The sequence below is a fragment of the Olsenella intestinalis genome, from assembly GCF_023276655.1.
Lineage (GTDB): Bacteria > Actinomycetota > Coriobacteriia > Coriobacteriales > Atopobiaceae > Olsenella_J > Olsenella_J intestinalis.
The window spans coordinates 461372-576714 of record NZ_JALGRK010000002.1 but is presented as its reverse complement, the minus strand read 5'-3'; the positions used below and the strand labels follow the sequence as shown (position 1 = coordinate 576714).

Here is a 115343-nt window from a genome sequence, read left to right as displayed (position 1 = left end):
TCCGACCTCGACAAGCTCGCCTCTGACGGCTTCATCGAGAGGTAGGGCAATGCAGAAGATCGATTCCGTCGTCGCCGTCATCGGCGCCGGCTCCATGGGCGGGGCGATCGCGTCCGGCCTCGTCGCATCCGGTGCCGCCGACGCGTCGCGCGTGCTCGTCAGCGACCCCTCCGCCGAGAAGCGCGCGGAGCTCGAGAAGAGCTCCATCCGCACCTTCGCGGACACGGCCGACATGCTCGCCGAGAACCCCGACGTCGTCATTCTCGCCGTCAAGCCGCAGATCCTTCCCGGCGTCGCTCGCGATGCCGCCGATCACCTCGGCTCCGCCGCCGTGATCTCGATCGCCGCCGGCGTGTCGCTTGCGACCCTCGAGTCGCTCCTGCCCGACACGCGCGTCGTGCGCGTGATGCCCAACCTGCCCGTCCAGGTCCTCTCGGGCGCGACCGCGGTCTGCCGCGGATCGCGCTCCAACGATGCCGACGTCGAGCTCGCGTGCGCCATCTTCGGCGCCCTCGGCTGCGCGAAGGTCATGCGCGAGGACCAGTTGGACGCCGAGGGCGCGGTCGTGAGCTGCGGCCCGGCCTACATCGCCCTCATGGTGGACGCGATGACGCGCTCGGGCGTCGAGAAGGGGCTTCCCGCCGCCGACTGCCGCGAGATGGTTCTCACCACCATGCGCGGCGTATGCCAGCAGATGCTCGACTCCGGCGAGCACCCGCGCTCCTACATGGAGCGGGTCACCTCGCCCGGCGGCACGACCGCCGCTGGCCTGCGCGAGCTCGAGCCCAACCTCGTCTTCGGGGTGGAGGAGGCCGTCGACGCCGCCCTCGCCCGCACCGAGGAGCTCTCGCGCGCGAAGTAGCGTCGCCACCACAGCCTTGACCACAGCCTCCAACGAGGAGCATTCGTGCTACATACGCTCATCTCACGCCTCATCTACGCCTACGAGATCCTCATCATCGTCTACACGATCCTCTCGTGGTTCGTCCGCTCCGCCGACTCGCCCGTGGGCGAGTTCTACGGGGCGCTCGGAAAGCTCGTCGAGCCCTATCTGCGGCTCTTCAGGCGCATTTTGCCGCCATTTGGCGGCGTAGACGTATCGCCTATGGTCGCGATACTTGTTCTTTGGCTTTTGAGGCGTTTCTTGATTTAGATTCGATATACTTGTTTACGTTGTTTATCTGTACAGCTATCGCAGCATAGTGGCAATTGATAAGGAGCAGATATGGCTATCACTCCAGCTGACATCGAGCAGATGACGTTCTCGCAGGCGAAGAAGCACGAGGACGGCTACAACACCGAGGAGGTCGACGCCTTCCTCGACCAGCTTGCGAGCGAGGTCGACGCGATGCTCCAGAAGATCGCCGACCTCAAGGGCAGGCTTAACAGCTCCGAGCAGCAGCTCGCCGCCGCCCAGGCCCAGGTCGCCCAGCTCAAGGAGCAGAGCAGCGCCGCCCCGGCGCCCGCGCCCTCTCCCGCACAGACCGTTGCCGACTTCTCCGCCTCCGAGCGCCAGATCTCGCAGGTCCTCATCGTCGCCCAGCAGAGCGCCGACAAGCTCATCTCCGACGCTCGCACCAACGCCGAGAACATCCGCAACGAGGCCGACCAGAAGGCCCGCGAGGTCATTCGCCAGGCGCTCGCCGAGAAGCAGAACGAGCTCGACGAGATCGACCGCCTCAAGCAGTCCCGCGAGGACTTCCGCGCCGAGTACAAGAAGCTCCTCCAGCACTTCATCGACGATGCGGACTCCGTCTTCCCGCAGCAGAGGATCAGCACGCCCAACGGCTCCGGCCGCACCACCCGCGTCTCCTCCGCCCCGGCCCCGGTCCAGCAGTCGAGCACTCCCGAGCCCGAGAGCGAGCAGGTCTCCTACTCGCCGTCCGCGGCTCCCTCCGACTTCAGCGACCTCGACTAGTCGGAACCAACAGGTAACAAAAAAGGCCCCGCTCTGCGGGGCCTTTTTTGTTTGAAGGGTGCGAAGCGGGCCGATAAGCCGGGTTCTGTCGAGGACGATCATTTATCTACTGACGTCGTTGCCGACGCCCTCTAGCGCGCAACCCGAGCGCAGTGCGGGCCACACCATAGCGCTCCTATTTGCGTTTGCTCCGGATGGGGCTTGCCAAGCCGCCGTGTCGCCACGACGCTGGTGGTCTCTTACACCACCGTTTCAGCTTTTCCCTTTACCTTGCGGTAGGTGGGAGTCTTCTTTTCTGCGGCGCTTTCCGTCAGGTTACCCTGCCTGGCCGTTAGCCAGCATCCTGCCCTGTGGAGCCCGGACTTTCCTCATGGCACGCAAGGTGCCCCGCGATCGTCTGGTCCACTTCGCGAGAGAAATTGTAGCAGAGGAATCCTGGCGGCACATAACCGTCACGCGAGGCCACGGGGCGCGTCGGGCCGCGTCGGGCCCACGTGCGACCGCGGGCGGATTTATTGGTCGCATTCGCGCGCGACCTGCTGCGAAGATTTCGCTTTTGACTACAATGGTCACAATTGTGTTATCGACATCTGCAGTCCCCAACCTGATCGGAGCATCGAAACCATGGGAATCTTTGACAAGTTCAAGAAGGCCGAGGCCCCCAGCCGTCCCGACGACATCAAGGTCGAGGCAGTCCCCGCAAACATCTACGCTCCCACGACCGGCCAGGTCATCAACATGGAGGACGTCTCCGACCCCGTGTTCTCCTCCGGTGCCATGGGCAAGGGCGTCGTCATCAAGCCCGAGATCGACACCATCTACTCGCCCGTCGACGGCGAGGTGACCGTCACCACGGGCACCCTGCACGCCCTCGGCCTCATGGGCGACAACGGCGTCGAGATCCTCATCCACGTCGGCATCGACACCGTCGAGATGCGCGGCGACGGCTTCACCGGATTCGTCAACAAGGGCGACCGCGTCAAGGCCGGCCAGGCCCTCATGACCTTCGACCGTTCCAAGATCATCGCCGCCGGCAAGCAGGACGACGTCATCATGGTCGTCACCAACACGACCGACCTTCCCAAGGTCGAGCCCGTCTCGCCGCAGCACATCAACGCCGGCGAGGTCGCAGTCGTCGTCACCCAGTAGGCCGCAGGCCTCATTCCGCGCACGCGCGGACGCCAACGCACGAACCCCGCGGGCCCTCTGGGCCCGCGCTTTTATGCGCGCCCCAGCCGGGCGCCGACGCCTCGAGGGGAGAGACGTGGAGAGCTACAGGACCATAGCCGAGGGCGCCCGCCCGACGGGCGAGTTCGTCGACCGCAAGAGCCGCTTCATCGCGCAGCTCGCGCGGGTGGGCTCGCTTGCCGAGGCCGACGAGTTCATCGATGGTGTGCGCTCGAGCCACCACGACGCCCGCCACAACGTTCCCGCCTGGATCCTGTCGGACGGTCGGGAGCGCTGCTCCGACGACGGCGAGCCGCAGCGCACGGCGGGCATGCCGACGCTCGAGGTCCTGCGCGCTTCCGGGCTTGCCAACGTCTGCTGCGTCGTCACCCGCTACTTCGGCGGCACCCTCCTCGGCCCGGGAGGCCTCGTCAGGGCCTACACCGCTGCGACGCAGGAGGCCGTCGCCGCTGCCGAGAAGGCGGGCCAGATCGTCGAGATGAGCATGGTCACGCGCGTCACCGTCACGATCCCGTACGCCGCGTACGGGCGCGTCGAGCGCATGGTTGCCGACCACGGCGGCAAGGTCCGCGACACGATCTTCTCCGAGGACGTCCAGATGAACTGCGCGTTCCTCACCGGCACCGAGGCGCCCTTCCTGCATGCCATGAGCGAGCTGGCGGCGGGGGAGGACCTCTGCGTGGTCGGCGAGCCGACCTTCCAGGAGTTCTAGGCCAAGCCCCTGCCCCGGGCGCCCTCGTCGTGCCGCAGGCTGCCGCCGCCGCGAGCGGACTCCCGCGTCCACCTGCGCCTGCGGCCGTGTTATATTCGTTTCTAAACCAAATTCCAGCCGAGCCGAGGAGTTGAGATGCGCGCAACACCACGAGGCGTCGCATATGGCGTTCCCGACTACGCCCTGTGCGCCCTTCGTGCGCTCGAGGACGCCGGCTTCGAGGCCTGGGTCGTGGGCGGCTGGGTCCGCGACGCGCTTCTCGGCGCGCCCTGCCACGACGTCGACATCACCACCTCCGCGCACTGGCGCGAGGTCAAGCGCGTGCTGGGCGAGAAGAGCATCCCCGTTCACGAGACCGGGACCGCGCACGGCACCGTCACCGCGGTCGTGGACGGCAAGCCCATCGAGATCACCACCTACCGCGTCGAGGGCTCCTACACCGACCGACGCCATCCCGACGAGGTAACCTTCGTCGACGACGTCTCGCTCGACCTGGCCCGGCGCGACTTCACCATCAACGCCATGGCCTATCACCCCGAGAGGGGACTTCTCGACCCGTTTGACGGCCTTGCGGACCTCGGGTCGGGTCTGATTCGCGCCGTGGGCACCCCGGAGCTCAGATTCAACGAGGACGCCCTGCGCGTGCTGAGGGCCGTGCGCTTCGCCTGCCGCCTCGGCTTCGAGGTCGAGGCCTCCACCCAGGAGGCGCTCGTGCGCTGCGCCGACGGCCTCGAGGACATCGCACTCGAGCGCATCGGCCAGGAGGTCGACGGCATCGTGCGCACCGGTCGCATGGGCTGGGCGCTCATGGCCGAGACCAAGGTCCTCGTCCGCGCCGTACCCGAGGTCGGCCCCATGGTCGGCTTCGACCAGCGCAGTCCCTATCACGCCTTCGACGTGCTCGAGCACACCTCGCGCGTCTGTCGCGCGGTGGAGGAGTTCACGGGCGGCGCCGCCTCGCCGGAGCTGCGCTGGGCGGCTTTCCTGCACGACGTGGCCAAGCCCGTCACCTTCACGCAGGACGAGACCGGCCGCGGCCACTTCTTCGGCCACCCCAAGGTCGGCGCCCGCATGAGCGAGATGGTCATGCGCCGCCTCGCGCTCCCGCATGACCTCGTGGCCCCCGTCCGCACCCTGGTCCGCCTGCACGACCACGTGGTGAGGCCGACACCGCGCTCCATGCGCCGCACGCTCCTCAAGTTCGAGGGCGCCTGCCCCGGGCGAGCCGCGAGCCTGGCGTTCGCCCTTCTCGACCTGAAGCGCGCCGACGCGGTCTCCAAGATGCCCATGTGCGCCGACTACGCCGTCGAGATCGACGGGGTCGAGCGCGCGCTTCGCCGCGAGCTCGCGTCGGGCTGCGTCTACCGCATGCGCGACCTCGCCGTGAGCGGCTCCGACGTGATCGAGGCCACCGGCATCAAGCCGGGGCCGGGCGTGGGCCTCATCCTCAAGGGGCTCCTGTCGGCCGTCGTCAACGGCGAGCTGCCCAACGATCGCCGCACCCTGATCGAGAGCATGCGCATCCAGTAGCCACAAGGGAGGGGCCGCCCGCCCGAAGGCAAGCGGCCCCTGTCGCTTCCGGTGCGCATGTGGCGCGCGGCCTACTTGTCGGCCAGCTCGTCCACCTTGTCGCGGATCTCGTTCTCCACCAGGTAGAGGGGTCGACCCTTGGCCTCGGAGAAGGTGTTGCCCACGTAGATGCCCACGACGCCGATGACCGATACGAGCATGCCCCCCACCAGGAAGACCGAAGCGAGCATGCTGGGCCATCCCATGGGGACCGTCGGGTCCGTCAGGCGCCGGACGATCAGCACCACGATGACGAGAAGAGCGAGCAGCATCTGGATGAAGCCGAACCTCACGGCGAGCATCAGCGGCTTGTTGGAGTGCGACGTGATGGTCTCCGTGGCCAGCGCGACCTTCTTTGCGAAGGAGTACGACGACTCGCCGGCGAAGCGCTCCTCGGCCTTGATGTCGACCGTGGCCTGCTCGAAGCCGACCCACGTCATGAACAGCGAGTAGTCGCGCCCCTGCTCGCGCATGCTGAGGTAGGCCTCGCGCGCGCGGCGGCTCGCGATCGAGAAGTTGCCGATCGTGGGGTCGATCTCGGTCTCGGCGAGGTAGGAGAAGACGCGGTAGTACGCGCGCGAGAGCGCGAGCGTGATCGCGGAGTCCTTGCGCCCGCCACGGCGCGCGAAGACGACGTCGTAGCCCTCCTTGGCCTTAAGGTAGAGGTCGCGAATGAACTCGGGCGGGTCCTGGCAGTCGCAGTCCATCACGACGGACCAGGTTCCGCGGGCGCGGTCGAGGCCCGCGGTGATCGCGCGCGACTGGCCGAAGTTGCGCGCCAGGCGCATGCCCACCACGTGCTCGTCCTCGAGCGCGAGCCTTTCGACGTCCTCCCAGGAGCCCTTGGGGCAGCGGTCGTCGACGAGGATGATCTCGTAGGACCCGACGAGGGCGGAGAGAGTCTCGGTGAGGCGGCGGTGCAGCTCGGGGAGGGCCTCCGGGCACCCGTAGACCGGGACGACGACTGAGATTTCGATGTCTGAAGTATTCATTCGACCCATTCTATCCAAGTAGTGCGAACGTGCAAATGCCCCCGACGATCAGCGCGAGCGCGAGGAGCTTCTTGGCCGTGACGCGCTCGTGGAAGATGAGCGCGCCGAAGATCGTGACGTAGACGTAGCTCGTCGACTCGAGCACGGGGCCGAGCGACAGCGGCACCTCGCGGTACGCGAAGACCGTGAGCAGCGTCGAGACGACGAACAGGGCGTAGGCGCCGACCACGAGCGGGTTGGCGTACTCGCGGATCGCGCTCTCGTGCGGGCGCGACGCCGAGATCTTGAGCATGACCTGCGAGATTGCGCTCACGAAGACGCTGCCCAGAAGGATTCCGGAGTAGATGAGGACGCTATTCTCCATCGGCCGCCTCCTCCTGCGTCTCGCCGTCCGCGAGCGAGAAGAGCACGATGCCGGCCACGACCATCACGGCGCCGGCGATCTTGCCGGGCGTGATCGCCTCGGAGAAGAACAGCGCACCCCAGAAGATGCCCCACACGACCGTGATGCCGCGGTTGGCGTAGGCCGTGGTGAGCGGCATCCTCTTGATGACCTGCTGCCAGCCGATGGCGTAGCCCGCCAGGATCACGAGCAGGCCGCCGTAGCAGACGACGAAGCCGAGGCTCAGGAAGTCGAAGCCCGCGGCGAGCTTGCTCATCACGTCCGAGAGCGAGTAGAAGAGCAGCAGTATGTGCAGAAGCAGCAGGGTCCTGCCCTGGGTCCTGCTCATCGAGCGTCTCCCCTCGCGTAGGCGGCGAGCTGCTCGGGCAGGTAGGGGGCAAGGTCGGCGGCGCTCGCGGCGGACATCACGAAGTGCCCGAGGCGCGTGGAGCTGTCGGTCACGCTGTGGCCGTCGGTGTCGTCGGAGGTCATCTGCTTGTAGGCGACGAGCTCGGGGTGCTCGCGCTCGACCTGGGCGAGAAGAGCCTCATCCTCCGCGTTGAAGAGGAAGCGCGACGCCGAGGCGCGCGGCTCGTGGGCGGGGGTGAGGTCGGGTTCGTTGCCGAGCGCGACGTCGACGACCGCGCCGACGAAGTCGACGCCGCAGGAGAGCGGCACGAGGTGGCTGCCGATGCAGTCGCCGCCCATGCGCGCGCCGATCTCGATGATGCGGATCGTGCCGTCGGGCGCGATCTTGAGCTCGGAGTGCGAGGCGCCGAAGGTGACGCCGAGCGTGTCGAGGGCGTGCGTGACGACCTCGCGGACGCGGCTGTCGAGCTCGGGGGAGAGGAACGCGGGCTCGAGGTGCGCCGTCTCGATGAAGTGCGGCGCGCCCGTGGTGCCCTTGCGCGTGATGGTGAGGATGTGGTGCGTGCCCTGCCAGCTCATGCCCTCGACGCTGAACTCGTCGCCCTCGGCGAACTCCTCGACGAGCGCCTCGCGCCTGAAGCCCTGCTCGAAGGCCTCGCGAAGGGCGGCGGCCACGGCGCCGGGCTCGTGGTCGGCCTCGACCTTGGTCACGCCGCGGCTGCCGGAGCGGTCGGTGGGCTTGACGATGAGCGGGTAGGCGAGGCCGTGCTCGCAGGGGTCGAAGGCGTCGAGCTGGGACTCGGTCAGGTGCACGGCGTGGCTCTTCTCGGCGGCGTCGTCCTCGAGCGAGACGAGCAGGCTCTTGGGGGAGGGGTCGCCGGCCGCCTCGAAGGCGCGCCTCATGAGGTTCTTGTTGGTGGAGCGCTCCATGCAGGCGACGGAGTTGCCCGTGAGCGAGAGCTCCTCGGCGACGTGGCTGACGGCCACCGTGGCGAGGTCGCTCGCGATGGTGCAGATGCCGTCGACGCCGACCTCGCGGCAGATGCGAACGATCTCGTCGACCTCGGTGATGCTGACGGGGTGGAAGACGTCAGCGGCGGTCTCGCCCACGTCGCCGCACTGCCACGCGAAGGCGTGGACCTCGCAGCCCTTCTCCTGGGCGCGCTCGATGAGCGGCATCTGGAAGTGGGAGGCGCCGATGACGGCGAGCTTCTTCTTGGGCATGCGACTAGCTCCGCTCGAGGTACTCGAGGGCGGCGGCGATGACGGTCTCGCGGTCCTCGCGGGTCAGGCCATAGTACATGGGCAGGCGCACGAGGCGGTCGCTCTCGGAGGTCGTGTAGCGGTCCTCGCCCACGAACTCGCCGAACTTGAGGCCGGCCGGCGCGCTGTGCAGCGGCACGTAGTGGAAGACGCACTGGACGCCGCGCTCGCGCATGTGCGCGATGAAGGCCGTGCGGTCCTCGAGGTCGCGGAGCTTCAGGTAGAACATGTGGGCGTTGTGGGCGCAGCCCTCGGGGATCGTGGGCAGCTCGACGCGGCCCTTCTCGGCGAGGTCGGCGAAGGCGTCGTGGTAGCCCTGCCAGCTGGCGAGGCGGTCGTCGTTGATCTTGTCGGCGACCTCGAGCTGCGCCCAGAGGTAGGCCGCGAGCATGTCGCTCGGCAGGAAGCTGCTGCCCCAGTCGACCCAGGTGTACTTGTCGACCTGGCCACGGAAGAAGCGGGCGCGGTTGGTGCCCTTCTCGCGCAGGATCTCGGCGTCCTCGATGGGCTCCTCGTCGCGGATGAGCAGCGCGCCGCCCTCGCCCATGGAGTAGTTCTTCGTCTCGTGGAAGGAGAAGCAGCCGAAGTCGCCGAAGGTTCCGAGCGCCTGGCCGTGGTAGGAGCTCATGACGCCCTGGGCCGCGTCCTCGACGACGCGCAGGCCGTGGTCGCGCGCGATCTGCATGATGGTGTCCATCTCGCAGGAGACGCCGGCGTAGTGGACGGGCACGATGACCTTGGTCTTGGGCGTGATGGCCGCCTCGATGAGGTTCTCGTCCATGTTCATGGTGTCGGGCCTGATGTCGATGAACTTCAGGCGGGCGCGCTGGCCGACGAAGGCCGTCGCGGTGGAGGAGAAGGTGAACGACGGGAGGATGACCTCGTCGCCGGGCTCCAGGTGGCAGAGGGCCGCCGCCAGCTCGAGTGCGCTCGTGCCGCTCGTGGTGAGCAGGGCGCGCCTTGCGTCGAAGCGCTGCTCGATCCATTCGCTGCACTGCTTGGTGAAGGCGCCGTCACCGCAGATCTTGAGGTTGTCGATCGCCTGCTGGATGTTCTGGAACTCGGTGCCGACGAACGGCGGCTTGTTGAACGAGATCATATGATTCCTACTCCTTCTCTCGTGTTCCTACGAACGCTTGCGTGGGCGGCCCAGCGCCACTGCCAGCGCGGCCGTCGCCAGGATCGCGACGCCCGACACGGCAAGGCCCTCGGCCAAGCCTGGGGTTGCATAGCGAAGCTCCACACTATGATGACCCTTTGTGAGGTCGATTGCCATGAAGCCTGTGTCTGCCCTCCGTACCTCCACGGGATTGCCGTCGACGACGGCGGTCCAGCCCGTGCTGTAGGCGACGGAGAAGAGCAGCGTGCTGGGCTGGTCGACCTCGATCGTGCCGGAGAGCCCGCTGCCGCTGCGGCTGACGCCCTCGAGCGCGCGGGCCTGGCCGGCCGCGACCCAGTCGGCGCGCGCCTCGTGGGTCTCGGTCTGGACGGAGATCGCGTCGAAGTCGTACTCGCCGGCCTCGCTGAAGGTGATGGTCACGGCGTGCGCGGCCTCGTCGGCGTAGCCGAGCGAGACGAGCCAGGTGTCCTTGCCGCCGTACATGTGGTCGGACGGAACGTAGTTGGTGACGTAGCCCGTGCCTGCGGAGGCGTCGGTCGTCGCGGAGAGGGCGTAGGCGTCGGAGCCCTTGAAGGCGAGGTCCTGCGCGAGCAGGTTCGCCCTCTGGTACCAGCTCATGCCCTGCGTATCGCCGGCGAGCTCGGAGGGCTTGAGCGCGCGGTAGGAGAGGCCCTTGAGGCACAGGTAGGTGTCGGAGGCGGGCCTGCCCTCGAAGCGCAGGGTGACGCTCGCGCCGGGGACCTGAGCGATGACGCGGCCGTCCTCGTAGGTGGCGCCCTGCGTGGACTCCACGGCGACCTCGTGGGTCTGGTCCTCGAAGGCGAGGTCTGCCGCGCTCACGCGCGTGGCGCCCGCGCCTTCCGCCGCACTCGCGTCGTCCTCGAGCACGACGGCCTGCAGCAGCGCCTGCTGGCGCTTGGCGGCGTCGAGCGACAGGTAGTCCGAGCGCGAGATCGCGCGGTCGAGCGCGAAGGCGAGGGGCATGGCCGAGTCGCTCTTGAGGAGGCGGTAGGGGTGGCCCATCACGCTCTTCTCGGCAACGGGATGCGCCTCGTCGAAGCCATAGGGCGCGGGGTCGGTCCCGTCGGCGCGCTGCACGTAGTAGCGCACGCCCAGGAGGCTCATGAGGTCGCTTCGGCCCTGGAGGCTCACGTAGCTGAAGTTGATGTCGTCGCCGGCGACGGCCAGCTCGGTGTGGAAGGCGTCGACGCCGTCGTTGTAGATGCTGTTGTAGAAGTCGGGCGCCTCGAGGCCGAGCACCAGGCTGTTGTTGCGGATGCGCGCGACGGGCGCGCCCGAGCCCGGGGCGGAGAGGCCGGCGTCGTAGCGCCACCAGCCGCCGTCGTTCGCCTCGAGCGCGACCGAGTCCGCCGAGGCGCTCGTGAGCTTGGCGTAGCCCATGCCGAGCGGCACCTGGCCGCCGGCGATGCCGCCCTCGTCGGCCGCCAGGAAGTAGAGGCCGTTGACGCCCAGGCAGATCGCGAGGGCGCAGGCGAGAAGGGCGCGAGGCGCGGCCTCGGGCCTCGGCGCGCAGACGATCGCGAGGGCCGCCAGCAGGGCCGCGAAGCCCGCGACGTTGGCCTCGGTGCGGAAGGAGGGCACGAGCAGGAGCAGGGCGTAGGCGGCCGCGGTGGCGACGAGCACGCGGCGGTCGAGCGTGCGCGGGCGGGCGAGCGCGGGCGCCATGCGCGCGACCACGAGGGCGACGCAGAGGGCGAAGGCCCAGGCCCAGCGGTTCGTGGCGTAGTTCAGGCCGTTGAAGAAGGAGCCCACGGCCGGCACGAGGAAGAACGCGCCGAGCACGCAGACGCAGGCCTTGAGCTCGCGGTTCTCGCCGCGCCTCGCAAAGAGCAGCGCGATCGCGAGCAGCGCGAGGCCGCCGAAGCCCTGGTAGGTGTCGCTACCCACGTCGTGCGTCGAGAGGAAGCCTCCCAGCAGGCCGAGGTAGTAGTCCCCGGAATAGAGCAGGGGCACGACCGTGCTCTTCTCGACCACGCGACCCATGTTCGCAAGCGCGGACACGGCGGGCACGATGGCGAAGCCCGCGAGCGCGAGGGCGAGCAGCGTGAGGCCCGCAAACGCGGCGAACCAGCGCATGAAGCGCGCGGCCGTGAGGTTCGGGCGCTGGGTCATGACGACGCGCACGGCCAGGTAGCCGACGAGAAGGACGCACGCCATGAACGTGAAGTAGTACGAGGTGATGGCCAGCAGCGCGAGCGGCGCGAGGTAGCCCCAGGGGCGTCTGCCCTGCAGCATGCGCTCGGCACCCGCGAGGACGAGCGGGAAGAGGATGAGGGCATGCAGCCCGCTCGACCAGCGCACGACCGTGAGGCCCGCGCCGCAGAGCGCGTAGAGCAGCGCGCCCAGGACGGTGCCCGTGCGGCTCTCGCCCCTCACGCGGCAGTAGTGGGTGAAGGCGAGGCCCGCGAGGTAGAGGCGGAAGACGACGAGGAGCTGGAAGACCCACTCGCTTATGGCCTCGGGCGTGATGGCCGAGACGAGGTTGAGCGGGTCGAGGAAGACGTCGAAGGTGGTGGCAACGTCGGCGCCGTAGCCCGAGCACCACTCCCACAGCGGCACCTGGAGCCCTCCGCCGGAGAAGAGCCCCGAGACGATCGAGCGGATCCACTGGCCCTCGTAGACGAAGAAGGGGTAGTACTGGTTGAGGCCGTCGACGTTCCAGATGAGCTCGCGCCCGCTGAGCGGCACCCAGGCCAGGACGATGAGGGCGAAGAGGGGGAAGAGGACGTTGTAGGCGTGGTAGCAGCCGCGCCCCGTGCGGCCGGGCTTGCGGTCCTCCCAGCTCACGAGGGCGTGCTCGAACCTCCCCAAGCGCTCGGCGACCCGGCTTGTCCGCCTTGCGCCACGCTCTTTCGTCTCGGTCTGCATCCCTGGCACTCACCCGTCGTCCGAACCGTACACATTTCCTCAAAATCATATACGTACCAGCGTCCTCTTGCATCGAGATGCGCCCGCCAGCCAAGATTCTTCATGCCCGCCGCCCGCCTGCGGCGCACGTGTGCCTCGAGGCCACTCTGCGCTGCAGAATCACGCCCTCGAGGGCGGCTTGCGCACACGACATCCGGGCGTGGCCGCCCAAAGCGCTCGCACCATCAAACATGCGTCAAGTTCTCGCGGCGCAGGCCCTCCCTCGCCCTTGCGTGCCTCGGCCGCCGCGAATTGGGCGCCTTCGGCAGGGTCGGATGTGGTGCGCGCATGTCCCAACCCCTACAGTTGGTGCGTAGCTAGGCCGTATGCGACCAGAGCGACGGGACGCCGGTCCCGTGCGATTGGAGGCACGATGCGCCCATCCAGACCCAGGCTGCCACGACTCTTTGCCGCGCTCGCGTGCGCCTTCGCCCTCATTGGCTGTATGCCGGCCGTCGCGAGCGCCGACGCCACGGGCGCGAAGCCCATCTACACCTCGCTCGAGCAGCTCAAGGGCAAGCGCATCGCCTACGTGAACGGCAGCGTGTACAACCAGGCCATGCAGAAGAAGGTCGAGGGGACCTCCGAGCAGTTCTACGCCTCGATTGCCGACTGCGTGAAGGCCGTCGAGACCGACAAGGCCGACGCCGCGGTGCAGCTCTCGTACTGCCTCGAGCTCGCCGAGAACCGCAGGGAGGGCTCGGTCGCACTTCTTCCCGAGAACCTCGGCGAGGTCGAGGAGGCCTTCTTCTTCCCGCACGGTGACCCGCTCGTGGGGAAATTCAACGAAATCATCCAGAGGTACGAGTCGGACGGCACCATCGACCAGCTCAAGGCAAAGTGGGTCGGCACCGACGAGTCGGCCAAGACGATCCCGGCCCAGGACTGGGACGCCCCCAACGGCACGCTCAGCTTCGCCACGTCGGGCGTGCTCGAGCCCTACTCGTACGTGGGCGCGGGCGGCGAGGCCCTCGGCTACGACGTCGACCTCGCCCTCCACATCGCGAAGGACCTCGGCTATCGCCTCAACGTCTCGACGATCCCCATGGACTCGATCTTCGCCGCGGTCCAGTCGCACAAGGTCGACTTCGGCGGCACGCTTACGAACACGGCCGAGCGCGCCCAGGTGGTCGACTTCAGCAGGAAGGTCATGCCCTCCTACATCTCCGTCATAGCGAAGGCCGACGGCTCCGCCTCGGGCGGCGGCCTCGAGTTCAACTCCGCCAAGGAGCTCGACGGCCACAAGGTCGGGGTCCTCAACGGGTCGATAACCGACCGGTTCGTCGACGCGGCCATCGGCGGATCGCGCGACTACACCTACCTCAACACCACCGGCGACATGGTCGCGTCCCTGAAGGCGGGCAAGATCGACGCGTTCTGCGCGGACGAGCCCGTCGCGCTGCTCGCCGTGAGCAACAACGAGGGCATCGGCGCCATCAACGAGAAGGTCGCCGACGACAAGTACGGCCTCATCTTCCCGAAGGGCTCGCCCCTCAAGGCGGAGTTCGACACCGTGATCGAGGAGTTCAGGGCCGACGGCACCCTCGACGCCCTCAAGAAGAAGTGGACCGGGCCCAGCGATGCCGAGAAGAGCATGCCCGAGAAGGGCTGGGACACGCCCCGGGGAACGCTCAAGATGACGACCTGCGCCACGCTCGAGCCCATCTCCTACATGCGAAACGGCGAGGTGGTCGGCTGCGAGATCGAGCTCGTCGAGCTCGTCTGCAAGCGGCTCGGCTATGGCGTCGAGTTCGTCGACCAGGATTTCTCGGCCTGCCTGGCCGGCGTGCAGACGTCCAAGTACGACCTCGGCGGCGGTGGCGTCTCCATCAGCGACGAGCGCCGCCAGCAGGTCGACTTCAGCGTCCCCGTCTACGACAGCACCCCCGTCTTCGTCGTGCGTGCGAAGGCCGAGCCCGGCGCCGTGGCAAGCTTCGTCGACGGCATCGCCCGCTCGTTCAAGAAGACCTTCGTCGACGAGGGTCGCTGGCAGCTCGTCCTCTCGGGCCTCGGCGTCACGTTGTTGGTGAGCGTGTGCTCGGGCGTGCTGGGGACGCTGCTCGGCTACGCCACCGTGCTCGCGCGCCGCAGCGGCGTCCGCTGGGTCGGCCGGCTCGTCGACGGCTACCAGGCGATCATGGGCGGCGTCCCGCTCGTCGTCGTCCTCATGGTCCTCTACTACGTGGTGTTCGGCGCCTTCGACATCCCCGGCGAGATCGTGGCGATAGTCGCCTTCACGCTCGCCTTCGGCGCCGCGTCGGGGTCGACTATGTGGACCGCGATCGACGGCATCGACGCCATCCAGGAGGAGACGGGCCTGGCCCTCGGCTACACCAGCAGGGAGGTCTTCCGCAAGATCATCTTCCCGCAGGCGGCGCAGCAGTTCAGACCACAGCTCGTCGGCCAGTTCGTGAGCCTCGCGAAGGACACGGCGATCGTCGGCTACATCGCCGTGCAGGACCTCACGCGCGCGAGCGACCTCATCCGCGCGCGCACGATGGACGCCTTCTTCCCGCTCATCTCCACCGCAATCATCTACTTCCTGCTCTGCCGCCTGATCGCCTGGGCGCTCAGGAAGGCCACTGCCCGGATGGACGCGAGCGCACGCCCGCGCAAGATCGAGGGGGTCAGCGAGCGATGAGCCTCATTGAAGTCAGCCACCTCCGCAAGGAGTACCCGAACGCCTGCCCCCTCAAGGACGTGAACGCCAAGGTTGAGGAGGGCGAGGTCATCTCCATCATCGGTCCCTCTGGAACGGGCAAGTCGACCTTCATCCGCTGCCTCAACCGCCTCGAGACGCCCACGAGCGGAAGCATCGTCGTCGACGGGCAGGACATGTGCGCACCCGACGTCGACCTGCCACGCATGCGCCAGAAGATGGGCATGGTCTTCCAGAACTACGCCTTGTTCAACCACAAGCTCGTCGTCGAGAACCTCATGATGGCGCCCATGGATTTGCTTGGCCTCTCGAAGCAGGAGGCCTACGACCGCGCGCTCGACCTTCTCGAGACCGTCGGCCTGCGCGACAAGGCCCTCAGCTGGCCCAGCGAGCTCTCCGGCGGCCAGCGCCAGCGCGTCGCGATCGCGCGCGGCCTCGCCATGGACCCGAAGATCCTGCTCTTCGACGAGCCGACCTCCGCCCTCGACCCCCAGATGGTCTCCGAAGTCCTCTCGGTCATCACGAAGCTTGCCGAGCGCGGCCTCACGATGCTCGTGGTCACCCACGAGATGCGCTTCGCGCGCGAGGCGAGCTCCCGCGTGTTCTACATGGACCAGGGCGAGTGCTGGGAGGCCGGGCCTCCCGAGCAGATCTTCGACCACCCCCAGCGGCCCGAGACCTACGAGTTCATCTTCCGCGTGCGCAGCTGGGAGTGGGAAGTGGAGTCGCTCACGCCCGACCTCGTCGCCATGAACGCCTCGCTCGAGGAGTACTGCGCGCGCCAGTTCATGGACAGCCGCGCCACCCACGCCTGCCTGCTCATGCTCGAGGAGACGGTGGTGGGCGTGCTCCTGAGGATCGCGCGCGAGCGCGGCGTCACCGACCCGGGCATCCACGTCGGCTTCTCCGCGGGGGAGGGCGGCGTGAACAAGGTCATGACCCTCGACTATCGCACGCTCCTCTCGCGCGGTTTCGTCCCGGAGGACGAGGACTTCGACCCCCTCGCCGAATCCATCGTCAGGGGCCTGTGCGAGAGCTGGGACGAGACCGAGCCGGGCCTCGTGCGCATCGGGCTGCGTTGATCTGCCTTCCTGACGTTAGGCAAGGGGCCGCTGGCAGCTTGCCGTGCACCTGCGGCAGATTCGGCGCCCGGGGCTCTTCTATGATTTGGGCGAAGTGGCCATACCGCGAGGAGGGGTGAGTGATGAAAGAATCATCGAGGAGGGCCTTTGGCGCTGTGCTCTCGGGCCTGTTGGCCGCAAGCATGTTCGCGGCGATTCCGGCGTCGGTCCCAGCGGAGGAGGCGACCGTTCAGGACAGTGTCCTGCCTGCAGAGTTCGACCTGCGTGAGCAAGGCGTCGTGACGCCCGTGAAGATGCAGAACCCCTGGAGCACCTGCTGGGCGTTTGCGGGCACGTCCGCCGCGGAGTCGAGCATCATGAGCACGCTCAAGGAGAGGGGCCAGACGGTCAATCCCAAGACCTTCGACCTCTCGGAGAAGCACCTTGCCTGGTTTGGCTCGAACCCCATCACGAAGGCGATCGACGCGGACCACGCGGGCGAGGGCATGTATGTCACCAACTCCGAGGACGTGCCCAACATCACGTGGGACAACGGCGCGTATGGCGTGAACGTCGCGACCCTGTACGCCTCGGGCGCAGGTCCCACGTACGAGAAGTACTTCCCGTATCAGGGCAAGGAGGGCATGACGGAGAAGCAGTATCTGGTGGCTCACCCGGACAAGGGCAAGGCGGTCGCGCGCGAGACCGTCGAGGCCCAGATCGGGATGACCATGGAGGAGGCGCTGAACAACAAGACCAACGAGAAGGTGGCCTCGCTGCTCAGCTCCCTGCGCACCAAGGGCTACCTGACCGTTCCCGACGACCAGCTCACCGTCGACGCGTTCCTGGACGCTTCCTACCAGATGTACGTTGCCGAGCTCGCGGAGCACACCTGCTACACCAGTCTTGACGACTGGTCCATCCCGGAGACCACGACCATCGAGGGCGAGGAGTCCCTGAGTCGCAACGTCAGTTCCGGGTTCACGCTGGTGGACGGCAACAAGCTTCCCGCCCTGAGCACCAGGGACGCCGAGGGCAAGTGGACAGGCATCAACCAGCAGGGCGTCGACGCCGTCAAGTCCGAGCTGATGCGCGGCCGGGGCGTGATGGTGGCGTTCAAGGCCGACATGGCGGCGCCCGGCCAGAAGTCGGACACCCCGATGATGAACGAGGAGACCTGGGCCCACTACACCTACGACGACGTCAAGACCAACCACGCGGTCTGTATCGTCGGCTGGAACGACGACTACTCGGCTGACAACTTCCTGGCCGACCACAAGCCGCCCCAGAACGGCGCATGGCTCGTCAAGAACTCCTGGGGCTCGGAGTACGACTCCACCGACCTGGGCGACGGCAACACCATCAACTACGACAAGTGGGGCATCACGGACGAGAGCGGCAAGCACACAGGCTACTTCTGGCTTTCCTATTACGACAAGAGCGCGGCGAACGCCGAGTCGTTTGCCTTTGACGATGACCTCTCTAGGGCCGACGGCGACCTGCTGGTCCAGATGTACGACTACATGCCGTCCACGGTCGACAACTGGAACGAGGAGGCCACGTTCGAGCAGGGCGAGGATGTCCTCAAGACGGCGAACGTGTTCACGAACGACACGGACTCGACCGCTAAGCTGGCGTCGGTCTCCACCAAGACGGCCCGGACGGACGCCACGGTCAAGTACTCCATCTACAAGCTGAGCGACGGGTTCAAGAACCCCGAGGACGGCACACTGCTGGGCACGAAGACGGCGACCTACGAGTACGCCGGCCTGCACCGCGAGAAGCTTGACGGCTCGATTGTGATCAAGCCTGGCGAGAAGTTCGCCGTGGTGGCGGAGGAGACCGTTGAGAGCGAAGGCACTACGCTGCACGAGTTTGCGACCAACGCCACGTACTCCAAGGCGCATGCCCAGGCTGTGAAAGCCCAGGAGGCGACGGCGGGGACGCCTGCCGACAAGCGTGACAGGATCGCCGACGAGTACGGCGTGGCCGTCGTGAACGAGGGCGAGAGCTTCGTCTACGCGGAGGGCGCCTGGACCGACTGGACCAAATTCGCTCCCAGGACGGCGCTGCTCAACGACTACTCCATCGACAACTTCTCGATCAAGGCCTACCTGGTCACACAGGACGAGCCCGCGCCAACCCCTGCGGGCAGCGACATGTTCCGCCTGTACAACCCCTACTCCGGCGAGCACTTCTACACGGCGAGCGCCTACGAGCGCGACGTGCTCGTCGGGCTCGGCTGGCAGGGCGAGGGCGTTGGCTGGGTCGCCCCTGAGGAGGGCGCGCCGGTCTACCGCCTGTACAACCCCTACGCGGGCGACCATCACTACACGGTGAGCGCCTTCGAGCGCGACCACCTCGTCCAGCTTGGCTGGACGGACGAGGGCGTTGGCTGGTGCTCCGCCGGCGAGAACGGCGTGCCGGTCTATCGCCAGTACAACCCCTACGCCAGCGCGGGAACGCACAACTACACGACGAGCGAGTACGAGGCCATGGCCCTCGTCGAGCTCGGCTGGCTGTACGAGGGCATCGGCTGGTACGGGCTGTAGCCCCGGCTGACATACGAGTGAGGATGGGGCCGCCCGGCAATCGCCGGGCGGCTCTTCTCGGACGCGTCGTTCCTTGGTCGGAAGAGCGGCGACCAGGGGCGCGCAAACGGTGGACCCGCTCGCCGACGCCGGCACTTGGGCGCGAGTCGTTCCGCGTCGCACGTGGAGGGTCGCGCCGCCTGCCGAGGCGAGGTGTTGGTGGCATGGCCCGTGGCTCAAACTAGTCTTGAAGTGCCAGCTATGGGTTAGTTCCAGGCGAGAGGGGAACCGCATGGAGCGAATGAAGTCAGGCAGGCTGCTTGTGGCCTCTGTGGTCGCGCTCGTGGCGACGGTGGCGCTCGTGCTTGGTGCGAGCGCCAGGGCGTTCGCGTTCGTAGACGAAACGTGGGACAGCGACAAGACGTTTGACAGCGACACAGAAATCAACGAGCGCGTCTTTGTCGATACGGACATTACGGTGACAGTCGCCGAGGGCAAGACCGTGACGGTCTGGTTTGGCATCAACACCCATAGCCACACGCCCAACCGGCACACGATCACCGTCGCAGGCAAGGGCACGCTGATCGTCTATGGTGACGAAGGCGAGTTTGGCGAAGATTCAGAAGGCGGTACCGGAGGCAGGGGTGGCGACGGCAAGGCTGCCGTCTTTGGCAATCTGATCGTTGACGGGGCAACCGTCCAGTGCACTGGCGGAGAAGGTGGGGCAGGCGGCGACGGCGCCACTCCGGGCAGCGGCGGTGACGGCGCGGTCGGCCTTACGGGCAACCTGACTGTCAAGGGTGGCACCGCAAGGATGGCCGGCGGAGACGGTGGTGCAGTGGGTTTCGTGGTTAACGATGACGCCGAAGGACCCACTGCCGGCAAGTCGGCCAAGGCCGTGGAGGGCGAGATCTCCGCTAACGTCATACAGGCCAGCGACGACGGCGAGACCTATACGGCCATAGAAGGTCCCACCACCGGCGCCCAGTATGTCATCGCGACCTCTGAGGTGGAGCCCGGCCCCGATCCCGACCCCGAGCCGGCCGAGGCCCAGGACATGTTCCGCCTGTACAACCCCTACTCCGGCGAGCACTTCTACACCGCGAGCGCCTACGAGCGCGACGCGCTCGTCGGGCTCGGCTGGCATGGTGAGGGCGTTGGCTGGATCGCCCCGGCAGAGGGAGCACCGGTGTACCGCCTGTACAACTCCTACGCGGGCGACCATCACTACACGGTGAGCGCCTTCGAGCGCGACCACCTCGTCCAGCTTGGCTGGACGGACGAGGGCGTTGGCTGGTGCTCCGCCGGCGAGAACGGCGTGCCGGTCTATCGCCAGTACAACCCCTACGCCAGCGCGGGAACGCACAACTACACGACGAGCGAGCACGAGGCCATGGCCCTCGTCGAGCTCGGCTGGCTGTACGAGGGCATCGGCTGGTACGGGCTGTAGCCCCGGCTGACAGACGAGTGAGGATGGGGCCGCCCGGCATGTGCCGGGCGGCTCTTCTCGGATGCATAGCCCCTTGCTTGGATGCGGGAGCGATCGAGACAAGAAAACAGGCCACCGGGTAAACCCGATGGCCTGTGTCTGTTTGGTAGCCCGTACCAGATTCGAACTGGTGATCTCCGCCTTGAGAGGGCGGCGTCCTAAACCGCTAGACGAACGGGCCGTCTGAAGGTCGCTAGAGGGTCGCGACCGGAAGTTGTTGGTAGCCCGTACCAGATTCGAACTGGTGATCTCCGCCTTGAGAGGGCGGCGTCCTAAACCGCTAGACGAACGGGCCATTCAGTTGTCAGGCACACTTGGCTGGGACGGAGAGAATCGAACTCCCACTGACGGAACCAGAATCCGTTGTCCTACCGTTAGACGACGTCCCAATCGGTGTTGCCTATGCGCCGTTGCGCGAGAAAGTAATATACGCGACTGGCGATGGGTGCGCAAGCGGCATTTGGGAAAAACTTGTCGCACATGCTTCGTTTGCGGCCCCGTTTGTTGTAGCAAGCTTGCTTAGCTGCGAAAACTCTCCAGGTCCTGTTGTGGTGGAATTGTTGGCGAGATCGAGGGGTGCCTTCACAATATCTGGATGTGCCAAGGTCGCCGCTTCTTTCTCCCATGTCTCGGCGGCCTGTCCGGCGTGGATGCGTCCGCACTCGACGTGTGGCCACGGGGTCGCGGCCGAAGCGGCCAATCTGGTGGGCTATCATGGTACGAAGTATGCGTATGGGCGAGTGTCGCCCGTACGAGAGACCGAGATCGGGAGGCCCATGGCTCAGGCGAAGGACAAGAGGGACGTTGGCGCCAAGGCGGCGCGCAAGGCCGTCCCCAAGGCCGCCAAGGGCCCCAAGCCCCACGTCGCCGTCGACACGGGCGCGCCCGCGGACGAGAACTCCCAGGAGACCAACGCCAAGGCGCGCAAGGGCGCAATCTTCCTCGCGGCGGTCGTGGGCATCTACGTCGTCTACCTGATTGTCACCGGACAGATGGGGGAGTTCCTGAGGGCGCTCTCGTCGGTTGACGGCGGATGGATCGGCTGGGCGTCGTTCGCCTTCGTCATGTACTTCGTGTTCGGCGTCGTGGCGTACGCGATTGCCGTCTACCTGGACCATGACTCTCCCGTGGGCATTCGCGACCTCATGAGCGTCGAGGCATCGGGCATCTTCTTCGGCAACCTCACGCCCATGATGGCCGGCGCCGTGCCCTCGCAGATCTTTCGCCTCACGCGCACCGGCCTCGACGTGGGCGAGGCGAGCGCGACCCAGTTCACGCGCTTCATCATGTTCCAGTTCGGCGTCGTGCTCTTTGCCGCGATCATGCTGTTCGCCAAGGTCTCGTACTTCTTCGACACCTACGGCGACATCATCTTCCTCAACCTCGTCGTCTTTGGCGTGCACTTCCTGGAGCTCGCGGTCCTGTTCGTGGTCTGCCTGTGCCCGCGCTTCGTCATGCGCGTCGGCAACGGCCTGATCCGCTTCGCCACGCGTCGCGGCATCCTCAAGGACCCGTCCCACTTCGACGAGATGGTCAACGTCCAGGTCATGGAGTTCTCCAACGCCTTCAAGCGTGCCGCCCAGGACCTGCCGTCGATGGGCCTCACGCTCGTCGTGACGATGCTCCAGCTTGGGTGCCTCTACATGATCCCGTGGTTCGTCCTGAAGGCCTTCGGCATCGACGCCGACTTCCTGGAGTGCCTGGCTGCGGGATCGATGGTCCAGATGGTCGCCTCGGCCGTGCCCCTTCCCGGCGGAACTGGCGGCGCCGAGGGCGGCTTCATCATGTTCTACGGCCACATGTTCGGCAGCGCTACGAGCGCGGGCTTCCTCATCTGGCGCATCGTCACCTTCTTCGGCCCGACGCTGCTCTCGGCGCCCCTCCTGGGCCTGCGCTCGAAGCCCGGACCGAGCATCTACCACCGCGTGCAGGCTCTTCTCGGCCGGCTCCCCGTGGGTGGCGCCGGCGCCAGGCGCGAGCCGCGCGTGGCGACCATCAAGGGCTCGCAGATCGCGGCGCGCGCGAAGGGCCGCGGCGCGTCCGGCACGGGCAGGGCCGCCCGCAAGCCGACCGTCACCTCGAAGGGCGTGTCCATCCCGATGGGCAAGGTCAAGAAGAAGTAGGTCTCGTCACGGGGCGCGTACGCCCGGGCGAGAAGAGCGTGGAGCCGGCACCCCTTGCGGGGCGCCGGCTCCTGTGCGTTCGGGAGGTATGCGGGGATGCGCGCCGCGGCTAGGCGCAGGCGTGGGCGCAGCCTCCGCAGGCGTCGCAGGCCGAGGGGGTCGCGGCCAGGCCGCCGAGGGCCGTCTCGCGAAGCGAGGCGGGGATGGACGAGCCGACGCTGGCCATGGCAGCCACGACCTCGTCGAAGGGCAGGGGGTCCATCACGCCCGAGAGGGCGAGCTGGGCCGAGCTGATGGCGTTGGCCACACCGATGGCGTTGCGCGTCTGGCAGGGGTGCTCCACGAGGCCGCGGACGGGGTCGCAGACGAGGCCGAGCAGGTTGGAGATGGCCGTCGAGGCGGCCGAGAGGCAGGCCTCGGGCGTGCCGCCGAGCAGCTCGCAGATGGCGGAGGCGGCCATGGCGGTCGCGGTTCCCACCTCGGCCTGGCAGCCGCCCTCAGCGCCCGAGACAGAGGCGTTGCGGGCCACGATCGCGCCGATGGCGCAGGCGTTCCAGAGTGCGAGCGCGAGGCGCTCGTCGTCGGCGTCTGCGGCCTCGGCGACGGCCAGGAGCGATCCTGGGATGACACCCGCGGAGCCGGCCGTGGGGGCGGCGACGATGACGCCCATCGAGGCGGAGCGCTCGAGGACGGCCATCGCGTAGGCGGTGGCGCGGGTGAGCGTCGCCCCGAGGAGCAGCGGGCCGAGGCCGGAGCTCTTCTCGGCGACGGAACGCGCCTCGCCGCCGATGAGGCCGCCGAGCGAGGGCTTGGGGTCCTCGAGGGGCTCGGTCGTCTCGGCGCGCATGACGGAGATCAGGTGGGCCATGCGCTCGTCGGCGTCGCCGTTGGGGTCGATCTCGAGCTCGCGCGTGCGCATGACGCGGCCGATCGAGGCGCCCTCGGCGCGGCAGGCCGAGAGGAGCTGGGCGCCGGTGTCGAAGCCGTGCTCGAGAACGGCGTCGGGGGCGGTTCGCGAGGAGCCGGGGATGTTCACGACGCTCGCCAGCTGGATGTTGGGGGCGTGGCGCAGGTACTCGAGCAGGCCGTCGTCGATCGTGGTGTCGAGCTCGAAGACCGTGTAGGCGCGGCCCCCGCGGCTTTCGCGGAAGGTGCGCATGGTTGCGATGTTGACCGACGCCGCCGAGAGGCCGCTCGTGAGGGCGGCGAGCACGCCGGGGCGGTCGTGGTGCGCGATGAAGAGGGTGGGGTAGTCGCCCGTGAGCTCGACGGCGATGCCGTCGATGGAGCTGATGCGGACGCGGCCGCCGCCGAGCGACTCGCCGGTGACGGACATGGTGGTGCCGTCGGCGCCGTGCATGGTGACCGTGACCGTGTTGGGGTGGCGGCCGGCGCCGGCCTCGTCGGGGGTCTCGACGAAGGTGAAGTCGAGGCCTTGCTCGCGCGCGAGGTCGAAGGAGTCGCGGACGCGCGTGTCGTCAGGCGCGAGGCCGAGGATGCCCGCGACCAGGGCGCGGTCGCTGCCGTGGCCGCGGTAGGTGTGGGCGAAGGAGTTGTAGAGCGTGAAGGTTACGCTCTCGAGCGGGTGGGGGCCAAGCGAGCGCGCGACGAGCGCGATGCGCAGGGCGCCGGCGGTGTGAGACGAGGACGGGCCCACCATGATGGGCCCGAGGATCTCGAATGCGGAGGTTGTCATCATCTGGCGACTGCCTGCCTACTGCGCGAGGGGCAGGGCGCGCTCGATGCGGGCGAGGGTGTGCTCGCGGCCGAGCAGGGCGAGGGTCTCGCCGATGCCGGGGCTTGCGGCCGAGCCGACGCACGCGACGCGGATGGGCTGGAAGACCTTGCCCTTGCCCATCTCGAGGCGCTCGGGGATGGGATCGAGGGCGGCCTCGATGGCGGCCGGCTCCCAGGAGGCGTCGTCGAGGGCGACCAGCGCGTCGCGCGCCGCCTCGAGGGCCGCGCGGGCACCCTGCTTGCCGAGCCACTTATTGGTCGCCTTCTCGTCGAGCTCGAGCTCGTCGTCGGCGGTGTAGAGGTAGCGCGCCTGGGCGACGACGTCGGCGGAGAGCGTCGTGCGCGGCTTGAGGGCGGACGCGAGGAGGGTGTACCAGGCCTCGTCGTGGGCGAGCTGGCCCTCGTGCTCGAGGCCGGCGGCCTCAAGCTGGGGAAGCACGATCTTCTCGGCGAAGTCCGCGTCAGACATGGCGTGGAGGTACTCGCCGTTGACGAAGTCGAGCTTCTTGGGGTCCATGATGGCCGGGTTCTTGGAGACGTGGTCGAGCGAGAACTCGCTCGCGAGGCGCTCGCGGGAGATGACGGTGCTCTCGCCGTCGGGGGCCCAGCCGAGAAGTGCCAGGTAGTTGACGAAGGCGTCGGAGAGGTAGCCGGCGTCGCGGTACTCCTCGACGCTCGTGGCGCCGTGGCGCTTGGAGAGCTTCTTGCCGTCGGCGCCCAGGATCATGGAGATGTGGGCGAACAGCGGCGTGGGCGCGCCGAGGGCCTCGTAGACCATGATCTGGCGAGGCGTGTTGGAGAGGTGGTCGTCGCCGCGGATGATGTGGGTGATGCCCATGGCGGCGTCGTCGACGACGGTCGCGAAGTTGTAGGTGGGCGTTCCGTCGGAGCGGAAGATGATGAAGTCGTCGAGCTCGCGCGCGTTGAAGGTCACGTCGCCGTGGACGGCGTCGTGGACGATGACGTCGCCGCGGTCCTCGGGGACCTTGATGCGGATCGTGTAGGGCTCGCCGGCGTCGACGCGGCGCTGGGCCTCGGCCGGGTCGATGGAGCGGCAGGTGCGCTGGTAGCCCTGGAAGGAGTCGCCGCGCTCGGCGGCCGCCTTGCGCGAGGCCTCGAGCTCGTCGGGCGTGCAGAAGCAGTAGTAGGCCTTGCCCTCGGCGACGAGGCGCTGGGCGGCCTCGCGGTAGATGTCGAGGCGCTCGGTCTGCCAATAGGGGCCGCAGTCGCCGCCGACCTCGGGGCCCTCGTCCCAGTCGAGGCCGAGCCAGCGCATGGCGCGCAGGATGACCTGCGTGTTCTCCTCGGTGGAGCGCGTGGGGTCGGTGTCGTCGATCCTGAGGATGAAGGTGCCGCCGTTTGCGCGGGCGAACGCCCAGTTGTAGATCGCGGTGCGCGCGCCGCCCACGTGGAGCTTGCCGGTGGGGGAGGGCGCGAAGCGCACGCGCACGGGCCTGGTGTCGTTGGAGCTCAAGGTAGTGCCTCTCGTCTGTGCGAATAGTCAACAAGGACAAGTATAGACACTGCGGGCCGCGCGGGGCCGCGCTCCCCAATTCTCCAACTGCCGCGCACGCGGGCGAGAAGAGCGTGCGGCCTCGGTCCCCGGCGACGCGTCTGGCGAGGGGCATGCTCCTCTCGGCGAAGGGAGTGTGTGCGTGGGCCGCGACGGTTTACAGCGCCTGCGGCTTGGCCTAAGCTGTGCTCACTCGTCAAGAGGTGCCCCAGGGCACATAGAGCTGAGGGACCGAGCCCGGTGAAGCTCCGGCAACCAGCCACGCGGCATGGTGCCAAATCTCGGCAGGCTTCGGCCTGGAAGACGGGGGATTCGACTCATTTTTCGAGCCTGCCTGGGTCCCCTTTGGAAGGGGGCCTTTTTCTTTGGTCCCGCACGGCGCCAGCCAGAAAGGAAGCGAGGCTATGGCACACAAGAACTACCTCTTCACCTCGGAGTCGGTCACCGAGGGACATCCCGACAAGATCTGCGACCAGATCTCGGACGCGGTCCTCGACGCGATCCTGGCCAAGGAGGCGGACCTCGAGGAGCGGGGCTACGTCTCGCCCGACGGCGTGCCCGCGCGCCTGTCGAGCGTGCGCTGCGCCTGCGAGACGTTCACGACCACGGGCACCGTCGCCGTCATGGGCGAGGTGCGCACCCAGGCCTACGTCGACGTGCAGCAGATCGTGCGCGACACGCTCCGTCGCATCGGCTACGACCGCGCCAAGTTCGGCTTCGACTGCGAGACCTGCGGCGTGATGAGCCTCATCCACGAGCAGTCGCCCGACATCGCGCAGGGCGTCGACGGCACGTTCGCGCGCGGCGACGACGAGGACCTCATCGAGAAGACCGGCGCCGGCGACCAGGGCATGATGTTCGGCTACGCCACCGACGAGACGCCCGTGCTCATGCCGATGCCGATCTACCTGGCGCAGCGCCTCGCCATGAGGCTGGCCGAGGTGCGCAAGGCGGGCGTGGTGGACTACCTGCGCCCCGACGGCAAGACCCAGGTCACCGTTCGCTACGAGGACGACCGCCCGGTCGAGGTGACGGCCATCGTCGTCTCCACGCAGCACGGGGAGGAGGCCACCCTCGAGCAGATCCGCCGCGACATGGTCGAGCACGTGATCGCCCCCGTCCTCGACGAGGTGGGCATCGCCTGGTCCGACGCCAAGATCTACGTGAACCCCACGGGCCGCTTCGTCCTCGGCGGCCCCATGGGCGACACCGGCCTCACCGGCCGCAAGGTCATCGTCGACACCTACGGCGGCATGGGCCGCCACGGCGGCGGCGCCTTCTCGGGCAAGGACCCCACCAAGGTCGATCGCTCCGCCGCCTACGCCGCGCGCTGGGTCGCCAAGAACATCGTGGCCGCCGGGCTCGCGCGCAAGTGCGAGGTCCAGATCGCCTACGCCATCGGCGTCACGCGCCCGCTCTCGATCATGGTGGACACCTTCGGCACCGGCACGGTCGATGACTCCGTCCTCGACGCGGCCGTCGAGCGCGTCTTCGACCTGCGTCCGGGCGCGATCATCCGCGACCTCGACCTGCTGAGGCCGATCTACTCGAAGACCGCCGCCTACGGCCACTTCGGTCGCGAGGACGCAGACTTCACCTGGGAGAAGACCGACCGCACCGAGGAGCTCAAGGCCGCAGTCGCCGAGCTCTCGTAGCGAGCGCCGACATAGGGCGTCACGCGCAGGGCCCCGTGGGGGCCCTGTTTTTTGTGGCGGCCGAACGCCCGCCCCGGCGCCCCTTGCGTGATGCACCAAATTGAACGAGCGCACCAAAAACTTGCAATGCCATGACTATTTCGCGGCGAAACGACTATAACTGAGAAGGTTGCCCGAGCGCCCGCTGCCCGGTGCCCTACATACGCCGTTGTTCCGGCTGAAAGCCGGTGGTCCTCAATAGGAAGGGATTGCTATGAAGCTACTGCGTGCGATGCGAGAGCCCCTGAAGTACGTCCAGGGCAAGGGTGCCCTCCTCAAGTTCGAGGAGGAGATGGGCTACATGGGGAAGCGCTGGCTCTTCGTGTGCTCCAACAGCGGCTACAAGGCCTGCCACGACCAGATCGAGAAGAGCTTCTCCGACGCCGACAGCTATCGTCGCTACGAGGTCTTCGGCGGCATCTCCAGCAAGGGCGAGATCGCCAAGATGCAGAAGATCGTCGAGGAGGACAACATCGACGCCGTGGTCGCCGTGGGCGGTGGCTCCGCGGTCGACACCGCCAAGGCGACCGCGTACTACACCGGCAGGCACGTCGTCATCATCCCGACGGTCGCGGCCACCGACGCCCCCTGCACCGGCCTCTCCGTCATCTACAACGACGACGGCAGCTTCGACAAGTACCTCTTCTATCCCACCAACCCCGACGCGGTCATGGTCGACTCCCAGGTCATTGCCGACGCCCCGGTGAAGTTCCTCGTCGCCGGCATGGGCGACGCCCTGGGCACCTACTTCGAGGGCCGCGCCTCGATCAGGACCGAGTCGCCGAGCCTCGAGGGCACCGGCATCACGCGCGCGGGCATGGCGCTGGCCAAGCTCTGCTACCAGACGCTGCGCGACTACGGCTCCCAGGCCATCGCCGCCTGCGAGAACCACGTGGTCACGCCCGCCCTCGACGCCATCATCGAGGCCAACGTCTACCTCTCCGGCGTTGGCGCCGACAACGTGAACTGCGCCGCGGCCCACTCCTTCTACAACGGTCTCACCGCGCTCGGCGGCCACAGCGCCCCGCACGGATGCTGCGTCGCCTTCGGCACGCTCGTCCAGCTGACGCTCGAGGGCGCCACCAAGGAGGAGTTCTATGACGTCCAGGGCTTCTGCCGCGAGGTCGGCCTGCCGACGACCCTCGCCGAGCTCGGCGTCATGACCGACGAGCAGATCCGCGTCATCGCCGAGAACGCCTGCGTCGAGGGCGAGACGATCCACAACCTCGCCGGCGACGTCACCCCCGACGAGCTCTACGCCGCCATCGTGGCGACCAACGCGCTCGGCTGGAAGGGCGAGAAGTAGTCCCGCACATAACATGTGCTGCCTGTGAGTGACGGGGGCGCGTGGCGTGCACGAGAGCGCCATGCGCCCCTTCGCTCTACAATCAGGTCTCGAACACCCTAGGCCCCGCGGCGGGCCGCGCACCCAGAAGCGAGTTGGTTTCGTGACCTTTGCCTCGGTCGTCCTGGACATACCCACGAGGGCCCTCGACGCGGCCTTCGACTACGCCGTGCCGGCCGCTCTCGAGGCAGAGGCCGCCGCGGAGGCCTCGTCGTGCTCGGGCTCGCTCGTCGGCTGCACCGTGCTCGTGCCCTTCTCCCACCGCCACGTCGTCGGCTACGTCGTCGCCCTGAGCAGCGAGCCGCCCGCCGGCATCGACCCCTCCAAGATCCTCGAGGTCGAGCGCATCCTCGCCTCGAGCGCCTTCGACGAGGCGTCCGCCGAGGTCGCCCGCTGGATCGCGCGCGAGTACAGCTGCCCGCTCTGCGAGGCCATCCGTCCCTTCCTGGCGCCCGGCCAGACCGTCAAGGTCCGTCGCGCGAGCGACGCCGACCCGTGGGAGCTGGTCTGCGAGAAGAGCGGCCCCGTCGACGAGCGCTGGGTCTCTCTGACGGAGGCCGCCTCCTCCTTCGAGCCACGCGCCAACGCCAGCAAGCAGCGCGCCGTCCTCTCCGCCCTCTCCGGCGGCCCCATGCGCGTGGTCGAGCTCTCGGCCACCCTCCCCGGCAGCGCCGCCACCGTTACGTCCCTCGAGCGCAAGGGCGTCGTCTCGGTCGAGCGCCGCCGCCGCGTGCGCGGCCAGGACGCGACCTCGCTCTCGAGCGCGACGGCAGCCCGCCCCGAGCACCTCACGGCCGGCCAGCGCGAGGCGCTCTGCGCCATCGACGCCGCCTGCGAGTCCGCCTCGGGCGACGTCGTGGTCGTCGACGGCGTCACCGGCTCCGGCAAGACCGAGGTCTACCTCGAGGCCATCGAGCGCGTGCGCTCGCGGGGCGGCTCGGCCCTCGTGCTCGTCCCCGAGATCTCCCTCACGGCCCAGACCGTCGGCCGCTTCCGCTCCCGCTTCGGCGACGACGTCGCCATCCTGCACTCGCGCCTCTCGGCCGGCGAGCGCTTCGACCAGTGGGACCTCGCTCGCTCGGGCCAGGCCCACGTCGTGGTCGGCGCCCGCTCGGCGCTCTTCGCGCCTCTCGCCGACCTCGGCCTCGTGATCATCGACGAGGAGCACGAGGCGAGCTACAAGCAGGACAGCGCGCCCCGCTACCACGCGCGCGAGGTCGCCGCCAGGATCTGCCGCGAGCGCGGCTGCGCGCTCGTCCTCGGCTCGGCCACCCCCTCGCTCGAGAGCCTCGAGCGTTGTCGCGCGCGCGAATGGGGAGGGGTCACCTGGACGCGCGTCTGCATGCCCGAGCGCCCCGGAGGCGCCACACTTCCCGAGGTCAGCGTCGTCGACATGACCGAGCAGTTCGCGAGCGGCCGCAAGCACATGTTCTCCAAGCCCCTGGCCGACGCACTCCTCGACGTCGCCCGTCGCCGCGAGAAGGCCGTGCTGCTGCTCAACCGCCGCGGCTTCGCCAACTTCCTCATGTGTCGCGAGTGCGGCGCCGTGCCCGAGTGCCCGCACTGCTCGACCTCGCTCACCTACCACGAGCGCACCCACAGCCTCGTGTGCCACAGCTGCGAGCGCTCCTGGCCCATCGGCACGCCCGGCTCGCCCATGCGCTGCCCCTCCTGCAACAGCCCCTACCTCGGCGCCTACGGCGTCGGCACGCAGCAGGTCGAGACCGCCCTCGCGGACCTGCTCGCCGACGCGGACGTCACCGTCGTGCGCATGGACGCCGACACGACCAAGGGCAAGGGCGAGCACCAGCGCCGCCTCGAGGAGTTCGACGCCGCCGAGTCGGCGGTCCTCGTCGGCACCCAGATGATCGCCAAGGGCCTCGACTTCCCCCAGGTCACCCTCGTCGGCGTCATCAACGCCGACACCACGCTCAAGATGCCCGACTTCCGCGCCGCGGAGCGCACCTTCGACCTGCTCGAGCAGGTCGCCGGCCGCGCCGGCAGGGGAGAGCGCGCCGGCCGCGTCATCATCCAGTCCTACTGGGCGGGCCACCCCGCCATCCAGGCCGTCCGCACCCACGACCGTGACCTCTTCGTCACCTCCGAGCTCGCCGAGCGCCGCGACGGAAACTACCCGCCCTTCTCGCGCCTCGCCAACGTCCTGTGCTGGGGTCGCTCCGAGTCCGACGTCCGCCGCGTTCTCGACGGCGTGGCCGCCGAGCTGCGCTCCCGCACCGAGGGTCGGCCCGGCTGGGAGGTCCTCGGCCCCGCCGAGTGCCTCAAGTCCCGCGTGAAGGACCGCTTCCGCCGCCACATCCTCGTCAAGGCCCCCGTGGGAGAAGAGCTTGGCCCCGTGCTCGACGCCTGCGTCCGTGCCCAGGACAAGCCCCGCGGCGTCAACGTCGCGATCGACGTCGACGCCTACGACATGATGTAGCCTGCGTCCGGCCCGATGCCCCGCATGCGCCCGTCTTGCGCCCCGCCCGCGCGCCACATGTGTGAAGGCCGTGCAGCCGCATCGGCGCTCCTGGGGTGGGGTATCCTTTCAAGCGTTGAGTACAGCGCGGCACGACCGCGCATGAGTTGCAAGGAGATGCACATGAGTGCCGAGAAAGACATCGTCTGCGCGCCCGACGATCGCCTCAAGACCGAGTGCGCGCCCATCGAGAAGATCGATTCCAGCGTGAAGGCGCTCGCCAAGCGCATGCTGAAGGACATGTACGCGACCGACGGCTGCGGCCTCGCCGCGCCCCAGGTCGGCGAGCTGATCCAGCTCGTCGTCATCGACGTCGACTACTCAGGGCCTGAGGGCAAGAACCCCTATGTCCTCATCAACCCCAAGATCATCGTCGCCGACGGCCCCGAGCGCGAGTTCGCCGAGGGCTGCCTGTCCTTCCCGGGCATCAGCGTCAACGTCAAGCGCCCGAGCCACGTCATCGTCCAAGCCCAGAACCTCGACGGCGACCTCATGCAGTACGAGGCCCGCGACAACCTCCTGGCCGTCTGCCTCCAGCACGAGATCGACCACCTGCACGGCGTCACGATGGTCGACCACCTCACGCCCGGCCAGCGCGTGGCTGCCATGCGCGACTACCAGCAGGCCGTCGCCGCCGGTGCCCACCCCGGCGAGACCTCCGTCGAGTAGGGGGACACATGCGCGTCGTCTTCATGGGAACGCCCGACTTCGCCGTCCCCTCTCTGCGTGCCCTTGCCGCCGCACATGACGTGACCCTGGTCCTGACCAGGCCTGACGCCGTCCGCGGCCGTGGCAAGCGCCTCGAGCCCTCGCCGGTCAAGGCCGCCGCGACGGAGCTTGGCATCGACGTCCTCGAGACCAACCGCATCACGCCCGAGACCCTCGACCGCATCGTCGCCGAGCGCCCCGACATCATCTGCGTGGCCGCCTACGGCTGCATCCTGCCCGACTCCGTGCTCGACGTCGCACCCCTCGGCTGCGTCAACGTCCACGGCTCGCCGCTGCCGCGCTGGCGCGGCGCCGCTCCCATCCAGCGCGCCGTCCTCGAGGGCGACGAGCTCGCGGGCGTGTCGATCATGCGCGTCGTGCATGACCTCGACGCCGGCGCGTACTGCCGCCAGACCACGACGCCGGTGGGCGAGAAGAGCTGTCCCGTCCTCATGGCCGAGGTCGCCGAGCTCGGCGCCACCGAGCTCCTCGCCGCCCTCGACGACATCGAGGCCGGCCGCGCCACCTGGGTCGAGCAGGACGAGTCCCAGGTCACCTATGCCAAGAAGATCGACAAGGCCGAGATGCGCCTAGACCCGGCAGACCCCGCCGACGCGAACCTCCGTCGCGTGAGGGCCTCCCTCGACGCCGCCCCTGCCCGCCTCACCGTCTGCGGCAAGGGCGTCCGCGCGATCGATGCCCGTCCCTCCGACGCTGACGTCGACGCGGGCTCCGTCCTCGTGCGGAAGGGCCGTGTCCACCTCGGCTGCGCCGACGGCGCCATCGAGCTCACACGCGTGAAGCCCGACGGCAAGCGAGAGATGGAGGCCGCAGCCTGGTCGCAGGGCCTGCACGCCGACGCCCCCACCTGGGAGCGCCTCTAAGGTGGCGCGCCTCGCCGCCGCCCGTGCCGCCGCGCTCGCCGCCGTCTCGGCGGCCCGCCGCCGCGACGCGCGCATCCGCGACCTCATGCGCACCTCGCCGGCCGTCGCCGCGCTCGACGCGCGCGACCGCGCCCTCGCCACCAGGCTCGCCGTAGGCTGCGTCCGCGCCGTGGGCACCCTCGACGCGCTCATCGACGCCCACCTGCGCCCCGGCTCCCGCCTCGAGCCGCGCCTGCGAGACGCGCTGCGCGTCTCCGCCTTCGAGACCTGCTACCTCGCCACGCCCGCCCACGTCGCCGTGAGCCAGGGCGTGCTCCTCGCCGCGAGCGTCGCCCCGCGCGCCCGCGGCCTCGCCAACGCCGTGCTGCGCCGCATCGCCGAGAAGGACGCACCGCGCGTGGCCGCGGCCGCATCCCGCCTCGCCGAGCCTGATGCCGCGCCCGCGATGGCGGACCTGGTGGACGACCTCGCGCCCGCCGGCGCCGTGCCCGCCTGGCTCGCGCGGGCGACCCTCGACTCCGTCGGTCCCGACGTGGCCCGTCGCCTTGCGGCAGGCGCCTTCGAGCCGCCTTCCGCCACCCTCGCGCTCGGCCGTCCCGGCTGCGCCGAGGACCCCGACGACCCCGCCGACCCGCTCGCCGCGGCTGGCCTCTCGGCCCGAGCCCTCTCCTGGCCCGGCGCCTTCGCCCTCGACTCCATGGCGGGCCTCGCCGACTCGGGCCTCGTGCAGTCCGCCCGCGTCCTCCCGGCCGACCTCGCCGCGCAGGTCGTCTCCACGCTCGCCGCGCCCGCGTCCGACTCGACGCTGCTCGAGGTGGGGCAGGGGCGCGCCACCAAGACGATCCTCATGGCACGCGCCGCCGCAGAGCGCGGCGTCAGCGCGCGCATCACCTCGATCGACCTCGAGCCCTTCAAGGTCGACCTCGCCCGCGAGCGCCTTGCCCGCGCCGGCGTCTCCGCCATGTGCGAGAGCCTCGCCCTCGACGCCCGCCGTCTTGCGGACGCGGACCTCCCGCCGCAGCTCGCGCGCACCTTCGACCGCGTCTTCGTCGACGCGCCCTGCTCGGGTTCGGGCACGCTGCGCCGCCACCCAGAGATCGCCTGGTCGCTCGACGAGTCCTCCGTCGCGGAGGGCGGCGCCCTCCCCAGGCTGCAGCTCCAGATTCTCGAGGCGGCCTCCGCGCGCGTCGCGCCGGGCGGCCTGCTCCTCTACTCGACCTGCTCCAACCTCGTCGCCGAGAACGAGTCCGTCATCTCGTCCTTCCTCGCAAGTGACGCCGGCCGGCCTTTCGCGGTCGAGCCCGTCGATGCCGACGCCGACGCGCTTTGCCTCCAGCCAGAGGCCCGAACCCTCCTCTCCGCTTCCGTCGCCGAGAAGAGCTTCCTCCGCACGGCGGGCTCCTCCCTCTCAGGCGTATCGCTCGACGGTCACTTCCTCGCTCGCCTCCGTCGCGTCTGATTCCCTCCACACGTCGTTCCCTGCACGCCGCATACCCTGCCCGATTCTCGCGCGCGCGTGCGACGTCGTGCTTCCCTGCTACACTTTCCCCAACTGTTGTCGCAGGCTGCTGCGTTGAGTGGGGGAGGGGTCCCATGCGTTCCAATCGACACTGGCAGGTGCTCGTGCTTGCCGTCTTTGCCTTGGTCGCGTCGATGTATCGCCTGTACAATCCCTACTCCGGCGAGCACTTCTACACCTCTAGCGCCTATGAGCGTAACTCGCTTGCCGAGATCGGCTGGAACTACGAGGGCGTGGGCTGGGTTGCGCCGACGACGGACGGCGAGCCGGTCTATCGCCTCTACAACGCCAACGCCGGCGACCATCACTACACCGTGAGCGCCGAGGAGCGCGACGCCCTGGTGGGAGTCGGCTGGTCTGACGAGGGCGTAGGCTGGCTCTCCGACCCGCTGCGGTCCGTCCCCGTCTGGCGCGAGTACAACCCGTTCGCGACAGCCGGTGCGCACAACTTCACGACCAGCGAGGGCGAGCACCTCCAGCTCTGCGCCTTGGGCTGGCGCGGCGAGGGCGTCGCCTGGTACGGCGTGTAGCCGCCCATCCCCGACGGTCGGGCTCCACCCACCGCCACCTGCGGGCCCCTCATGCCGCGGCATGTTCGGCCGCATCATCCTCCCTGATAGACTTTATGTAACTGCAGACGCAGCAGATCTGCTCCGTCCCAGGGAGGGTACCCATGCGCGTCGTAAGACACTGGAGGGCGCTCGCGCTCGTCACGCTCGCCCTGATCCTGGCCGCCGTCGCCGTCCCCGCCATGGCGGCCATCTCGCCCACGACGTCGCCGCGCGTCCAGATCCGCTTCGTCGCGGAGGACGTGCCCGTGGCCACGCGCATCGTTTGCGCCGGCGACACGATAGAGCCGCCCGACGCGCCCAGCGCCCGCCAGACCGGCTGGTCGTTCAGCAAGTGGGCGCACGTCGTCACGAGCCCCGAGTTCCGCGTGGTCGACCTCGCCCCCTTCACGGGCCACCCCCTGAACGACGCCGAGGTCCAGTCCCTCATCGACCAGACGCAGGCCACCGCCGGCGCCAATAACCTCTACGACACCGAGATGCAGGCCATCTACGACGACGCCTTCTCGGTCCGCCTCCACCAGTACCCCTTCGAGGTTGGGAAGGCCGACCCGGCCAAGGACGGCCTCTTCTGTTTCTCCGACTACACGACGCTTGTCGATGGCCACCACACCTTCGACCTTGCCCAGGTCTCGCAGGGCTTCGTCCCCATCAGCGACGACGCCGAGGCCCAGCTCGTCGCCTGGGAGGCCTATGCGCCCGGCGCGTCTTCCGGAGACGCCCCCGTCGCCACCTATGACGCCGAGAAGAGCCTCGCCGATGTCGACGCCAACCTCGAGCTGTACCCCAAGCTCGCCGGCGGCTTCTGGGTCACCCTCGATACGCAGGGCGCCGGCCTCCTCGAGAGCGTCTTCGTACAGAACGTGGGTGACGGCACCGGCACGCTCGCCTTTGACAGGCTCCCTACCGAGGAGACCCTCGCCGGAGACTTCTACGACCCTACGACTGGCACCTACTCCGACGCGTATCGCGGCTGGAACCAGGGCTACCGCCTGGAGGGCTGGTATGAGGACGCCGAGTGCACCACCAGGGTCACGGGCGACCTTACTATCACGAGCGCCAAGACCCTGCATGCCAAGTGGGACCCACGGAACGACACCCCGTACTCCGTCGTTCATATGGTCGAGGGCGAGGACAACGGTCCCGGATATGGCACCTACACCGTGTATGCCTCGGAGATCCAGTACGGTACCACAGGCCAGATCGTCACCGGCCAGGTCGCGTCCGGAAACTCCACCTCCAGCGCGACCGTCAGGGGGGATGGCTATCACATACCTCTCGGGGGTCAGTCAAACCCCGAAAATGATGATCGTGGCCCCGGTTTCGGTCTCAACCATCAGGAGACGACCATTGACGGTGCGGGCCGTACGCTCGTGCGCGTGTATTGGAACCGCGACCGTTGGAGCGTGCGCTTCAACGGCAACGGCCTGAGCAATGCTAGGCCCCAGGGTCAGACTGACCTTTACGGTTACTGGGTCAAGTGGGGCGAGAGCTCCGCAATCTGGGACCCAAATCGCGTCGTGTGGAACAAGCAGACTGCACAAAACGGCGGAAAGACTTACTACGAGCGTAAGGCCGACCCTGAGTTCTATGTGCTCAGGGCTACGACGGAGGACGCCGACGGCAGCAGGTGGTTCGTCTTCCCCCGCTGCAAGAAGGTTGCCAATGGGTCCACCGTCACCATGACCTACTACAACGGCGGAACGCCAAGCAATACCCCCACGCGTGTATGGGTTTACCGCGAGCTCCTCGAGGGAGGCACGCCCGTCACGCTGAACGGTGAGACGCACTACTTCGACGAGCCGATGGAGATCGTGGGCAGGACCAACCTGAGCTATGTGCCCATTGGCTACGAACGCGACGGTGGCGCCTATCTCGGCTGGGCTTACAAGCGTTATGGAGGCGGCCTCACGGCATGGCCCTCCAACCATGCCACCCTTCAAGTCAACTCCAGAAATGGCAACACGTTCGAGGGGTCGGCATACTACCTCAGACGCCGCGCTTCCATCACGTTCGCCAACTGTGACCAGCTCATCGGGCGAGAGCAGCCCCGTGACGCGGAGTCCGTCATGTATGGTGAGGCGCTGTCGACGTATGACCCGGGCTTCGACGAGAACACCATGCGCATGGTCGGAAACGGCGCCTACCGCTTCGTGGGGTGGTACAGCGATTCGTTCGCCGCACAGCACCCGGACGACGAGGCCAGCGCCGCCTATCTCGTCGACCTGCAAAACGGCCTGATGCCAGCAAACGACTTCGCTCTCTACGCCGGTTGGCGCGTGGCCACCTTCGACGTCACCTTCGACGCACACGGCGGCACCTTCGCCGAGGCGGGGGAGGGCATCCTCTCCGAGGACGGCCGCACCCTGACCTACGCGGCGCGAGAGAGCGGGACGCTCGTGGCGCGGCCGCCCGCGCCCACGCGCGTCGAGGGGTCCACGGAGTACGTCTTCGGCGGCTGGTACAAGGACGCCGCGCTCACCCAGCCCTTCAACTTCTACACGGACACCGTGGGCTCCTCCGACGCGACCGTCCACGCCAAGTGGCTCAACAACAACCCCTACAAGGTCACCTACCACACGTCCGGGGGCGAGGTCATCGAGCACGTCGACGACACGCTCTACCGCTTCGGGTCGACCGTCGCGGTGGCGGGCGCGCCCGAGGGGGCTGCCGACGGCTTCCTGGGCTGGTCTCGCGTCAAGGGCAACGTGACGCGCATCGTGGGCCAGACCCTCACGATCGCCTCCGACACGGACCTCTTCTCGGTCTACGGCGATGCCCTGCCCGACGCGCTCCCGACCGACACCGAGGACGGCGCGCCCAGGGTCACGCTCGTCTCCAACTACGCCAACGTCCCCGCGGGCACGACGGCCCTCACCGACGAGCTGTCCTGCGACCTCCAGGCCAGGCGCGCCAACGACACGGTCGCGCTTCCCTCCCAGCTCACGGCCACGGTCGACGGCGCGTCCGTGACCGCCGCCGTCTCCGCCTGCCACCTCGCCGGGTGGAACACCGCCGCGAACGGCCGGGGCGCGTCCTATGCCGCGGGCGACCTCGTCGCGGTCGAGTCCGACACCACTCTCTACGCCCAGTGGGAGCCCAACCGGTTCGCGGTCGACTCCGTCGCCGCGCGCACCTACGACGGCTCGGCGCACGAGGTCGCCCCCGCAGTCCGCGACGCGACCGACGACACCGTCCTCGTGCGCGACCGCGACTACACGCTCTCGTGGGAGAGCAACCTCCATGCCGGGACCGCTGCGGTCATCGTCACGGGCATGGGCGACTACGCCGCGGCCCCTCCCGTCAGGCGCGAGTTCGCCATCAACCCCGCCCGCGTGACGCTTGCGGCGGACGACAAGAGCACGGCCTTCGGCGAGACCCCCGCGTCCCTGACGTGGCGCGCCTCCTCCGGCTCGATCGTGGCGGGCGACGACCTGGGCGTGACGCTCTCCTGCGACGTCACCGCCGACTCCGCCGTCGGAACCTATCCGATCGCCGTCGCGGCCGCCGGCTCTGGCGACTACGAGGTCACGCTCGCGAACGGCACCTACACCGTCGTCCCCGACACCGACGTCGCGGTGCAGGTGAGCGGCTACTCCGGCACCTACGACGGCGCGCCCCACGGCATCACCGTCACGCCCGAGCCGCGCGGGGACACCGCGGTCACCGTCTACTACGCCCGCGAGGAGCTCACCGCGGAGAACTACGCCACCGCGGGCAGGACCGACCAGTCCGAGGTGGCCCCCTCGCAGGCGGGCGAGGCGACCGTCTGGTGGTGGCTCGTCGCCTCCGGCGACCAGACCGACTCCAAGGGAGGGTCCGCGACCGTCTCGCTCGCAAAGGCGCCGCTCGTCTGCACGGCCAACGACCATGCCATAACCTACGGCGACGGGCCCTCGAACGCCGGCGTCGCCTGGTCAGGCTTCGTGGGCGCGGACGACGCCTCCGCCGTGGACGCCGGCGCGCTCTCCTACTCCTACAACGCGCGCCCCGACGGGTCCGGCCCCGCCTATGGGCCGACCTCGCCCCGCGGCAGCTACTACATCATCCCCTCCGGCGCGACGAGCGCCAACTACGACATCTCGTACGCGGCGGGCACCCTCTCCGTCTCCGCTCGCGAGCTCGGCGTCTCCTGGGCGACCGGCGAGTTCGCGTACACGGGCACCCCGCGCCACTACGACGGGGCGACGCTCACGGGGCTCGTCGCGGGCGACGAGGGCCGCGTGCGCGTTGGCGGCTACGCCGGGACCCCGACCGCGACCGACGCGGGCACCTACACCGCGAGCGTGTCCTCGCTCACGGGCGAGGCCGCGCGCAACTACCTGCTGCCCGCCAACGAGCACGAGTGGCGCATCACCCAGGCGTCGAACGCCCTCACGGTCGCCATCGACGGCTGGGCCTACGGCGGTGCGCCCAACGTGCCCGTGATCACCGCCGGCTTCGGCGGCGACACCGCGCGCGTCGAGTGGGCCGCCTCCGCCGAGGGCCCCTTCTCCGAGGCGCTTCCCGCTGGGGCGGGCGGCACCTTCCCGGACGTCGGCACCTACTACATGAGGGCCGAGATCGACGAGACGCTCAACTGGCAGGGCGCCACGAGCAGGCCCGTGGCATTCTCGATCACGGCCCGCCCGCTCGAGGCGGCGGCTGACGACAAGAGCGTGACGTACGGCTCGCCGGCCCCGGCCTACACCGCGACCTGGTCCGGGTTCGCCGAGGGCGAGTCTCCCGAGACGCCGACGGCCGTCACGGGCGAGATCTCCCTCGCCTGCGACTACGCGCCGCTCTCTCCCGTGGGGACCTACGCCATCACGCCCAGCGGCCCCGTCGCCTCGGCCAACTACGCCCTCACGCTCAGGCCCGGCGCGCTCACGGTCGAGCCCGCGGACCTCTCGGCCGCCCGGGCGGACATGGCCGGGGTGCCCTGCGTGCTCAACGCGGCGTCCATCGCTCCCGTGCCCGCGAGCGTGACGCTCGCCGGGGTGGAGGGCGCGGGGCCGGGAGGCGCGCTCGTCGGCGGCGTCGACTACGCCGTTCGCTACCGACGCGCGGGCTCCTCGGACCTGGTGGACGCCATCGACGCGCCCGGCGCCTGGCAGCTGGTCGTCGTGCCCGCCTCCGGCAACTTCTCCGGCGAGCTCGCCCTCGACCTCGACGTCGCCTACGCGACCTACCAGGTCGCCTACGAGGCCAACCTGCCCGCGGGCGCTTCGCACGGGGCGGAGGGCATGCCGGAGGGCCCCGCCACGTGGACCTTCGGCGCCCCCAACGCCAACGCGCTCGCCCCGGCGCCCTCGCTCGTGGGATGGGACTTCGACGGCTGGGCGACCTCCGCCGGCGGCGAGCCCGCCTACCAGGCCGGCGCCAGCACCACGGACGACCTCGTGGAGACGCCGGACCCCGGCGGGGCCTCCGCCGCGACGCTCTACGCGCGCTGGTCGCCGCACACGACCTCCGTGACGCTCGACGCGCCCGAGGCGACCACGCCCGGCACGGGCAGCGTGGTCGCCACCTACGACGCCGACATGCCCGCCGCCGACATGCCCGCGCGCACGGGCTACGACTTCGCGGGCATGTGGCTCGCGGGGCCCGGCGGGGCGGTGCGCTACTACGAGCCCGACGGCCGCGGCTCCCGCACGTGGGACGTCGACGAGCGGACGGCCACCCTCGAGGCGCGCTGGACCGCCGGCCAGTACATCGTCGCGCTCGAGGCCCCCGAGGCCACGGCCATGGGCGACACGTCCGTCACGGCGACCTACGACGCCGACATGCCCGCGGCCGTGATGCCCACTCGCATCGGCTACGACTTCGCGGGCTACTGGGACGACGCCGGCACCTGCTACTACGGCGCCGACGGGCGCGGCGTCCGCGCGTGGGACGTCGCCTCGAACGGCGTCACGCTCAGGGCCCGCTGGGTGGCGCGCACGACGGCCGTCTCCTTCGACGCCGGCGGCGGCACGGGCGCCCCCTCGGGCGTGACGGCGACCTTCGACCAGGTCGTTCCCGCCATCGACCGCGTGCCCACCCGTGCCGGCCACACCCTCCTCGGCATCTTCGCCGCGCCCGAGGGCGAGGTGACGCAGTACTACGCCGCGGACGGGACGCCGGTCGCGACCTGGGACGTGGACGCGCCCTCGGCCTCGCTTTACGCCCGCTGGTCGCCCCGCGCCTACCCGGTGAGCTTCGAGAGCGAGCTCTCGCAGGTCACCGGCGGATCCTTCGACAGGGACCTCCTGACCTACGCGGACCCCGCCGTCACGCGGGGGAGCGCCGACTTCGGCGGCCGCGCGGGCGCCGTGGCGTCCGCGCCGGTCGACGTCACGCAGGCGATCGACGGCGGCACGATCGCGCACCACCTCATCGGATGGACCTACTCCTACACAGGCGCCGACGGCCTGGCGCACGAGGGCACGGTGCCGCCGGCCGCCGCGTCCGGCCAGGACGCCGGCTACACGACCCTCGACCTCTTCGGCCTCGCGGACGACGCGCTCGCCGCGGGCGCGACCATCACGCTCACGGCCGACTACACGATCATGCCCCACCTGAGCGCCACGGCCCAGAACGGCCGCGTCGACGTCGCCGCGGCGGGGGAGGAGCCCTCGCCCGGCGCCACCTCGGACTCGCTCGACGTCACGGGCGCACCGCCGGCTGGCGCCCGCATCGGCTTCGCGCCCTCGAGCGAGAACTGGGAGCTCCCCGAGGACGGCATCACGGTCCGCGACCAGTACGGCAACGTTGCCACCCTCGAGCGCACCGCGGGCGAGAAGAGCGTCACGCTCGGTGGCCGGACCGTCACCCTGGCCCTCGCGTTCGCGGGCGGCGGCACGTCGGAGGGCACGCTCACGGTCGTCAGCATGCCCGACGGCGCCGAGGAGGGCGTGGTCCTCTCCGTGACCTTCTCCTACCGCTTCACGCGCATCCAGTCGACCTTCGCCGAGGAGACGTGGGTCGAGCAGTCGGACGGCAGCTACGCACGCCTCGGCGACGCCGCCGCGAGGCCCGCCCAGGACGCGGGGTCCGAGGCCGGCGTCCGGGTGCCCCCGGCGCCCGCGGGCTACCTGTTCGCGCGCGTCACCTACGCCGACTCCGCCCACGACGAGGGGGAGGGCGCCCTTCCGGTCCGCCACGACGGGTCCACGGTGCTACGCTACTACTTCGACCTCGTGGACTACACGGCCACGCTCGCGAGCGACGTGCCGGCCGTGCTCTCCGCCGACGGCTGGTCCGGGCCCGAGGGCGGCCCCTGGACGCGCACGTTCACGGTTCTCGACGAGGTCGAGCTCCCCGTGCCCACGCCCGCCGCGTGGACGAAGGGGTTCCTTGGCTGGCGCGAGCCGGGCGCTTCGGGGGACCTCGCCTCCGTCCCCGCCGGCACCACGCGGTCGGTCGAGCTCGCCGCGCGCTGGCGCGACCTCGCCGTCGTGGGCGCGCCCGCGGTCGGGGAGCCCCCGGTCTACGACACCCTCGAGCACGACGTCCCGCTCGTGGCCCCCGCGGGATACGCGTGGGACGGCTCCTCGATCGTCCGGCCCCTCGACGGCGCCTCGGGCGGCGAGCCCTCCCCGCCGGCCGTCGCGGCCACCGCCTCCGGGGAGCTCTCGGCCGTCGACGCCGGCGGCTACGTCGCGACCCTCGCGCTCGCAGACGGCTTCGTGTGGGATGGCGGCTCGCGCGAGCCGCTGGACGTCGCCTGGGAGATCGTCCCCGCGGACGCCTCGGCGTCGAGGGTGAGCGCCCCCCGCTGCATAGCCGACGGGACGCCGCAGAGGCCCTCTCCCACGGTCGTGTTCGAGGGCCGCACCCTCGTGGAGGGGCGTGACTACGACGTGAGCTGGTCCGACAACGTCGAGCCCGGCATCGCGACCGTTACCGTCGCCTTCCGCGGCAACTACGCGGGCGCGGCGACGGGCCACTTCGAGATCGTCTCGCGACACGGCGCGGGCGTTCCGATGTACCGCCTCTACAACCCCTACTCCGGCGAGCACTTCTACACCGCCAGCGCCTACGAGCGCGACGCCGTCGACGAGGCCGGCTGGAACTACGAGGGCGTGGGCTGGGTGGCGCCGTCGACGGACGGCGAGCCGGTCTATCGCCTCTACAACCCCAACGCGGGCGACCACCACTACACCATGAGCTCAGGGGAGCGCGACGTCCTGGTGGGCGTGGGCTGGAGCTACGAGGGCGTGGGCTGGCTCTCCGACGAGCACGAGGCCGTCCCGGTCTGGCGCGAGTACAACCCGTTCGCGACCTCCGGCGCGCACAACTTCACGACCAGCGAGGCCGAGCACGTCCACCTCTGCACCATCGGCTGGCGCGGCGAGGGCGTCGCCTGGTACGGCGTGTAGCGCGGGGGCTGGCCCCGCTGCCCGTCCCGGCCAGGGGCGGGCAGCCCTGCCCGCTCCGCCCGCCGCCTGCTGCGTGCCCCTTGTGCCCTGATGCGCCTGCGGGCGCCACCTCCCCTGATAGACTTAATGTACCTGCAGCCGCAACAGATTCTTACTGTCGGGGGAGGGCGTATGTCCGAGCGCAGACATCATCATGTGCCCGTCGCGCTTTTGCTTGCGGCCGTAATCGCGTTGCTTGCGATTCCTGCGCTCGCGGCGGTGTTTCCCGTCGGGGTATCTTCCGACCTTCGCGTTCAGCTTAGGTTCGTCTGTGATGAAACGGGTGTCGAGGGGCAGGAGGTTGCCATTGCCACGCGCATCGTCCGTGCCGGCGACACGATCGAGTTCCCCGACGCTCCGACCTCGTGCAGGCAAGACCGGACGTTTCATCACTGGGGGATAGGTGACTACAACGTGTCCGACCTGTTCGGACGTCCTCTTGCCGCCACGGACTTGGCAGCCATGGCTGCAGCTGCATCAGCCACGCCTGACGACTCGAATCTCTGTGACGTCGTTGTTCGCGCTAGCTTTGGCAACGCGCACCTCGTACGGTTCCACCAGTATCCTCACACCGAGAGCTTGGCCGACAGCGCCAAGGACGCAATCTTCGCATTCAGCGGCTATACGAGGCTTGATGGCGGCGTGCACAAGATGTCGCTGGCAGGCGCGTCAAAGAACTACGTTCCCATCGTCGAGGCCGGTGAGGTCGACCTTGTCGGATGGGAGGCCTATGCCACTGGCGCAGGCGCCGAATCGTCTCCCCTCGCCAGCTGGGCGGCAGACGATACCATCGAAGGCGTCTCGACTGCCCTGGATCTCTATCCCAAGCTCCAATATGGCTTCTGGGTCACGCTCGATACCACGGGCGGAGGCGTGTTGCCGAGCATCTTCGTCCAGAACGCCGGCGACGGCACGGGTGTGGTCTCCCAGGATCTTCTCCCTACCGAGAAGAGCCTCGCGGGCGCGTCTTATGATCCTTCAACGGATTCCTTTGCCGAAGGATATCGCGGGTGGCGTCTGGGCTATGTGCTAGAAGGCTGGTACACCGATCCCGAGTGCACCGCAAAGGTCGAGGGCGACCTCACGATATCGGTCGACACGACCCTCTATGCAAAGTGGACGCCCCGGTCTGACACGCCTTACACGGTCATGCACCTCATAGAGGACGGCAGTGGGACTTCGTGCGAGGGCGCGTTTGAGGTCTTTGGCACAGTGCTCTGCACTGGTACGACGGGCATGGCCGCCCAGCCCGTCGATGACGGTGGCCCTACGACGACCAAGTATCACCGTGCCACGGCCGAGGAGACGGCGGCGCACGAGGCGCTTCGCCAGGGCATCAATGAGACCGTGAGCGGCGATGGGTCCACGGTCGTCAAGGTGTACTGGCCCCGCAACGTGTACACCTACGTCTTCAAGGACACCGACAACAAGACGACCATCCAGACGACCGGTTGGGTCAAGTGGGGACAGGATTCCTCGACGTGGGCTTCCGCCGCGCTCATCAACAAGTCTGCATCCACCAGCACGTATGCGTACAACTACGAGAGAAAGACGAGTACGGGCAACTCATGGTGGCACTTAGGTGAGGAGGCGCCGTTCCCCAATGGGGTCATGGGCAACAAGCTGACGGTCTCATACAAACGTTTTAAGGAGACCTACAGCTGCACGCGTTGGAGCAGGGCCTACCACAACGTCCTGCCGGGTGAGACCCCCACCAATCCCACCAAGGACGTCACGCTTGGGGGTATCACCTATACCTTCGAGCTCACGAATCCCGACGGCGCCTTCAGGTCGGGCTACACGGGTGTCACGGCCAGTACGGTGCCCCGCACGGCCGAGGGCGTTGCCGTGTGGACTGCCGGCCTCATATACATGGGATCGAGCCGATATACGACGACCATCAAGGATCTGACTTCGGCGACGAACTATGGGTCCTACAAGTGCGAAGGCTATCTCGAGAACGGCATCTACTGCATCGACTACCTTTGCATCCGCAATTCCTTCGACCTTAGCTTCGCCAATGTGGAAGGCGTCGTGGGCTCGTATGGGAGCACGGCAACCCGTGAGGTGGCCTACAACGCCAGCCTCTCCTCAAACGACCCTGGCTACACGAGCGAGACGGTGCGCATGGTCGGTGGCCAGTCGCAGCGCTTCGCCGGATGGTACACCGACGACTATGCGGCCCATCACCCCAACGAGCCCGAGAGTGCGGCGAGCGCCATAGACCTTTCGTCAGCGAAGATGCCGGGTGGCTCCACGACGCTGTACGCCGCCTGGGTCTCCAATTCCTACAACGTCACTTTCGACGCGCGTGGGGGCACGTTTGTCGATCCTCCGTCCGGAACCCCCTCCGAAGATGGCTCCAAGTTGGTCTTGTCTGATGTGCCGAGCGGCACGCTCATAGCGCGCCCTCCCGATCCGATCCGACAGGTCGGATCGGTCGAGTATACCTTCAGCGGCTGGTACAAGGACCCGGACTACCGCACCCCGTGCAACTTCTACACCGACGCCGTGGGCACGCAGGATGTGACGCTCTACGCCAAGTGGGTCAAGGGCGGCTTCTACAACGTCACCTACCACAAGTCAGATGGCACGGAGATAGCTCATGTCGATGACACCACCTACCGCTATGGCGCCACGGTCACGGTTGCGGGGCAGCAGGAGGATGCGAGCCAGACCCAGCCCTTCATGGGCTGGTCGCTCGTTCGCGGCAACGCCAGCCGCATCGTCGGCCAGTCGTTCGTGATATCGTCCAACACCGACCTCTTTGCCGTCTACGGCAACTCCCTGCCCGACGCGCTCCCCTCGGATGTCGAGGACGGCGCTCCCTCCGTGACACTCGACGCAAACTACGCGAACCTGCCCGAGGGGTCGATGCCTCTCACGGACGGCGTCACCACGACGCTCCAAGCCACGCGCGCCAACGCCTCCGTAACCCTTCCCTCGCAGCTCACGGCGACGGTCGGGGACAGTTCGGTCACCGCAGCGGCTTCCGCCTGCCACCTTGTTGGCTGGTCGGCAACGCCCGAAGGCCCCGTGGAGTTTGGGTTGGGCGAGGCCGTGGCAGTCGCCTCCGACACCACCCTCTACGCCAAGTGGGCGACCAACCAGCTGAGCGCCGGCGCGCTTGCCGACCGCACCTACAACGGCGCAGCCCAGGAGGCGACGCCTGCGGTGCGCGACGCGGCAGACGACGCGGTCCTCGCGCTCGACACAGACTATGACCTCGCTTGGGCTGACAACGTCAATGTGGGCACCGCTACGGTAACCGTATCGGGACGCGGGAACTACGCGCTCTCCGAGCCCGTGACCGTCCAGTTCCAGATCACCCGCGCCCGCGTGACCATTGCGGCGGACGACAAGAGCTCGACGTACGGAGACGAGCCCGTCCCGCTCACCTGGCGGGTAGCCTCGGGCGCCATCTATGGTGACGACGACCTGGGCGTGACCCTCGACTGCAACGTCGGCGCCGCCTCACCGGCAGGCACCTATCAGATCTCCGTGGGCACGCTCTTCTCGGCTGACTATGAGATCACGACTGTTGCCGGCACCTACACCGTGGTGCCAGCCACCGAGGTCTCGGTCGACGTGAGCGGCTACTCCGGCACCTACGACGGCGCGGCGCACGGCATCACCGTGACACCCAACCCACGCGGGACCACGACGGTCACCGTCTACTACGCGCTCACGGAGCTCACCGCGGAGAACTATGCGTCTGTCGGCAGCACCAACCCGGACGACGCCCGCGCCTCGCACGCGGGCGACACCAGGGTGTGGTGGTGGCTCGTGGCGACGGGCGACCAGGAGGACTCGAAGGGCGGGTCGGCGGTCGTGAGCATTGCGCCCGCGCCGCTTGTCTGCCGCGCCAACGACGCGTCGGTTGCCTACGGCGACGACGCTGCGCCTGCGGGGGTCACGTGGTCGGGCTTTGCCGGAGACGACGACGCCTCCTCGATAGGCACCGATGCCCTGACCTATGCGTTCTCCTCGCGCGACGATGGCTCGGGCGCCGCCTATTCTGCCAGTTCGCCGCGCGGCACCTACTACATCATCCCCTCGGGCGCGACCAGCTCCGACTACGACATCGCCTACGAGGCCGGCGTCCTCCAGGTCACCCCGCGCTCCGTCGGGCTCTCATGGTCGTCGGCCAACCCCGCCTACACCGGCGAGACGCGCCACTATGCCGGGGCCACCCTCACCGGCGTCCTTGCGGCCGACGCGGGCCAGGTGTCGATCGGAGGCTACGTGGGGACAACGAGCGCCACCGACGCGGGGTCGTATGCCGTCAGCGTCGCGTCGCTGACCGGCGAGCGTGCCAGGAACTACGCCCTGCCAGAGAACTCGCACACGTGGTCGGTCGCACAGGCCGAGAACTCCGCCACCGTCGCCATCGACTCTTGGACGTACGGCGGCGCCACCAACCTTCCCCTCGTCACTGCGGGCTTCGGCGCCTCCTCGGCACACATCACCTGGTCGAAGAGCGCCGACGGCCCCTTCTCCGACGAGCTGCCCACGGGTGCTGGCGGCACGTATCCCGACGCCGGCACCTACTACGTGCGCGCTCAGATTGACGAGGACCCCAACTGGGCGGCGGCCACCAGCAGGCCCACGCGCTTCGAGATCTCGCCTCGCCCCCTCACGCTTGCGGTGGACGACAAGAGCGTGGCATTCGGCGACCCCGCACCCACCTACACCGCGACCTGGTCCGGCTTTGCCGCCGGTGAGGACGAGGTCTCCTCGGGCTTTGTAACGGGCGCCCTCGACCTCCACTGCTCCTATGCGCCCGGCTCCCACGTGGGCGACTATCCCGTCTACCCCCGGGGACTCGGTAGTTCGGGCAACTACGCGCTCACCGTCGACCAGGGTGTGCTCAAGGTTGCGCAGGCCGAAAACGCCTGGACGACCGAGCCTGCCGCGACGTCCAAGACCTATGACGGGGAGGCCGTGGTCGCAAGCGCGCCCGCCGCGCTCTTCTCGTCCGCCGGCGAGCCGGTCGTGGAGTATTCGCGCGCGGGCTCGGACGCCTGGTCGACCACGGCGCCCACCGACGCCGGCTCCTACGTGATGCGCGCGACCGTGGCCGAGACCGTGAACTATGCGGGTCTATCAACCGAGGTGCCCTTCGAGGTCGCGCGTGCGACCTGGCCAGACATTCCGGCTGCGTCGCTCTCGACGACCGAGTCGCGCGTTCGACACCGCGAGGGGTCGCCTGCCGAGGACACGTGCCAGGGCACGGTCACGATCTCGGGCCACGACGCCTCGGTTCCCACCGAGTGGTCGGCAGATGGGGGTGCCACCTGGTCGAGCGTCCCCGCGTCGGGCGTCATCGAGGGGCTTGCGGCGGGTGACGTGCTCGTGCGCCATGCGGCCGACGACAACCACGTCGAGTCGGCGGCCACCCAGGTCGAGGTGACCTATGGTGTCTCGGGCTCCGTGCGCTGGAGCTACGAGTACCTCTACCCGCAGAAGGATCCCGTCACCGGTGAGACGACGATGGTCTCTGGCACGGTGAACGACACGCCCACCGAGCGCTCGCGTGCGGCGAACCTCTACCTCTTCGCGGACGGCTCCGACGACCCCGTCGAGGGCTACCCCGTCGCGGTGTCGTCTGCCCCCGATGGGGCGGCAGCGGCCGTCGGCTCCTACGAGCTGCACGGCCTGTCGTCCCACGCGACCTACGCGCTCGGGCTGCGTCCCACGGTCGACGAGTCGCCCGAGAGCGCCGCTCAGGTGGAGTCTGCCTCCTTTGTGGCCGCGCAGTCGGGCGACGACTTCGCCGTCTCCTTCGCGCCCGTCACGGGCTTCTTCGACGGGGACTGGGAGGTTCGCCTCGCGGGCGCCGACACCGACGGCCACACGGCCGTTCAGGCCGTCTACGTCAAGGTCTTGTGGGCGCCCGACGACGACTCGCCCGACGACGACTACGCCGTCGTCTCCCAGCAGGCCTCGGGTGCCGGTACGCGCTGCGCGGTCGTTGGGGAGGGGAGCTCCCGCGCGGCGTCGGGCAGCCTGCCCGTGTGGCTCTACAACTCGACGGGGATTCCGTCGCGCTACCGCGCCCGCGTTGTGGGCTACGTGGTCGACGGCGCGGAGTTCCCCTGCTCGCAGGTGCTCTGGAGCGCGGGCGCGCCCGCGCCGATGCACTGGGACGACGCGGAGGGCGGGCCCGTGCGTGCGCCCATGGTGGTCTCCGTCGACAACCTCAGCGTGCCCATGGTTGCCCTCGACGCCAACGGGGGAGAGGCGCCCGTTGCTGGCGACTACCTGCTCGGACACGCCTCGGGCGGAACGTATCTCGTGTCTCGCTCGGACGTCGAGGCACGCGAGCCCTCCTGGGACCACCACCGCTTCGATGGCTGGTTCTGGGGCGTCGCTCCCACCTCCGGCGACAAGCTGTCGGCCGACGTCACGGGCCTCTCTGGCAAGGCCACGCTCTACGCCCACTGGACGGAGCAGCAGGACGCGCCGTCGACGCTCTCCGCGACGGCGCCCACGCCGGTCCTCGAGGGCGCGGACGGCCACGTGGCGCGCGATGCGTCAGGCGCGCCCATCACCAACTCCGACGGCTCGATAACTGGCGTCACCGATGGCATGGAATGGCGTCGCCGCGGTGACGGCGGTGTATGGCCTGACTCCTGGCAGGCGGTTCCCACGGGCGCGACGTCCGTCACCGGTCTTTCCGTGGGTACGTATCAGGTGCGATACGCGGCGGTTGCTGCCACAGATGCCGCGTGGCCCAAGGACGCCTCCGAGGCCGCCGAGGTCTCCGTGGCTGCAAAGGGGATCGCGCCTGCCCCCGCAAGCCCCGCCATCGAGGGCGTCGAGCCCACGAGCGTTCAGATCACGGCTCAGCCCGGCCTGGCCTATAGCATTGACGGCGGGGCGAGCTGGGTCGAGCCCGCGCCGGGCGAGACTATCGTGGACTTCGGGGGCCTCACCCCAGGCAAGCCCGTCTCCATCGTCGCACGCGCGGTCGAGACGGACGCGCTCTACCATTCGGACGCCTCCGCGTCCACCGAGGTCACCCTGCCGAAGCTTGACATCGTTTTGACGGATCCGCCCGAGCCCGTTCAAGCGACCTACGACGGGCAAAAGCACTCCCTCGTGATTTCACCGTCGGCGCTGCCTGACGGCTGTGTGGGGATGGAGTGCTCCATCGACGGGTCGGAGTGGTCCGGTGATGTGCCGCAGGAGACGCATGCCGGCACATTCTACGTAAACGTTCGCTTTGTCGGTGACGACACCCATGCCGACCTCGTCCTCGACACTCCGCTCGAGTGCGTCATCGCCCAGGCAGGCAACGAATGGGTGACCTCACCCGCAATCTCCTCGTGGACCTATGGCCTGCCCGCGTCCGACCCTGTGGGGGACGCGCGCTACGGCGAGGTGTCGTTCGCCTACGCGGCTGTTGGCCTTGGGGGGCAGGCCGAGGGTGAGCTTGTCTTCGAGACCGAGCGTCCCTCAGTGCCCGGGTCATACCTGCTTCTTGCAAGCGTTCCCGAGGACATGGATTGGACCGGTCTCGAGGAGCTCGTTCCCTTTGATATCTTCGCCGACAGTCTCACTCTCGAACCCAACAGTCGGCTGGCCTCGGGTTCGACTCCATCTCCCGAGGGGGCCGTCGGCGAGTCGGTCACGGTCCCGGCATGTGGGTTCACTTGGGCTCATCACGACTTTATCGGCTGGAATACGGCGTCTGACGGATCGGGCGAGGCCTATGCCCCCGGCAGCCCCTATGAGCTCACGGCCGGCGAAGACGTCCTCTTCGCCCAGTGGGATCCGCGTGGAGAGCTGAGCTACGACGGTAACGGTGCCACGGCGGGCTCGACTGAGCCCCAGCCTGGGCACGAGGGGGAGCACGTTCTCGTCTCGGCGTCCGGCTTCGCCCGCGATGGGTTCGAGTTTGTGGGCTGGAACACTAGGCCCGACGGATCGGGCGTCGCGTACGCCCCGGGCGACGCCTTCGAGTTGGCCCTCGGCGGCGACGTCCTCTTTGCCCAATGGAGCGAGGTGCCGGAGCCGACGCCTGCGGGCGTTCCGATGTACCGCCTCTACAACCCCTACTCCGGCGAGCATTTCTACACCGCTAGCGCCTACGAGCGCGACGCCGTCGACGAGGCAGGCTGGAACTACGAGGGCGTGGGCTGGGTGGCGCCGTCGACGGACGGCGAGCCGGTCTATCGCCTCTACAACCCCAACGCGGGCGACCACCACTACACCATGAGCGCGGGGGAGCGCGACGTCCTGGTGGGCGTGGGCTGGAGCTACGAGGGCGTGGGCTGGCTCTCCGACCCGCACGAGGCCGTCCCGGTCTGGCGCGAGTACAACCCGTTCGCGACCTCCGGCGCGCACAACTTCACGACCAGCGAGGCCGAGCACGTCCACCTCTGCACCATCGGCTGGCGCGGCGAGGGCATCGCCTGGTACGGCGTGTAGCCCGTCGACAACGCATCTGCCTACGAAAAGCGGGGGCGGCCCAATGGTCGCCCCCGCTCGCATGCATACGTCGACTCGCGCTACTTCTTGTCGCGCTGGTCGGTGTTGTAGAAGCCCGAGCCCGAGAAGACGATGCCCGAGGTCGAGAAGACGCGCTCGGCCTTCTTCCCGCACTTGGGGCAGGTCACCTCGGGGTGCTCGCTCATGCGATGTTCGACCTCGAAGACGTTCTCGCACGAGGTGCATCGGTAGTCGTAACGTGCCATTGAGTCCTCCATAGCATGTGCGCGGCGCAGCCTGCGCCGCCGTGGTCCAACGACGTGTAATCTATCACTTGGCGCAGGCAAGCGCGTCGCTATCATGGAATCTACGCCTAGCAGCGAGGCCCCTCGGGCCAGCAAGACGATTGGAGTGCGATGCCCATCTCAGGTGCCATCTTCGACTTCGACGGGACCCTCGTCGACTCAATGCCCGCCTGGCATGACGTCACGGTGCGCATGCTCGAGCGCTACGGCGTGCCCAACGCCGAGCAGTTCTTCGTCGAGACCGAGTCGCTGCCCCTGCGGGAGCTCTGCGAGGTGCTCCACGACCGTCACGTGCCCTCCGTCTCGACCGACGACCTCGAGGCCGAGATCAAGGCCGACATGCGCGAGGCCTACCTGAGCGACATCGACCTGCTCGACGGCTGCCTCGTCTTCCTCGACGACCTGCGCGCCCACGGCGTGCCCATGGTCGTCGCCTCGTCCACGCCGGCCTCCGAGCTCGAGGTCATCCTGCGTGCCAAGAACATCCGCGGCTACTTCCAGGACGTCCTCTCGACCGGCGGCGAGATCCGCAGCAAGGACTATCCCGACATCTGGCACGTGGCGCGCGAGCGCCTCGGCACGCCCGCGTCCGAGACCTGGGTCTTCGAGGACGCCCCGTTCTCCCTCAGGAGCGCGACCGGCGCCGGCTTCCGCACGGCCTGCCTCTTCAGCCCCCACGGCGACCGCACGCCGCAGGAGGTCGCGCCCTTCTCGACCTTCCTCGTCCACGGCTACCCCGAGCTCTCCTTCGCACTCCTCGACGACTACGCCGACGCCTCCGACGCCGGCGCCTCCGACGCCACCGCCCCCGCTGCGGACGGCGCTCCCACCGCCGAGAAGAGCCGCATCCTCGTGGTTGGCGGCTCTCCCCAGAGAAGCGCCTCCGAGCTCGTCGCGACCCTCGCGGCCGAGGCCGACTACGTCATCGCGGCCGACGCCGGCGCCGCGCCTCTTCGCGACGCGGGCGTCACACCCGACGTCTTCTGCGGCGACTGCGACTCGGCCGCGGACGCGGACGCCGCCTGGGCCCGCGAGGCGGCCGCGCGCACGATCTCGCTCCCGAGCGAGAAGTACGCCACCGACCTCGCCTACGCGATCGGCTGCGCCCGCCACGAGGCGGCCCGCCGCCACGCCCCGGCCGAGCTCACCCTCACCTGCGTGAGCGGTGGCCGGCCCGACCACGCACTGGGCGTGCTCGGCCTGCTCGCGCGCAACGCCGACCTTGCCTGCCGCGTCGTGGAGGACGACTTCGAGCTGCGCGTCCTCTCGCCCGGCGGCCGCGACTCCTGGCACCTCGAGGGCCTTGCGGGCGCGACCTTCTCGGTGATCTCCCTTGCCGAGAAGAGCGTGGTCTCCGAGCGGGGGAGCGTCTGGGAGCTCGACCACGCCGAGCTTGCGGCCCTCGCCGACGAGGGCGTCTCGAACCGGGTGGCCTCGGCCGACGCCTGCGTCACCTGCCACGAGGGGTGCGTGGCCGTCTACGTCCTGAGGTAGCCTGGCCGTCGCGATTGCCACGACCTCTTTGGGGGTCGCGCCGACGCGTCGAAATGGATCGATAGGAGGGAGGGTCGTCCCGCACGAGACGGGGCGACCCTCCCTATGTGGTGAGGCCGGGCGCGAGGGCCTGGCTCTTCTCGGCATGAAAAAGGAGCCCCGAAGGGCTCCTCGTCCAAGCGCTGTATGCGTCGGGTAGGCTTACGCCTGCTCGGCGGAGCGGGCGACCTTGCCGCTCTTGAGGCAGCGGGTGCAGACGTTCTTCTTGACGGCCCTGCCGTTCTCGAAGACGGTGACGCGCTGGATGTTGGGCTTAAACGTACGGTTGACGGTGCGGTGGGAGTGGCTGATGGAGCGACCAGCAACGGCGTGCTTACCGCAGATATCACAAACCTTCGACATTATTACGACCTCCAAAGGGCGGCGCGGATGCCCCGCAATTTCCAAAGCCGTCCAAATATAGCACAGCGATGGCTCCATGCAAGCGCCAGACGCCCCATCTTGTGCAGGTTTTGTAGCGATGGGGGATGCCCTCGGCGAGCGGCGCGGGGCGGTTTTTGTGTCCGGGGCGCCTGCGATGATGGGCGCAGCAGGCACGGAGGGCCATCGCGTCTGCGCGCTCGCCCTCCCTTGGCGCGAAGGGGGATGGTCGACATGGGCGGACGGCTTGATCTGGGGACTCCCTCTGGCCTGCGAGGACTCGCGGGCGCGGCGGCCGTCGCGCTGAGGGCGTGCGCCTTGCTTGGCGTCGCGGCCGCAATCGTGCGCGCCGTCGTGGTGGGAGGGCTGCTCGGCGGGGTGGAGTCGCCGCTCCCCGTCGCGCTGCGCGCCGAGACGCTGGCGCGCATGGAGGCCGCCGTGGACGCAGGCTCGGCGGCGCTCCTCGAGCGCGCCTATGGCGAGCCCAATCGCTCGGGCATCAGGATGCTGCGGACGCGCGTGGGGGAGGGAGATGGCCTTCGCGCTGCCGCGGCGGCGGCCCTCCTCGCCGAGAGCCGCCTCGCGGGCACGCCCCTCGAGCCGGTCTCGCTCTCCTGCGCGCGCTTCGTGCTCCAGGAGATGCGATCCGTGGGTTACGACGTCGAGCGCGTGAGGGCAACATATATAGGTCGTCGCGCGGCGAGCGCCGTGGCTCTTCTCGGCGTCGCGATCGCCTGCTCGCGGCTGGTCTTCGGCCCGTCTGCGGCGTCGGGGCGCCACGTCCTTCGAAGTGAGGTGCCAGGCGGGGCCGGACTGTGTTTATATAAGGACTGATGTGCGTCTTCGGCCCCGTCTCGGGGTGCAATGCTATAGTTAGGCAGTTCGACTCTGGCTGCGAGGGCAGCCGAGTGAGAGGAGAAACACATGGCAACTGTCGTCCCTGGCGCGCTCAGGGTTTCGAACGACTGCATCGCAGACCTTGCGGGCTACGCCGCGCTCGAGTGCTACGGCGTGGTGGGCATGGCCGTGCTCGACGAGCAGGGTGGCGTCGCGCACCTGCTCCCCACGTACCGCCTCAGGAGGGGCATCACCGTCTCCTCCGTCGACGGCCGCGTCAACGTCGACCTCAACGTCGTCGTGGAGCGCGGGGTCAACATCTCTTCCGTCTCCGACAATCTGGTGAGCTCGGTCAAGTTCGTGCTCAAGCAGATCGCCGAGCTCGACGACGTCGACGTGTGCGTTCACATCGACGCCCTCCGCACCCGCTAGCATCAGCTGGCCCCCTTCCGACTTTCCCACGAGAAAAGGATTCGAGGTTCTCCTGAAATGATTGCCAACGTTGTCCGCAACTGCTTCCCCGTCGCAGCCCAGGTCGTCGCCGACAAGGCCGACGAGATCAACAAGCTCAATGTCTTCCCCGTGCCCGACGGTGACACCGGCACCAACATGTCGCTCACCCTCGGCACGGTCGTGAAGGAGGTCCAGGCCCTCCCCGCGAACGCCACCATGGAGGACATCGCCCAGGCCATTACCCACGGCTCGCTCATGGGCGCCCGTGGCAACTCCGGCGTCATCACGAGCCAGATCCTGCGCGGCGTCGCCGAGGGCCTCGTCAACGCCGACGGCGCCCAGGCCACCACGGCTGACATCGCCTTCGCCCTGCGCAACGGCGTCAAGGTCGCCTTCAAGGCGGTCCGCAAGCCGGTCGAGGGCACGATCCTCACCGTGCTGAGGGACATCTCCACCAAGGCCGATCAGCTCGAGAGGGAGAAGGTCACCCCGCGGGAGGCGCTCGACGCCATCGTCGTCGAGGCGTACGAGTCCGTCGCCCGCACCCCGGACCTGCTGCCCGTCCTCAAGGAGAACGGCGTCGTCGACTCCGGCGCCTTCGGCCTGGCCACGTTCATCGAGGCCTTCGTTAACGCCTACGAGGGCAAGGCCGGCGAGGTCTCCGACTTCAAGACCACCGTCGACTCCGGTGACGCCAAGGCGCAGGTCGCCAACGTCGTCGACATCGAGATCAACGACGACTGGGAGGGCTCCGAGTTCCGCTACTGCACCGAGTTCCTCTTCCACTGCGAGGACCCGAACTTCGACGAGGACGCCAACCTCAAGTACCTCTCGACCATGGGTGACTGCGAGCTGCTCGTCGGCTCCAACCCGGACTACAAGATCCACGTCCACACCAACAGGCCGGACCGCGTGCTCCGTCACATGCTGCACCGCGGCCAGATCTTCAACGTCTACGTCCACAACATGGACCTCGAGGCGCAGGAGCGCACCGAGTCCATCCGCCAGGACAAGGACGACGAGGCGGCTCCCACAGCCCCCGCCGCCCGCAAGGAGGGCATCGGATTTGTCGCCGTCGCCGCGGGCGAGGGCCAGGCCGAGATCCTCAAGTCGCTCGGCGTCGACGTCATCGTCTCCGGCGGCCAGACCATGAACCCCTCGACGGCCGACATCCTCGACGCCATCGAGAGGTGCAACGCCGAGAAGGTCATCGTCCTTCCCAACAACGGCAACATCCGCATGGCGGCCGAGGCGGCCGTGGGTGCCTGCGAGGACTGCGACTGCGCCGTCGTCCCGACCAAGACCGTGCTCCAGGCGTTCTCGGCCATGTTCGTGGCTGACGCCGAGGGCTCCCTCGACGACAACGTCGCCGAGATGAACGAGGCCATCGGCCAGATCCGTGACGGCGAGGTCACCACCGCCGTGCGCGACTCCTCCGCCGCCGACGGCAGCCCCATCCACTCGGGCGACGTCATGGGCATCATGGGCGGCTCGATCGAGGTCGTCGGCAACGACGTCGAGAAGGTCACCGTCGAGGTCATCAACCGCATGCAGGACGACGAGGAGGGCGACACCCTCACGATCCTAGCCGGCTCTGACCTCTCCGACGACGACTTCCAGCACCTGATCGCCGCCATCGAGGAGGCCCAGCCCGACCTCGAGATCGACTCGCACCGCGGCGAGCAGCCCCTGTACCCGGTCATCTTCTCCATCGAGTAGGAGATCTCGCCGGCCGTGGGGAGCTCCCCGACAACCCCAGAGGTGAGTGAGCGCCTTGCGCGCACTCGCGCCCTAACAGATGACGTCTCGCGCCTGCGCTTTGTGTCGGGCGCGAGGCGCACTGCTCTCGAGCGCATGCAGGTCACGCGCGTTCGCGACCTCCTGCTGCATGTGCCCCACCGCTACCTCGACTTCTCCAACGTCGTGCCCATCGGCATGGCCGAGGTCGGAAGCGAGGTCACCGTGGTGGGCAGGGTCGACAGGGTCAAGCTCAAGCGCCCCAAGCCCCGCATGCAGATCGTCGAGGTCTACGTGCTCGACGACACGGGCGTCATCCAGGCGACGTTCTTCCGCCAGCCCTGGATCGCCGAGCAGATCTCCCAGGGCGACCTCGTGGCGCTTTCGGGCAAGGTCGACTTCGCCTACGGCTTCAAGCAGATCAAGGCGCCCTTCCACGAGGTGCTGGGCTCTGCCGCAGACGGCGGATCCTACGCGCGCATCCTCCCGGTCCACCCGGTGAGCGAGGGCATGAGCGCCTCCTGGATGCGCCGCATCGTCGCGGCGGCGCTCGCCGATGCCGGAGACGTCTGCGACTTCCTTCCCGTCCGCCTCGTCGCGCGCCACGAGCTCATGAGCGAGGCGCGCGCCCTACGCGAGGTCCACTTCCCGACGACGCTCGCCTCCAAGGAGCGCGCACGCCGCCGCCTTGCCTATGACGAGCTGCTGTGCCTGCAGGTGGCTCTTCTCGCCCGCCGGCGCATCGAGCTCGAGGGCTGCGATCCCACGCGTCACGTGATCGACGGCGAGCACGTGCGCGCGCTGGGGAGCGCGCTTCCCTTCGAGCTCACGGACGAGCAGCGGGTGGCCGCAGACGAGATCCTCGCCGACATGGCCGCGCCCGTCGTCATGAGCCGGCTGCTCCTCGGCGACGTGGGCACCGGCAAGACCGCCGTCGCCGCGTTCGCGCTGGCCACGGCCGCAGACACCGGCACGCAGGCCGCGATGATGGCGCCGACCTCGGTTCTCGCGCGCCAGTACGCCGAGAAGCTCGGGCCCGTGCTCGAGGCCGCGGGCGTGACCTGGGCGCTCGTGACCGGCGCGACCGCCGCCGACGAGCGCGCCCGCATCGCACAGTCGCTCGCCTCGGGCGAGACGAGCGTGCTCTTCGGAACCACGGCGCTCCTCTCCGACGACATCGCCTTCGCGACGCTGAGCCTCGTCGTCATCGACGAGCAGCACCGCTTCGGCGTCGACCAGCGCGCGGCGCTCAAGCGCAAGGGCGCGGGCGCCGACCTGCTCGCCATGACCGCGACGCCCATCCCGCGCACGCTCGCGCTCTCGCTCTACGGCGACGTGCGCTGCTCGCGCATCCGCAAGCGGCCGCGTGCGGGCGCGGGCATTTCCACGACCTGCATCGCCCCCGAGAACCGCGACCTGGCCTACGGCGCGATCCGCGAGGCCGTCGCGGCGGGGCAGCAGGCCTACGTGATCTGCCCGCTCGTCGACGACGCCGACGACGGCAGCCATCTCGACGACGTGCCGGAGGCGTCGCGCTCCACGTCGTCCAACCTGCACTCCGTCGCGCGCACGGCCAAGGCGCTCTCGGAGAGCGCGCTCTCCGGCCTGCGCGTGGCCGCCCTCACCGGGCGCATGGCCGCCGCCGAGAAGGAGCGCGTCATGGAGAGCTTCCGCGCGGGCGAGGTCGACGTGCTCGTCTCGACCACCGTGGTCGAGGTCGGAGTCGACGTGCCCGCAGCGACCGTCATGCTCGTGCACGACGCCGACCGCTTCGGCCTCGCGACCCTGCACCAGCTGCGCGGCCGCGTGGGCAGGGGAGACGTGGCGGGCACGGTCTTTCTGGAGTGCCCCGCGCGCAAGGGCACGCCCGCGCGCAAGCGCCTCGCCGCGCTCGAGAAGACCTCCGACGGATTCGAGCTCGCGGAGCTCGACCTGAGGCTGCGCCACGAGGGCGAGATCTTGGGGTATCGTCAGAGCGGCGGGGTCTCGCTTGCGGTCTCGGACCTCGCACAGGACGCGGACCTCGTCGAGTGGGCCCATGCGGATGCCGAGCAGATCTTCGAGCGCGACGCCGCGCTCGTCTCGCCCGCGCTCCGCCCGCTCGCGTACGAGGTGAGGGACCGCTTTGGCATCTACTTCGAGGAGGCTGAGAGGCTTTGAGGATCGTTGGCGGCATGTGGAGGGGGCGGCCCATTGAGGCGCCCGAGGGACGTGACGTCACGCGTCCCACCACGGACAGGACGCGCGAGTCGATGGCGTCGATGGTTCTGTCGGCCTTCGGGCTCGACCTCGCGGACGTCTCGGTGCTCGACGCCTTTGCGGGCTCCGGGGCCATCGGGCTCGAGCTTCTGAGCCGCGGCGCGGCACGCGCGACCTTCGTCGACCGCGACCGCGGGGCCGTGGCGCGCGTGAGGCGCAACTGCCGCGCGTTCGGCTGCGAGCAGGGGCGTGCCGCCGTCGTCGCAGGTGACGTATGCCGCCTCGCGAAGTCCGGGCGTCTCCCGGGCGCGCCGTTTCGCCTCGTCGTGCTCGACCCGCCCTACGCGATGGAGGCGTCGCGCGTCTGTGAGTTGGTCGCCGACCTCGACGCGAACGCTCTTCTCGCCGAGGACGCCCGCATCCTCTACGAGCACGACTCCAAGGCGCCGGGGCTCGATGTGCCCGGCTTCGCCCAGGCGCGCGAGAAGAGCCACGGCATCACCACCTTCGAGATCCTGACCAGGGGAGCGTAAGCAATGAGTGACGAGAGAATCGAGCACGTCGTCGTTCCGGGCACCTTCGACCCCGTGACCTTCGGCCACCTTGACGTCATCCGCCGTGCGCGGAGGCTCTTTCCGCACGTGACCGTGGGCGTGGCGGCCTCGGTCGGTAAGAACGGCTCGGGGCCGACCTTCACGCTCGACGAGCGCGTGCGCATGGTCGAGGACGCGCTGGTGGAGGAGGGCATCGCCGAGCGCGTGGACGTGAGGCCCTTCTCGGGGCTGCTCGTCGACTTCGTGAGGGAGGTCGGCGCGGGCGGCGTGGTCAAGGGCCTGCGCGCCATGACCGACTTCGAGTACGAGCTGCAGCAGGCCGACCTCAACTACCACATGGCGCCCGAGGTCGAGTCCGTGTTCGTCATGTCGAGCCCGCAGTTCGGCTACGTCTCGTCGTCGATCGTGCGCGAGCTCGCGTCGCTCGGCTCCGACGTGTCGTTCCTCGTCCCGCCCAACGTCGCGCGCTGCCTGGCCGAGCACTTCTCCCGCTAGCCCGACGGTGCCCCGCGCCCGCCGGCGAGCCCTCCGCGCACCGGCCGCGCGCGACCTCTGGTCGTGGGCTCTTGACGAATCACCCATGCCATACGGCGCCTCATGGGTCATATGCTGGCGAATCTGATACCATATGCGCGATGCGATCCAAACAACGTTGAACAATGGCCGGACCGCGCCACTATGCGAAAGGAGTCCCGCATGCAGCCGGGTGAGGAAATCGAGAGCCTGGTCGGCGAACTCGAGCAGATCGTGAGCGAGGGAAAGACTCCGTTTACGGGTGGTGCCGGGAAGAAGATCGTCGACGCCCAGGAGATCTACGAGATCCTGGACGAGATCCGTCGAGTCTTCCCGCAGGAGTTCTCCGACGCCCGTCGTATCGTGAAGGAGGAGGCCGAGACGCTCGAGCGCGCGCAGATGCAGGCAGACGCCATCGTCGCAGACGCGCAGCAGCAGGCGATGATCCTCGCCGGCGACCAGGAGGTCGTGCGTCTCGCCCAGCAGCAGGCCGACGACATCCGCGACAAGGCCGCCCAGTACGAGCGTGACACGCGCTACAACGCCGAGGAGTACGCCGACACGGTCCTCTCGCACCTCGAGGACAACCTCAAGAGCATCTCCAACTCGGTGAGCCGCGTCCGCCAGACCCTCAACGAGAACTCCGGCCCGCGCAACCAGACCAACAACGTTCCCTGGTAGTCGCCATGCAGAGCGTAGTCGTGGCGCTCGACGAGCGCCTTGAGAACCCCGGCGACACCCGCGTGGTCGCCGATCACCTCGACGAGAAGAGCTACAACCTCGGCGAGCGTGCCTTCACGCTTCCCGAGGGCGTCGACTATGACCTCGTCCTGACCAACGCCGGCGAGGGCATCCTCGCCACCGGGATCATCTCCGCCCATGTGAAGGGCTCCTGCGACCGCTGCCTCGGTGACGCCGAGTTCGACGTCAAGGGCGAGGTCGACGAGTACTTCCTCTTCAAGGAGCCGGACGAGGTCCTCGAGGTCGGCGACGGGGAGGACGAGGTGGACTACTCGCTCGTCTCGTCCGACCGCACCGTCGACCTGACCGAGGCGCTCGAGAGCGCGCTTCTCATGGACACGCCGTTCATCGTGCTGTGCCAGGAGGACTGCAAGGGCCTCTGCCCGGTCTGCGGGCAGAACCTCAACGAGGCCGACTGCGGGCATGCCGCCCAGATCGAGGCCGAGCGCGAGCAGGAGAGGCTCGACAAGAGCCCCTTCTCGGTCCTGAAGAACCTCGAGCTCGACGACTAGTCCCGACTTCGCCGTCTCGGCGTTTGTGTGATTTGTCGGGTGCGTGCGTGCAACGTGCATTTTCGATGGGCGCGTGGTATAGTTCGTTCTTGTGTCTTTAAGAAGGTAGACAGGCTGGGCTTAGTGCCTGGCAGTACGTACGTCTAAGAGAGGTTCAAGATGGCAGTTCCTAAGCAAAAGAAGGGTCGCGGCGCCACGCACACCCGCCGTTCGGCCAACAGCAAGCTCGCCGCGTCGGCACGTTCCGTTTGCCCCCAGTGCGGTGCTCCTAAGCTTCCGCATCACGTGTGCCCCAACTGTGGCTACTACAAGGACCGCGAGGTCGTCGTCACCGAGTAGTCGCTTCGTACAAACGTGGCCTGGGAGGCCGGTCCTTCAGGGGTCGGTCTCCTTTTTTCGTCTTTGGAGGTAGTAATGACGACCATTTGCGTCGACGCCATGGGCGGGGACGAGACCCCCGACGTTGTTCTCTCCGGCATCGAGGCCGCGCTTTCCCGCGACGCGGACCTGAGCGTCCTGGTCGCGGGTGACGAGGACGTCGTGGTGCCGTTCTGCGAGTCGCACGACCGCGCCAAGGCGCTCGTCACCACCGAGGTCATCGGCATGGCCGAGCACCCCGCGGAGGCCGTGCGCGCCAAGAAGGACTCCTCGATCGTCCGCGGCTGCGCCGCCATCCGCGCCGGCGAGGCGGACGGCTTCTTCTCCGCCGGCTCCACCGGCGCGATCTTCGCGGCGGCCACGCTCGGCGTCGGCCGCATCCGCGGCATCAAGCGCCCCGCGATCGCCTGTGCCGTGCCCGGCTCGACCGGCAGGAGCACCGTCTTCCTCGACATGGGCGCCAACGCCGACGTCCGTCCCGAGATGATCGTCCAGTTCGCCCAGATGGGCCGCGCCTACTCGCGCGTGACGCTCGGCGTCGAGGACCCCAAGGTGGCGCTGCTCTCCAACGGCACCGAGGACACCAAGGGCTCCGAGGCCGTCGTGGCCGAGCACGAGGCGCTCAAGGCGGCCGGCGACTGGTTCGTCGGCAACTGCGAGGGATCCGACATCCTGCGCGGCGTCCACGACGTCATCGTCACTGACGGCTTCTCCGGCAACGTCGCCCTCAAGACCCTCGAGGGCACCGCGAAGTTCATCCTCGGGGAGGTCAAGAAGTCCGTTGCCGCATCGTTTGCGGCCAAGGTCGGGGCTCTTCTCCTCAAGAAGTCGCTCAAGGGCGTCGCGGCGTCGCTCTCCGGCGACGAGTACGGTGGCGCGTTCCTGCTCGGCCTCAAGGCGCCCGTGCTCATCGGGCATGGCGCGACCTCGAAGGACGCCGTCATGCACGGCACGCTGGCCTGCGCCTCCGCCGTTAGGGGCGAGCTTGTGAGAAAAATCGCCGAGGACATCTCCCAGGACGCCTAGACGGGTACAATTAGCTGTGCAATCGACGGCGCGCCCGCGCGGCGCGCACACCGCTTGAAGGAGCATCACATGGAACGCAACGAGATTCTCGAGAAGGTCAAGGCCGCCATCTGCGAGACCCTTGGCAACGACGACCTCACGATCACCGAGGAGACCACGCTGAAGGACCTCGGGGCCGACTCGTTCGACCAGCTCGAGATCATGGTCGCCCTCGAGGAGGCCTTCGACATCTCGCTCGAGAACGCCGCCGGCGGCGACATGGCGTCCGTCGAGACGGTCGGCCAGACCGTCGACATCGTCGCGGCCGAGCTCTAGGGAGCCGCGCTTGAAGGTTCGCGACAGGGTCGCCAGGATCGAGGAGATCTGCGGCCACCACTTTGACAACAAGGAACTCATCACGTCCGCGATCACGCACCCCTCGGCCGTCGAGGGGCAGCCCGTCTCGGCGTCCTACGAGCGCCTGGAGTTCCTGGGCGACTCGATCCTGGGCGCCATGGTCGCGACCGACCTGTTCGAGAAGTTCCCCGCCATGGACGAGGGCAAGCTCACGCGCATGAAGATCTCGCTCGTGAGCGGCAAGACCCTCTCCGTCGTGGCGGGCGACCTCGGCATCGGCGAGCTCATCATCTTCGGCGAGTCCGAGAAGGGCACGGGCTCGCGCGGCATGCACTCCGCGCTCGAGAACGTCTACGAGGCCGTCGTGGGCGCCCTGTACCTCGACGCCGGCTTCGAGAAGACCCACGCCTTCGTCCAGAGGACGCTCGCCCCGCACGTCTCCCCCAAGCTCGCCGAGCGCCCCATCTCGCCCAAGTCCCTCCTGCAGGAGGTCACCCAGCGCGACATGCGCTGCGCGCCCGAGTACAAGCTCGAGGGCGAGGAGGGCCCGGCCCACAAGCCCACCTTCGTCTCGGTCGTGCTCGTCGACGGCAAGCGCCAGGGCAGGGGAGAGGGTCCCTCCAAGAAGGAGTCCGAGAGCGCGGCGGCGCTCGACGCGCTCGAGCGCCTCGGTTACCTGTCCTCTGACGAGGGCGCACCGACGCAGAAAGGCTGAGTCCACGTGTATCTGAAGTCGCTCACGCTCAAGGGATTCAAGTCGTTCGCCGACAAGACCCAGATGGTGTTCGATCCGGGCCTCACGGTCGTTGTCGGCCCCAATGGCTCGGGCAAATCCAACATCTCCGACTCGATTCTCTGGGTCCTGGGCGAGCAGAGCGCCAAGATGCTGCGTGGCCAGGCGATGGAGGACGTGATCTTCTCGGGTTCCTCGGGCCGCCAGGCCGTCGGTCTCGCCGAGGTCACGCTCGTTCTCGACAACTCCGACCACACCATCCCCATCGACTTCTCCGAGGTCGCCATCACGAGGCGCATGTACCGCTCCGGCGAGTCCGAGTACCTGATCAACGGCTCGCCCGCGCGCCTGCGCGACATCACCGACATCCTGCATGACTCCGGCCTCGGCAAGGACACCCACTCGATCATCTCGCAGGGCAAGCTCGACTCGATCCTCGCGAGCCGCCCCGAGGAGAGGCGCGAGCTCGTCGAGGAGGCCGCCGGCATCTCCAAGCACCGCAGGCGCAAGGAGCGCTCCGAGCGCAAGCTCAAGGCGATGCAGGAGAACCTCACCCGCGCGAAGGACATCGAGAAGGAGGTCAACCGCCGCCTGCGCCCGCTCGAGAAGCAGGTCGACAAGGCCAAACGCCACCGCGACCTCGCGAACCAGCTCTCCGAGCTGACGACCACGCTGGCCGTCGACGACCTGCGCCAGCTCCAGGTGCGCTACCGTGCCCTCAGCGAGAAGGGCAAGGAGTGCGACGCCGCGATCGAGCTCGCGCAGTACCGCTTCGACGAGAAGAACAAGGACCTCGAGAAGTACCAGTCCCTTCTCGAGCAGAAGGGCATCTTCGTGGGCGACCTCGGCGAGCAGCGCCGTCGCCTGCAGGACCTCCTCGGCCGCATGGACTCCGACATGCGCCTGCTCGAGGAGAAGGGCAAGAACATGGTCTCGCGCCTCTCCGAGATGCGCATGAACCTCTCGGCCATGGAGCGCCAGTCCAAGGAGGCCGTCGAGGAGCACGAGAAGGTGCGCCGCGAGTACGACGACGCCAAGGTCGAGGCCGACGACCTGCAGAGGCGCGTCGTCGAGCTGGGGCCGGCCGCCAAGAAGGCCACCGAGAGGCGCCGCGAGCTCGGCGGCAAGGTCTCGCAGCTCACCGCCGACGTACGCGCGAGCCAGCGCGTGGCCGACGAGGAGACGCTCGCCTTCGCTAAGCTGCGCGACCAGATCTCGAACGCCGAGGTCGAGGACCAGATGTTCGAGAGCCGCCTCAAGCAGATCGCCGACACCGTCGCGACGGCCCAGGAGGCCTTCGACGAGCGCGGCCGCCAGAAGGAGCGCATCGAGGCCGACCTCGCCGCCGCGCGCGAGGCCGACCAGAAGAGCGCCGAGAAGATCCGCGCCGGTAAGGACGGCGTGAGGGACGCCCGCTCCAAGGAGGGCGAGGCCCGCAGCAGGCTCCAGAGCGCCCGTGCGACCCTCTCGGCGCTCGAGTCCGTCGACTCCCAGGCGCAGAACGCGAGCGCGCTCGTGGCCGAGCTCGCCCGCGACAACGCAGACAGCATCAAGCACCGCGTGGCCGACCTGGTCGAGGCCCCGACCGAGCTCGAGGGCATCGTCGAGTCGCTGCTCGGCGAGGACCTCTCCGCCCTGGTCGTGGCCGACGCCGACGGCGCGGTCGGCCTGGCCGAGAAGGCGCTCGCCTCGAGCGCCAAGGGCAAGGCGACCATCGTCACGCTCAAGGGCACCCACGCCGAGCGGGCCGCGTCCGCACCCGGCGAGTCGCTGGCCGAGCGTCTCAAGGTCAACGAGGGTGCCGAGGACCTGATCGAGGCTCTTCTCGGCGACGTCCGCGTCGTCGAGGGCGTGCGCGAGGCGATCCTGGCGCACGAGGAGGCACCCGCGTTCACCTACGTGACCGCCTCGGGCGTGGTCGTCCTTCCCGACGGCCGCACGACCGTGGGCATGGCGTCGACCGTCGAGCAGGGCGCGCTCGAGCGCAAGAGGCGCATTCGCGCGCTCAGGGCCGAGGTGCCCGACCTCGAGGCCGCGCTCGAGTCCGCAACGTCCGCCATCGCCGCCGCCGAGTCGGCGCTGACCGCCGCACGTGACGAGAGCGCCCACGCCAAGGAGGAGGTCGCGCGCCTGTCCGGCGAGCTGTCCTCGACGACCGGCGAGATGGGCCGCCTCGAGGCGCAGCTCAGGCAGGCGTCCTCGGAGCAGGCCCAGGTCACCAAGAGCCGCGAGGCCGCGGCCGAGCGCGCGGGCAAGGCGCGCGAGGAGGTCGAGCGCCACAAGCGCGCCGCCGAGGAGGCCGAGAAGAAGACGACCGAGCTCTCCCGCAAGCTCGAGGAGGTCCAGTCCGAGCGACAGGCCGCCTCGAGGGAGGAGAACGCCTGCGAGCAGAAGCTCTCCGAGGCGAAGCTCAAGCTCGCGACCATCGTGGAGCGCAGGAACCACCTCGCCGTGCGCGAGGAGGAGCTGAGCCGCCAGGTCCGCGACCTCGAGGAGAGGCGCAAGCAGACCGAGCAGAGCTCGCACGCGCTCGACGTGCTGCGCCTGCGCGTCGAGCCGCTCCACCAACGCTACGAGGCGATCCACGAGCGCGGTCTCGCGTGGGCCGCGCGCCTGCGCGACAGGGCGTCGCTCGCCGAGGCCGACTCCGACTCGCTCAAGAAGACGATCACCGACGCCCGCGAGGCCGTGAGCGCCGCGCAGGGCGACCTCGAGGCCGCCAAGAACGCCGCCAACGACGTCAAGGTCGAGGTCGGACGCCTCGAGGTCCAGGTCGAGAACGCCATTGCCGCCATCACCCAGGACGGCTACGTGCTCGAGGAGGCCCTCGAGCTTCCCGCCCCGGAGGACCGCGAGCAGATGGAGCGCACGGTCAAGCGCCTCAAGCGCGAGATCGAGGGGATCGGTCCGGTCAACGAGGTCGCCATGGACGAGTACGTCACGCTCAAGGAGCGCGCCGACTACATCGCCGAGCAGGTGGCCGACCTCGAGGCCGCGCGCAAGTCGCTGCAGAAGATCACCTCCGCCATCGAGCGCAAGATGCGCAGGCAGTTCCTCGTGATCTTCGACGCCGTGAACGCGAACTTCTCGGAGGTCTTCGCCCTGCTGTTCCCGGGCGGCCATGCGCACCTCGAGATGACCGACCCCGACCACCTCGACGAGACCGGCGTCGAGATCGTCGCTCAGCCGAGGGGCAAGAAGATCCAGAAGATGATGCTCATGAGCGGTGGTGAGAAGTCGCTCACCGCGCTCGCGCTCCTGTTTGCGGTCTACAAGACGCGCACGGTGCCGTTCTACGTGTTCGACGAGGTCGAGGCTGCGCTCGACGACTCCAACCTGTCCAAGCTCCTCGACGCCATCGAGGCGCTCAAGGACACGACCCAGCTCATCGTGATCTCGCACCAGAGGCGCACCATGGAGGAGGCCGACGTGCTCTACGGCGTCTCCATGCAGGCCGACGGCGTCAGCCACGTGGTGAGCCAGAGACTCGACAAGGCGACCGGAAAGGTGGTTGAGGCCTAGCATGGGAATGTTTGACCGACTGAAAGAGGGCCTGACTCGTTCGCGCGAGGCGCTGAACGAGGTCTTCTACATGGGTGGCGAGGTCGACGAGGACTTCTGGGAGGACCTCGAGGACCGACTCGTGATGGGGGACATGGGCGCCGAGGTCGCCATGCAGGTCACCGACGACCTGCGCGAGCAGGCCGCCCGCGAGGGCCTCACGACCGCCCCGCGCCTGCGCGACGCCCTGGCCCGTCGCATCGCCGACGAGTTTGCGACCGCCGAGCGCGACCCCTTCGACGACACGCCCTCTTGCGTGCTGTTCGTCGGCATCAACGGCGCTGGCAAGACCACGACCTGCGGAAAGCTCGCCGGCTTTGCCAAGGACGCCGGCAAGACCTGCATCCTCGGCGCTGCCGACACGTTCCGCGCGGCCGCCATCGAGCAGCTCGAGGTCTGGGCCGAGCGCTCCGGCACCGAGATCGTGACCCGCGACCGCGGCAGCGACCCCGCGAGCGTTTGCTACGAGGTGCTCGAGCGCGCCGAGTCCGAGGGCGCCGACCTCGTGCTCATCGACACGGCCGGCCGCCTGCACACGAGCCCCGAGCTCATGCGCGAGCTCGCCAAGGTCGTGAACGTCACGCGCAAGCGCTCCGAGATGCCCGTCTCGGTCGTGCTCGTCATCGACGCGACCACGGGCCAGAACGGCCTCAACCAGGCGAAGGAGTTCAACGAGGCGCTCGACCTCGACGGCATCGTCGTCACCAAGCTCGACGGCACCGCAAAGGGCGGCATCGCCGTCGCCATCTCGCACGACCTGGGCCTTCCGATCCTGCGCGTCGGCGTGGGCGAGGCCATCGACGACCTTCAGACCTTCGACGCGCTCGACTTCTCGCGCGCGCTCGTCGGAGAGGAGTAGCACCAATGTTCAACAGTCTTTCCGACCGACTCGGGGCAACCTTCGACAAGCTCCGCGGCAAGGGCCGCCTCACCGAGGACGACATCAACCTCGCGATGCGCGAGATTCGCATGGCGCTCCTCGAGGCCGACGTCAACTATCGCGTCGTAAAGGGCTTCGTCGCGTCGTGCAAGGAGAAGTGCATGACCGCCGAGGTTCTCGAGTCGCTGACCCCGGCGCAGAACGTCGTCCGCATCGTTCTCGACGAGCTGACCGCTCTTCTCGGCACCACCGAGTCGAAGCTCGTGCTCGCCCAGAACCGCACGCCTAACGTCATCATGCTCGTGGGCCTTCAGGGCTCGGGTAAGACGACCGCGTCCGCGAAGCTCGCCTACCTGCTCAAGAACCAGGGCCACAGCCCGCTGCTGGCCGCCTGCGACGTCCACCGTCCCGCCGCTGCCGACCAGCTCGAGACCCTCGGCAGCGAAATCGGCGTCTCGGTCTTCCGTGGCGACGGCAAGGACGCCGTCGCCGTCGCGACGGGCGCCATCGACGAGGCCGTCGACCACCTCAACGACATCGTCATCGTCGATACCGCGGGCCGCCTGCAGATCGACGAGGAGATGATGCAGGAGGCCGTCGACGTCAAGAACGCCGTCAAGCCGGACCAGATCCTCATGGTCGTCGACGCGATGACCGGCCAGGACATCGTCAACGTCGTCAGCGAGTTCTCCGAGCGCGTCGACTTCGACGGCGTCATCATGTCGAAGCTCGACGGCGACGCCCGTGGCGGCGGCGCCCTGTCGGTGCGCGAGGTGACCGGCAAGCCCATCAAGTTCGTGTCGATGGGGGAGAAGCCCGACTCGCTCGAGGTGTTCCACCCCGACCGCATGGCCAAGCGCATCCTGGGCATGGGCGACGTCTACGGCATCATCGAGCAGGCGCAGAAGGCCGCCGAGGCCTCCGACATCGAGAACGCCGAGCGCATGCTGCGAGAGGGCTTCACGATGGACGACATGCTCGATCAGATGCAGCAGGTCCGCAAGATGGGCGGCCTCAAGAAGATGGTCGGCATGCTGCCCGGCGGCGACAAGATGCTCGAGCAGGCCGGCGGCGCCATGGACGACTCCCAGATCACGCGCATCGAGGCTATGATCCGCTCGATGACCAAGGAGGAGCGCCTCAAGCCCAAGAAGATCAACGGCCAGCGCAGGAAGCGCATCGCCAAGGGCTCCGGGCGCAGCGTCCAGGAGGTCAACCAGCTGCTCAAGCAGTGGGGCGAGATGAACAAGATGATGGGCAAGATGCGCCAGATGACCGCCGGCGGCGGCAACTCCAAGAAGGCCCGCCGCCAGATGCAGAACATGTTCAAGGGCATGGGCGGCATGGGCGGCTTCGGCGGGGGCAAGATGCCCTTCTAGGACAGACGTCCACAGAGGAATGCTCTTCGGGGTCGCTCGGCGCGCAGGCGCCCGGCGGCCCCGGTCTTTTGGCGCCAGGGCCCGCGGCCGCGCGGCGGGCGAGGGGCAGGCTCTTCTCGGCCTCTTGGGCCTGGGCGAGAAGAGCCAGGGGCCCGTCGCAGCTCGTGCGGCAGGCCCCTGGCGTGTGCGCCCGACAGTCGGGCGCGGGTTCGTTCGATTCGATTAGAGGTGGACGACGACGGGGTCTCCCACCTGCGTGATCTGGAAGAGCTCGGCCGCGGCGGCGGGCGGCAGGTTCACGCAGCCGTGGCTGCCGTTGGTGAGGTAGATCTCGCCGCCGAAGCTGTAGCGCCAGTCGGCGTCGTGGAAGGCGACGAGGTTCTCGTAGAAGGGCATCCAGTAGTCGACCTCGCTGATGTAGTCGGGCTCGCCGTCGTGGTTCTCGTCGAGGCCCTTGAGGGTCTTGTTGGTGCCCTTGTTGGAGTTGATGGCGTAGACGCCCACGGGCGTGCCGCGGCCCTCGGACTCGTCGCCGCTCACGAAGTCGCTCTCCCAGATGAGCGCGCCGCTCGCGTCGTACATGCGGGCGTGCTGCTCGGTCAGGTCGCAGTCGATGTAGCGGGCGCCCCAGTCGGCCCCGCCGGGGGCCCAGGCCGCGCCCTCGTTGAGCCAGGGGACGGCGACGGTCGCGGCGGTCTTGGAGCTGACGTTCTTGCCGAGGGTCTCGGCCAGGGCGTCGGAGTCGACGCTCCAGCCGTAGTTGCCGCCCTGGACGCTGACCTGCTTGCCGTCGGCGCGCTGGTAGGTGCGGGTGGTGCCCACGGTCTCGAGGCGCGGGGCGAGGTTGGACTCGACCCAGCCGGTGAGCTGGCTCGAGTCGAGGCTGACCGTGAGGTCGTCGGCGACCTTGACCCAGGGGGCGATGTCGGCGGCCCCGAGCGTCATGACCGTCTGGTTGTTCGCCGTGAGCGTCTGGGTCGCGGCGAGGTACGCGTTGGCGTCCTTGGCGGCCTGCGCAAGCTTGGGGTTGTCGGAGGTGATCTGGGGCTTCTGGACCGCGTCGTCGGTGAGGGTCAGCGTGGCGGCGTTGGCGGAGAGCGACTCCACGACCAGCTGCTCCACGCGCTTCTCGTCGAGCGCCGTGCCCAGGACCTCCTTCTTGACCTCGAAGGCGGAGCTGGCCTCGTCGAAGGCGACCGTGGCGTTCTCGCTCTTGGTGGCCGTCTTGTTGTGCGGCTCGACGGCGGCCTGGACGACCTTGGCGAGCTTCTCGGAGTTGTAGGAGGCGGGCGCCTCGATCTCAACGTTGCTGCCCGTGAAGATCGTGACGGGCCACGCCCACGGCGACACCTTGGACATCGCCTCGCGTGCGTAGTCGCCGTAGTTGACGGTCAGGTCGACGTCGGATGCCTTGATGGTGGCGTTCACGTTCTCCCCGGTGACGTCGAGGGAGTAGGTCTTCATGCGGTTCGCGTTCTCCTCGGCGAGGGCGGCGGTGCTCTTGAGCGAGACGTCGACGCCGTTGACCTTGGTGTTGGGCATGAAGACGCCGGACCACACGGCCACGCCGATGCCGTAGATCGCCACGAGGGCAACGAGCGCGATGATCAGGGGCTTGGGCACCTTGCGGCCCTTGCTGGGCTTCGCGCCCTTGTCCTCGGGGGCGCCCGAGAAGTGCGCGCCCTGCCCGTAGGCACGGGAGGCGGCGCTGCGCTTCGTCGTGCGGCCGGCGCCCGTCGGCTGGGTTGCGCTTGACTGCTGGGCCCCGATGACGCCGATCGGCATCTGGTCGCCCTTGTTGCTTCCAAGGTTGTCAGTCACGAAAGACCTCGATTTCTGGAACCGCGCCGTCGCGGTTGGTATCGTACGCATACAATCTTTGTAATTTTATCCTTGTGGAAGAGACCTATGCGATTGGCTGGCCACTAAATGACAATTTCACGTATTGACGATATTGATGACGAGCGTCTGGCGCCCTTCGCCCGGCTTACCGAGCGCCAGCTGAGAAACGTCCTGCACCCGGAGGAGTCCCTCGTCGTGTGCGAGTCGCTCTACGTGATCGCGCTCGTCGCGCGCCTCGGCCTTCCCCTGGTCTCGGTGCTCGTCGACGAGAGGCACCTCGACAACCTGCTCGAGAGCGCCCCGGAGATCTCCGGCCTCGACGTCGACGTCTACGTCGCGACCCGCGACGTCCTCAGCCAGATCACCGGCTTCGAGGTCACTCGTGGCTACCTAGCCTGCGTGAGGCGCCCGCCGGCGCGTAGCGTGGCCGACGTGCTCGCCGGCGCGAGTCGCGTCGCCGTCATCGAGGGCCTCACCAACGTCACCAACGTCGGCGCCCTCTTCCGCTCGGCCGCCGCGCTCGGCGTCGACGCGGTCCTGCTCTCGCCGGAGTGCGCCGACCCCCTGAGCCGCCGCTCGATCCGCGTCTCGATGGGGACCGTCTTCCAGGTCCCCTGGGCCGCCGTGGGGCGCCCCTGGCCCGAGTCCGCCTTCGACCTGCTCGGGGAGGGCGGCTTCACGACCGTGGGACTCGCCCTCGACGAGCGCGCCGTCTCGATCGCCGACCCCGCCCTCGCGAGCCGCGACAAGCTCGCCCTCTTCTTCGGGACCGAGGGGACGGGGCTCTCCGAGAAGGTCCTGGCCTCGGTCGACGAGACCGCCATCATCCCGATGTCGCACGGGGTCGACTCGCTCAACGTCGCGGCGTCCTCGGCCGTGGCGTTCTGGGAGCTCTTCGGCCGCCGCGCATAGAGAAGGCGCCCGACCTTGCGGCCGGGCGCCTCGCGCCTCCCTTGTGGGGGAGTGCCTACTCGGCGGGTTCCTGCTTGAACTTGGGCGCGAACCCGTCGTCGCGCGTGAGGATGTTCATGAACTCCTCGCCCGTGATGGTCTCCTTCTTCTGGAGGTAGTGGGCGATCTCGTGGAGCTTGAAGCGGTTCTCCGTGAGCGTCTTCATGGCCATCTGGCGGCCCTCCTCGACGATCGCGCGCACCTCGGCGTCGATCTGGGTGGCCGTCTCGTCGGAGCAGGTGAGCTCCGAGCCGCCGCCCAGGTAGCGGTTGCGCGTCTCGCCCAGGGCGACCATGCCGAAGCGCTCGGACATGCCGAGCTGCGTGACCATCGCACGGGCGATCTTGGTGGCGCGCTCGATGTCGTTGGCCGCGCCCGAGGTGACCTGGCCGAAGATCAGCTCCTCGGCGGCGCGCCCGCCGCACAGGACCGCTATCTGCTCCTTGTACTCCTCGCGCGTGGTGAGGTAGCGCTCGTCCTCCTCGGTCTGCATCGTGAAGCCGAGGGCGCCCGACGTGCGCGGCACGATGGTGATCTTCGAGACGGGGCGCCTGCCGTTCTGGACGGCCGCGACGATCGCGTGGCCGGTCTCGTGGTAGGCCACGACCTCCTTCTCGTGCTCGGAGAGGACCGTCGACTTCTTCTTCTCGCCCGCGATGACGACGTCGACCGACTCGGTGATGTCCTCCTGGGTCACGCGCGAGCGGCCGCAGCGCACGGCCCTCAGTGCGGCCTCGTTGATCATGTTGGCGAGGTCGGCGCCCGAGGCGCCCGGCGTCTGGCGCGCGATGGCGCCGAAGTCGACGCCCTCGACCATCTTCACGTCGCCGGCGTGCAGCTTGAGGATCGACTCGCGGCCCGCGAGGTCGGGAAGCTCGACCGGCACGCGACGGTCGAAGCGGCCGGGGCGCAGCAGCGCCACGTCGAGCGACTCGGGGCGGTTCGTGGCGCCGAGAACCACGATTCCCTTGTGGTTGTCGAAGCCGTCCATCTCGGTGAGCAGCTGGTTGAGCGTCTGCTCGCGCTCGTCGTTGGTGTTGAGCGACGTGTCGCGCCTCTTGCCGATGGTGTCAATCTCGTCGATGAAGACGATGCAGGGCGCCTTCTCGTTGGCCTGCTTGAACAGGTCGCGCACCTTGGCGGCGCCACGACCGACGAACATCTCGACGAACTCGGAGCCCGAGATCTGGAAGAAGGGCACGTTCGCCTCGCCGGCGACTGCCTTGGCGAGCAGGGTCTTGCCGGTGCCCGGCGGGCCGACGAGAAGAGCGCCCCTCGGGCACCTGGCGCCGATCGCGGCGTACTTCTCGGGATGCTCGAGGAAGCTCACGATCTCGGCCAGCGACTCCTTGGCCTCGTCCTGGCCGGCGACGTCCTTGAACGTCACGCCGGTCTCCTTGCCCTTGACCTCGCGCACGTTGGAGCGGCCGAGGCCGCCGCCCATGCCGAAGCCGCCGCCGAAGTTCATCGAGGGGGCGTCGTCGCCCATCTGCTTGCGCAGCCTCCGGTTGAGCAGCCAGCCTCCGCCGAAGATCAGCAGCAGGGGGATGCCGTACGAGATGAGCATGTAGAGCCAGAGGTTGCTGTTCTGGTCGGGGATCGTGGCCGAGAAGTCCACGTGCTTGTCCTGGAGCTTCTTGACCAGGTCGTCGTCGTTGGGGAACTGCGTCGTCTTGTAGGTCTTCTTGCTGTCCCCGTCGCCGGTGGTGAAGCGGATCTGGCTCGCGCCGGTGTCGAGCTGCACCTGCTTGACCTCACCCGAGTCGACCTTGCCGAGGAAGTCGCTGTAGCTGACCTCCTCGATCGCCCCGCTTGTGAGGCTGGGGTAGAGCACCGACCTGATTGCGAAGGCGGCCACGATCGCGACGATGACGTACACGATCATCGACTGACGCTTCTTCTTGTCGTCCATCTGCATCGAGCTGCACTCCTTGCGCTTGGCCCCAAAGGGGCGCGGCTAATGTGTTCCTGATACCCAAGTTGCGCGGATTTTGTCGCCGAGATTCACGCACTCGTCACATCTCTTGATGATATCGCTCATCGGCGCCTTTGGGTCCCTCTCGTGCTATCATGCCTTCTCGAAGCTGTGAAGGGGACAGTACCCGGGGCAGCGCGACCCAAAGCGAGCGGGGGAGGGTGAGAGCCCCGCGGGAGCGTCCCGGCGAACATCACCCCGGAGCTGCGGCCCGAACGCGCAAGCAAGTAGGCGTCGCCGGAGTGGCCGCCGACACAGGCCAGCCGAGTAAGGCGGACAATCCGCTCGCTGGGTGGTTACAAGCGAAGTGTTTTCGAAGGCGCTTCGTCCCAGCATGAGGGACGGGCGTCTTTTTTGATGCTCGCGACGAGAGGTGAGAGCGTGGCTAACAAGTACAAGCAGACCATGAACCTGCCCAAGACCGGGTTCCCCATGAGGGCCGGCCTCGCCCAGCACGAGCCCGAGAGGCTCAAGAGCTGGGAGGACAACGACGTCTACGGCCAGATGCTGAAGAAGAACGAGGGTCACGAGAAGTTCGTCCTCCACGACGGGCCCCCGTACGCCAACGGCCCGATCCATCTCGGCCACGCGCAGAACAAGATCTCGAAGGACATCATCAACCGCTACTGGTCCATGCGCGGCTACCATACGCCGTACGTCCCCGGCTGGGACTGCCACGGCCAGCCCATCGAGCACAAGGTCGAGGAGATGCTCGGCACGGCCAAGTTCAACGAGCTGCCGACCGCCAAGATCCGCGAGCTCTGCCGCAAGATGGCCGTCGAGCAGGTCGACACCCAGCGCCAGGGCTTCAAGCGCCTCGGCGTCCTGGCCGAGTGGGACAACCCCTACCTCACCTACGTCAACGACTACGACGCGACCGACGTCGAGATCTTCAAGGCGATCTACGACTCCGGCGCGATCTACCGCGGCCGCAAGCCGGTCCACTGGTGCAGCCACTGCCACACGGCCCTTTCCGAGGCCGAGATCGAGTACTCCGACGAGGTCTCGCCGGCCATCTTCGTGCGCTTCGAGATGACCACCGTGCCCGCCGGCCTCGAGGCCTACGAGGGCAGGCTCTGGGTCGACATCTGGACGACCACGCCCTGGACGCTCCCCGCTGACGACGCCGTCATCCTGCACCCCGAGGCCGACTACGTCGCCATCCTCGTCGACGGCCGCGCCGAGATCATGGCCAAGGCCCTCGTCGAGAAGAACTGCGAGAAGTTCGGCTACGGCGAGTGCGAGCTCGCGACCACGGCCTCCGGCGAGGTCTGGCACATGAGCGGCGTCGAGCTCTGCCACAACAAGTACAAGCAGCCGATCTTCGCCGACCAGGGTGAGGAGGGCGAGTTCATCTACGCCGACTACGTCACCCTCGAGGACGGCACCGGCATCGTCCACACCGCGCCCGGCCACGGCGTCGACGACTACAACGCCGGCATGAAGTTCGACATCCCCATCGTCATGCCCGTCGACGACAACGGCTGCTTCTACAAGGGCGAGGGCATCGGCACCGGCGGCCCGTGGGGCGGCATGGAGGTCAACGAGGCCAACCCCAAGATCATCGAGTGGCTCGACGAGCGCGGCACGCTGATCCTGCACGAGGACATCAACCACAGCTACCCGCACTGCTGGCGCTGCAAGAGGCCCGTCATCTTCCGCGCCACGAGCCAGTGGTTCGTCTCCATGGACAAGACCGGCCTGCGCGAGAAGGCCGCCGACGAGCTCTCCCGCGTCAACTTCTACCCGGCGCACGCCGTCAAGCGCATCGGCTCCATGGTCGAGGGCCGACCCGACTGGTGCATCTCGCGCCAGCGCAACTGGGGCGTGCCCATCCCGGCATTCACCTGCCAGGACTGCGGCGAGACCGTCATGAACGACGACACCCTCGACGCGACCATCGAGCTCTTCCGCGAGAAGGGCTCCGACGCCTGGTTCACCGACGACCCCAAGGAGTACCTGGGCGACGCCTGCGCCTGCCCCTCCTGCGGCAGCCACAACCTCAAGGCCAACAGCGACATCCTCGACGTCTGGTGGGACTCGGGCGTCTCGCACACCGCCGTCTGCAAGCACCGCGGCTACCTCAAGTTCCCGGCTGACGTCTACCTCGAGGGCTCCGACCAGCACCGCGGCTGGTTCATGAGCTCGCTCATGACCTCCGTCGGCGCCTACGGCGTCGCCCCCTACAAGGCCGTCATCTCCCAGGGCTTCACCCTCGACGGCAAGGGCCGCAAGATGAGCAAGTCGCTCGGCAACGTCATCGACCCCAACAAGGTCTGCGACAACCAGGGCGCCGACGTCCTCAGGCTCTGGCTCTCCTCGGTCGACACCTCCGTCGACGTCCCCTGCGACGACGACATCCTCAGCCACGTCGGCGACGCGTACCGCAAGATCCGCAACACCCTGCGCTTCCTGCTCGGCGAGATCGAGGACCAGTTCGACCCCGCGACCGACGCGCTTCCCTTCGAGGAGCTCGAGGCCTTCGACAAGCTCGCCCTCGCCCACATGTGCGAGGTGCACCGCATCGTCTCCGAGGCCTACTCCCAGTACCGCTTCAACGTGGTCTACCGCAACCTCTACGACTACGTGACCGAGCTCTCCAACGGCTACCTCAACGCCACCAAGGACCGCGTCTACTGCGGCGCCAAGGACTCCCACGGCCGCCGCTCCGCTCAGACCGTGTGGGCCCACGTGCTCGCCATGCTCGTCCATGACCTGCAGCCGATCCTCGTCTACACCACCGACGAGGTCATGTGCCACCTGCCCGCCTCCATGCGCGACGGCCAGGAGTTCGCGGCCCTGCTCGACTGGTACGAGGCGCCCGTCTCCGACGAGGCCTGCGCACCCTACCAGGCGGCCTACGACCTGCTGAACGAGGCCCGCGCCGCCTTCACCAAGGCCTACGAGGAGGTCAGCACCACCGGCTCGCTCGAGGAGAAGTCCTCCCAGGCGACCCGCGCCGAGCTGACGCTGCCCGCCGAGCACCTCGCTGCCCTCGCGGGCGACGAGCCGGTCAACCTCGCCGAGGTCTTCGTCTGCTCGAGCGTCTGCGTCCACGGCGGAGAAGAGCTCGCCTGCGAGGTCCTTCCCGCCACGGGGGAGAAGTGCCCCCGCTGCTGGAACTGGCGCGAGCTGGGTGAGGACGGCCTCTGCGACCGCTGCCACGACGCCGTGGCCGAGGCCGGGTGCGAGGACTAGTGAGTCACGTGGAAGCCGCCGCATCCGCACCGTCGCGCGGGACCCGCGTCTTCGCGTATTGGTCGGTCGTCGTCCTTGGCGTCCTGGTTGACCAGGCCGTCAAGGCGGCGGTCCGTGCCACGCTCCCGATCGGGCAGCGCGCGCCGCTCATTCCCGGCGTCATCGAGCTCTGCCACGTCGAGAACGCCGGCGCCGCATTCAGCCTCGGCCAGGGCGCTGGCGTCTTCTTCGTCCTCTTCGCCCTCGCGGTCCTCTTCGGCGTCCTTTTCGTCATCGGCCGCTACGAGCTGCCGCTTCCGCTCGTGTGCACCCTCTCGGCGGTGTCGGCCGGCGGCGTCGGCAACATGATCGACCGCATCGCGAGCGGCACCGTGACCGACTTCTTCGCCACGACCTTCGTGAGCTTCCCGGTCTTCAACGTGGCCGACATCCTCGTCACCTGCGGCGTCGTCGCGTCCCTCGCGCTCTACTTCGCCTGGGAGACGCGCCGCGCCCGCGAGCGCTAGAAGACCAGCGCGCGACCCGCCCACCCAAGGCAATGCAAAGGAGTCACATGTCGTCACGACTGGTCAGCGCCCTCGTCGGCCCGGACGCCGACGGGCAGAGGCTCGACGCTTTTCTCGCCCGCGTCGAGGGCATGCCGTCGAGAAGCGCGTGCGCCAAGCTCATCGAGGCCGGCGCCGTGACCATCAACTCCACGCTCGCGACCTCGAAGAGCGAGGCCGTGTGCCTGGGCGACCGCATCGAGGCGACCGTGCCCGAGGTTGAGGCCGAGGGCGGGCCGCTCGCGCCCAACCCCGAGATCGACCTCGACATCCGCTTCGAGGACGACCACCTCATCGTCCTGTCCAAGCAGGCCGGCCTCGTGTGCCACCCGAGCCCCGGCCACGTCGACGACACGCTCGCCAACGCGCTCGTCGCGCACTGCGGCTACGGCCACCTCGGCATGCTGCAGGGGGAGGACCGCCCCGGCATCGTGCACCGCCTCGACATGGACACCTCGGGCCTCATGGTCGCCGCCAAGGACGACGAGGTCCAGAAGGCGCTCCAGGACCTGATCAGGCTGCGCGTGCTCGACCGCCGCTACATCACGCTGGTCCACGGCTACGTCGCGCCCGACGAGGGCACGATCACGACCGGCATCGCCCGCTCCACGCGCGACCGCCTCAAGATGGCCGTCAGCGACGACCCCATGGCGCGCGAGGCCATCACGACCTTCCGCACGCTCGAGCGCTTCGAGGCCGGCCGCTTCGACGACGGCTTCTCCCTGCTCGAGTGCCACCTCTACACCGGGCGCACGCACCAGATCCGCGTCCACATGCGCCACATCGGCCACCCCTGCGTGGGCGACCAGCTCTACGGCCGCGGCGACGACCGCGCCAACCGGGGCCTGCGCCGGCAGTTCCTGCACTCCTGGTCGATCCGCTTCGACCACCCCATAACGGGAGAGTTGATAGAGCGCACCGATATTCTCCCTAGCGATTTGCGCGCTGTACTAGAATCGATGCAGGACGCCTCCATGGGACGCACCGAGGCAGGGGAGAAGATCTGCCCTCGGCTCGTGGGCTAGGCGGCCGCTTCAAGCACTACGGATGAGAGGTTGCGCACGTGGAATTCACCAAGATAGGGCTCACCCCGATCGTCATCTTCAACCTGATCGTGTGGCTCTTCTTCACGCTCTCGTACTTCTACCAGTTCGTCTACATCATCAGGGTCATCTTCAAGGGTGACGTGGTCCTGCCCAAGGCGAAGAAGAAGCACACCTATGCCTTCGTGATCGCGGCCCACAACGAGGAGCCGGTCATCGGCAACCTCGTCAAGTCCATCCTGACGCAGGACTACGACGGCGAGATCGACTGCTACGTCGTCGCCGACGCCTGCACCGACGACACTGCCGCCGAGGCCGAGCGTGCCGGCGCCATCACCTGGGAGCGCAACGACCTCGTGCGCAAGGGCAAGAGCTGGGTCCTCGACTACGCCTTCGACCGCATCCTCAACGAGACGGGCGACAAGTACGACGCCTTCTTCGTCATGGACGCCGACAACATCATCGCGCCGAACTACGTCGAGATCATGAACGACGCCTTCGACGCCGGCTACCTCGTCTGCACGAGCTACCGCAACTCCAAGAACTTCGACTCCAGCTGGATCAGCTCGGCCTACGCCCTCTGGTTCCTGCGCGAGGCCAAGTTCCTCAACAACGCCCGCATGATGCTGGGCACGAGCTGCGCCATCTCCGGCTCCGGCTGGATGGTCTCGTCGGCCATCATCCGCGGCATGCACGGCTGGAACTTCCACACCCTCACCGAAGACATCCAGTTCTCCAGCTTCTGCAACACCCACGGCATCCAGATCGGCTACGCGCCCGCCGAGTTCTTCGACGAGCAGCCCCTCACGTTCGCGGCGTCCTGGACGCAGCGCATGCGCTGGACCAAGGGCTTCTACCAGGTGTTCTTCTCCTACAACCGCAGCTTCATCCGCGGCATCGTGAAGGACAAGTCGTTCGCCTCGTACGACATGCTCATGACGGTTGCCCCCGGCATGATCCTGACGCTCCTCTCGGCGTTCGTGAACGCGGCGTACCTGATCATCGGCTCGCTCAGCCACGGCTTCATCGCGACCGAGGGCGAGCTCTCGATGTGCGTCGGCTCGCTGATCATGACCTTCGCGTCGATGTACGTGGTCTTCTTCCTGCTCGCCATCCTCACGACCGTGTCCGAGCGCAAGCACATCCACGCGAAGAAGAAGTGGCGCATCGTCACCAACTGCTTCACGTTCCCGATCTTCATGATGAGCTACATCCCCATCACGGTGGCCGCGCTCTTCAAGAGGGTCGAGTGGGTGCCCACCAAGCACGACATCGCGGTCAATTTTGACGAGGTTATGAGCGAGGGGTCCAAGTAGGCCCCGCCACGCCCGCGGTGGTACACTTGCCAACAATTTAACGGCCAGAAAAATGCGCCCCTTCGGGGGCGCGCGTATATGGATAGGAGACCTGCATGGCAACGTTCTTTGAGGGAGAGTCCCACACCTTCTCCGAGTACCTTCTCGTTCCCGGATATTCCTCGCATGAGAACATCCCGGCCAACGTCTCCCTCGAGACCCCGCTTGTCAAGTTCAAGCGCGGAGAAGAGCCTGCCATCAAGATGAACATCCCCATGGTCTCGGCGATCATGCAGGCCGTCTCCGGCCCGCGCCTGGCCATCGCCCTCGCGCAGCAGGGCGGCATCTCCTTCATCTACGGCTCGCAGACCCCCGAGCAGGAGGCCTCGATGGTCCGCGAGGTCAAGTCCTACAAGGCCGGCTTCGTCGTCTCCGACTCCACCCTCACGCCCGACATGACCCTGCAGGACGTGCTCGACCTGCGCGACCGCACGGGCCACACCACCATGCCCGTCACCGACAACGGCGACGCCCGCGGCAAGTTCTGCGGCATCGTCACCTCCCGCGACTACCGTGTCTCGCGCGACGACCGCAACAAGAAGGTCTCCGAGTTCATGACGCCGGCCGCCGAGTGCATCGTGGCCGACCCCTCGACCTCCCTCAAGGTCTGCAACGACATCATCTGGGAGCACAAGATCAACACCCTGCCGATCGTCGACGGCGAGGGCAACCTCTGCTCGCTCGTCTTCCGCAAGGACTACGACTCCCACAAGTCCCGCCCGGACGAGCTGCTTGACGAGCACAAGCGCTACATCGTCGGCGCGGGCATCAACACCCGCGACTACGCCGAGCGCGTGCCCCTGCTCGTCGACGCTGGCGCCGACGTCCTCTGCATCGACTCCTCCGAGGGCTTCTCCGAGTGGCAGAAGCTCACTCTCGAGTGGGTCCGCGAGCACTACGGCGACTCCGTAAAGGTCGGTGCGGGCAACGTCGTCGACGCCGAGGGCTTCCGCTTCCTGGCCGAGGCCGGCGCTGACTTCGTCAAGGTCGGCATCGGCGGCGGCTCCATCTGCATCACCCGCGAGCAGAAGGGCATCGGCCGCGGCCAGGCCTCCGCGCTCATCGACGTGTGCCGCGCTCGCGACGAGTACTTCGAGGAGACGGGCGTCTACGTGCCGGTCTGCTCCGACGGCGGCATCGTCTACGACTACCACATGACCCTCGCGCTCGCCATGGGCGCCGACTTCCTCATGCTCGGCCGCTACTTCGCGCGCTTCGACGAGTCGCCGACCCGTCGCCTCAACGTCAACGGCTCCTACGTGAAGGAGTACTGGGGCGAGGGCTCCGCGCGTGCCCGCAACTGGGCCCGCTACGACCTCGGCGGCCCCAAGAAGTCCCTCTCCTTCGTCGAGGGCGTCGACTCGTACGTCCCCTACGCCGGCCCGCTCAAGGACAACGTCGAGAACTCGCTCACCAAGGTCCGCTCCACGATGTGCAACTGTGGCGCGCTTGACCTCCCCGAGCTGCGCGACAAGGCCAAGATCACGCTCGTCTCGTCCACCTCGCTCGTCGAGGGCGGCGCGCACGACGTCATCCTGAAGGACTCCAACTCCGACGTGAACTTCCGCTCGTAGCGGGGTCCCTGACACACGCACGTAACGACGCCTGCCACCGCAGGCCCTATAATGGGTCGCGGTGGCAGACTACTTAGAAAGGTTAGATCGTGGCAGAGAGCAGTGAGAACAAGGCGGGCGTGCCCCCCTACGACGCCAGCGCCATCGAGAGCAAGTGGCAGAGGGTCTGGGAGGACGAGGGCGTCCACAAGGCGGGGGAGGACCCCACCAAGCCCAAGAAGTACGTCCTCGAGATGTTCCCGTACCCGTCGGGCGACCTGCACATGGGTCACGCCCGCAACTACACCATCGGCGACGCCATGGCGCGCCAGGCCCGCATGAGGGGCTACGACGTCCTGCACCCCATGGGATTCGACGCGTTCGGCCTTCCCGCCGAGAACGCGGCCATCAAGCACAACACCCAGGCCGGAAAGTGGACGCACGAGAACATCGCCCAGGCCGTCAAGACCATGAAGCGCATGGGCTTCTCCTACGACTACGACCGCATGTTCAACACCTGCGACCCCGAATACTACAAGTGGGGCCAGTGGATGTTCATCAAGATGTGGGAGAAGGGCCTGGCCTACCGTGACACCTCGCCCGTCAACTGGTGCCCCACGTGCCAGACGGTTCTCGCCAACGAGCAGGTCGTCAACGGCGAGTGCTGGAGGTGCGGCACGGTCCCCGAGAAGCGCAACCTCTCGCAGTGGTACCTCAAGATCACCGACTACGCCCAGGAGCTCCTCGACGACCTCGACAAGCTCGACGGCTGGCCCGAGAACGTCAAGGCGCAGCAGCGCAACTGGATCGGCCGCTCCGAGGGCGCCGAGATCGACTTCACCCTCGCCGACGTCGACGGCACGACCCCGACCGACCGCAAGGTGACGGTCTTCACCACCCGCGCCGACACCATCTTCGGCGTCTCGTTCATGGTGCTGCCGCCCGAGAGCGAGCTCGCCGCCGAGCTCGTCGCCGGCACCGAGTACGAGGCGGCCTACCTCGAGCTCAAGAGTGCGACCGAGAAGGTCAGCGCCGTCGACCGCCAGGGCTCCGAGCGCGAGAAGCACGGCGTGCCCACCGGCCGCTTCGTCATCAACCCGATCAACGGCCGCCCCGTGCCCGTCTGGGTCGCCGACTATGTCTTGATGGACTACGGCACCGGCGCCGTCATGGGCGTCCCCTGCGGCGACCAGCGCGACTTCGACTTCGCCAAGAAGTACGACCTCGAGATCGCCCCGATCATCTGCGAGAAGGACGACCCCCTCTACGAGGAGCTCAAGGACGAGCGCGAGCTTCGCGTCACCTCCGTCGACTGGGACGGCGCCATGGAGGCCGAGGGCTACCTCGTCCAGTCCGGCGAGTTCACCGGCCTCAAGGGCGGCAAGCACTCCGAGGCCGTCGACGCGATCACCAAGTGGCTCTCCGACCACGACTGCGGCCGCGAGACCGTCCAGTTCCGCCTGCGCGACTGGCTCATCAGCCGCCAGCGCTACTGGGGCAACCCCATCCCGATGATCCACTGCGACTGCTGCGGCGACGTCCCCGTTCCCTACGAGGACCTGCCCGTCATGCTGCCCGAGGACCTCGACCTCGGCGCCGGCGAGACGCTGGCCGAGTACGCGCCCTTCTACGAGACGACGTGCCCCAAGTGCGGCAAGCCCGCCCGTCGCATCACCGACACGATGGACACCTTCACGTGCTCCAGCTGGTACTACCTGCGCTACTGCGACCCCCACAACGACGAGGCCCCCTTCTCCAAGGAGGCCGCCGGCCGCTGGATGAGCGTCGACAACTACATCGGCGGCATCGAGCACGCCATCCTGCACCTGCTCTACTCGCGCTTCTGGACCAAGGTCCTGCGCGACCTCGGCATGCTCGACATCGACGAGCCCTTCACCAACCTGCTCTGCCAGGGCATGGTCAAGGACGAGAACGGCGACACGATGTCCAAGTCCAAGGGCAACGTCGTCCCGCCCTCGAGCGTCATCGACCCCTACGGCGCCGACACCATGCGCCTCGCGATCCTCTTCATCGCGCCGCCCGAGAAGGACTTCGACTGGGACCCCGAGGCCGTCGCGGGCGCCAATCGCTTCATCAAGCGCGCCTGGCGCGTCGTCTGGCAGCTCTGCGAGACCGCGGCCGCAGGCGAGGTCGACCCCGCCGCCCTCGACGCCGACGCCAAGGAGCTCAACCTCGCGCTTCACGCCTCCGGCATCAAGTGCACGCAGGACTTCGACCGCGGCCAGTTCAACACCGCCATCTCGGCGGCCATGGAGCTCACCAACGCCGCGAGCAAGTACCTCGTGGACGTCGAGGCCGACCGTCGCGACAAGGCCCTGTGCGCCCGCGTCGCCCACGACCTCGTCACGATCCTCGCTCCGATCTGCCCGCACTGGGCCGAGGAGCTCTACCACGAGGCGCTCGGCCTCAGCGGCTCGGTCTACAACGAGCCCTGGCCCACCTTCGACGAGGCCCAGGCCAAGAGCGACACCATCGAGATCGCCGTCCAGGTCAAGGGCAAGGTGCGCGCACGCATCCAGGTGAGCGCCTCCGCCTCCAAGGACGAGCTCGAGGCGGCCGCCAAGGAGGCCGTCGCCGACCAGATCGCCGGCAAGGACGTCAAGAAGGTCATCGTCGTCCCCGGCAGGCTTGTCAACATCGTCGCGATCTAGCGCGTGGTCGACGCTACGGACAACAAGGCACAGCTTCGCGGGCGGCTTCGTGCCGCCCGCGCGGCTATCGGCCCGAGCGAGCGCGGACGCTCCGACGAGGCGATCAGGCGGCAGGTCCTCGCGATGGGGGACTGGGGCCGCTCGGACGTCGTCTACGCCTACCTCTCCCTCAAGGACGAGGTCGACACCCGCGCCCTCGTCTCCGACGCCCTTCGCGCGGGCAAGCGCGTGGCCCTGCCGCGCTGTACGTCGACGCAACGCGAGCTCGCCTGGCACTACGTCAGCTCCCTCGACGGCCTCGTCCCCGGCCGCTTCGGCATCCTCGAGCCCGACCCCGCCCTCCACGAGCCTGCTTCCGCCGCAGGCGCTGTCCGCTCCCTTGCCCTCGTGCCCGGGCTGACCTTCGACGACGAGGGCTTCCGCCTGGGCTATGGCGGCGGCTACTACGACGGCTTCCTCTCCCGCTTCGAGGGCGTCTCCGTCGGCCTGTGTCGCAGCTCCCTGCGCGTCGAGAGCCTTGCCGGCATGGGTTGCCTCGAGCCCCATGACGTCCCGGTGGACCTCGTCGTCGAGGCGTAGGCTCGCGCGGGCGCCACCTAACGCGGCACGCCTCGCCGCCCGCAACGTTTCGGGAGCGAGACGAATTCCGGCCATCGCCCCGCGCCCGCGCCCGCTCCGCTAGAGTGGACTAACCGAACCATGCATCCTTGGAGGGGGAGTGAGCATGCACAGGGAGTTCCTCATGGGTAACGAGGCGATCGCCCTCGGCGCCCTCGCGGCCGGCGTCAACGTCGTCGCGGGCTACCCCGGCACGCCGTCGACCGAGATCATCGAGACCGTGCGCAAGCGCCGCGGCGACGACGTCTACGTCGAGTGGTCCGTCAACGAGAAGGCCGCCCTCGAGGTCTGCGCCGGCGCCGCCTACGCGGGCGCGCGCACGCTCGTCACCATGAAGTGCGTTGGCCTCAACGTCGCCGCCGACCCGCTCATGAGCCTCGCCTACATCGGCGTCAAGGGCGCCATGGTCATCGTCGTCGCCGACGACCCCGGCCCCATCTCGTCCCAGACCGAGCAGGACACGCGCACCTTCGCCCAGCTCGCCAAGATCCCCTGCTTCGACCCGTCGGGCGTCGCCGACGCCTACCAGATGGTCCAGGACGCCTTCGCCCTCTCCGAGGAGCTCCACACGCCCGTGTTCCTGCGCCCCACGACGCGCGTCGACCACGGCTACGAGGCCATCGACGTCGCGGACGAGTCCGCATGGGAGAAGAGCCTGCCCGCCGGCTTCGAGAAGGACCCCGCCCGCTGGGTCATCTTCCCCAAGCTCTCCGTCCGCGCCCACGCCGAGATCGAGGCTAGAAACGCTAGCCTCTCCGACCGCCTCTCCGCCTACCCCCAGAACCGCCTCGAGCGCGAGTCCGACGTCTGTGCCGCGCCGCGCCTCGGCGTCGCCACCGGCGGCATCAACTACGCCTACGTCCGCGAGTCCGCCGGCGCCGACGATTGCCGCATCCTGCGCGTCGCGACGCCGTTCCCCTTCCCGGAGGAGCTCGCCCTCGACTTCCTCGACGGCCTCGACGAGGTCCTCTGCGTCGAGGAGCTCGACCCCGTGATCGAGCGCGCCCTCTTACAGGTCTGCGGCAGGCACCACCTGCCCGTGCGCATCCGCGGCAAGCTCTCCGGCGACGTCAAGCCCTCGGGCGAGAACTCCGTCGCCTACGTCGCCGACCTTCTTGCCATCTTCCTCGGCCGCGCCTCCGCGCCCGCGCCTGCCGCGCTCGCCGACGCGCCCGAGCTCCCCGTGCGCCCGCCGGTCCTCTGCGCCGGCTGCCCGCACCGCGCGAGCTTCCTGGCCGTCAAGGAGGCCATGCGCCTCGAGAAGACCATCTACTGCGGCGACATCGGCTGCTACACCCTCGGCAACGCCCGTCCGCTCGACATGTGCGACACGTGCCTGTGCATGGGCGCCGGCATCACGATCGCGCAGGGCGTCGGCCACGTCGAGCCCGACACGCGCTGCTTCGCCTTCGTCGGCGACTCGACCTTCTTCGCCTCCGGCATCACCGGTGTCGTGAACGCCTTCTACAACCAGGCCGACCTGACCGTCGTGGTGCTCGACAACTCCACCACCGCCATGACCGGCCACCAGCCGCATCCCGGCACGGGCGTGACCGCCCTGGGCGAGAAGGTCGCGCCGGTCTCGATCGAGGCCGTGCTGCGGGCCATCGGGCTCACCGTGGTCGAGACCGTCGACCCGCTCGACCACGACCACGCGGTCGACGTCGTCTCCCGCGTCGCTTCAGAGCCCGGGGTCAAGGCCATCATCTTCAAGAGCCCCTGCGTCTTCGTCTCCAGGCCCCAGGCCACGAGCCACGTCGACTGGTCGCGCTGCATCGGCTGCCAGCGCTGCGTGAAGACGCTCGGCTGCCCGGCGCTCGTGCCGAGCCCGGACGGCAAGGTCGCCATCGACGAGTCCCAGTGCGTCGGCTGCACCCTCTGCGAGCAGGTCTGCCCCACGGGTGCCATCTCGGGAGGTGCATCGGCATGAGGCGTGACATCGTACTGTGCGGAACCGGCGGTCAGGGCACCGTCCTCGCGTCCAAGGTCCTGGCCCGCGCGGCCATGAACGCCGGCCTCTCCGTCAAGTCGGCCGAGACCATCGGCATGGCGCAGCGCGGCGGCTCCGTCGTGAGCCACGTGCGCGTGGGGGAGGGCGCCGCCTCGCCGCTCGTCGGCCTCGGCCGCGCCGACCTCCTCATCGCCTTCGAGCCCGCCGAGGCCCTGCGCCAGCTCCCGTACCTGCGCGAGGGCGGCACGCTCGTCACGAGCGACCGCCCGGTGGTCCCCGTCTCGGCCACGGTCGGCGGTCCCTCCTACGACGTCGAGAAGATCATGGCCACCCTCGAGGCGCAGGCTCCCAACCTCACGGTCGTCGATGCCGCACGCGCCGAGCGCGAGCTCGGCTCGGCCAAGGTGCTCAACGTCCTGCTCCTCGGAGCCGCCTGCCGCACCGGCCGGCTCGGCTTCACGACAGACCAGCTCAGGCAGGCCATCCACGAGTCCGTCCGCGAGCGCTTCGTCGAGCTCAACGACCGCGCCCTCGACTGGCAGGGCTGACCCCTCCCGCCCCCGCGGCGGATCGACCACGACCCACACCCCACCCACGCAAGCGAAACGGAGGCCCCATGCAGATCAACGAATCCCAGCTCGAGCTCGTCAACAGGCAGATCGAGCGCCTGCGCGCGTCCAACAACTTCTACGGCCAGCGCCTGCGCGATGCCGGCATCACTGGCTGCGACTCGATCGAGGACTTCGAGCGCCTGCCCTTCTCGTCCAAGCAGGACCTGCGCGACGCCTACCCCCTCGGCCTCGCTGCCGTGGATGACGAGAAGATCGTGCGCATCCACTCGAGCTCCGGCACCACCGGCACCCCGGTCATCGTCCCCTACACCGCCAAGGACGTGGAGGACTGGGCCATCCAGTTCGCCCGCTGCTACGAGATGGCCGGCATCACGAGCGCGGACCGCATCCAGATCACGCCCGGCTACGGCCTCTGGACCGCGGGCATCGGATTCCAGGCCGGCGCCGAGCGCCTCGGCGCCATGGCCATCCCCATGGGCCCCGGCAACACCGAGAAGCAGCTGCAGTTCATGGTCGACATGCAGTCCACGGTCATCTGCGCCACCTCGAGCTACGCCCTTCTCCTCGCCGAGGAGATCGAGAAGCGCGGCATCCGCGACCAGATCAATCTGCGCCGCGGCGTCATCGGCTCCGAGCGCTGGGGCGAGAAGATCCGCAGCCGCATCAACGAGGGTCTCGGCATCGAGTCCTTCGACATCTACGGCCTGACCGAGGTCTACGGCCCGGGCATCGGCATCTCCTGCCCCGCGCAGGAGGGCATGCACATCTGGGACGACTACCTCTACGTCGAGATCATCGACCCCGAGACCGGCAAGAACGTGCCCGACGGCGAGTGGGGCGAGATCGTCATCACCACGCTCGTGAAGGAGGGCGCGCCCCTCATCCGCTTCCGCACGCATGACCTCAGCCGCATCATCCCCGGCACCTGTTCCTGCGGCAGCTCCTTCCCGCGCATCGACACGATCCGCGGCCGCTCCGACGACATGTTCAAGATCCACGGCGTCAACGTCTTCCCGCGCCAGGTGGAGGAGGTCCTCGCCCTGTTCCCGCAGCTCTCGAGCGAGTACCAGGTCCGCCTCTCGCACCTCGAGGGCCGCGACACCATGCGCGTCTACGTCGAGACCGACGGCACCCAGGACTTTTTGGGCACGGCCGACGCGGTCGCGCACGAGTTCAAGAGCAGGATCGGCTTCACCCCGCTCGTCAAGGTTGTCGAGCTCGGCGTCCTGCCGCGCAGCGAGAAGAAGACCAAGCGCGTCTTCGACGAGCGCTACGAGTAGCGAGCGGGTATCATCAGCGTCAGCGTAGGTTCTGTTTCTTCGAGTGCCGGCGCCGCCGGCGAGGAGGGGATCGCCCACATGGCAGACTACAAGTCCGACATTGAGATCGCACAGGAGGCCGAGATGCTTCCCATCGTCGAGGTCGCGCGCAAGGCCGGCATCGCGGAGGAGCTGCTCGAGCCCTACGGCCGCACCAAGGCCAAGGTCGACATCCACCCGCTGGCCGATCGTCCCCGCAAGGGCAAGCTCGTCCTCGTGACGGCCATCAACCCTACGCCCGCGGGCGAGGGCAAGACCACGACCTCGGTCGGTCTGGCCGACGCCATGAACCGCTGCGGCCACCAGACGATGCTCGCCCTGAGGGAGCCCTCACTCGGCCCCGTCTTCGGCATCAAGGGCGGCGCGGCCGGCGGCGGCCGCGCGCAGGTGGTCCCCATGGAGGACATCAACCTCCACTTCACGGGCGACTTCCACGCCATCGGCGCGGCCAACAACCTCTGCGCCGCCATGCTCGACAACCACATCAAACAGGGCAACGAGCTCGGCATCGACCCGCGCCGCGTCGTCTGGAAACGCTGCGTCGACATGAACGACCGCCAGCTCCGCAACGTCGTCGACGGCCTCGGCGGCATCGCCGACGGCATGCCCCGCGAGGACGGCTTCGACATCACCGTGGCCTCCGAGGTCATGGCCGTCTTCTGCCTCGCGACCGACCTCGCCGACCTCAAGGCACGCCTCGCGCGCATGGTCGTCGCCTACACCTACGATCGCAAGCCCGTCACGGTCGCCGACATCAAGGCCGAGGGTGCCATGTGCGCCCTGCTCAAGGACGCCATCAAGCCCAACCTCGTCCAGACGCTCGAGAACAACCCCGCCTTCGTCCACGGCGGCCCCTTCGCCAACATCGCCCACGGCTGCAACTCCGTCGAGGCGACCTCCTGCGCCCTCAAGCTCGCCGACTACGTCGTGACCGAGGCGGGCTTCGGCGCCGACCTCGGTGCCGAGAAGTTCCTCGACATCAAGTGCCGCGCGATGGGCGTGGCCCCCGACGCCGTCGTGCTTGTGGCCACCGTGCGTGCCCTCAAGTACAACGGCGGCGTGCCTAAGGACGAGCTCACGAGCGAGAACCTCGAGGCCCTCGAGGCCGGCATGCCCAACCTCCTGCAGCACGTCTCCAACATCCAGGACGTCTACGGCCTGCCCGTCGTCGTGGCCATCAACGCCTTCCCGACCGACACCAAGGCCGAGCTCGACCTCGTCGCCAAGCGCTGCGGCGAGCTCGGGGTCAACGTCGCGCTCTCCGAGGTCTGGGCCAAGGGCTCCGAGGGCGGAGTCGCGCTCGCCGAGGAGGTCGTGCGCCTCTGCGAGCAGCCCTCCGACTTCCACTACTCATACGAGCTCGACTGCTCGATCGCCGAGAAGATCGAGGCCGTCGCCAAGAGGATCTACCACGCCGACGGCGTCGACTTCACCCCGAAGGCCTCGCGCCAGCTCAAGCAGCTCACCGAGCTCGGCTTCGATGGGCTTCCCGTGTGCATTGCGAAGACGCAGTATTCCTTCTCGGATGACCCCAAGAAGCTCGGTGCGCCCAAGGGCTTCCGCATCACGGTGCGCAACCTGCGCGTCTCTGCGGGCGCGGGCTTCATCGTCGCGCTCACGGGCGACATCATGACGATGCCCGGCCTTCCCAAGGTCCCCGCCGCCGAGAAGATCGACGTGACCGAGGATGGCAAGATCGTCGGACTGTTCTAGACTGTCACAGACAGGTGTCTTGCGGGCGCCCTGCGGGGCGCCCTTTCTTATAGGAGTGGTACAAGGATGAACCTCACGCAGTCGAGCCTCGCCGAGTTCGCGGGCGACCTCGCGGCGCGCACGCCGGTGCCGGGCGGGGGCGGTGCCTCCGCCTATGCCGGTGCGCTTGCGGCGAGCCTTGCCTCGATGGCGGCCGCCTTCACCCGACCCAAGGACGAGTCGGTCTCCGACGACGTCCTCGATTCGATAGTCGAGCGCTCGCGCGTCCTCTCGGCCGAGCTCGTCGAGCTCGTCGAGAAGGACGCCGAGGCCTACCTGGCGCTCTCCCGCGCCTTTGGGATGAGCCGCGACGACGCCTCTCGTGCCGTCTCCGTCGACGAGGCCTGCCGAGAGGCGGCCGACGTGCCCCTCCGAGTCATGCGCACCGCGGCCAAGGTGGTCGAGCTCGTTGAGGGGCTCGAGGGCGTCTGCAAGAGGATGCTCCTCTCCGACGTGGGCGTCGCGGGATCGCTTGCGGCCTGCGCCCTCGATTCGGCAAGCCTCTCCGTCCTGGCTAACACGGTCTCTGCGGCAGACGCCGAGTGGGCCCGCGCCGCCGAGCGCGAGTGCGACGAGCTCCTCTGCGAGTTTGCCCCGCGCGGCCGCGCCGCCTTCGAGCGCGTCTCCGCACGCATGAGGAGGTCCGCATGACGCTCGAGCTGAAGGGCGCACCCGTCTCCCGCGCCATCCAGGAGGACCTCGTCGGCCGCATCGCCACGCTTCGCGAGCAGGGCGTCACGCCCGCGCTCGCGATCATCCGCGTGGGGGAGCGCCCGGACGACCTCACCTACCAGCGCGCCGCCGAGAAGCGCTGCGCCGCCCTGGGGATCGAGGCGCGGCCGCTGGCGCTGGGGGAGACCTGCAGCCAAGGCGAGCTCCTCTCGGCCATTCGCGCCGTGAACGAGGACGACTCCGTCCACGGCTGCCTCATGCTTCGTCCGCTGCCCGCCCATCTCGACGAGGACGAGGCCTGCGCGGCGCTCGCGCCCGAGAAGGACGTCGACGGCATCACGCCCGCCTCGGCCTTCGGCGTCTACGCCGGCCGCGAGGTCGGGTTCGCCCCGTGCACGGCCGAGGGGTGCGTCCGCATTCTCGACCACTACGGGATCGAGCTGTCCGGCAGGCGCGCCTGCGTCGTGGGGCGCTCGCCGGTGATCGGCAGGCCCGTCTCGATGCTGCTGCTCCAGCGTGACGCTACCGTGACCGTCTGCCACTCGAGGACCGCCGACCTTGCCGGCGCCTGCCGCGAGGCGGACATTCTCGTGGCGGCCGTGGGCCACGCCAAGACGATCGGCGACGGGTGCGTGCGCGCCGGCCAGACGGTCGTCGACGTGGGCATCAACTGGGACGAGGAGGCCGGCCGCCTTGTGGGCGACGTCGACTTCGACCAGGTGGCGCCCATCGTATCTGCAATCACGCCGGTGCCTGGCGGCGTCGGCTCAGTCACCGTCGCGGTGCTCATGGAGCACGTCGTGCGTGCGGCCGAGAGGAGCGTGATCGTCCGATGAGCGACGAGCGCAACGAGTACGGGAAGCTGGACAAGGGGCGCGTCGAGGCGGCCGTCCGCGAGCTGCTGTTCGCGATCGGCGAGGACCCCGACCGCGAGGGGCTGCAGGGCACGCCCGACCGCGTGGCCCGCGCCTGCGCCGAGATCTTCGGCGGCATGCAGGAGGACCCCGGCGCCCACCTGCGCAAGCAGTTCCAAGAGAGCGACAACGAGGAGATGGTCATCGTTCGCGACATCCCGTTCTCCTCGATGTGCGAGCACCACCTGCTGCCCTTCACCGGCAGGGCCCACGTCTGCTACATCCCGCGCCGGGGCCGCATCACGGGGCTCTCCAAGATCGCGCGCTGCGTGAACGGCTACGCGAGGCGCCCGCAGGTTCAGGAGCGCCTCACCGCGCAGGTCGCCGACGCGATGATGCGCGAGCTCGAGCCGCTCGGGGTCCTCGTGGTCCTCGAGGCGGAGCACACCTGCATGAACATGCGCGGCATCAAGAGCGCCGGCTCGCTCACCATGACCTCGGCCGTCCGCGGCTGCTTCAAGGACCTCAAGACCCGCGAGGAGGCCCTGAGGCTGCTCGGGCTGTAGCGGCTGCGCCCCGGGGCGGCCCCGGGCGCGGCCCAGGCTCTTCTCGGCGCGTTGCGCCAGCTCTCCACACAAGACATACGGAGGCATCATCCATGTACCACCTTCCCTTCGACGTTGAGGAGACGTCCCTCGACGACGCCGTCTCTGCGCTGCACGAGGCCCTTGGCCTCGGCATCAAGCCCCTGCTCGAGACCGTCGAGGACATGCTCGCCGCCTGCGGCGACCCCGACCTCTGCTTCGACTGCGTCCAGGTCGCCGGCACCAACGGCAAGACCTCGACCGCGCGCTTCGCCGCCGCGATCCTCGCGGGCGAGGGCAAGCGCGTCGCGCTGTACACGAGCCCCCACCTCGTGCGCTACAACGAGCGTCTGGAGATCTGCGGCGAGCCCGTCGCGCCCGCCGACTTCGCGCACGGCATCGCCGCGGCCATCGAGGCCGGGCGCCGCGTGAACGAGGCTCGCGTCTCGCGGGGCGAGGAGCCCTATGACGTCACGGAGTTCGACCTGGTCACGGTCGCGTCGCTCGTCGTCTGCGCCGAGAAGGGCGTCGACGTCGTGGTGCTCGAGGTCGGGATGGGAGGGCGCTGGGACGCCACGAGTGCGTCCCGGTCCATCCGCTCGGTCGCCGTCACCGGCATCGGACTCGACCACACGCGCATCCTCGGCGACACGCTCGAGGCGATCGCCGGCGAGAAGGCCGCCATCATCAAGCCCGGTCGCACCTGCGCCCTCGGCGTCGGCACGGCCACGCCGGCCAGCGTGGAGGACGTGTTCCTCGCGCGCTGCCGCGAGACGGGCGTCATGCCCGTGCTCGTGCGTGCGGACGACCCCGCGGAATGCGCGGGAGAGATGCACGCGGGTGAGGTCCGCGCGCATGCCGACCTCACGCACGCGAGCTTCGCCGTGACGCGCCACCCCGAGCGCATCGGCGGCTCGCTCGTGCTCGACGTCACGACGCCCAATGCGACCTACGTGGGCGTGAGTGCCCTCAAGCCCGCCTTCCAGGCGGCCAACATCGCGCTTGCCGTCACCCTCTGCGAGCAGTACCTCGGCCGCGCCCTCGACGCCGCGCGCCTCTTCGACTCCGTCGTCTGCTGCCCCACGCCGGGCCGCTTCGACGTGGTTCGCCCCGACCCGGTGGGGCTCGTCGACGCGTGCCACAACCCGCAGTCCGTGGAGACCTTCCTTACGGCCGTGAGCGCCGTCGAGCCCGACGTGACCCGTCGGCCCACGCTCGTCGCCGCGGTGCTGGCAGACAAGGACTACCACGGCATCTGCGCTCTTCTCGCCCGCGCGTTCCCGCGCGTGGTCGTGACCCAGACGCAGAGCGGACGCGCGCTGCCCGCCGCAGAGCTCGCCGAGGCCTTCCGCGAGGCCGGCGCCAACGTCGTCGGCACCTACCCGACGGTGGGGGAGGCCCTCGAGAGCGTCGCCGACGAGCCCTTCGTCGCGTGCGGGTCGATCACGCTTGCCGGCGAGGTCGTGGGGGTTATGCGCGGGTAGAGGATGCATTCTGAATTATCGTGCGAGGTGTCGTTCTGAGGACTGGGCAGTTTTACCATTTGTCGACAGGGCGACTTAATTGCTTTGCCTGTCCGATAGCATAAATAGATAGATTATTCTCTGTCGGAAGGGCGGCTGGCATGAGACAGATGAAACGTTGGAGAACGTTTGGCATTTTGGCTGCGCTTTTCGTTGGGCTTTGGCTTGTGCTGGGTCTAGGCGTAGTGGCGTACGCCGAGGAACTCGAGCCTGTCAAATACCTTGATGAAAACGGCGAGGAGCAGTATTGCCGTGATTATGCCGATGGTGCAGTGTCTACTTATGGAACCGGCTGGTATGTTGTAAAGGGAAACCGGTTTGTGCATTCGCTGAGCGTTGAGGGTGACGCGAAAGTAATTCTCTGTGATGATTCGGCTCTGGTAATCAACCACATGGCATCAAGCGACCCGGCAGTCAGTGGGTCTATTGGAAGTCTGACAGTTTATGGTCAGAGCACGGGAATGCACGCGGGACGCATGACTGTGACCGGGAGTGGGAAGTCCATCTCCTTGAATATGCTGACGATCAATGGCGGCGACGTTGTGGTAAATACCTTAGCGGAAATGAATGATGGGATTACGAGTCCTCTCACGAGCGAAACGATAATAGTTAATGGAGGCAGTCTGATTTCAAATAGCCCAAATCATGCAGGCATTTGGACCAGTGCGTTTACTCTCAACGGTGGCCTTGTTGACGTAGCGGGTTCGAGCAGTGGTCTTCGCGCTGCTGATTCGATAACCATTAATGGTGGCTATTTGAAAGCTACAAACCTTGGCAATTATAACGGGCTTGCTGGGTCAGGCATTACCTGTGTCGAGGACATTGTTGTTAATGGGGGTACCGTAAGTACCGTAGGGTATTGGGGAGCTAGGGCGGCGCATATCACGATTAACAACGGCGTCGTCTCTGCCAGGGGGACCGAACGAGGACTCGTCACCGTCTCATCGCCGTCCGGTAGCCCTACTTTTATTGCGGTCAACGGTGGGACTGTCACGGTGTCTGGTGATAAGAAATGCTTCGGGTCAAACTTTTCTCTCGCTTCTGACATGGTAGTGAGGGCTGGATCATATAACGGCGACGCCAAGCTCGTGAACCCCATCGGGTGGGCAAAGGGCCATAGTGATACGTGGGCGCACCTTGAAAAGGCAGTTCTTATTACTGATCTAGTTCTTAGCAAGACGAAGGCGGTCGTTGAGCCCGGCGGAACCATGAAGCTCGATGCGATTGTTAAGCCCGACAATGCATCCTACCGTGATGCGGAGTTCTTGACGTGGGGAAGTGACAACGAGAGCGTTGCCACTGTCGACGAAAACGGGGTCATCACGGGCGTGGCTGCGGGGACTGCCGTCATTACGGTCAAGAGCGCTGTGTATGACGAAGTGATCGCTTCGTGCATGGTGACCGTCAAGGATATAGTTCATGTGACTGCCGTTGAGCTTGACAAAACCAAGCTTGCCCTTGGTCTGGGCGAGAGCCAGAAGCTCAATGTCACGCTCGAGCCCGAGAATGCGGACGACAAGAGCGTAACGTGGAAGAGCGATAACGAGAATGTGGCGACAGTTGACGAGGGCGGTATTGTTACGTCAGTAGGTGAAGGCGAGGCTGTTATTACCGCGACGAGCGTCGACAATTCTGATGCCAAGGCTACGTGTACGGTGAGCGTGACGTCGAAGCCAGAACCCGACCCAGAACCTGATCCAGATCCAGATCCAGATCCAGATTCTAGTCACGGTCAAAATCCTACTTCTGTCACGATGCTGCGATTGTACAATCCATATAATGGCGAGCACTTCTATACCGCAAGTACCTACGAACGCGATTCGTTGGTTGGAGTCGGATGGAAGGATGAGGGCGTGGGCTGGATTGCGCCGAGGCATTCTGATTCGCCGGTTTTTCGTCTCTACAATCCATTTGCAGGCGATCATCACTACACGCTAAGTTCTGCGGAGCGTGACCATCTGGTATCAGTTGGGTGGAACGACGAAGGCGTTGGTTGGTATTCGGCCGGATCGAATGGTGTGCCCATCTATCGTCAGTACAATCCATATGCGGCTGTCGGTACGCATAATTACACACCAAGCAAGGGAGAGGCCGAGGCTCTCATTGCGCTTGGATGGAAAGACGAGGGCATCGGCTGGTACGGGCTGTAGTTTCCGAGCGACATAGCAAGGGCGTATGAGGGCTGCCCGGCGATTGCGCCGGGCAGCCCTTCTCGGTTGCAAGGGCGTGCGTAGACGTGCCGCTCTCGCGGGTTGCGGCGTGTGGGCAGAGGGTTGTGCCAATTGCGTCCGCCTGGTGCGCTATCCTGACATAGACGCACGTTCACCTACACCTTCGAGACGAGGGAAGCCGCATGAGCACCGCAGACGAGATCAGGAAGCTCAAGGAGCTGCTCGACATGGGCGCCATCACGCGGGAGGAGTACGACCGCAAGAAGGCCGAGCTCCTCGAAAGGCCCCTCGACGAGCCCGTACGCGAGACCCAGCTGACGCGCGCGCCGGTGGGCGAGAAGAGCAAGGTCGCGGCCGCGCTGCTCGCCTTCTTCTTCGGCGGCATCGGGGTCCACAAGTTCTATCTCGGCTACACGAAGGAGGGGATGGTCATGCTGCTGGTCACCCTCCTCACATTCGGCTTCGGCGGCGTGGTCATGGGGCCGATCGCCTTCATCGAGTTCATCATCTACCTCACCAAGAGCGACGCGGAGTTCGAGGAGACCTACGTGAGGGGCCACAAGGGCTGGTTCTAGCCGGCGGCCCTCCAGGCTCAGGCCGCACGCGCCCTTCGGTCTGCGCACATGTGGTGGCGCCCTGCATTCGCGGGTCCCGTCCTTGACAGGTCTGATACAATCGACAGCGTTTATGGCCATGTGAAGTGTCTTGGCCTGGGTCGCAAGACGAAGAAGAAAGGTCCCCGACGACATGTCTGAGCTTCTTGACCAGCTGATCACGCCTGAGGTGCGCATGGTGCTCTACCTCATGGTGGCGTGCCTCGTTATGCTCTACATCCTCTCGATCGTGTATGTCATCCGCGACGCGCAGCGCCGTGGCGCCGAGCCCTGGTGGCTCTGGGCGGTCATCTCGGTCATCCCCATCGTCGGCCTTCTCGCCTACGTCATCCTGCGCCCGAGCTCCTACCTCGTCGACCGCGAGGAGCAGGACCTCGACATCGCCCTTCGCGAGCACCAGCTCTCGCACTACGGCATCTGCCCCAAGTGCGGCGCGCCGATCGACCGCGACTTCGTCGTCTGCCCCATCTGCAACACCCAGGTCCGCAACGTCTGCCCGACCTGCCACCGTCCGCTCAACGCCGACTGGAAGGTCTGCCCCTACTGCCGCACGCGCATCCAGTAGCGCCGGGCGAGAGGAGCCACGGCTCCGACCGACACCAAAGCTTGGGCGAGGGTCCCTCGGGGCCCTCGCCTTTTTTGTCACCCAAGCCGTAAGTTCGCGGCACGTCCGCTGCGACAAGGGGTGTCCTACGCCTCCGCGGACGCGCCCTTGGTTGCGACCTGCGCCGCGACCCACTCCCTGAGGTGCGCCTCCATTGCGCGGATGCGCTCCTCGGTGCGCGCGTCGTCGAAGGTGCGCCCCAGGATCTGCCACAGGTCGCCCTCGCGCGCCATGATCCGCACGCTCTCGGCAAACGCGAGCTCGAAGGCGAAGCAGGCGTGCCCCACCAGGAAGTCGACGGGGGAGCGGCGGATCTGCCGCGGCACGCAGCGGTGCTCCCAGAACACGCGCTCCACGGCGTCGGTCAGCACGCTCGCGCGCATCTCGCGCTCGGTCACGCCGTAGATCTCCTCGCAGGTGTTGATGCGGTTGACCTTGAGGATGTCGATCTTGTCCGCGTCGCGCAGGATCTCGCAGAACGTGCGCTGCCGCGCGTCGAGTCCCTCCGGCAGGCGCAGCGCGCTGTGGCAGCCGACGGCCAGGCGGATGAGCCCGTCCTCGGCGTCGTCCTCGACGAACCGCCTGATGCCGCCCTCTGCGGGCGCGGACGGGGGCGCGGGCGAGAAGAGCACCTCCACGCCCAGGGCGGCGTGGCTGACCGTGACAGCGTCGAGGAACGAGTCGTAGCGCCTGACCTGCTCGAAGCGGCCGATGTCGTGAAGGAGGCCCAAGAGCCAGGCGAGGTCGACGTCGTCGGGGGAGAGCCCCTCGGCGCGCGCGATCTCCTCGGCGAAGCCCGCGGTGCGGAGCGTGTGCTCCACCTTGAGCGTGATCCTGGGGTTGTCCGTCCCGTACGCGGACGTGTAGGCGGCAAAGGCCGCGGCTGCCCTCTCGCGGTCGATCCTCATGGGCTCCTCCTCTCGCTGCGCACAGGATAGCAGAGGCCGCGATGGCGCCCCGCTCTGCGTTGTATTCGTGATGTGCGCCCCCAAGTTGGCAGCGTGAGGGGAGAGGCTCTTCTCGACTGCTATAGTTTTCAGCGTTACTGCCTATGCAATCGAAGGGGTTTTCTCGACATGCGTCTGCCCATGAGCAACACGCCTCCCACTCGAGCCACCGGTCGCACCCTGATCGTCGCGACAACCCCCGTGCGGACTATCTAGGCGCCTGTCCTTTCATACGGCCCAAGGCCCTGCGACATGCGCCATGCTTCCCCCGAAACGCTAGCGAGCGCCCGCGCCGTGCGGACGCATGAAAAGAGGTAACACATGAAGGTCCTGTACAACGACGGTCACGTCGACGAGTGCCCCGCAGACGAGGAGCTCCACGTCATCCGCCACACCGCCGCCCACATCCTGGCCCAGGCCATCAAGCGCCTGTACCCCGAGGCCGACTTCGGCTACGGCCCGGCCACCGAGAACGGCTTCTACTACGACATCGACCTGAACGGCGCCAAGGTCAACGAGGACGACTTCCCCGCCATCGAGGCCGAGATGAAGAAGATCGTCAAGGAGAACCTCAAGGTCGAGACCTACGAGCTGCCCCGCGCCGAGGCCATCAAGCACATGGAGGAGCGCGGCGAGAAGTACAAGGTCGAGCACATCGGCGACCTTCCCGAGGACGCGCGCATCACCTTCTACAAGCAGGGCGAGTACGTTGACATGTGCGTCGGCCCGCACCTCATGTACACCAAGGCGCTCAAGGCCTTCAAGCTCACCGGCGTCTCCGGCGCGTACTGGAAGGACGACAAGGACAACAAGATGCTCACCCGCATCAACGGCATCGCCTTCCGCAACAAGGACGAGCTCGCCGAGTGGGAGCGCCTGCGCGAGGAGGCCGCCAAGCGCGACCACCGCAGGATCGGCAAGGAGATGGACCTCTTCATGATGTCCGAGGCCGGCCCCGGCTTCCCCTTCTGGCTGCCCAACGGCATGCGCGTGCGCAACTCCCTCATGCAGTACTGGCAGGAGATGCAGGACGCCTACGGCTACGAGCAGATCCAGACGCCGATCATCCTGTCGCGCTCCCTCTGGGAGACCTCCGGTCACTGGGACCACTACAAGGAGAACATGTACACGACGCTCATCGACGACGAGGACTACGCCGTCAAGCCGATGAACTGCCCCGGCGCCTGCCTCGTGTACAAGAGCAAGCCGCGCTCCTACCGTGACCTGCCGCTCAAGCTCGCCGAGGCCGGCCTCGACCACCGTCACGAGCTCAAGGGCGCACTGCACGGCCTCTTCCGCGTGCGCGAGTTCACCCAGGACGACGCCCACCTCTTCATCCGTCCGGACCAGATCACCGAGCAGGTGACCGACACGGCGCACCTGATCACGGCCTACTACGCGCAGTTCGGCTTCCCGTACCGCGTCGAGCTCTCCACCCGTCCCGAGGACTCCATGGGCTCCGACGAGGACTGGGCGCGCGCTGAGCAGGGCCTGAAGGACGCCCTCGACTCCATGGGCGTCGACTACGTCATCAACCCCGGTGACGGCGCCTTCTACGGCCCCAAGATCGACTTCCACCTGCAGGACTGCCTCGGCCGCACCTGGCAGTGCGGCACGATCCAGCTCGACTTCCAGCTGCCGCACAACTTCCAGCTCGAGTACGTCGACTCCGACGGCTCCAAGAAGCAGCCGATCATGATCCACCGCGCGGGCTTCGGCTCGTTCGAGCGCTTCATCGGCATGCTCATCGAGCAGTACGCGGGCAAGTTCCCCACGTGGCTCTCGCCCTGCCAGGTCAAGGTCCTTCCCGTCTCCGAGAAGACCCGCGACTACGCCCACGAGGTCGCCGACAAGCTGCGCGCCGCCGGCGTCCGCGTGAAGGTCGACGACCGCGACGAGAAGATCGGCTACAAGATCCGCGAGGCCCGCGGCGTCGACCGCGTGCCCTACATGCTGATCCTCGGCGAGAAGGAGGTCGAGGCCGGCAACATCTCCGTCCGCGACCGCTCCAACGAGACCGTCCAGCGCGACCTCGACGAGTGGATCGTCGAGCTCAAGCAGGAGATCGCCGAGCGCCGCGGCTAGGCGCCGACACATGCACGCAAGCCGTCGCCCTCGGGCGGCGGCTTTTTTCTTTTGGGGAGGTGTCCGTGGTGAGAGACGAGGTGCGCGTGGGCGAGAGGAGCGTGGGCTCGGTGCTCGCCGACCGTCTGGGGCGCGGGCGTGCCTTCGTGGTGGCAGCGGGCGCCGAGAGGGTCGTGCGCGCGCTCTCGCGGCCGCCTGCGGGCGGCGGGCGCGCCGCGGTCGCGTGCCGCGTGCTTGGGGGAGAGCCCCTGGCCTGCCTGGACGTGCGCGCCGAGGCCGAGGCCGCCCGGCGCGAGGACGCGGTCCTCGTGGCCGACTTGACGGGCGTCTCTCCCTTGGGCTGCGCCGCCCTGCGCCTCGGCGCCGACGCGCTCGTGGCACCGCTCTCCGGCGCGCTCGCGGGGCACGCGCTCGTCGCCGTCGCGCCCGGCGCCTCGGTCGAGGCCGAGCTCCCGCTGGCCCTGCCCGACGCGCACGAGGTGGACGAGGCGCTTCTCGCAGGGCTCCTCGAGCTCGACGCCGCGTGGGGGAGGGCGAGCGACTGTGCGCAGGTCCTCTGCGCGTACCTTGCCTGCCACCCGGCCGTGGAGCGCGTGGGCTACCCGGGCCTCAAGGGCGACGCATCCTTCGAGGTGGCCGCGCGCACGCTGCGCGGTGGCTTCGGGCCGCTCGTCGACGTGAGGCTCGCCGCGGGCCGCGACCTCGACGAGGCTCTTCTCGTCCGCGCGGGCGTCACGGCGAGGCGTCTGACCTTGGGAGAGGTCCGGCTGCATGTCGGCGGGGGCGACGCACGCGAGGTCATAGGCGCGCTCGAGCGCGCGCTCGCGGCGGCGGACGGTGACGCCGGCCGCCGGGCGTGAGTCGAGGGGCGTGGGCGCAGGCTCTTATCGTATGATGTTTGCAGACATTTCCCCGACGATGGGAGGCCCCATGGTTTCGAAGCTACTCAGGCAGGTCATGACCGTCGCGCTCGGCTGCGTCGTGGCGACGTTCGCCGTCGGCGGGCTCGCGGCGTGCGCCAACAACGACGAGCAGGCCATTCGCGCGGGCATCACCAAGGAGCTCGACGCGTTCAAGAACCCCACGCAGGCGTCGCTGTCGTCGGTCATCGACAAGGACAACGCCTCGATCGGCGAGATCCGCAACATGGGGATCGACCCGTACGAGTTCCTCGCGCGCTGCTTCAAGGGCTTCGACTACGAGATTCGCGACGTGAAGGTGAGTGACAAGACCGGCACGGTCGCCCTGCACGTGAAGAACAAGGACCTCTCGAAGGCGATCGAGTACGCCAACCAGCAGGCGCAGACGCCCGAGAACCTGTCGACGCTCTTTGAGATCAAAAACGCCGAGGGGGAGAACGGCATGGTCAAGAAGTACGTCGAGTGGTTCTACGCGGGCATCGACGCCACGAGTGACGTCGCCGAGAAGGACGTGACGCTCAAGGTCACGAAGGGCGACGACGGCACCTGGAACGTCGACGACGACAGCATCAAGGAGCTCGTGACGGCCACGTACGGCGGTATGAGCCTCGGCGAGTAGCCGCCGTCTGGCGGGGTCGTCGCGAGGCCCCGATTGAGACGCATCGACAAAGGAGGGGTCGCCGCGCAGTGAGCGTGGCGACCCCTTGCCTGTGCTCTTCTCGCCCGCGCGAGGCTGCGGCTACGCGAGGTTGCGGTTCCGGTAGGTGACGTAGGAGAAGGGGACGCCCGCGGCCGTCACGCCGCCGGGCTCCTCGGACTCGACCTCCCAGGCGTCGTCGGCGTCGAGGTCGGGGAAGTAGGCGTCGGCCGGAAGCCTGACGTCGTTCTTCGTGACGAAGACGCGGTCGCAGAGGGGGAGGAGGGCGCGGTAGACGCTCTCGCCGCCGATGAGCCAGACGGTGTCGGGGTCGGTGTCGGCGAGCGCCGCGAGGGCGGTTTCTGCGGACGAGAAGGTCTCGACGCCGGGGGCAGCGTATCCCTCCTGCCTGGTCAGGACCACGTTGCGGCGGCCCTTGAGGGCGCCGCCCGGGAAGCTCTCGAAGGTGGTGCGGCCCATGAGGACCGTGCCGCCCATGGTGAGCTCGACGAAGCGGTGCATGTCCGCCTTGTTGCGGACGAGCAGCCTGCCCTCGCAGCCGATGGCCCAGTCGCTGGTGACGGAAACGATGGCCCTCATGGCTACACCGCGATCGGGATGTTCTTGACCTGCGGGCCGTGCTCGTAGCCCTCGACGATGAGGTCGTCGGTCGTGAACTCGTAGAAGTCGTGCACGTCGGGGTTGAGGCTCACCTTGGGCGCGGCGTGGCGCTCGCGGCCGATGAGCTCGCGGACGATGTCGACGTGGCGGTCGTAGATGTGGGCGTCGGCGATCATGTGGATGAGCTCGCCGGCGTTCATGTCGCTGACCTGGGCGACCATCATGAGCAGCAGCGCGTACTGGCACACGTTCCAGTTGTTGGCCGCGAGGATGTCCTGGCTGCGCTGGACGAGCACCATGTTGAGGGTCGGTCTCTTCTCGCCCGGCTCCTGCGTGACGTTGTAGATCGCGTTGAACGCGCAGGGGTAGAGGTGCATCTCGGAGAGGTCGCTGAAGGTGTAGAGGTTCGTCATGATCCTGCGGGAGTAGGGGTTCTCGCGCAGGTCCTTCAGGACGCGGTCCATCTGGTCATAGTCGCCGTCGGCGTAGTGGGAGACCTGGCCTACCTGGTAGCCGTAGGCCTTGCCGATCGAGCCGGACTCGTCTGCCCACTCGTCCCAGATGGAGCTGTTGAGGTCGTGGATGTTGTTGGACTTGCGCTGGTAGATCCAGAGGATCTCGTCCATCGCGCTCTTGAGGGCCGTGCGCCTCAGCGTGAGGGCGGGAAACTCCTCGCGCAGGTCGTAGCGGTTGCACACGCCGAACTTCTTGATGGTGTAGGCCGGCGTGCCGTCGCTCCAGTGCGGGCGGACCTTCTGGCCCTCGGTCGTCGTGCCGTGCTCGATGATGTCGGAGCACATCTCGACGAAGATGTCGTCTGCCTTGCTCATGCCTGCCTCCCTGTCGTGGTGCCTAGTAGGAGAACACGTCGGTCGTGGAGCTCGTGCGGCCCCCGCGGCCGTTGGTGTCGGTGGTCGTGCCGTCGCCGTAGAGGCGGTCGGGGTCGGTTCCGCCGAAGCCGTGGTCGTAGTCGTAGTCGTCGAGGTCGAGGTCGTCGAGGTCGAGGTCGAGGTCGTCGAGGTCGAAATCGTAGTCGTCGAGGTCGTCGTCGTCGAGGTCGACGCTCCTGGGGCGGCTGGTGAGCCCGGAGCCGAGCGAGCCCCTGGAGGCGTAGGCAGCCCTGCCGATGAGGGCCGCGCACGAGCCGATGCCGATCGAGATGCCGATGAGGACGACGATCGCGATGGCGGCGATCACGTAGGCCTTGGCGCCCGAGTTCGCGTTGTCGGGGTTGGTGGTCGCCGACGCGCTCTCGATGTAGCGCGGCTGCTCCTCGCTGGTCTGGTTGGTCTCGACGTTGGTGGTGCTGGTCATTCGACTGGTCCTTTCGTTGGTTGCCAGACCATGATAGTGGAGGCTCCCGGCGCGCCCCGGAATTGTCAGACGCTAGAAACGATTCTCCGAAAAAATCTCGGACCAGCCCATGGCGAGGCGCATCACGAGCTCGCGCTCGATCGGCGACCACTCGACGTCGAGCAGGTCCTCCGGCGCCACCCAGCGCACGCCCTCGCCGTCCGCCGGCACAAGGTCGCGCGGCGCATCGAAGGCCACGCACTCGAGGCGAACGCTCTTCTCGCCCGCCATGCCCTCGACGTCGTCGAGCGGCCACGCGCTCGAGCACGGCCCGCCGAGAAGAGCCTCCAGCATGGGCGCGAGCGCGTCCTTGGCCTCGTCGTCGCCCTCGGCCGCGGCGCAGGGGAGGCCCCAGCCGGCGGGGAGATCGGACTCGTCGCGCCTGACGACGAGGACGCGGCCGCGCGCCCTCACCACGGCGCAGGCCACGCGGGCCTCTGCCGCGCTCATGCGCGCACCTCCAGCTTGACGACGGCGAAGGTGTCGCCCTTCTCGTCCGCGAGGTCCACGACCCAGGAGCCGTCTTGCTCGTGCACGCGTGGCACGATCGTGTCGCCGAGAAGGGCCATGCGCTTGTACTGCACGAAGATGCGGCGGGCGTCGACGATCTGGCCCTGCGAGCGCAGGGCGTCGATGGCCATGGAGATGTACTGGGCGTTGTTGACGTGGCGGTTGGTGTCGAGGTGGTGCTCCTTCACTTCGATGGGGCTCGCCTGGGTGAAGTCGCCCTCGACGGCGATCTTGCGCGGCGTCGGCTCCATGTCGAGGCGCTCCTCGCCCGTGAGGTAGGCCATCTGCGACTCGGGGATCTTGGCGGGCGCCTGCCTCTCGGTGTCGAAGACGAACCAGAGGGCGTCGGCGCGCACGAGCTGTCGGCCGCACCTGTCGCAGATGGTGAAGTTCCTGTTCGCGATCAGGCGCTTCATCCCGTAGCACCAGGTCGAGACCGTGATGTCGGTGTTGAAGGCGGGGAGCTCCTCGATCTCGATCTGCCAGGCCGAGAGGAACCACGCGTAGTGGTTCTCGCGCATGTGCTCGAAGCCGAGACCGAGGCTCTCGGAGTGGAAGGTCGAGCAGTCCTGCAGGTAGTTCACGAGGGAGCTGATCGAGAGGCGCCCGTCCTCGGCGCACTCGCTGTAACGGACCGTGCTGTCGAATGAGTACATCTGATTCCTGTTCTGCCGCTAGTCGCGCGGCGCGAGCTTTCTGGAGCTCGGGTAGTAGGGGCTGGTCTGGTCGACGACGACGTCGTTCGCGCGTGGCAGGACGCGCGCGACGTACCCCGTGACCGCGTCGGCGACCACGTCGCCGTCGATCTGCATGGGGATGGGGGAGGAGGACTCGACCTTGACCTCGCGGCCCGTGAAGTGCTCGATGAACGGCCGGCCCGCCCTGCCGCGGCGGTCGAGTATCCCCGAGAGGAACGGGACGATGAGCTGGACGGCGTCCGAGGTCGCGAGCACGATGACGTCGATGAGGCCGTCGGACATCGAGCAGTCCGACACGATCTCGATCTCGCCCTGCATGGTGGCCGTGTTGGCGACGAGGCAGGCGATGCCGTCTCGCTCGTGGCGCACGCCGTCGACCGTGATCGAGAAGTGCGAGACCTCGGGGCGGGTGTTCTTGAGCGCCGCCGCGAAGTAGGCCGCCTCGCCGAGCGACTTCTTGTCGGGCATCGCCGTGCGCATGAGCGACGCGTCGTAGCCGGTGCCCGCCATGATGCCGAAGCCGCGGGTATGCGAGACGCCCTGCTCGGACCAAGAGATCTCGCCGAGGTCGCAGCCGATGACGCCGCCCTGGCGGCAGGCGCGCGCGATGGCGTTCGGCTCGCTCGCGAGGCCGAGGTTGTTGAAGAAGAGGTTGGCCGTGCCCGATGGGAACACGCAGCAGGTGACGTCGCGGCGACGCAGCTCGTAGAGGATCGAGGTCACGGTTCCGTCGCCGCCGGAGAGGACCACGAGGTCGAAGTCCTCGGCGTCGCGCAGGGCCCCGTTCAGGTCGAACTCGGTGCCAAGGACGCGGGTCACGCACTCGTCCCCCTCCTGGAGGAGCGCCCGCTCGAACTCGAAGATGGAGTCGGAACCGAAGCCGGAGCGAGCGTTGTGAACGATGAGGGTGCGCACGTTACCTCCAGACCGTTTCAAGTATCATAGGAACCCGTATTGGCACCTACATCTGTATGGTATCCATTTTCATTGTCGGTTAGACGAAACGAGCATGCGTGTATATATCTGATTTCGATTCGCTCGCTGCGTTCTGCGAGCGAGCCTCCGGCGCCAAGGTACTTGCCGTCGACACGGAGTTCCTGAGGGAGAGGACGTTCTACCCCAAGGTCTGCCTGATCCAGCTTGCAACCCCCGAGGAGTCGTGCGCGGTCGACCCGATCCTCATCGACGACCTGTCTCCCGTGAGGCGCCTGTTCGAGGACACCTCGATCACCAAGATCTTCCATGCGTGCACGCAGGACCTCGAGGTCATCAACCATGACCTGGGCTGCATCCCCGAGCCCATCTTCGACACCCAGCTCGCGGCGGCCTTCCTCGGCCTTCGCCAGCAGATTGGCTACGGCGCGCTCGTCGAGTCCTACTGCAACGTGCACCTTCCCAAGGCGGAGTCCCTCACCGACTGGTCGAAGCGACCGCTCGATGCCGAGCAGCTCAAGTACGCCGAGGACGACGTCCGCTACCTCCCGGGCATCTACGAGCGCATGGTCGAGGAGCTCGTCAAGCTCGACCGCCTCTCGTGGCTCGCGCCCGAGATGGAGCGCCTGAGCGACCCCGACCACGTCGTGCGCCCGCCCGAGCTCGCCTACCGCCACCTCAAGCGCTCCGGCTCGCTCACCCGTAGGCAGCTCTCGGTCGCCCGCGAGCTCTGCGCCTGGCGCGACGGCGTCGCCTCGAGGCGTGACATCCCGCGCAAGTGGGTCGTGTCCGACGAGGTCATCGTCGAGTCCTGCAAGCGCTTCCCCAAGTCGGTCGACGCCCTCAAGCGCATCCGCGGGACCGAGCAGCTCGCCCGCCGCGACGCGGAGGCCATGGTGCACGCCATCGCGTGCGGCCTCGCGTGCCCTCCCGAGGACTACCCGCAGGTGAAGCGCAAGGAGCGCCCGACTGCGGAGACCGAGAGCGTCGTCGACCTCATGTACGCGATGCTGAGGCTCATCTCCGACAAGAGCGGCGTCGCCACGCAGCTCATCGCCACGAGGGATGACCTCCTCGAGTTCGTGAACCATCGCGAGAAGTCCGCCCTCGCCAGCTCCTGGCGCTATGAGCTCGCGGGCAAGACCCTCGAGGAGCTCCTCGACGGTCAGGTGGGCCTCACCGTTAAGGACGGAAAGGTCGAGAAGCTCTAGGCCGTTCCCGCGCGACTTTCTGTCCGGCGCCTGCCGTACGATAGCGATCAGGGCGTCCGTCCCTTTGGGTATAAGGGTCAGGACGCACGCGTGATTGGAGAGAGCATGGTTGGTCTTGGATACGGTTACGGGTTCGGGTACGGCTTCGACATGACGTACCTCGCCGTCGTCCTCATTTCTGTCGTCCTCGGGGCGCTGACCCAGGCGTACATCAACTCCACCTACCGCAGGTGGTCGAAGATCAGCGCTTCCTCGGGCGCCACGGGAGCCCAGGTGGCGCGCTCGATGCTCGACCGTGAGGGCGCCTCCGAGGTCACCATCTCGCGCGTCGGCGGCCACCTCACCGACCACTTCGACCCGCGTGACATGAGCCTGCACCTCTCCGACGAGAACTACGAGGGCGGCTCGGTCGCATCGGTCGCCGTCGCCTGCCACGAGGCCGGCCACGCGGTCCAGACCGCGCGCGGCTACGCCTTCGGCCGCTTCCGCACGGCGCTCGTCCCCGTCGTCAACCTCACGCAGCGCACCTGGGGCATCCTCTTCGTGCTCGGCATGTTCTCGGGCATCGCCGGCCTCACGACGCTCGCCATCGTCTGCTTCGCGTTCTCGGTGCTCTTCCAGCTCGTGACCCTGCCGGTCGAGATCGACGCGTCGCGCAGGGCGGTCCGCTACCTCTCCGAGTCGGGCTCCGGCGTCGACGGGCGCGGCGCTCGCTCCGTGCTCATCGCCGCAGCGCTGACCTACGTCGCCGCGGCGCTCGTCTCGGTCGTCCAGCTCCTGTACCTCATCGGCCGCACCCAGAGGCGCTAGCATGGCCGCCAAGGAGGAGGCGCTCTCGGTACACGAGGCCGTCCAGATCGCGTCCAACCAGGTCAGCAGCATCCCCATGCTCACGGTCGTGGGCGAGGTGAGCGGGTTCCGCTCGCCCAACGCGCGCTCCGGCCACTGCTACTTCCAGCTCAAGGACGAGGAGTCGAGTCTCGATGCCATCGTCTGGAAGGGCATCTACCAGAGCTGCGGGTTCGAGCTGCGCGACGGCCTCAAGATCCAGATCACGGGCAACTTCAACATCTACAAGGCCTCGGGCAAGATGTCGTTCGTGGCCAAGCGGATCTCGGTCGCGGGGGAGGGGCTCCTGCGCCAGCAGGTCGACGCCCTCGCGCGCAAGCTCCAGGCCGAGGGGCTCATGGACCCCGAGCGCAAGCGCAAGATTCCCAGGTTCTGCACGCGCATCGCCGTCGTGACGTCGCTCTCCGGCAGCGTCATCGACGACGTCAAGCGCACGCTGGCGAGAAGGAACCCCCTCGTCGAGATCCAGGTCGCCAACTGCAAGGTGCAGGGCGAGGGCGCCCCCGAGTCGATCATGGCCGCCCTCGACCTCGCCGCCTCGGTGCAGCCCGACGCCATCCTCCTCGTGAGGGGCGGCGGCTCCTTCGAGGACCTCATGACCTTCAACGACGAGGCCCTCGCGCGCCACGTCGCAAGCATGCCCGTCCCCGTCATCTGCGGCATCGGCCACGAGCCCGACACCTCGATCTGCGACATGGTCTCGGACCGCAGGTGCTCGACGCCCACGGCCGCCGCCGAGTCGGTCGCCCCGGCGATCGACGACCTCGCGAAGGTGACGGCCGACCGCTCGAACCGCCTCGCGCTCTCGATGAGGCGCATCCTGGAGGGGGAGCGCGACGGGCTCGACGGCCTCTCGCGCCGCTCGCACACGGCCGCCCGCGCGACCCTGTCCCGCCTTGCGGAGCGCCTCGACGTCGTCGCGGGCAGTCACTGCCTCTCGAACCCCGGCGCCTTCCTCGAGGAGCGCGCCGCCCAGATCAACCTCACCGAGGAGCGCCTGCACGACACCATGCCGCGCGCACTTGCCAGGCACCGCGGCGACCTCGACCGCGAGGCCAGGCGCCTCTCGGGCGCGGGCGGGCGCCTGCTGAGGCCCTACCAGGCCGTCCTCGAGCGCTCCGCCGGGACGCTCGACGCGCTCTCGCCGCTCAAGGTGCTCTCGCGCGGCTATGCCATCGCGCGAGACGGCGAGGGCCACGTCATCGACAGTGCCTCCAAGGCCTCCGTCGGAGACGAGATCGAGGTCCTTCTCGGCGAGGGCCGCATCGGTGCCCGAGTCACGAGCGTCAGCGAGGGCTCCGGCGAGTAACCTAGGAAACGAAGCCATTGCAACCAAGGGAGATATGATGGCCGACCAGAAGAAGATCGAAGACATGACGTTCAAGGAGGCCTCGGTCGAGCTCGAGCAGATCGTCCGCGCGCTCGAGGCCGGCGACCTCGAGCTCGAGGACTCGCTGGAGCGCTATGCCCGCGGCGTCGAGCTGCTCAAGAGCCTGCGCGAGCGCCTCGCCACGGCCGAGCAGAAGGTCCAGACCTTGATCGAGGCCACCGAGGGCGCCGCGCCCGTGGCAGACACGACGGCCGCGCCCAAGACGGCCTTCGTCGACGAATAGGAGGAGACATGAGCAAGAAGGACGACTGCATCTTCTGCAAGATCGCCAACCACGAGATCGAGTCCGACTACCTCTACGAGGACGACCTCGTCTGCGCGTTCCGCGACCTCAACCCCCAGGCGCCCGTCCACGTGCTCGTGGTCCCCAAGGACCACTACGACAACATTGTCGACGACGTCCCCGGCGAGGTGCTCGCCGCGATGACCCACGCCGTCTCTGAGGTCGCCCGCATCTGCGGCATCAAGGACTCCGGCTTCCGCGTCATCGCCAACACCGGCGCCGCGGCGGGCCAGACCGTCATGCACCTGCACATGCACGTGCTCGGCGGCTCGACGCTCAGCGAGGGGCTCATTCCCAACGCGTAAGTCAACATCTATTTGACGAAGGGTCGTTTGAGTAGCGTAAACGGCCCTTTGTTGTTTAGGTCCCCTGCCGAGCGGCAGGGGTTTATCATGTGAGCGTTGTACCTGTCGGACACATGTCCGCCGTGAGAGGAGATTCATGAACGTCCTAGTCATCAACGCTGGCAGCTCTTCGCTGAAGTACCAGCTTCTCGACACCACCTCGGGCGAGGTCTTCGCCAAGGGCAACTGCGAGCGCATCGGCATCGACGGCTCCTTCGTCGGCCACGAGGAGCGCGGTGGCGAGAAGAGCAAGCTCGAGGTCGCGCTTCCCGACCACAAGACGGCCATCAAGCACGTCTTCGAGATCCTCGACCAGGCCGGCTTCGACACCGACAAGATCGAGGGCATCGGCCACCGCGTGGTCCAGGGCGGCTGGTACTTCCCCGAGTCCAAGGTCGTCACCGACGAGACCCTCGGCTGGGTCCGCGAGGTCGCGCCGCTCGCGCCCCTGCACAACTACGCCGAGGCCGACGTCATCGAGATCTGCCGCGAGCTCTTCCCCTCGATCGGCAACGTGATCGTCGCCGACACCTCCTTCCACTACAACATCCCCGAGAAGGCCTGGCGCTACGCCCTGCCGCGCGACGTCGTCGACAAGCTGCACATCCGCAAGTACGGCGCCCACGGCACCAGCCACCGCTACATCTGGCGCAAGACCAAGGAGCTCCTCGGCGACGACGTCCACAAGCTCGTCTCCTGCCACCTCGGCTCCGGCGCCTCCCTCTCCGCGATCGAGGACGGCCACGACATGGACACCACCATGGGCCTCACCCCGCTCGACGGCCTCATCATGGGCACGCGCTGCGGCTCGATCGACCCCGCCACGGTCTGCTACCTCGTCCGCGAGGGCGGCTACACCATCGACGAGGTCGACACGATGATGAACAAGCAGTCGGGCCTGCTCGCGCTCTCCGGCATCTCGTCGGACTCCCGCGACATCGAGGCGGGTGCCGAGCGCGGCGACGCCAACTGCCAGATGGCCTTCGATATGTTCTACTACCGCACCTCCCAGCTCATCATGGAGATGGCCCAGGCCATGCACGGCTTCGACACCATGGCCTTCTCCGCGGGCATCGGCGAGAACTCCGACGTCATGCGCGCCGGCGTCGCCAAGGAGCTCGAGTGGATGGGCGTCAAGATCGACCCCGAGAAGAACAAGGTCCGCTCCGACGAGCCGCGCGTCATCTCCACGGACGACTCCAAGATCCGCGTCCTCGTGGTTCCCACCAACGAGGAGCTCATGATCGCCCTCGACGTCGAGGAGCTGCTCGGCAAGTAGCGCCCCGCGCAGGCGAGAAGAGACTGCCACCAAAGGAGGGAGGCGCCCCGTGGGGTGCCTCCCTCCCTTTCTTGCGGTGCCATCGAGCCCGCCGCCATGTCATTGTTGGGCGCGTCCCCGTTCGGTGCGTTCTACCGCCCGAGTCCCGTGTGGCGCCACGGCAGCCACGAGAGGATGCCGCCCTTGTCGAGGGTGCGCTCGTCGGGCCGTGCGTAGTGGTAGCCGATGCGGGGCGACCCGTCGGCCAGGTGGATGGTCCCGCAGCGCTTGAAGCCGCGGCTCTCGAGCAGCGCCTGCATGCCGGCGTTGTCCTCGTGCGTGTCGGTGCGCACGTTGTTGGCGGCCTTGCAGATCCAGTCCATCATGGCGCCGCCGACGCCCTCGCCCGACTCGTGCGCCGCGAAGCGGTGGATCACGAAGTAGGGGACGTCGTTGAGCCAGGGCTCGCCCTCGATCTTGAGGTAGCTCTTCTCCGGCCCTGCCTGCAGGCAGAAGGTGCCCACGACGGCCCCGTCCTCGTCCTCGCAGACGAACTGCACGCCGCGCAGCACGTCCTGGGCGATCATGAGGCGCGACGGGTAGCCGTCCGCCCACTGGTTGGGGTTGCCCGCCTCGCGCATGTGCTCGCGGGCCCTGTCGTAGACCTCCATGATGGCGTCGAGGTCGGCCTTCTCGGCGATCCTGATCTGCATGCTGCTCCTATCCGTTGTGGGTGGCGTCGAGCGGCGTCATCGTGAACGCGTGCGAGCGCGACTCGCCGGGTGCGAGCGCCTGCATGCCGCGCTTGTGCTCGAACACGTCGTCCTCGTCGGCGGCCGTCGCGCAGCCGAGCCACGGCTCGAGCGCGACGAAGGGCGCGTCACCCGCCGCCGACCAGACGCCCAGGTAGTCGAAGCCGTCGAAGTCGACGCGCATGCCCGCGCCCGAGGGGCCGGCGAGCGTCACCGTGCGCTGGGGCACGTCCTCGAACACGAGGGTATCGATGTCGAAGGTCGCGTGGTCGAGCGCCAGCGTGTCGGCGTCGTCGAGCAGCGCCACGCGCTCGTCGAAGTCGAGCAGGCCGCTCGCGGTGTCGATCTTGGGCGTGGCGTAGGTCCAGCGCTCGGCGAACTCGAGGCGGTACTCGGAGAAGTCCTCGCCTGCGGCCCCGGGCGCCGGCACGTTGAAGGCGGGGTGGCCGCCGACCACGTAGGGCAGCTCGACGTCGCCGGTGTTGGCGACCGTGAACTCCTGGGTGAGCGAGCCGCCCTCGATGCGGTAGGCGAGGGTGAGCTCGAAGTCGTAGGGGAACTGCGCGCGGGTGCGCTCGCTCGAGGCGAGGCGGTAGGCAAGCCCGCACCCGTCGTTCTCGACGAGCTCGAACTCCTCGTTTCGGGCAAGGCCGTGGCGCTTGAGGCTCACGGGACCCGCCGCCGATCTCGCCTGGTCTGCCCTGATGTTGCCCACGATGGGGAAGAGCACGGGCGCGCGCCTCGGCCACCACCTCTCGTCGCCCTGCCACAGGTACTCGCCCGCGGCCGTCCTCAGGCTCATGAGCTGGGCCCCCTTGGAGTCCACGCTGATCTCGATGCCGTCGTGCGCGATGCTTGTCAGTGCCATGCCCGCCTCCGTTGAATCGGCGCCTTGCATTCTCCCATCCAATTATGACCTCGTGGCCGCGCCTGTCCACCGGCGGGCGAGAAGAGCAACTTTTATGGCCCACGCCCGCGCCTTCGGGCGCGAAGCCGCTCTTCTCGGCGGCGTCGATTCGTTTCCAAACGGGCGACGAATGTTACAATCCGCGCCCACGGCTTGCCGCTGCGCTACGATTCATGCTGTTACGCAGCATGAAAACGCACGGGTTCGAGGAGGTAGCATGATTCAAGATCAGCTTGCGGCCTGCGGCCTCGAGGGCTGCAGGGGCGCGATTCTCATTGACGGCTCTCCGGCCGTCCTCACCGAGAAGGCACTCAAGAACCACGAGGGAATCCTCACGTCGAAGGGCGCGCTTGCCGTCGAGACCGGCAAGTACACGGGCCGCTCGCCCGAGGACCGCTTCATCGTCGACACCGAGGGCGTGCACGACCAGATCGCCTGGGGCTCGGTCAACAAGCCCTTCAGCGTCGAGAACTACGAGAAGGTCAAGCGTGCCGTCTGCGACTACCTCTCCGTGCGCGACATCTACATCGTCCACGCCATGGCCGGCGCCGACACCCGCTGGTGCCGCAAGTTCTTCATCGTGTGCGAGCGCGCCAGCCAGGCGCTCTTCTCGCGCCAGCTGCTCGTGCGCCCGTCCAAGCGCCAGCTCGCCGACTTCGAGCCGCAGGACTTCTCGGTGCTTGTTGCGCCCGGCCTCAAGCTCAACCCCGAGGTCCACGGCACCCACTCCGAGGCGGCCGTCCTCATCAACTTCGACGAGAAGATCGTGCTCATCGCCGGCACCCAGTACAACGGCGAGATCAAGAAGTCGATCTTCTCGGTCATGAACTACCTCATGCCCGTTGAGGAGGACGTCCTGCCCATGCACTCGTCGGCCAACATGGACCCGGTCACGGGCGAGACGGCCGTCTTCTTCGGACTGTCCGGCACCGGCAAGACGACGCTGTCGGCCGACCCGCAGCGCATGCTCATCGGCGACGACGAGCACGGCTGGTCCGAGGGCTCCGTCTTCAACTTCGAGGGCGGCTGCTACGCCAAGGCCATCCGCATCTCCGCTGCCACCGAGCCCGAGATCTACCGCGCCATCCGCTTCGGCAGCATCCTCGAGAACGTCGTGGTCGACCACGTCACGCGCAAGCCCGACTACTTCGACGGCACGGTCACCGAGAACACGCGCGTCGCCTACCCGATCGACTACATCGAGAACGCCCAGGTCCTCGGCCAAGGCCGCTACCCCAACGTGATCATCTTCCTGACCGCCGACGCCTTCGGCGTGCTCCCGCCGATCTCGCGGCTCGACATCAACGGCGCCATGTACCACTTCCTGTCGGGCTTCACGAGCAAGGTCGCCGGCACCGAGCGCGGCGTGACCGAGCCGCAGCCCACGTTCTCGACCCTGTTCGGCGAGCCGTTCATGCCGCTGTCGCCGCTTCGCTACGCGCGCATGTTCGGCGAGAAGCTGCAGGCCGGCGGCACCCGCGTCTACCTCATCAACACCGGCTGGACCGGCGGCCCCTACGGGGTCGGCAGGCGCATGGAGCTCGCGAGCACGCGTCTCATGGTCTCGGCCGCCCTTGACGGCACGATCGAGTCGAGCGACTTCGTGCACGACGAGATCTTCAACGTGGACGTCCCGACCCACATCGACGGCGT

Annotated in this window: 87 protein-coding genes, 3 tRNA genes, 1 other RNA gene and 1 riboswitch (2 of these 92 running past the window's edge); of the genes, 66 read left to right on the top strand and 25 right to left on the bottom strand. The window is 68.0% G+C overall.

Going from position 1 to position 115343, the window contains the following annotated elements:
* The 4 genes from M5D76_RS07230 to M5D76_RS07215 form a co-directional block, all read left to right on the top strand.
* A protein-coding gene (locus M5D76_RS07230; protein WP_248922713.1) for a cell division protein SepF crosses the window boundary here: on the top strand, window positions 1-45 show its 3' portion. The gene continues 684 nt to the left of window position 1, outside the view; only the last 45 of its 729 coding nucleotides appear in the window; its start codon lies off the left edge, out of view; the stop codon is at window positions 43-45.
* A gap of 4 nt (window positions 46-49) precedes the next feature.
* Entirely contained in the window at window positions 50-862 is an 813-nt protein-coding gene (gene proC / locus M5D76_RS07225) for a pyrroline-5-carboxylate reductase (RefSeq protein ID WP_248922712.1), read from the top strand.
* A 45-nt stretch (window positions 863-907) separates the two neighbouring features.
* Window positions 908-1153, top strand: coding sequence for a YggT family protein (locus tag M5D76_RS07220; protein WP_248922711.1), 246 nt, complete (start codon window positions 908-910; stop codon window positions 1151-1153).
* A gap of 72 nt (window positions 1154-1225) precedes the next feature.
* Entirely contained in the window at window positions 1226-1918 is a 693-nt protein-coding gene (locus M5D76_RS07215; RefSeq protein WP_248922710.1) for a DivIVA domain-containing protein, read from the top strand.
* A gap of 58 nt (window positions 1919-1976) precedes the next feature.
* On the opposite strand, the gene rnpB is transcribed toward M5D76_RS07215, so the two are convergent.
* Window positions 1977-2327: RNase P RNA component class A (rnpB, locus tag M5D76_RS07210), an RNA gene on the bottom strand.
* Window positions 2328-2542: 215 nt separating this feature from the next.
* On the opposite strand from rnpB, the gene M5D76_RS07205 reads away from it, so the two are divergent.
* The 3 genes from M5D76_RS07205 to M5D76_RS07195 all read left to right on the top strand — a co-directional run bounded on the left by M5D76_RS07205 (window position 2543) and on the right by M5D76_RS07195 (window position 5348).
* Window positions 2543-3067 carry a PTS sugar transporter subunit IIA gene (locus M5D76_RS07205; RefSeq protein ID WP_248922709.1) on the top strand — a complete coding sequence of 175 codons (525 nt, stop codon included), beginning with the start codon at window positions 2543-2545 and terminating at the stop codon, window positions 3065-3067.
* 73 nt (window positions 3068-3140) lie between these two features.
* Window positions 3141-3818, top strand: a complete 678-nt coding sequence (locus M5D76_RS07200) for an IMPACT family protein (protein WP_428847237.1) — start codon at window positions 3141-3143, stop codon at window positions 3816-3818.
* 135 nt (window positions 3819-3953) lie between these two features.
* The gene (locus M5D76_RS07195) at window positions 3954-5348 is read left to right on the top strand and encodes a CCA tRNA nucleotidyltransferase (protein ID WP_248922707.1); all 1395 of its coding nucleotides are present in this window, start codon (window positions 3954-3956) and stop codon (window positions 5346-5348) included.
* A 71-nt stretch (window positions 5349-5419) separates the two neighbouring features.
* Here M5D76_RS07195 and M5D76_RS07190 read toward each other — a convergent pair whose 3' ends face one another.
* Genes M5D76_RS07190 through M5D76_RS07165 form a run of 6 tightly spaced genes read right to left on the bottom strand, consistent with a single transcriptional unit; the run spans window position 5420 to window position 12345 of the window.
* Window positions 5420-6379: a glycosyltransferase family 2 protein gene (locus M5D76_RS07190; RefSeq protein WP_248922706.1), complete on the bottom strand. Its 960-nt coding sequence runs from the start codon at window positions 6377-6379 to the stop codon at window positions 5420-5422.
* Window positions 6380-6389: 10 nt separating this feature from the next.
* A complete protein-coding gene (locus M5D76_RS07185) occupies window positions 6390-6743 on the bottom strand; it encodes an EamA family transporter (protein ID WP_248922705.1) in 354 nt (117 codons plus the stop codon).
* A complete protein-coding gene (locus M5D76_RS07180) occupies window positions 6733-7110 on the bottom strand; it encodes a DMT family transporter (protein ID WP_248922704.1) in 378 nt (125 codons plus the stop codon). The genes M5D76_RS07185 and M5D76_RS07180 overlap by 11 nt, the downstream gene beginning before the upstream one ends.
* Window positions 7107-8354, bottom strand: a complete 1248-nt coding sequence (locus M5D76_RS07175; protein ID WP_248922703.1) for an ATP-grasp domain-containing protein — start codon at window positions 8352-8354, stop codon at window positions 7107-7109. The genes M5D76_RS07180 and M5D76_RS07175 overlap by 4 nt, the downstream gene beginning before the upstream one ends.
* Window positions 8355-8358: 4 nt before the next feature.
* Window positions 8359-9492, bottom strand: coding sequence for a dTDP-4-amino-4,6-dideoxygalactose transaminase (rffA, locus tag M5D76_RS07170; protein ID WP_248922702.1), 1134 nt, complete (start codon window positions 9490-9492; stop codon window positions 8359-8361).
* A 27-nt stretch (window positions 9493-9519) separates the two neighbouring features.
* A complete protein-coding gene (locus M5D76_RS07165) occupies window positions 9520-12345 on the bottom strand; it encodes a YfhO family protein (protein ID WP_248922701.1) in 2826 nt (941 codons plus the stop codon).
* Between the two features lie 469 nt (window positions 12346-12814).
* On the opposite strand from M5D76_RS07165, the gene M5D76_RS07160 reads away from it, so the two are divergent.
* The 4 genes from M5D76_RS07160 (at window position 12815) to M5D76_RS07145 (ending at window position 20142) form a co-directional block, all read left to right on the top strand.
* On the top strand, window positions 12815-15082 hold the full coding sequence (locus M5D76_RS07160; RefSeq protein ID WP_248922700.1) for an ABC transporter permease subunit: 2268 nt from the start codon (window positions 12815-12817) through the stop codon (window positions 15080-15082).
* The gene (locus M5D76_RS09290) at window positions 15079-16182 is read left to right on the top strand and encodes an amino acid ABC transporter ATP-binding protein (RefSeq protein WP_346348405.1); all 1104 of its coding nucleotides are present in this window, start codon (window positions 15079-15081) and stop codon (window positions 16180-16182) included. The genes M5D76_RS07160 and M5D76_RS09290 overlap by 4 nt, the downstream gene beginning before the upstream one ends.
* Window positions 16183-16304: 122 nt before the next feature.
* Window positions 16305-18713 (top strand): C1 family peptidase, encoded by a 2409-nt coding sequence (locus M5D76_RS07150; RefSeq protein WP_248922699.1) that lies wholly within the window; start codon window positions 16305-16307, stop codon window positions 18711-18713.
* Window positions 18714-18984: 271 nt separating this feature from the next.
* Window positions 18985-20142: a hypothetical protein gene (locus M5D76_RS07145; protein ID WP_248922698.1), complete on the top strand. Its 1158-nt coding sequence runs from the start codon at window positions 18985-18987 to the stop codon at window positions 20140-20142.
* 143 nt (window positions 20143-20285) lie between these two features.
* On the opposite strand, the gene M5D76_RS07140 is transcribed toward M5D76_RS07145, so the two are convergent.
* From M5D76_RS07140 to M5D76_RS07130, 3 genes are all read right to left on the bottom strand, one after another.
* A tRNA-Glu gene (locus tag M5D76_RS07140) sits at window positions 20286-20362 on the bottom strand.
* Window positions 20363-20399: 37 nt separating this feature from the next.
* Window positions 20400-20476 (bottom strand) — tRNA-Glu (locus M5D76_RS07135).
* A gap of 20 nt (window positions 20477-20496) precedes the next feature.
* Window positions 20497-20570 (bottom strand) — tRNA-Gln (locus tag M5D76_RS07130).
* A 387-nt stretch (window positions 20571-20957) separates the two neighbouring features.
* Here M5D76_RS07130 and M5D76_RS07125 point away from each other — a divergent pair.
* Window positions 20958-22304 (top strand): lysylphosphatidylglycerol synthase transmembrane domain-containing protein, encoded by a 1347-nt coding sequence (locus M5D76_RS07125; protein WP_248922697.1) that lies wholly within the window; start codon window positions 20958-20960, stop codon window positions 22302-22304.
* A 109-nt stretch (window positions 22305-22413) separates the two neighbouring features.
* Here the strand turns inward: M5D76_RS07125 and sdaAA are convergent, their stop codons facing one another.
* Both sdaAA and gltX read right to left on the bottom strand, forming a co-directional pair.
* Complete coding sequence (sdaAA, locus tag M5D76_RS07120; RefSeq protein ID WP_248922696.1) at window positions 22414-24003, bottom strand: L-serine ammonia-lyase, iron-sulfur-dependent, subunit alpha; 1590 nt, start codon at window positions 24001-24003, stop codon at window positions 22414-22416.
* Window positions 24004-24018: 15 nt separating this feature from the next.
* On the bottom strand, window positions 24019-25515 hold the full coding sequence (gltX, locus tag M5D76_RS07115) for a glutamate--tRNA ligase (protein WP_248922695.1): 1497 nt from the start codon (window positions 25513-25515) through the stop codon (window positions 24019-24021).
* 229 nt (window positions 25516-25744) lie between these two features.
* A riboswitch (SAM riboswitch) is annotated at window positions 25745-25864 on the top strand.
* Window positions 25865-25958: 94 nt separating this feature from the next.
* On the opposite strand from gltX, the gene metK reads away from it, so the two are divergent.
* The 9 genes from metK to M5D76_RS07070 all read left to right on the top strand — a co-directional run bounded on the left by metK (window position 25959) and on the right by M5D76_RS07070 (window position 51566).
* On the top strand, window positions 25959-27209 hold the full coding sequence (metK, locus tag M5D76_RS07110; RefSeq protein ID WP_248922694.1) for a methionine adenosyltransferase: 1251 nt from the start codon (window positions 25959-25961) through the stop codon (window positions 27207-27209).
* A gap of 253 nt (window positions 27210-27462) precedes the next feature.
* Complete coding sequence (locus tag M5D76_RS07105; RefSeq protein WP_248922693.1) at window positions 27463-28554, top strand: glycerol dehydrogenase; 1092 nt, start codon at window positions 27463-27465, stop codon at window positions 28552-28554.
* Between the two features lie 142 nt (window positions 28555-28696).
* Entirely contained in the window at window positions 28697-31030 is a 2334-nt protein-coding gene (gene priA, locus M5D76_RS07100; RefSeq protein ID WP_248922692.1) for a replication restart helicase PriA, read from the top strand.
* 162 nt (window positions 31031-31192) lie between these two features.
* A complete protein-coding gene (gene def / locus M5D76_RS07095; RefSeq protein ID WP_248922691.1) occupies window positions 31193-31738 on the top strand; it encodes a peptide deformylase in 546 nt (181 codons plus the stop codon).
* Between the two features lie 8 nt (window positions 31739-31746).
* Window positions 31747-32661, top strand: coding sequence for a methionyl-tRNA formyltransferase (gene fmt / locus M5D76_RS07090; protein ID WP_248922690.1), 915 nt, complete (start codon window positions 31747-31749; stop codon window positions 32659-32661).
* Between the two features lies 1 nt (window position 32662).
* Entirely contained in the window at window positions 32663-34120 is a 1458-nt protein-coding gene (locus M5D76_RS09285; protein WP_248922689.1) for an RsmB/NOP family class I SAM-dependent RNA methyltransferase, read from the top strand.
* A 134-nt stretch (window positions 34121-34254) separates the two neighbouring features.
* Entirely contained in the window at window positions 34255-34710 is a 456-nt protein-coding gene (locus tag M5D76_RS07080) for a hypothetical protein (protein WP_248922688.1), read from the top strand.
* A 143-nt stretch (window positions 34711-34853) separates the two neighbouring features.
* Window positions 34854-43091 (top strand): MBG domain-containing protein, encoded by an 8238-nt coding sequence (locus tag M5D76_RS07075; protein WP_248922687.1) that lies wholly within the window; start codon window positions 34854-34856, stop codon window positions 43089-43091.
* A gap of 618 nt (window positions 43092-43709) precedes the next feature.
* A complete protein-coding gene (locus tag M5D76_RS07070; RefSeq protein WP_248922686.1) occupies window positions 43710-51566 on the top strand; it encodes an InlB B-repeat-containing protein in 7857 nt (2618 codons plus the stop codon).
* A gap of 80 nt (window positions 51567-51646) precedes the next feature.
* Here the strand turns inward: M5D76_RS07070 and M5D76_RS07065 are convergent, their stop codons facing one another.
* On the bottom strand, window positions 51647-51832 hold the full coding sequence (locus M5D76_RS07065; protein WP_248922685.1) for an FmdB family zinc ribbon protein: 186 nt from the start codon (window positions 51830-51832) through the stop codon (window positions 51647-51649).
* 150 nt (window positions 51833-51982) lie between these two features.
* On the opposite strand from M5D76_RS07065, the gene M5D76_RS07060 reads away from it, so the two are divergent.
* Window positions 51983-53365 carry a thiamine diphosphokinase gene (locus M5D76_RS07060; protein ID WP_248922684.1) on the top strand — a complete coding sequence of 461 codons (1383 nt, stop codon included), beginning with the start codon at window positions 51983-51985 and terminating at the stop codon, window positions 53363-53365.
* 201 nt (window positions 53366-53566) lie between these two features.
* Here the strand turns inward: M5D76_RS07060 and rpmB are convergent, their stop codons facing one another.
* Window positions 53567-53767, bottom strand: coding sequence for a 50S ribosomal protein L28 (gene rpmB, locus M5D76_RS07055; RefSeq protein WP_248922683.1), 201 nt, complete (start codon window positions 53765-53767; stop codon window positions 53567-53569).
* A 252-nt stretch (window positions 53768-54019) separates the two neighbouring features.
* On the opposite strand from rpmB, the gene M5D76_RS07050 reads away from it, so the two are divergent.
* The 15 genes from M5D76_RS07050 to ffh all read left to right on the top strand — a co-directional run bounded on the left by M5D76_RS07050 (window position 54020) and on the right by ffh (window position 69624).
* Window positions 54020-54619: a hypothetical protein gene (locus tag M5D76_RS07050; RefSeq protein WP_248922682.1), complete on the top strand. Its 600-nt coding sequence runs from the start codon at window positions 54020-54022 to the stop codon at window positions 54617-54619.
* Between the two features lie 90 nt (window positions 54620-54709).
* Window positions 54710-55054: an Asp23/Gls24 family envelope stress response protein gene (locus M5D76_RS07045; RefSeq protein WP_248922681.1), complete on the top strand. Its 345-nt coding sequence runs from the start codon at window positions 54710-54712 to the stop codon at window positions 55052-55054.
* A gap of 57 nt (window positions 55055-55111) precedes the next feature.
* Entirely contained in the window at window positions 55112-56794 is a 1683-nt protein-coding gene (locus tag M5D76_RS07040) for a DAK2 domain-containing protein (RefSeq protein ID WP_248922680.1), read from the top strand.
* 15 nt (window positions 56795-56809) lie between these two features.
* Window positions 56810-58972 (top strand): ATP-dependent DNA helicase RecG, encoded by a 2163-nt coding sequence (recG, locus tag M5D76_RS07035; protein WP_248922679.1) that lies wholly within the window; start codon window positions 56810-56812, stop codon window positions 58970-58972.
* Window positions 58969-59544 (top strand): RsmD family RNA methyltransferase, encoded by a 576-nt coding sequence (locus tag M5D76_RS07030; protein WP_248922678.1) that lies wholly within the window; start codon window positions 58969-58971, stop codon window positions 59542-59544. The genes recG and M5D76_RS07030 overlap by 4 nt, the downstream gene beginning before the upstream one ends.
* Before the next feature lie 3 nt (window positions 59545-59547).
* On the top strand, window positions 59548-60060 hold the full coding sequence (gene coaD / locus M5D76_RS07025) for a pantetheine-phosphate adenylyltransferase (protein ID WP_248922677.1): 513 nt from the start codon (window positions 59548-59550) through the stop codon (window positions 60058-60060).
* A 201-nt stretch (window positions 60061-60261) separates the two neighbouring features.
* Window positions 60262-60759, top strand: a complete 498-nt coding sequence (locus tag M5D76_RS07020; protein WP_248922676.1) for an ATPase — start codon at window positions 60262-60264, stop codon at window positions 60757-60759.
* A 5-nt stretch (window positions 60760-60764) separates the two neighbouring features.
* Window positions 60765-61331, top strand: a complete 567-nt coding sequence (locus tag M5D76_RS07015; RefSeq protein WP_248922675.1) for a YceD family protein — start codon at window positions 60765-60767, stop codon at window positions 61329-61331.
* A gap of 159 nt (window positions 61332-61490) precedes the next feature.
* Window positions 61491-61670 carry a 50S ribosomal protein L32 gene (gene rpmF, locus M5D76_RS07010; RefSeq protein WP_013251914.1) on the top strand — a complete coding sequence of 60 codons (180 nt, stop codon included), beginning with the start codon at window positions 61491-61493 and terminating at the stop codon, window positions 61668-61670.
* A gap of 75 nt (window positions 61671-61745) precedes the next feature.
* Complete coding sequence (gene plsX / locus M5D76_RS07005) at window positions 61746-62735, top strand: phosphate acyltransferase PlsX (RefSeq protein WP_248922674.1); 990 nt, start codon at window positions 61746-61748, stop codon at window positions 62733-62735.
* Window positions 62736-62804: 69 nt separating this feature from the next.
* Window positions 62805-63050 (top strand): acyl carrier protein, encoded by a 246-nt coding sequence (locus M5D76_RS07000; RefSeq protein ID WP_248922673.1) that lies wholly within the window; start codon window positions 62805-62807, stop codon window positions 63048-63050.
* Window positions 63051-63060: 10 nt separating this feature from the next.
* The gene (gene rnc, locus M5D76_RS06995) at window positions 63061-63786 is read left to right on the top strand and encodes a ribonuclease III (RefSeq protein WP_248922672.1); all 726 of its coding nucleotides are present in this window, start codon (window positions 63061-63063) and stop codon (window positions 63784-63786) included.
* 6 nt (window positions 63787-63792) lie between these two features.
* Window positions 63793-67326, top strand: coding sequence for a chromosome segregation protein SMC (smc, locus tag M5D76_RS06990; RefSeq protein WP_248922671.1), 3534 nt, complete (start codon window positions 63793-63795; stop codon window positions 67324-67326).
* A 1-nt stretch (window position 67327) separates the two neighbouring features.
* Window positions 67328-68224, top strand: coding sequence for a signal recognition particle-docking protein FtsY (gene ftsY, locus M5D76_RS06985; RefSeq protein ID WP_248922670.1), 897 nt, complete (start codon window positions 67328-67330; stop codon window positions 68222-68224).
* A 5-nt stretch (window positions 68225-68229) separates the two neighbouring features.
* Window positions 68230-69624, top strand: coding sequence for a signal recognition particle protein (gene ffh / locus M5D76_RS06980; protein ID WP_248922669.1), 1395 nt, complete (start codon window positions 68230-68232; stop codon window positions 69622-69624).
* 222 nt (window positions 69625-69846) lie between these two features.
* Here ffh and M5D76_RS06975 read toward each other — a convergent pair whose 3' ends face one another.
* Entirely contained in the window at window positions 69847-71445 is a 1599-nt protein-coding gene (locus M5D76_RS06975) for a L,D-transpeptidase family protein (protein WP_248922668.1), read from the bottom strand.
* A 108-nt stretch (window positions 71446-71553) separates the two neighbouring features.
* Here M5D76_RS06975 and M5D76_RS06970 point away from each other — a divergent pair, with 108 nt between their 5' ends.
* Window positions 71554-72378, top strand: a complete 825-nt coding sequence (locus M5D76_RS06970) for a TrmH family RNA methyltransferase (RefSeq protein WP_248922667.1) — start codon at window positions 71554-71556, stop codon at window positions 72376-72378.
* A 55-nt stretch (window positions 72379-72433) separates the two neighbouring features.
* Here the strand turns inward: M5D76_RS06970 and ftsH are convergent, their stop codons facing one another.
* Entirely contained in the window at window positions 72434-74335 is a 1902-nt protein-coding gene (gene ftsH, locus M5D76_RS06965; RefSeq protein WP_248922666.1) for an ATP-dependent zinc metalloprotease FtsH, read from the bottom strand.
* 438 nt (window positions 74336-74773) lie between these two features.
* Here ftsH and ileS point away from each other — a divergent pair, with 438 nt between their 5' ends.
* From ileS to M5D76_RS06875, 18 genes are all read left to right on the top strand, one after another.
* Window positions 74774-77590, top strand: a complete 2817-nt coding sequence (ileS, locus tag M5D76_RS06960; protein ID WP_248922665.1) for an isoleucine--tRNA ligase — start codon at window positions 74774-74776, stop codon at window positions 77588-77590.
* Entirely contained in the window at window positions 77590-78096 is a 507-nt protein-coding gene (lspA, locus tag M5D76_RS06955; protein WP_248922664.1) for a signal peptidase II, read from the top strand. Before ileS ends, lspA begins: the two co-directional genes overlap by 1 nt.
* A gap of 47 nt (window positions 78097-78143) precedes the next feature.
* The gene (locus tag M5D76_RS06950) at window positions 78144-79160 is read left to right on the top strand and encodes an RluA family pseudouridine synthase (protein WP_248922663.1); all 1017 of its coding nucleotides are present in this window, start codon (window positions 78144-78146) and stop codon (window positions 79158-79160) included.
* A 38-nt stretch (window positions 79161-79198) separates the two neighbouring features.
* Complete coding sequence (locus tag M5D76_RS06945; RefSeq protein WP_248922662.1) at window positions 79199-80494, top strand: glycosyltransferase family 2 protein; 1296 nt, start codon at window positions 79199-79201, stop codon at window positions 80492-80494.
* 95 nt (window positions 80495-80589) lie between these two features.
* Window positions 80590-82107, top strand: coding sequence for an IMP dehydrogenase (locus tag M5D76_RS06940; protein ID WP_248922661.1), 1518 nt, complete (start codon window positions 80590-80592; stop codon window positions 82105-82107).
* Between the two features lie 89 nt (window positions 82108-82196).
* Window positions 82197-84758: a leucine--tRNA ligase gene (leuS, locus tag M5D76_RS06935; RefSeq protein WP_248922660.1), complete on the top strand. Its 2562-nt coding sequence runs from the start codon at window positions 82197-82199 to the stop codon at window positions 84756-84758.
* Window positions 84759-84761: 3 nt separating this feature from the next.
* A complete protein-coding gene (locus M5D76_RS06930; protein WP_248922659.1) occupies window positions 84762-85337 on the top strand; it encodes a 5-formyltetrahydrofolate cyclo-ligase in 576 nt (191 codons plus the stop codon).
* Between the two features lie 145 nt (window positions 85338-85482).
* Entirely contained in the window at window positions 85483-87306 is a 1824-nt protein-coding gene (iorA, locus tag M5D76_RS06925) for an indolepyruvate ferredoxin oxidoreductase subunit alpha (RefSeq protein WP_248923067.1), read from the top strand.
* Complete coding sequence (locus M5D76_RS06920; protein WP_248922658.1) at window positions 87303-87875, top strand: indolepyruvate oxidoreductase subunit beta; 573 nt, start codon at window positions 87303-87305, stop codon at window positions 87873-87875. Before iorA ends, M5D76_RS06920 begins: the two co-directional genes overlap by 4 nt.
* 68 nt (window positions 87876-87943) lie before the next feature.
* Entirely contained in the window at window positions 87944-89179 is a 1236-nt protein-coding gene (locus M5D76_RS06915; protein ID WP_248922657.1) for a phenylacetate--CoA ligase family protein, read from the top strand.
* Window positions 89180-89257: 78 nt separating this feature from the next.
* On the top strand, window positions 89258-90931 hold the full coding sequence (locus M5D76_RS06910; RefSeq protein ID WP_248922656.1) for a formate--tetrahydrofolate ligase: 1674 nt from the start codon (window positions 89258-89260) through the stop codon (window positions 90929-90931).
* 66 nt (window positions 90932-90997) lie between these two features.
* Entirely contained in the window at window positions 90998-91621 is a 624-nt protein-coding gene (locus M5D76_RS06905; protein WP_248922655.1) for a cyclodeaminase/cyclohydrolase family protein, read from the top strand.
* Entirely contained in the window at window positions 91618-92478 is an 861-nt protein-coding gene (locus M5D76_RS06900; protein WP_248922654.1) for a bifunctional 5,10-methylenetetrahydrofolate dehydrogenase/5,10-methenyltetrahydrofolate cyclohydrolase, read from the top strand. The genes M5D76_RS06905 and M5D76_RS06900 overlap by 4 nt, the downstream gene beginning before the upstream one ends.
* A complete protein-coding gene (folE, locus tag M5D76_RS06895) occupies window positions 92475-93062 on the top strand; it encodes a GTP cyclohydrolase I FolE (protein WP_248922653.1) in 588 nt (195 codons plus the stop codon). Before M5D76_RS06900 ends, folE begins: the two co-directional genes overlap by 4 nt.
* A 92-nt stretch (window positions 93063-93154) precedes the next feature.
* Window positions 93155-94564 carry a bifunctional folylpolyglutamate synthase/dihydrofolate synthase gene (locus tag M5D76_RS06890; RefSeq protein ID WP_248922652.1) on the top strand — a complete coding sequence of 470 codons (1410 nt, stop codon included), beginning with the start codon at window positions 93155-93157 and terminating at the stop codon, window positions 94562-94564.
* A 140-nt stretch (window positions 94565-94704) separates the two neighbouring features.
* Window positions 94705-96753 carry an Ig-like domain-containing protein gene (locus M5D76_RS06885; RefSeq protein WP_248922651.1) on the top strand — a complete coding sequence of 683 codons (2049 nt, stop codon included), beginning with the start codon at window positions 94705-94707 and terminating at the stop codon, window positions 96751-96753.
* Window positions 96754-96956: 203 nt separating this feature from the next.
* A complete protein-coding gene (locus M5D76_RS06880; protein WP_248922650.1) occupies window positions 96957-97349 on the top strand; it encodes an NINE protein in 393 nt (130 codons plus the stop codon).
* A 172-nt stretch (window positions 97350-97521) separates the two neighbouring features.
* Complete coding sequence (locus tag M5D76_RS06875; RefSeq protein WP_248922649.1) at window positions 97522-97953, top strand: zinc ribbon domain-containing protein; 432 nt, start codon at window positions 97522-97524, stop codon at window positions 97951-97953.
* 125 nt (window positions 97954-98078) lie between these two features.
* Here the strand turns inward: M5D76_RS06875 and M5D76_RS06870 are convergent, their stop codons facing one another.
* Entirely contained in the window at window positions 98079-98900 is an 822-nt protein-coding gene (locus M5D76_RS06870) for an HD domain-containing protein (protein WP_248922648.1), read from the bottom strand.
* 360 nt (window positions 98901-99260) lie between these two features.
* Here M5D76_RS06870 and thrS point away from each other — a divergent pair, with 360 nt between their 5' ends.
* From thrS to M5D76_RS06855, 3 genes are all read left to right on the top strand, one after another.
* Window positions 99261-101024: a threonine--tRNA ligase gene (gene thrS, locus M5D76_RS06865; protein ID WP_248922647.1), complete on the top strand. Its 1764-nt coding sequence runs from the start codon at window positions 99261-99263 to the stop codon at window positions 101022-101024.
* Window positions 101025-101092: 68 nt separating this feature from the next.
* Window positions 101093-101884: a PLP-dependent transferase gene (locus M5D76_RS06860; protein ID WP_248922646.1), complete on the top strand. Its 792-nt coding sequence runs from the start codon at window positions 101093-101095 to the stop codon at window positions 101882-101884.
* 70 nt (window positions 101885-101954) lie between these two features.
* The gene (locus M5D76_RS06855) at window positions 101955-102563 is read left to right on the top strand and encodes a hypothetical protein (RefSeq protein ID WP_248922645.1); all 609 of its coding nucleotides are present in this window, start codon (window positions 101955-101957) and stop codon (window positions 102561-102563) included.
* 120 nt (window positions 102564-102683) lie between these two features.
* On the opposite strand, the gene M5D76_RS06850 is transcribed toward M5D76_RS06855, so the two are convergent.
* The 6 genes from M5D76_RS06850 to M5D76_RS06825 form a co-directional block, all read right to left on the bottom strand.
* The gene (locus tag M5D76_RS06850; RefSeq protein ID WP_248922644.1) at window positions 102684-103181 is read right to left on the bottom strand and encodes a dihydrofolate reductase; all 498 of its coding nucleotides are present in this window, start codon (window positions 103179-103181) and stop codon (window positions 102684-102686) included.
* Window positions 103182-103183: 2 nt separating this feature from the next.
* Window positions 103184-104032 (bottom strand): thymidylate synthase, encoded by an 849-nt coding sequence (gene thyA, locus M5D76_RS06845; protein WP_248922643.1) that lies wholly within the window; start codon window positions 104030-104032, stop codon window positions 103184-103186.
* A gap of 22 nt (window positions 104033-104054) precedes the next feature.
* On the bottom strand, window positions 104055-104516 hold the full coding sequence (locus M5D76_RS06840; RefSeq protein ID WP_248922642.1) for a hypothetical protein: 462 nt from the start codon (window positions 104514-104516) through the stop codon (window positions 104055-104057).
* Window positions 104517-104588: 72 nt separating this feature from the next.
* On the bottom strand, window positions 104589-105005 hold the full coding sequence (locus M5D76_RS06835; RefSeq protein ID WP_248922641.1) for an NUDIX hydrolase: 417 nt from the start codon (window positions 105003-105005) through the stop codon (window positions 104589-104591).
* The gene (locus tag M5D76_RS06830) at window positions 105002-105721 is read right to left on the bottom strand and encodes an acyl-[acyl-carrier-protein] thioesterase (RefSeq protein ID WP_248922640.1); all 720 of its coding nucleotides are present in this window, start codon (window positions 105719-105721) and stop codon (window positions 105002-105004) included. The genes M5D76_RS06835 and M5D76_RS06830 overlap by 4 nt, the downstream gene beginning before the upstream one ends.
* An 18-nt stretch (window positions 105722-105739) precedes the next feature.
* Window positions 105740-106678, bottom strand: coding sequence for a diacylglycerol/lipid kinase family protein (locus M5D76_RS06825; RefSeq protein ID WP_248922639.1), 939 nt, complete (start codon window positions 106676-106678; stop codon window positions 105740-105742).
* A 98-nt stretch (window positions 106679-106776) separates the two neighbouring features.
* On the opposite strand from M5D76_RS06825, the gene rnd reads away from it, so the two are divergent.
* From rnd to M5D76_RS06795, 6 genes are all read left to right on the top strand, one after another.
* Window positions 106777-107907, top strand: a complete 1131-nt coding sequence (rnd, locus tag M5D76_RS06820) for a ribonuclease D (protein ID WP_248922638.1) — start codon at window positions 106777-106779, stop codon at window positions 107905-107907.
* Window positions 107908-108012: 105 nt separating this feature from the next.
* Window positions 108013-108717, top strand: coding sequence for a zinc metallopeptidase (locus tag M5D76_RS06815; protein ID WP_248922637.1), 705 nt, complete (start codon window positions 108013-108015; stop codon window positions 108715-108717).
* A 1-nt stretch (window position 108718) separates the two neighbouring features.
* Window positions 108719-110065 carry an exodeoxyribonuclease VII large subunit gene (xseA, locus tag M5D76_RS06810; RefSeq protein ID WP_248922636.1) on the top strand — a complete coding sequence of 449 codons (1347 nt, stop codon included), beginning with the start codon at window positions 108719-108721 and terminating at the stop codon, window positions 110063-110065.
* Window positions 110066-110102: 37 nt separating this feature from the next.
* Entirely contained in the window at window positions 110103-110369 is a 267-nt protein-coding gene (gene xseB, locus M5D76_RS06805; RefSeq protein WP_248922635.1) for an exodeoxyribonuclease VII small subunit, read from the top strand.
* A gap of 8 nt (window positions 110370-110377) precedes the next feature.
* The gene (locus M5D76_RS06800) at window positions 110378-110734 is read left to right on the top strand and encodes a histidine triad nucleotide-binding protein (RefSeq protein WP_248922634.1); all 357 of its coding nucleotides are present in this window, start codon (window positions 110378-110380) and stop codon (window positions 110732-110734) included.
* Between the two features lie 136 nt (window positions 110735-110870).
* Window positions 110871-112052: an acetate/propionate family kinase gene (locus tag M5D76_RS06795; protein ID WP_248922633.1), complete on the top strand. Its 1182-nt coding sequence runs from the start codon at window positions 110871-110873 to the stop codon at window positions 112050-112052.
* 131 nt (window positions 112053-112183) lie between these two features.
* Here the strand turns inward: M5D76_RS06795 and M5D76_RS06790 are convergent, their stop codons facing one another.
* Both M5D76_RS06790 and M5D76_RS06785 read right to left on the bottom strand, forming a co-directional pair.
* Window positions 112184-112744 carry a GNAT family N-acetyltransferase gene (locus M5D76_RS06790; protein ID WP_248922632.1) on the bottom strand — a complete coding sequence of 187 codons (561 nt, stop codon included), beginning with the start codon at window positions 112742-112744 and terminating at the stop codon, window positions 112184-112186.
* A 7-nt stretch (window positions 112745-112751) separates the two neighbouring features.
* On the bottom strand, window positions 112752-113651 hold the full coding sequence (locus M5D76_RS06785) for an aldose 1-epimerase family protein (RefSeq protein ID WP_248922631.1): 900 nt from the start codon (window positions 113649-113651) through the stop codon (window positions 112752-112754).
* A gap of 256 nt (window positions 113652-113907) precedes the next feature.
* Here M5D76_RS06785 and pckA point away from each other — a divergent pair, with 256 nt between their 5' ends.
* Window positions 113908-115343 carry the 5' portion of a phosphoenolpyruvate carboxykinase (ATP) gene (gene pckA / locus M5D76_RS06780; protein WP_248922630.1) on the top strand. The gene runs 154 nt beyond the window's last position, so only the first 1436 of its 1590 coding nucleotides appear in the window; its start codon is at window positions 113908-113910; its stop codon lies off the right edge, out of view.

What these genes read in the sequence shown, in the direction of transcription:
- iorA (WP_248923067.1), top strand. Translation starts at nt 85,483, where the DNA reads ATGCACAGGGAGTTCCTCATGGGTAACGAGGCGATCGCCCTCGGCGCC.
- ffh (WP_248922669.1), top strand. Translation starts at nt 68,230, where the DNA reads ATGTTCAACAGTCTTTCCGACCGACTCGGGGCAACCTTCGACAAGCTC.
- M5D76_RS07185 (WP_248922705.1), bottom strand. Translation starts at nt 6,743, where the DNA reads ATGGAGAATAGCGTCCTCATCTACTCCGGAATCCTTCTGGGCAGCGTC.
- M5D76_RS06855 (WP_248922645.1), top strand. Translation starts at nt 101,955, where the DNA reads ATGGTTTCGAAGCTACTCAGGCAGGTCATGACCGTCGCGCTCGGCTGC.
- rffA (WP_248922702.1), bottom strand. Translation starts at nt 9,492, where the DNA reads ATGATCTCGTTCAACAAGCCGCCGTTCGTCGGCACCGAGTTCCAGAAC.
- M5D76_RS06950 (WP_248922663.1), top strand. Translation starts at nt 78,144, where the DNA reads ATGTCGTCACGACTGGTCAGCGCCCTCGTCGGCCCGGACGCCGACGGG.
- coaD (WP_248922677.1), top strand. Translation starts at nt 59,548, where the DNA reads ATGAGTGACGAGAGAATCGAGCACGTCGTCGTTCCGGGCACCTTCGAC.
- sdaAA (WP_248922696.1), bottom strand. Translation starts at nt 24,003, where the DNA reads ATGATGACAACCTCCGCATTCGAGATCCTCGGGCCCATCATGGTGGGC.
- M5D76_RS06920 (WP_248922658.1), top strand. Translation starts at nt 87,303, where the DNA reads ATGAGGCGTGACATCGTACTGTGCGGAACCGGCGGTCAGGGCACCGTC.
- plsX (WP_248922674.1), top strand. Translation starts at nt 61,746, where the DNA reads ATGACGACCATTTGCGTCGACGCCATGGGCGGGGACGAGACCCCCGAC.
- M5D76_RS06875 (WP_248922649.1), top strand. Translation starts at nt 97,522, where the DNA reads ATGTCTGAGCTTCTTGACCAGCTGATCACGCCTGAGGTGCGCATGGTG.
- rpmB (WP_248922683.1), bottom strand. Translation starts at nt 53,767, where the DNA reads ATGTCGAAGGTTTGTGATATCTGCGGTAAGCACGCCGTTGCTGGTCGC.
- M5D76_RS07125 (WP_248922697.1), top strand. Translation starts at nt 20,958, where the DNA reads ATGGCTCAGGCGAAGGACAAGAGGGACGTTGGCGCCAAGGCGGCGCGC.
- M5D76_RS06785 (WP_248922631.1), bottom strand. Translation starts at nt 113,651, where the DNA reads ATGGCACTGACAAGCATCGCGCACGACGGCATCGAGATCAGCGTGGAC.
- rpmF (WP_013251914.1), top strand. Translation starts at nt 61,491, where the DNA reads ATGGCAGTTCCTAAGCAAAAGAAGGGTCGCGGCGCCACGCACACCCGC.
- folE (WP_248922653.1), top strand. Translation starts at nt 92,475, where the DNA reads ATGAGCGACGAGCGCAACGAGTACGGGAAGCTGGACAAGGGGCGCGTC.
- M5D76_RS07175 (WP_248922703.1), bottom strand. Translation starts at nt 8,354, where the DNA reads ATGCCCAAGAAGAAGCTCGCCGTCATCGGCGCCTCCCACTTCCAGATG.
- M5D76_RS06835 (WP_248922641.1), bottom strand. Translation starts at nt 105,005, where the DNA reads ATGAGCGCGGCAGAGGCCCGCGTGGCCTGCGCCGTGGTGAGGGCGCGC.
- M5D76_RS07215 (WP_248922710.1), top strand. Translation starts at nt 1,226, where the DNA reads ATGGCTATCACTCCAGCTGACATCGAGCAGATGACGTTCTCGCAGGCG.
- M5D76_RS07045 (WP_248922681.1), top strand. Translation starts at nt 54,710, where the DNA reads ATGGCAACTGTCGTCCCTGGCGCGCTCAGGGTTTCGAACGACTGCATC.
- def (WP_248922691.1), top strand. Translation starts at nt 31,193, where the DNA reads ATGAGTGCCGAGAAAGACATCGTCTGCGCGCCCGACGATCGCCTCAAG.
- M5D76_RS07105 (WP_248922693.1), top strand. Translation starts at nt 27,463, where the DNA reads ATGAAGCTACTGCGTGCGATGCGAGAGCCCCTGAAGTACGTCCAGGGC.
- M5D76_RS06830 (WP_248922640.1), bottom strand. Translation starts at nt 105,721, where the DNA reads ATGTACTCATTCGACAGCACGGTCCGTTACAGCGAGTGCGCCGAGGAC.
- M5D76_RS06910 (WP_248922656.1), top strand. Translation starts at nt 89,258, where the DNA reads ATGGCAGACTACAAGTCCGACATTGAGATCGCACAGGAGGCCGAGATG.
- M5D76_RS07180 (WP_248922704.1), bottom strand. Translation starts at nt 7,110, where the DNA reads ATGAGCAGGACCCAGGGCAGGACCCTGCTGCTTCTGCACATACTGCTG.
- metK (WP_248922694.1), top strand. Translation starts at nt 25,959, where the DNA reads ATGGCACACAAGAACTACCTCTTCACCTCGGAGTCGGTCACCGAGGGA.
- M5D76_RS07075 (WP_248922687.1), top strand. Translation starts at nt 34,854, where the DNA reads ATGCGCGTCGTAAGACACTGGAGGGCGCTCGCGCTCGTCACGCTCGCC.
- M5D76_RS06940 (WP_248922661.1), top strand. Translation starts at nt 80,590, where the DNA reads ATGGCAACGTTCTTTGAGGGAGAGTCCCACACCTTCTCCGAGTACCTT.
- M5D76_RS06815 (WP_248922637.1), top strand. Translation starts at nt 108,013, where the DNA reads ATGGTTGGTCTTGGATACGGTTACGGGTTCGGGTACGGCTTCGACATG.
- M5D76_RS07145 (WP_248922698.1), top strand. Translation starts at nt 18,985, where the DNA reads ATGGAGCGAATGAAGTCAGGCAGGCTGCTTGTGGCCTCTGTGGTCGCG.
- proC (WP_248922712.1), top strand. Translation starts at nt 50, where the DNA reads ATGCAGAAGATCGATTCCGTCGTCGCCGTCATCGGCGCCGGCTCCATG.
- M5D76_RS06790 (WP_248922632.1), bottom strand. Translation starts at nt 112,744, where the DNA reads ATGCAGATCAGGATCGCCGAGAAGGCCGACCTCGACGCCATCATGGAG.
- M5D76_RS06800 (WP_248922634.1), top strand. Translation starts at nt 110,378, where the DNA reads ATGAGCAAGAAGGACGACTGCATCTTCTGCAAGATCGCCAACCACGAG.
- M5D76_RS06970 (WP_248922667.1), top strand. Translation starts at nt 71,554, where the DNA reads ATGACAATTTCACGTATTGACGATATTGATGACGAGCGTCTGGCGCCC.
- M5D76_RS06850 (WP_248922644.1), bottom strand. Translation starts at nt 103,181, where the DNA reads ATGAGGGCCATCGTTTCCGTCACCAGCGACTGGGCCATCGGCTGCGAG.
- M5D76_RS06905 (WP_248922655.1), top strand. Translation starts at nt 90,998, where the DNA reads ATGAACCTCACGCAGTCGAGCCTCGCCGAGTTCGCGGGCGACCTCGCG.
- M5D76_RS07190 (WP_248922706.1), bottom strand. Translation starts at nt 6,379, where the DNA reads ATGAATACTTCAGACATCGAAATCTCAGTCGTCGTCCCGGTCTACGGG.
- thrS (WP_248922647.1), top strand. Translation starts at nt 99,261, where the DNA reads ATGAAGGTCCTGTACAACGACGGTCACGTCGACGAGTGCCCCGCAGAC.
- M5D76_RS06870 (WP_248922648.1), bottom strand. Translation starts at nt 98,900, where the DNA reads ATGAGGATCGACCGCGAGAGGGCAGCCGCGGCCTTTGCCGCCTACACG.
- ftsY (WP_248922670.1), top strand. Translation starts at nt 67,328, where the DNA reads ATGGGAATGTTTGACCGACTGAAAGAGGGCCTGACTCGTTCGCGCGAG.
- M5D76_RS06880 (WP_248922650.1), top strand. Translation starts at nt 96,957, where the DNA reads ATGAGCACCGCAGACGAGATCAGGAAGCTCAAGGAGCTGCTCGACATG.
- M5D76_RS07050 (WP_248922682.1), top strand. Translation starts at nt 54,020, where the DNA reads ATGGGCGGACGGCTTGATCTGGGGACTCCCTCTGGCCTGCGAGGACTC.
- M5D76_RS09290 (WP_346348405.1), top strand. Translation starts at nt 15,079, where the DNA reads ATGAGCCTCATTGAAGTCAGCCACCTCCGCAAGGAGTACCCGAACGCC.
- M5D76_RS07000 (WP_248922673.1), top strand. Translation starts at nt 62,805, where the DNA reads ATGGAACGCAACGAGATTCTCGAGAAGGTCAAGGCCGCCATCTGCGAG.
- M5D76_RS06915 (WP_248922657.1), top strand. Translation starts at nt 87,944, where the DNA reads ATGCAGATCAACGAATCCCAGCTCGAGCTCGTCAACAGGCAGATCGAG.
- M5D76_RS07080 (WP_248922688.1), top strand. Translation starts at nt 34,255, where the DNA reads ATGCGTTCCAATCGACACTGGCAGGTGCTCGTGCTTGCCGTCTTTGCC.
- fmt (WP_248922690.1), top strand. Translation starts at nt 31,747, where the DNA reads ATGCGCGTCGTCTTCATGGGAACGCCCGACTTCGCCGTCCCCTCTCTG.
- M5D76_RS07205 (WP_248922709.1), top strand. Translation starts at nt 2,543, where the DNA reads ATGGGAATCTTTGACAAGTTCAAGAAGGCCGAGGCCCCCAGCCGTCCC.
- M5D76_RS07065 (WP_248922685.1), bottom strand. Translation starts at nt 51,832, where the DNA reads ATGGCACGTTACGACTACCGATGCACCTCGTGCGAGAACGTCTTCGAG.
- M5D76_RS06840 (WP_248922642.1), bottom strand. Translation starts at nt 104,516, where the DNA reads ATGACCAGCACCACCAACGTCGAGACCAACCAGACCAGCGAGGAGCAG.
- M5D76_RS07020 (WP_248922676.1), top strand. Translation starts at nt 60,262, where the DNA reads ATGCAGCCGGGTGAGGAAATCGAGAGCCTGGTCGGCGAACTCGAGCAG.
- M5D76_RS06795 (WP_248922633.1), top strand. Translation starts at nt 110,871, where the DNA reads ATGAACGTCCTAGTCATCAACGCTGGCAGCTCTTCGCTGAAGTACCAG.
- ftsH (WP_248922666.1), bottom strand. Translation starts at nt 74,335, where the DNA reads ATGCAGATGGACGACAAGAAGAAGCGTCAGTCGATGATCGTGTACGTC.
- M5D76_RS07060 (WP_248922684.1), top strand. Translation starts at nt 51,983, where the DNA reads ATGCCCATCTCAGGTGCCATCTTCGACTTCGACGGGACCCTCGTCGAC.
- M5D76_RS06885 (WP_248922651.1), top strand. Translation starts at nt 94,705, where the DNA reads ATGAGACAGATGAAACGTTGGAGAACGTTTGGCATTTTGGCTGCGCTT.
- M5D76_RS07040 (WP_248922680.1), top strand. Translation starts at nt 55,112, where the DNA reads ATGATTGCCAACGTTGTCCGCAACTGCTTCCCCGTCGCAGCCCAGGTC.
- xseB (WP_248922635.1), top strand. Translation starts at nt 110,103, where the DNA reads ATGGCCGACCAGAAGAAGATCGAAGACATGACGTTCAAGGAGGCCTCG.
- M5D76_RS07150 (WP_248922699.1), top strand. Translation starts at nt 16,305, where the DNA reads ATGAAAGAATCATCGAGGAGGGCCTTTGGCGCTGTGCTCTCGGGCCTG.
- xseA (WP_248922636.1), top strand. Translation starts at nt 108,719, where the DNA reads ATGGCCGCCAAGGAGGAGGCGCTCTCGGTACACGAGGCCGTCCAGATC.
- thyA (WP_248922643.1), bottom strand. Translation starts at nt 104,032, where the DNA reads ATGAGCAAGGCAGACGACATCTTCGTCGAGATGTGCTCCGACATCATC.
- M5D76_RS07160 (WP_248922700.1), top strand. Translation starts at nt 12,815, where the DNA reads ATGCGCCCATCCAGACCCAGGCTGCCACGACTCTTTGCCGCGCTCGCG.
- M5D76_RS07015 (WP_248922675.1), top strand. Translation starts at nt 60,765, where the DNA reads ATGCAGAGCGTAGTCGTGGCGCTCGACGAGCGCCTTGAGAACCCCGGC.
- M5D76_RS07195 (WP_248922707.1), top strand. Translation starts at nt 3,954, where the DNA reads ATGCGCGCAACACCACGAGGCGTCGCATATGGCGTTCCCGACTACGCC.
- M5D76_RS06890 (WP_248922652.1), top strand. Translation starts at nt 93,155, where the DNA reads ATGTACCACCTTCCCTTCGACGTTGAGGAGACGTCCCTCGACGACGCC.
- M5D76_RS07200 (WP_428847237.1), top strand. Translation starts at nt 3,141, where the DNA reads ATGCGCGCCCCAGCCGGGCGCCGACGCCTCGAGGGGAGAGACGTGGAG.
- M5D76_RS06900 (WP_248922654.1), top strand. Translation starts at nt 91,618, where the DNA reads ATGACGCTCGAGCTGAAGGGCGCACCCGTCTCCCGCGCCATCCAGGAG.